58 protein-coding genes and 1 tRNA gene (1 of these 59 running past the window's edge) are annotated in these 81,871 nt (G+C 69.1%); 17 read left to right on the top strand and 42 right to left on the bottom strand.

What is annotated here, in order from left to right:
- A partial coding sequence (locus tag E8D38_RS28595; RefSeq protein WP_219851686.1) for a hypothetical protein occupies positions 1–241 on the top strand: 241 nt, incomplete at its 5' end.
- Between the two features lie 811 nt (positions 242–1,052).
- Here the strand turns inward: E8D38_RS28595 and E8D38_RS08290 are convergent.
- The 4 genes from E8D38_RS08290 to E8D38_RS08275 all read right to left on the bottom strand — a co-directional run bounded on the left by E8D38_RS08290 (position 1,053) and on the right by E8D38_RS08275 (position 3,702).
- Positions 1,053–1,277, bottom strand: a complete 225-nt coding sequence (locus tag E8D38_RS08290) for a hypothetical protein (protein WP_140627740.1) — start codon at positions 1,275–1,277, stop codon at positions 1,053–1,055.
- 291 nt (positions 1,278–1,568) lie between these two features.
- Positions 1,569–1,659, bottom strand: a tRNA-Ser gene (locus E8D38_RS08285).
- Positions 1,660–1,745: 86 nt separating this feature from the next.
- Positions 1,746–2,006: a DUF3606 domain-containing protein gene (locus E8D38_RS08280; RefSeq protein WP_140627738.1), complete on the bottom strand. Its 261-nt coding sequence runs from the start codon at positions 2,004–2,006 to the stop codon at positions 1,746–1,748.
- A 130-nt stretch (positions 2,007–2,136) separates the two neighbouring features.
- The gene (locus E8D38_RS08275; RefSeq protein ID WP_140627737.1) at positions 2,137–3,702 is read right to left on the bottom strand and encodes a TolC family outer membrane protein; all 1,566 of its coding nucleotides are present in this window, start codon (positions 3,700–3,702) and stop codon (positions 2,137–2,139) included.
- 170 nt (positions 3,703–3,872) lie between these two features.
- Between E8D38_RS08275 and E8D38_RS08270 the strand changes: the two genes are divergently transcribed.
- Positions 3,873–4,604, top strand: coding sequence for a transglutaminase-like cysteine peptidase (locus E8D38_RS08270; protein WP_219851683.1), 732 nt, complete (start codon positions 3,873–3,875; stop codon positions 4,602–4,604).
- Between the two features lie 55 nt (positions 4,605–4,659).
- A complete protein-coding gene (locus E8D38_RS08265; protein ID WP_140627736.1) occupies positions 4,660–6,564 on the top strand; it encodes a bifunctional diguanylate cyclase/phosphodiesterase in 1,905 nt (634 codons plus the stop codon).
- 12 nt (positions 6,565–6,576) lie between these two features.
- Here the strand turns inward: E8D38_RS08265 and E8D38_RS08260 are convergent, their stop codons facing one another.
- From E8D38_RS08260 to E8D38_RS08235, 6 genes are all read right to left on the bottom strand, one after another.
- A complete protein-coding gene (locus E8D38_RS08260; protein ID WP_140627735.1) occupies positions 6,577–7,659 on the bottom strand; it encodes a GGDEF domain-containing protein in 1,083 nt (360 codons plus the stop codon).
- A 1-nt stretch (position 7,660) separates the two neighbouring features.
- Positions 7,661–9,247, bottom strand: a complete 1,587-nt coding sequence (locus tag E8D38_RS08255; protein WP_246099403.1) for a putative bifunctional diguanylate cyclase/phosphodiesterase — start codon at positions 9,245–9,247, stop codon at positions 7,661–7,663.
- Positions 9,248–9,516: 269 nt separating this feature from the next.
- A complete protein-coding gene (locus E8D38_RS08250) occupies positions 9,517–25,761 on the bottom strand; it encodes an immunoglobulin-like domain-containing protein (protein WP_140627733.1) in 16,245 nt (5,414 codons plus the stop codon).
- 261 nt (positions 25,762–26,022) lie between these two features.
- Positions 26,023–27,456: an HlyD family type I secretion periplasmic adaptor subunit gene (locus E8D38_RS08245; protein ID WP_140627732.1), complete on the bottom strand. Its 1,434-nt coding sequence runs from the start codon at positions 27,454–27,456 to the stop codon at positions 26,023–26,025.
- Positions 27,457–27,469: 13 nt separating this feature from the next.
- Positions 27,470–29,689 (bottom strand): type I secretion system permease/ATPase, encoded by a 2,220-nt coding sequence (locus E8D38_RS08240; protein ID WP_140627731.1) that lies wholly within the window; start codon positions 29,687–29,689, stop codon positions 27,470–27,472.
- Positions 29,690–29,707: 18 nt separating this feature from the next.
- On the bottom strand, positions 29,708–30,253 hold the full coding sequence (locus tag E8D38_RS08235) for an NUDIX hydrolase (protein ID WP_140627730.1): 546 nt from the start codon (positions 30,251–30,253) through the stop codon (positions 29,708–29,710).
- A 138-nt stretch (positions 30,254–30,391) separates the two neighbouring features.
- Between E8D38_RS08235 and E8D38_RS08230 the strand changes: the two genes are divergently transcribed.
- The 3 genes from E8D38_RS08230 to pgeF are packed head-to-tail and all read left to right on the top strand — an operon-like array spanning position 30,392 to position 32,512.
- Entirely contained in the window at positions 30,392–31,093 is a 702-nt protein-coding gene (locus E8D38_RS08230) for a fumarylacetoacetate hydrolase family protein (RefSeq protein WP_140627728.1), read from the top strand.
- Positions 31,094–31,103: 10 nt separating this feature from the next.
- Positions 31,104–31,745: a maleylacetoacetate isomerase gene (gene maiA / locus E8D38_RS08225; RefSeq protein WP_140627726.1), complete on the top strand. Its 642-nt coding sequence runs from the start codon at positions 31,104–31,106 to the stop codon at positions 31,743–31,745.
- 2 nt (positions 31,746–31,747) lie between these two features.
- The gene (gene pgeF, locus E8D38_RS08220) at positions 31,748–32,512 is read left to right on the top strand and encodes a peptidoglycan editing factor PgeF (protein WP_246099402.1); all 765 of its coding nucleotides are present in this window, start codon (positions 31,748–31,750) and stop codon (positions 32,510–32,512) included.
- Here the strand turns inward: pgeF and E8D38_RS08215 are convergent.
- Positions 32,441–32,713 carry a hypothetical protein gene (locus tag E8D38_RS08215; protein WP_140627725.1) on the bottom strand — a complete coding sequence of 91 codons (273 nt, stop codon included), beginning with the start codon at positions 32,711–32,713 and terminating at the stop codon, positions 32,441–32,443. The two genes, pgeF and E8D38_RS08215, sit on opposite strands and share 72 nt — an antisense overlap.
- A 213-nt stretch (positions 32,714–32,926) precedes the next feature.
- On the opposite strand from E8D38_RS08215, the gene E8D38_RS08210 reads away from it, so the two are divergent.
- The 3 genes from E8D38_RS08210 (at position 32,927) to phbB (ending at position 36,707) form a co-directional block, all read left to right on the top strand.
- On the top strand, positions 32,927–34,597 hold the full coding sequence (locus tag E8D38_RS08210; protein WP_140627723.1) for a PHA/PHB synthase family protein: 1,671 nt from the start codon (positions 32,927–32,929) through the stop codon (positions 34,595–34,597).
- 79 nt (positions 34,598–34,676) lie between these two features.
- Entirely contained in the window at positions 34,677–35,858 is a 1,182-nt protein-coding gene (locus E8D38_RS08205; protein WP_140627722.1) for an acetyl-CoA C-acetyltransferase, read from the top strand.
- A gap of 111 nt (positions 35,859–35,969) precedes the next feature.
- Positions 35,970–36,707, top strand: coding sequence for an acetoacetyl-CoA reductase (gene phbB, locus E8D38_RS08200; RefSeq protein WP_140627720.1), 738 nt, complete (start codon positions 35,970–35,972; stop codon positions 36,705–36,707).
- 74 nt (positions 36,708–36,781) lie between these two features.
- Here the strand turns inward: phbB and mnmH are convergent, their stop codons facing one another.
- From mnmH to lexA, 4 genes are all read right to left on the bottom strand, one after another.
- Positions 36,782–37,843: a tRNA 2-selenouridine(34) synthase MnmH gene (gene mnmH, locus E8D38_RS08195; RefSeq protein ID WP_140627718.1), complete on the bottom strand. Its 1,062-nt coding sequence runs from the start codon at positions 37,841–37,843 to the stop codon at positions 36,782–36,784.
- Between the two features lie 55 nt (positions 37,844–37,898).
- Complete coding sequence (locus tag E8D38_RS08190) at positions 37,899–38,195, bottom strand: hypothetical protein (protein ID WP_140627716.1); 297 nt, start codon at positions 38,193–38,195, stop codon at positions 37,899–37,901.
- 145 nt (positions 38,196–38,340) lie between these two features.
- On the bottom strand, positions 38,341–38,685 hold the full coding sequence (locus tag E8D38_RS08185; protein WP_246099401.1) for a helix-hairpin-helix domain-containing protein: 345 nt from the start codon (positions 38,683–38,685) through the stop codon (positions 38,341–38,343).
- Positions 38,686–38,696: 11 nt separating this feature from the next.
- The gene (gene lexA, locus E8D38_RS08180; protein WP_140627712.1) at positions 38,697–39,386 is read right to left on the bottom strand and encodes a transcriptional repressor LexA; all 690 of its coding nucleotides are present in this window, start codon (positions 39,384–39,386) and stop codon (positions 38,697–38,699) included.
- 85 nt (positions 39,387–39,471) lie between these two features.
- Here lexA and E8D38_RS08175 point away from each other — a divergent pair, with 85 nt between their 5' ends.
- Positions 39,472–40,422 (top strand): asparaginase, encoded by a 951-nt coding sequence (locus tag E8D38_RS08175; protein WP_140627710.1) that lies wholly within the window; start codon positions 39,472–39,474, stop codon positions 40,420–40,422.
- A 62-nt stretch (positions 40,423–40,484) separates the two neighbouring features.
- On the opposite strand, the gene E8D38_RS08170 is transcribed toward E8D38_RS08175, so the two are convergent.
- From E8D38_RS08170 to E8D38_RS08160, 3 genes are all read right to left on the bottom strand, one after another.
- Positions 40,485–40,910: an organic hydroperoxide resistance protein gene (locus tag E8D38_RS08170; protein WP_140627708.1), complete on the bottom strand. Its 426-nt coding sequence runs from the start codon at positions 40,908–40,910 to the stop codon at positions 40,485–40,487.
- A 49-nt stretch (positions 40,911–40,959) separates the two neighbouring features.
- Positions 40,960–41,466 carry a MarR family winged helix-turn-helix transcriptional regulator gene (locus tag E8D38_RS08165; RefSeq protein ID WP_281286089.1) on the bottom strand — a complete coding sequence of 169 codons (507 nt, stop codon included), beginning with the start codon at positions 41,464–41,466 and terminating at the stop codon, positions 40,960–40,962.
- A gap of 111 nt (positions 41,467–41,577) precedes the next feature.
- A complete protein-coding gene (locus tag E8D38_RS08160; protein ID WP_140627706.1) occupies positions 41,578–43,524 on the bottom strand; it encodes an ABC-F family ATP-binding cassette domain-containing protein in 1,947 nt (648 codons plus the stop codon).
- A 48-nt stretch (positions 43,525–43,572) separates the two neighbouring features.
- On the opposite strand from E8D38_RS08160, the gene E8D38_RS08155 reads away from it, so the two are divergent.
- Positions 43,573–44,811: a cystathionine gamma-synthase family protein gene (locus E8D38_RS08155; RefSeq protein ID WP_246099400.1), complete on the top strand. Its 1,239-nt coding sequence runs from the start codon at positions 43,573–43,575 to the stop codon at positions 44,809–44,811.
- Positions 44,812–44,817: 6 nt separating this feature from the next.
- Here the strand turns inward: E8D38_RS08155 and prmB are convergent, their stop codons facing one another.
- The 8 genes from prmB to queF are packed head-to-tail and all read right to left on the bottom strand — an operon-like array spanning position 44,818 to position 52,020.
- Positions 44,818–45,684 carry a 50S ribosomal protein L3 N(5)-glutamine methyltransferase gene (prmB, locus tag E8D38_RS08150; protein WP_140627702.1) on the bottom strand — a complete coding sequence of 289 codons (867 nt, stop codon included), beginning with the start codon at positions 45,682–45,684 and terminating at the stop codon, positions 44,818–44,820.
- Positions 45,681–46,829 (bottom strand): succinyl-diaminopimelate desuccinylase, encoded by a 1,149-nt coding sequence (gene dapE, locus E8D38_RS08145; RefSeq protein WP_140627700.1) that lies wholly within the window; start codon positions 46,827–46,829, stop codon positions 45,681–45,683. Before dapE ends, prmB begins: the two co-directional genes overlap by 4 nt.
- The gene (locus tag E8D38_RS08140) at positions 46,826–48,010 is read right to left on the bottom strand and encodes a PilT/PilU family type 4a pilus ATPase (RefSeq protein ID WP_140627698.1); all 1,185 of its coding nucleotides are present in this window, start codon (positions 48,008–48,010) and stop codon (positions 46,826–46,828) included. The genes dapE and E8D38_RS08140 overlap by 4 nt, the downstream gene beginning before the upstream one ends.
- Before the next feature lie 52 nt (positions 48,011–48,062).
- Complete coding sequence (dapD, locus tag E8D38_RS08135) at positions 48,063–48,884, bottom strand: 2,3,4,5-tetrahydropyridine-2,6-dicarboxylate N-succinyltransferase (protein ID WP_140627696.1); 822 nt, start codon at positions 48,882–48,884, stop codon at positions 48,063–48,065.
- A gap of 13 nt (positions 48,885–48,897) precedes the next feature.
- Positions 48,898–50,100: a succinyldiaminopimelate transaminase gene (dapC, locus tag E8D38_RS08130; RefSeq protein WP_140627693.1), complete on the bottom strand. Its 1,203-nt coding sequence runs from the start codon at positions 50,098–50,100 to the stop codon at positions 48,898–48,900.
- An 11-nt stretch (positions 50,101–50,111) separates the two neighbouring features.
- A complete protein-coding gene (locus E8D38_RS08125; protein WP_140627691.1) occupies positions 50,112–51,113 on the bottom strand; it encodes a DUF72 domain-containing protein in 1,002 nt (333 codons plus the stop codon).
- 42 nt (positions 51,114–51,155) lie between these two features.
- Positions 51,156–51,584, bottom strand: coding sequence for an SET domain-containing protein (locus E8D38_RS08120; RefSeq protein ID WP_140627689.1), 429 nt, complete (start codon positions 51,582–51,584; stop codon positions 51,156–51,158).
- A 4-nt stretch (positions 51,585–51,588) separates the two neighbouring features.
- A complete protein-coding gene (gene queF, locus E8D38_RS08115; protein WP_140627756.1) occupies positions 51,589–52,020 on the bottom strand; it encodes a preQ(1) synthase in 432 nt (143 codons plus the stop codon).
- A 212-nt stretch (positions 52,021–52,232) separates the two neighbouring features.
- Here queF and smc point away from each other — a divergent pair, with 212 nt between their 5' ends.
- From smc to E8D38_RS08100, 3 genes are read left to right on the top strand one after another with little or no spacing between them, the layout of a single operon-like run.
- Entirely contained in the window at positions 52,233–55,748 is a 3,516-nt protein-coding gene (smc, locus tag E8D38_RS08110) for a chromosome segregation protein SMC (protein ID WP_140627686.1), read from the top strand.
- Between the two features lie 5 nt (positions 55,749–55,753).
- Positions 55,754–56,827, top strand: coding sequence for a cell division protein FtsZ (locus tag E8D38_RS28225; RefSeq protein WP_181178986.1), 1,074 nt, complete (start codon positions 55,754–55,756; stop codon positions 56,825–56,827).
- 44 nt (positions 56,828–56,871) lie between these two features.
- The gene (locus tag E8D38_RS08100; RefSeq protein WP_140627684.1) at positions 56,872–58,425 is read left to right on the top strand and encodes a hypothetical protein; all 1,554 of its coding nucleotides are present in this window, start codon (positions 56,872–56,874) and stop codon (positions 58,423–58,425) included.
- A 29-nt stretch (positions 58,426–58,454) separates the two neighbouring features.
- On the opposite strand, the gene E8D38_RS08095 is transcribed toward E8D38_RS08100, so the two are convergent.
- A complete protein-coding gene (locus E8D38_RS08095; RefSeq protein ID WP_140627682.1) occupies positions 58,455–59,699 on the bottom strand; it encodes a DUF3466 family protein in 1,245 nt (414 codons plus the stop codon).
- A 68-nt stretch (positions 59,700–59,767) separates the two neighbouring features.
- Positions 59,768–61,153, bottom strand: a complete 1,386-nt coding sequence (gene gorA, locus E8D38_RS08090; RefSeq protein ID WP_140627680.1) for a glutathione-disulfide reductase — start codon at positions 61,151–61,153, stop codon at positions 59,768–59,770.
- Positions 61,154–61,234: 81 nt separating this feature from the next.
- Here gorA and ligA point away from each other — a divergent pair, with 81 nt between their 5' ends.
- The gene (gene ligA / locus E8D38_RS08085) at positions 61,235–63,322 is read left to right on the top strand and encodes an NAD-dependent DNA ligase LigA (RefSeq protein WP_140627678.1); all 2,088 of its coding nucleotides are present in this window, start codon (positions 61,235–61,237) and stop codon (positions 63,320–63,322) included.
- 6 nt (positions 63,323–63,328) lie between these two features.
- Here the strand turns inward: ligA and E8D38_RS29285 are convergent, their stop codons facing one another.
- Both E8D38_RS29285 and gloA2 read right to left on the bottom strand, forming a co-directional pair.
- Positions 63,329–64,876: a methyl-accepting chemotaxis protein gene (locus E8D38_RS29285; protein ID WP_140627676.1), complete on the bottom strand. Its 1,548-nt coding sequence runs from the start codon at positions 64,874–64,876 to the stop codon at positions 63,329–63,331.
- A gap of 115 nt (positions 64,877–64,991) precedes the next feature.
- A complete protein-coding gene (gene gloA2, locus E8D38_RS08075; protein WP_140627675.1) occupies positions 64,992–65,381 on the bottom strand; it encodes an SMU1112c/YaeR family gloxylase I-like metalloprotein in 390 nt (129 codons plus the stop codon).
- 69 nt (positions 65,382–65,450) lie between these two features.
- On the opposite strand from gloA2, the gene def reads away from it, so the two are divergent.
- Entirely contained in the window at positions 65,451–65,987 is a 537-nt protein-coding gene (gene def / locus E8D38_RS08070) for a peptide deformylase (protein ID WP_140627673.1), read from the top strand.
- 3 nt (positions 65,988–65,990) lie between these two features.
- Here the strand turns inward: def and E8D38_RS08065 are convergent, their stop codons facing one another.
- The 3 genes from E8D38_RS08065 to E8D38_RS08055 are packed head-to-tail and all read right to left on the bottom strand — an operon-like array spanning position 65,991 to position 67,753.
- The gene (locus tag E8D38_RS08065) at positions 65,991–66,365 is read right to left on the bottom strand and encodes a DUF2237 family protein (RefSeq protein WP_140627671.1); all 375 of its coding nucleotides are present in this window, start codon (positions 66,363–66,365) and stop codon (positions 65,991–65,993) included.
- Positions 66,365–67,282 carry an SPFH domain-containing protein gene (locus E8D38_RS08060; RefSeq protein WP_140627669.1) on the bottom strand — a complete coding sequence of 306 codons (918 nt, stop codon included), beginning with the start codon at positions 67,280–67,282 and terminating at the stop codon, positions 66,365–66,367. Before E8D38_RS08060 ends, E8D38_RS08065 begins: the two co-directional genes overlap by 1 nt.
- A gap of 48 nt (positions 67,283–67,330) precedes the next feature.
- Positions 67,331–67,753: an NfeD family protein gene (locus tag E8D38_RS08055; RefSeq protein WP_140627667.1), complete on the bottom strand. Its 423-nt coding sequence runs from the start codon at positions 67,751–67,753 to the stop codon at positions 67,331–67,333.
- A gap of 164 nt (positions 67,754–67,917) precedes the next feature.
- Between E8D38_RS08055 and E8D38_RS08050 the strand changes: the two genes are divergently transcribed.
- Positions 67,918–70,188, top strand: a complete 2,271-nt coding sequence (locus tag E8D38_RS08050; RefSeq protein WP_140627665.1) for an arginine/lysine/ornithine decarboxylase — start codon at positions 67,918–67,920, stop codon at positions 70,186–70,188.
- A 21-nt stretch (positions 70,189–70,209) separates the two neighbouring features.
- Here the strand turns inward: E8D38_RS08050 and yjjJ are convergent, their stop codons facing one another.
- From yjjJ to E8D38_RS08005, 9 genes are all read right to left on the bottom strand, one after another.
- Positions 70,210–71,595: a type II toxin-antitoxin system HipA family toxin YjjJ gene (gene yjjJ, locus E8D38_RS08045; RefSeq protein ID WP_140627663.1), complete on the bottom strand. Its 1,386-nt coding sequence runs from the start codon at positions 71,593–71,595 to the stop codon at positions 70,210–70,212.
- Positions 71,596–71,699: 104 nt separating this feature from the next.
- Entirely contained in the window at positions 71,700–73,568 is a 1,869-nt protein-coding gene (locus E8D38_RS08040; RefSeq protein WP_425462760.1) for a glucokinase, read from the bottom strand.
- Between the two features lie 138 nt (positions 73,569–73,706).
- The gene (locus tag E8D38_RS08035) at positions 73,707–75,464 is read right to left on the bottom strand and encodes an alpha-amylase family glycosyl hydrolase (protein ID WP_246099399.1); all 1,758 of its coding nucleotides are present in this window, start codon (positions 75,462–75,464) and stop codon (positions 73,707–73,709) included.
- 9 nt (positions 75,465–75,473) lie between these two features.
- Positions 75,474–75,893, bottom strand: a complete 420-nt coding sequence (locus tag E8D38_RS08030; RefSeq protein ID WP_181178985.1) for a pullulanase-associated domain-containing protein — start codon at positions 75,891–75,893, stop codon at positions 75,474–75,476.
- Positions 75,894–75,931: 38 nt separating this feature from the next.
- On the bottom strand, positions 75,932–76,822 hold the full coding sequence (gene malG, locus E8D38_RS08025; RefSeq protein WP_140627658.1) for a maltose ABC transporter permease MalG: 891 nt from the start codon (positions 76,820–76,822) through the stop codon (positions 75,932–75,934).
- 14 nt (positions 76,823–76,836) lie between these two features.
- Complete coding sequence (gene malF / locus E8D38_RS08020; protein WP_140627657.1) at positions 76,837–78,354, bottom strand: maltose ABC transporter permease MalF; 1,518 nt, start codon at positions 78,352–78,354, stop codon at positions 76,837–76,839.
- A gap of 174 nt (positions 78,355–78,528) precedes the next feature.
- Positions 78,529–79,731, bottom strand: coding sequence for a maltose/maltodextrin ABC transporter substrate-binding protein MalE (gene malE, locus E8D38_RS08015; RefSeq protein WP_140627655.1), 1,203 nt, complete (start codon positions 79,729–79,731; stop codon positions 78,529–78,531).
- Between the two features lie 79 nt (positions 79,732–79,810).
- Complete coding sequence (locus E8D38_RS08010) at positions 79,811–80,914, bottom strand: ABC transporter ATP-binding protein (RefSeq protein ID WP_140627654.1); 1,104 nt, start codon at positions 80,912–80,914, stop codon at positions 79,811–79,813.
- A 27-nt stretch (positions 80,915–80,941) separates the two neighbouring features.
- A protein-coding gene (locus E8D38_RS08005; protein WP_140627652.1) for an alpha-glucosidase crosses the window boundary here: on the bottom strand, positions 80,942–81,871 show its 3' portion. 753 nt of this gene lie beyond the right edge of the window; only the last 930 of its 1,683 coding nucleotides appear in the window; its start codon lies off the right edge, out of view; it ends in the stop codon at positions 80,942–80,944.

The raw sequence follows: 81,871 nt of genomic DNA, 5'->3' as shown, positions 1-81,871 counted from the left end.
GGAACGCCCCGCGCAGCAGGCCGTAGCTCATGAGCTGCTGCAGCCACTGGCAGTCCAGCACGTCGGACTTGCGGCCCGAGACATTCTTGACGTGGCGCGCGTTGACCAGCAGCACGGTGAAGCGCGCATCAACGACGACACGACGCAGTTCGGCGGCATCGGCGCGATCGCGGCCGACCAGAACATCTACGGCCGCGTCTACGTCAGCGGCAGCGGCCGGGGCGTGCTGTACAGGAACTGAACGCGCGACACCAACACGGGTCGAGCGCAAGAGCAGCGGCGCCGCCGAGCGCCGCTGCTCGACGTCGGGGCCTATGGCCTTCGTGCATGGCCCTGTGTGCTGCTGGCGGGGGCGTGCAGCCCGCCAAGGCAGAGACGAGAGCAGATCGAGCACAAGACACTCTCCCTGGCATCGGCCCGGCCGGCGAACGAGGCCCTTCCTACTCTGCAGTGCTCGCGACGGATCTGGCTCGGCGACCGCTTCATGCCAGTGAGCGTGAGTACGCTGCCCAACGGTGATCGTCGGCAACCGCTGCGCACCCGACGCTCGCCACGCCGCGACCGAGCATCAGGACACCGATGCTCGGGCCCGGAGATGAGCGACCGCGGAGCAGCCCACAGCAGCGAGAACACGCGGCGGACTACCGCGTTGCGCCGCTCGACGTTGAGCTACGTCTACGAGTGCGGGACGACTGAGGCGGACGAGCTCCGCGAGCTGGACATGAACGACGTGGAGAGACGGTCCGTATTCGGCCGTTGAGCCGTTGGCCTGGCGCGTGCTGGAAAGCCGAGCCGGCGTGCGTTGCCTGCCCACTGCACTGCACTGCGCTGCGCTGGATGTCGGCGGGGACGTCCCTGCCGGCGGTCGAAGCCTTGGACATCCAGTATGGGCCGCGATGCGTCTCGAGGGGAGCCTCGATCGCGTCCGCGCACGTGCCGCAGGGGCGCATGGTGAAGTCGGCCAGGCGTCGCTCGGCGTGCAGGTTGGTATGCCCCTGGTCCATGGCGTAGCTGCGCCTGGGCACGATGAAGCGGCGCTCCGCGATCGCGCCTCAGACGTCGTCGGACAGCGGCGTCGGGTGCGGGTCGGCGGCCGGGTTCAGGCGCTGCGCGAGCTTGGCGTGGCGGCGGTCGGTGCGCGAGGCCTCGGGCGGCAAGGGTGCCAAGGGCGCGGCGCCCTCCGAGAGCAGACGTTCGAGTCCTCCGCCGGCAAGGAACCTCTCGATCTGCGCGTTGACGCAGTCGGCGCTCCTTGCCCAGGTAAGCGGTACTTCCATCGCCAGAGTTGGGCTTGGCCTCCATCCTTGGTAGAGGCCGCCGCTGTCGGCGAAGCGTTCGCGTGGTCGATCGGCAGCACGGGGGGCACGCTTGCAGAAGGTATCAGTCAGCGGCATTGAGGGCTCCTTGCCCCGGTTCCCCCGCTGGTCCGGCGCCGATTACCCCAACGGTTCCCCCGTTTTGGTCTGGCTGTCAAAGGACAACCGGGAACGTCCGGAGATGAAAAAAGCCCCGCGGTGCGGGGCTTTGGTCGATTTCCGGGGCTTTGCTGAAAGCCGCGGATGATGTGCTGGCGGAGAGGGCGGGATTCGAACCCGCGGTGGGCTATTAACCCACACACGCTTTCCAGGCGTGCGACTTAAACCGCTCATCCACCTCTCCGGAAAGTCGGCGATTGTAGCAACAGCGCGAGCGCGTTTTGCTCGGCTTGTCGAACATGACTTGCTGGGGTGAATGGCGGTGCGACATCAGCTCAGTCCGGCCAGAGCCGGTGGGTCGGCAGAGAGCTCGTCGACTGCTGTTGCGGGTGCGGCCTTGGCCGCCCGGCGCGGGTCACGTGCGAGGTAGTTCTTCACGGCATTGATCTCCGAACCCACCGATCTCACCGCTTCCTGGAGTTCTTCGGCGGTGGCGTCCAGGGTTTCCATCCAATACGCGACCTCCCAGTCCCAGTTCAAGTTGATGCACAGGTAGTACTGTTCTCCGCGACTCTTCAAGCTGTACGGCATACGGGGCCTCCGATCGTGATATCGCTGGAGGGCAACCAATGTGCCTGCCCCCTGTCACGAGTCGCCACGAGGCGACGCGCCGGCGTCCCTTGTGGGAAATCACCCCAGATTTGCGGATGGATGCCCGACGTTACGGAAAGTTTTTCTGAAGGGGCCGGCTCGGAGTTGCTGATGTCGCAGGGCTAGCCGGTGCCGCCGCCGAGCCGGTCGTCGTGCCCGGTGCGAGGCCCGAGAGGCGGCGCGCCCGCGCATCGAGCTCTTCCTTGGGCGTGGGCGCCAGCAGGTTGGCATCGGCCGGGCAGCGCGTCGCGCCGTCTTCGCCGGCCTGCCAGGACGAGGCCTCTCGGGCGCCGTCGTCGGCGTCTTCGCGCTTGAGTCCCAGCGCGGCCACCAGCGAGCCGGCGGCGGCGTGGCTGCGCAGCCAGGCGATGTTCAGGTCGGCCTCGGCATTGGCATACGAACGCCGGGCCGTGTACAGCTCGTTCTCCGAGTTCAGCAGGTCCAGCAGGCTGCGTTGGCCGATGTCGAACTGCTGGCGGTAGGCGTCGCGGGCTTTTTCGATGGCCAGCACGTTGCGGTCGAGGTAGACCAGCTGCTCGGCCAGCTTTCGGGTGTCGTTGAAGGCGATCGAGCCGGTCTGGCGAGCGTCGCGGCAGGCCTTGTCGCGCTGGTCGGCCGCCGCGTTGAGCAGGTCGGCCGCCTGGCGCACGCGGGCCTGGTCGGAGCCGCCGTTGAAGAGGTTCCAGTTCAGCACGAGTTCGGCCGAGCTGTCGCGCCGCTGGTCCGACACGCCGTCGAAGTTGCGCCCGGTGCCCGAGCGCAGGCGCGCCTCCACGCGCGGCTGGAAGGCGCTCCTGCGCGCGCTGGCCTGGGCGCGCGCGGCACGCAGGTTCTCGATGGCGGCGGCGATCGCGGGGTTGCGACCGGCCACCTGCGCCAGCAGCTCGGCCTGGCTGGCGGGCGCGTTCTGCGAGAGCGGCCCGGCTTCGGGCAGCGCCTCGGCGGGCGGCTCGCCCACCACACGGCGGTAGCGCTCCAGCACGTCGTGCAGGTTGGCCACCTCGGTGGTCAGGTTCGACTCCGCCAGAGCCAGCCGGGCGCCCGCCTGCTCGAGGTCCACGCCGCGGCCCACACCCGCGCGCACGCGGCTCTGGATCTGGTCGAAGGCGTACTTGTGCTGCACGTAGTTGTCTTCGGCCAGCCTCACCAGGCGCCGGAATCGCAGCACGTCGTGGTAGGCGCGGGCCGCCTCGAGGGCCGTCTGCTCGGTGGCATCGACGAACTCGAAATAGCGGGTGAGCTTGGCATGGGCCAGGCGGCCCACCTCGCTGCTGGTGGCCAGGCCATCCCAGAGCATCTGCGACAGGCTGAGCGCGACGCCGCTGCGCGAGAGGCTCGCGCTTTCCGGATTGCGGCTGCTGATGCGGTCGTTTTCGCGGCCCACGCTCGCCGAAAGGTCGAGACGAGGGTAGTAGCCGCCGCGCGCGACGTCGATCTCGTTGTGCGCGGCGCGGAAGGCGTTGAACCGGGCCGTCACCTCGGGGTTGCCGGTGATGGCCTTCTGTGCCGCGGCTCGCAGGGCTTCATGGCCGGCGGGCTCGGCCCATGCGGTGGTGCAGGCGGCTGCCACGAGGGCAAGCGCGAGCAGCGGGGCACGGGACTTCGGTCGGGTGTGTTCTCTTGATGGCTGGATCATGTGTGCGCGCGATGGTGTCTGCGAGGCACCGTTTGCACAAGCCCTCGGCTCAGGGTAAGGCTGGAAGTATTTCACGCAAGTTGTTGCGCGCGCATTTGTTTTCGCAACAACTCGATGCACAGTGCGCAGGTGGTGGACCGTCCGTTCAAGTTTCCCGATGCACCGCCGACATGAGCGGCATGCCGAGCGTCATGTTGGCGGCGCAGCCGCGCCCATGCCCACCGGGCGCCTGCGCCCGATGGGCGCTGTGTGCCTGGCTGCTCATGGTCGCCGCGGCAGGCCTGCTGGCGGTCGTGGCGCCGGCAGGCTGGGCCTTCGATGCGGACCGCCTGCTCGCGGCGGCCAAGCGCCTGGGGCCGCAGGCCCAGAGCGGCGCGCGCGCCTTGCAAGGCATGCTGGCCAGCAGTGCGCCGCTGGGCGAGGAAGCCCGGCTGGCGGCGGTGAATCAGTTCTTCAACCGCCGCATCCTGTTTCGCGACGACACCGAGACCTGGGGACAGGCCGACTACTGGGCCAGCCCGCTCGAGGTGCTCGACAAGGGGCAGGGCGACTGCGAGGACTACGCGATCGCCAAGTACTTTTCGCTGGTGGCCACCGGCGTGCCGGCCTCGAAGATGCGGCTGGTCTATGTGCGCGCTCAGATCGGCGGGCCGGGCGGCGCGGTGCAGGCGCACATGGTGCTGGCCTACTATGCAGAGCCGTCCGCGGAGCCGCTGATTCTCGACAATCTCGTGTCCGAGCTGCGGCCGGCGTCGCGCCGGCCCGACCTGGCGCCCGTGTTCAGCTTCAACGCCGAAGGTCTCTGGCAGGGCACCGGTGCCACCAGCGCCGGGGACCCGGTGGCCCGGCTGTCGCGCTGGCGGGAGCTGCTGGCCAAGGTGAGGGCGGAGGGCCTGTGGTGACAATCAACACTTCACGCCGGCACAGCGGCCGTCAGAAGAACAAGGAGATGCGGTCATGTCGTTGATCAGGCAGATGTGGCTGCTGCTGCTCGGGGTGCTGCTGCTGGCCTTCGTTGGTAGCGTCACCCTGTCGGTGGTGTCGGCCCGAAGCTATCTCGAGACCCAGCTGCGGCTCAAGAACAATGACAACGCCCAGGCGCTGGCCCTGTCGCTGTCGCAGCAGAAGGGCGATGCCGCGCTGATGGAACTGGCCGCCGCGGCGCAGTTCGACACCGGCTACTACCAGCGCATCGTCATCACCGGCCCCGACGGGCGCGAGCAGTTCCGCCGCGAGGCCTCGGTCAAGCCGTCGGCGGCGCCCGGCTGGTTCGTGCGGCTCATCCCCATCGAGTCGGTGGCCGGTGTGGCACAGCTGTCCGACGGCTGGCGGGCGCTCGGCCAGGTGGAGGTGGTGAGCCACTCGGCCTTCGTCTATGGCGAGCTGTGGAATGCCTTCCTGCGCATGCTCACCTGGATGGCCGCGCTGGGCCTGCTGGCAGGCCTGGTGGGCACCTGGGCGCTCAGGCGCATCGAGCGGCCGCTCAATGCCACGGTGGGCCAGGCCCAGGCGCTGGTCGAGCGGCGCTTCATCACCGTCAACGAGCCGGCCGTGCCGGAGCTGCAGCGGCTCACCCGCGCCATGAATGCGATGGTCGCGCGGCTGAAGCTGCTGTTCGACGAGCAGTCGGTGCAGGTCGAGGAGCTGCGCCGCCAGGCCCATTGCGACGCGCTCACCGGCGTGTCCCACCGGCGCCATTTCATGGCCCAGCTGGCCACGCTGCTCGAAAGCGAAGACGGCCCGGGGACGGGCACCCTGGTGCTGGTGCGGGTGCAGGAGCTTGCCGAGCTCAACACCAGCCTCGGGCACCAGCAGACCGACCGAGTGCTGCAGGCGGTGGCCAAGACGCTGCGTGAGGCTGCCACCGAGCAAGGCGGCGAAGTGGGGCGCCTCAACGGCAGCGACTTCGCCCTGAGTGTGCCGGGAGACGGCAATGCGTCGTCCCAGGCGGCCACGGCCCTGCTGGAGAAGCTGCACGGCATGCTCACGCCCTTCGGCCCGCTGGCCCGGGTGGTGCTTGCCGCGGTGAACTGGCAGCGCAGCATCACGGCCGGTGCGCTCATGTCCAATGCCGACGCTGCGCTCGCCCGCGCCGAGAGCCGCGGTGCCTTCGCGCTCGAAGCCGCCGACAGCCCCTTGTCAGGCGCACCGGTGCTCGGTGAAGACGGCTGGCGCCAGCGCATCGGCGATGCACTGGCCCAAAGGCGGCTGCAGTTGGGCAGCTACCCCCTGCAGGACCGCGATGGCCGGATCCTGCACCTCGAGTGCCCGCTGCGGCTGCAGCTGGAGCCGGGCGGCGAATTCCTCGCGGCCACCGAGTGGCTGCCGATGGCCATGCGCACCCGGCTCGTGTCACAGGTCGACGAGGCCGCGGTCGTGCTGGCGCTCGACGAGATCGCGCGCGACCGCCGTCCGCGCGGCGTCAACCTCTCATCCGCCTCGCTGCAGGACAGCGCCTTCCTGCCCCGCCTGCGCAACGCGGTGGCGGCGGCACCGCAGGCCGCCGCTTCCCTCTGGCTCGAAGTCGGCGAGGCGGCCGCGGTGGATCACTTCGCGCTGCTGCGCGAGCTGTGCACGCAGCTGCGGCCGCTGGGCGTGAAGGTCGGCCTCGAGCACGCGGGCAGGCGCCTGGCGTCGATCGACCGCCTGTTCGAGCTGGGGCTCGACTATGTGAAGCTCGACGCCAGTGTGACGCGCGGTGTGGCCGGCGATGCGGCGCTGGCCGAGTTCGTCAAGGGCTCGGCCTGGATGCTGCACGGCCTGGGCCTGCAGGTGTATGCCGAGGGCGTGGCCAGCGAAGACGACGCCCTGGCCCTGTGGGCCAACGGTGCCGACGGCATCACCGGCCCCTGGGTGAGGTGATCACCGGCTTGCTCAGAACAGGTCGATGCTCGAAGCCTGCTGCGGTGCAGCCTGCACCGCGAGGTCGGCATAGGCGGTGACGCGGTTGCGCCCGCCGTGCTTGGAGGCGTAGAGCGCCTCGTCGGCATGGGCCACCACGGTGGCCGGGATGTCCTGGGCCTGCACCGCCACCACGCCGATGCTGATGGTCACCTGGCCCACCTGCGGGAAATCATGGTTCTGCACCGCGAGCCTGAAGCGGTCGAGCACGTTGCGAACGTCGGCGGCCGTGCAGGGGCTCAGCAGCACGGCGAATTCCTCGCCGCCGAACCGGTACACGCGGTCGGACTTGCGGAACGACTGCAGCATGAGGCGCGACAGCAGGATCAGCACCTCGTCGCCGTACAGGTGGCCGAAGGTGTCGTTGATGCGCTTGAAGTGGTCGATGTCCATCACCGCCAGCCAGTGGCAGGCGTCGGAACCCGGTTCGCGCCGGTGTTCCACGCCGTCCGGCGAAACGGTGGAGATGCGCTTCGACTCGAGCAGCACGCTCTGGATGCTTTGCTCGAAGGTCTTGCGGTTCAGCAGCCCGGTCAGCGTGTCGCGGTGCGAATCGTCGATGACCGTGGCGAAGTTGCGATAGATGCGCAGCAGCGCATCCACGATGGCCGTCTCGACCGGGCGGCCGGGCGCATGTTCGATGGCGATCAGTCCGGCCACGCCTTGCCCGTCGAGCAGCGGGTGGATGGAGTAGCCGTGACCGATGATGCCTGCTTCGGGAGACGCGCCGTCGGCGGCGCTGTCGATGCGCTGCATGTAGTGGGCCATGTCCTGGCGCATCGGCGAGGCTTCGTCCATGCGCCGCTGCTGCCCGCTGGCGCTGCCCGCCTGGGCGTTGTCGCCGTGCACCCGCAGGCGTCCCTCGTGGCCGTGCGCGCCCCGTGGCTGGTACTCGATCGCCCGCGCGGGCAGCACCTCGAGCATGGTCTTGATGAGCGTAGTCACCAGGGCGTCGCGCTTGCGCTCGGCGGTGAAGGACCGCACGGCCTCGAGAAGCCGGACCGTGGGCGCCTGATCGACCGCGTGCCTGGCCGCGGCCTTCTTTCGCGCTGTCATTTCAAGCGCTCCTCATCAGTGGTTGACGCTGTGCGCCAAGTGTTTCGTCGATGACCGACGGCGAGAAGTCCACGCAGCCTTCCGGCTTCGTGCCGCAGGCCCAGTCCTCCAGTGCAGTCGCGGGCATCGGCCTGGCGAAGAAGTAGCCCTGCAGTTCGTCGCAATCGAGCTGCAGCAGCGCGTCGCGCTGGCCGGCCGTCTCGACCCCTTCGGCCACCACGCGCAGCCCCAGCGCATGGGCCAGGCGGACCACCGCGTCGACGATTGCCCGGGCGTCGGTGCTCGATTCGAGGTCCTTCACGAAGCTGCGGTCGATCTTCAGTTGCTGGGCCGGCAACTGCCGCAGATAGCTCAGCGAGGAGTAGCCGGTCCCGAAGTCGTCGATCGACAGGTACACGCCGAGCCGCCCGAGCCCTTCGAGCACCCGGCGCGTGTGCTCCACGTCTTCCATCAGGATCGACTCGGTGATCTCGCACAGCAGCTGAGACGGGTCGATCTGGTGGCGCCGAAGCGCCTGCTCGATCGACGCGACGAAGTCATCGCGTCGCAGCTGGTGTGCCGATACGTTGATCGCCACGCGGATGCGCAGGCCGGCGTCGGCCCAGGCGCGCATCTGGCGGCAGGACTCCTCGATGACCCAGTGGCCCAACTGATGGATCAGCCCCGAGCGCTCGGCAATCGGAATGAACACGGCCGGACTCACCATGCCGCGCTGCGGATGGACCCAGCGCAGCAGCGCCTCCACGCCGCGGATCACGCCGCGGCGGGCGTCGATCTTGGGCTGGTAGTGCAACAGCAACTGGCCGAGCTCGGCCGCATCGCGCAGGTCGTTCTGCAGTGCGAGCTGCTCCAGCGCACTGCGTTCCTCGGTCGCGCTGAAGATGGCGCAGGTGCTGCCGCCCGCGCGCTTTGCCGTGTGCATGGCCATGTCCGCTCGCGGCACCAGCTCGTCGCGCTGCCCGTGGTCGGGATAGACCGCAACGCCCACCGAGGCCGAGATCACCAGCGGGCGGCCGCCTGTCTCGAACGGCATCGACAGCGCGCCGATCACTCGCTCGGCCAGTGCCGCGCAGTCCTGCGCGCCGGCCACGCCTTCCATGAGCACGAGGAAGCTGTCGCTCCCGTCGCGCGCCACCGTGTCGCTTTCGCGCGCCATCGCCCGGATGCGGCGAGCCGCTTCCTTGAGCACGAGATCGCCGGCGGCCACGCCCATCGACTCGTTGACGGCGCCCAGGCGGTCGAGATCCAGGCAGAGCACGGCGAGCTTCTCCTGGGCGCGGCCAGGCGCCGCGGCACGTTCGAGGCGGGCGCTCGCCTGGTTCAGCCGGTGATCGAACATCAGCCGGTTCGGCAGCCCGGTGAGGGCGTCGACGTGGGCCTGCTGCAGCAGCGACTCGTTGGCCAAGCGCAGCCGCGCATTCGCGGATTCCAGCGCCTGCACCTGCGCCTGCACCTGCCGTGCGGCCCTGCGCCGGACCACGGCAATCAGCACGCAGGCCGGCAGCAGAGCCGCCAGTGCCGCTAGCGCCGCCAGCGCCAGCAGGCCGCTGGTGCCGAGAGGCTGAAGGTCGAACGCAGCTGCAAACAATTTCGCGACTCCCTGGGGTCTGTTGTGGATGCCATGCCGCCATGGCGCGACGCGGCGGTCGCATTCGCCTTGGTTTCGGTGAAAGCCCGCGGGAACTCAAGCTGGCGCGACCCGGCAAAAGCCCAGGAAAGTCACGCATTCCCATTCGGTTTCAATTGGAGCGGCGCTGCCTGGCCTCGCGCGGGGCGTCCCCCTGCCTCAGGCAAATTTCTCTCCCGGGTAGGCGGGCGCCGCGCATGCGGCCCCCGTACCCCGGCATTGGCGTCCGATCAGGGCTCGGTCAGCAGCTTGCCGCGATGCATCAGCTCCTGCAGCAGCTGAGATTCGGTCGTCGATGACCCGAGGCCCAGCTGGTCGCGCAGGTCGACGCCCTGCAGCACGATCTGCTGGTCTTGCGCCGAGGCGGAGTAGTTGCCGTTTGCGAAGCCGCCACTCGAGCTGATGCGGATCACCGTGTTGCCGCCGCTGTAGTCGATGTCGATGTAGTTGTCGATGTTGGCCGCCGACGTGTCGTGTCCCTGCAGCAGGTCGCGCAGGTCGAGCACGTCGCCCTGCGAGATGCTGAAGTCGGTGATGGTGTCGACGGCCGGTGCGCCGTTCGAGCCGCGGTCGGCGAGCTGCCATGCGAACACGTCGGCCCCCGTGCCGCCGGCAAGCACGTCGTTGCCTGCGCCGCCGTAGATCACGTCGTTGCCGCTCTGACCATTGAGCTGGTCGTTGCCGGCGCCGCCCGCAATCCAGTCGTTGCCGCCGCCGGCGTTGACGATGTCGTCGCCGCCGTGGGCCATGATCGTGTTGGCGGAGGCGCTGCCCGTGAGGGTGTCGGCGCCCTCGGTGCCCGACTGCAGCGCGCCCGAGGTCAGGGCCTGGTTGCTGGCACCAAGCTCCACATCCAGCGTCGAGGTGGACGTGTCGCCGTCGGCATCGCGCATCGTGTACTGGAACAGGTCGCCGTGGCTGGTGGAGACACGGCTGTAGCTGAGCCCGCTGAGCACGAAGCCCTGGCTGTTCGAGCCGGTGTACGAGAGCTGCAGATAGGTGAACGGATTCGGCGTGTTGATCGCCACCGTGTACTCGGTGCCGTTGTTGCTGGCGCCGAGGAAGTCGCCCTGGTCCACGAGCACGCCGTCGGCGTCGTAGGCGTACCACCTCGTGTTGGCGAGCTGGTTGGCCTGGGCGATCGAGACGCTGGCATTGGTCGCGAGTTCCGGCAGGCGGACGATGAGCTGCTCGTCGCTCTCGATGCCGGCGTTGACCACCCGCAGCCCCTGCTTGATGCCGCCGCCGCCGTAGGTGACCAGCGCGCCGGCGCCCGAGGTGAGCGCGTTGACGTTGAGGTTGCTGCCGCTGGCCCAGCTCGTGTCGTTGTTGTCGAAGCCGAAGGCGTCGATCTGCGACTCCCATTGGGCCAGGCTGTTGCCCGAGATCGAAGCCGTGCCGCCCAGGCGCGAGGTGTAGGTGTAGTTGCCGTTGGCGCTGACCACCAGCGCGCCGTCGGGCGTGGTGATGGTCGTGGTGCCGCTGGCGGCCACCGCGTAGTCCACGCCGTCGAAGCGCACCGAGGTCAGCGTGCGGCCGCCGTCGACGGCCACGTCGTTCGACAGCAGGTTGCCGCTGACCGACTGCCCCCAGACCACGGTCGCATCGTTGTGCACGGCGGTCGGCGTGGAGTCGGCGAGGCTGATGGTGACGGTGGTCCAGCCCGAGTTGGCATCGCCGTCGTTGGCGCGGTAGACGAAGCTGTCCTGCACCGGCGTGTTGGCCGCGTCGTGAAGGACGGCGGGCGCCACATAGGTGTAGCTGCCATCGGCATTCATCGTCACCGTGCCGCCCAGGGCCGTCGTCACGGTGTTGCTGCCGTTCACGCTGACCGCGGTGCCGCCGGCGCTGGCAGCCACCTGAGAGACCGTGAGAGCGTCGCCTTCGACGTCGCTGTCGTTGGCGAGCACCGAGGCCTGCAGCGTGGTGCTGCCTTCGGTCACGCTGGCGGCATCGGCCGCGCCCGCCGGCGCGTCGTTCACCGGTGCGATCACCAGGTCGATGGTCGAGCTGGCGCTGGCCGTGCTGCCGTTGGCCAGCTCCACCGCGGTGGCGGTGGCGGTGAGCGACAGGTTGCCGAAGAAGTTGGCCGGCGGCGTGATGGTCAGCGTGGCGAGGTTCCAGTTCGCGCCACCGGAGGCGGCAGCCGGGTTGTCCTCGTTGAAGACCAGCACCGAGGTGTTGCCCGCGGTGGCGGTGAAGCTGCGCGTGCCGTCCGACAGGGTGGCGCCCACCGGGATGCCGGACAGCGCCAGCGTGTGCTGCTCGGAGTCGTCGGCCGAGTCGCCGAACACCAGGGCTGCGCCTGCGAGAGAGGGCAGGCGCACGGGGCTGTCCTCGAAGCCATCGGCCACGGTGCGCACGCTCACGTGGTCGAGCACCGCGCCGATGGAGCCGGTCTGGTCGGTGGACGAGAAACGCAGCGTGTTGGTCCCCGCAACGCTGGTCACCTGAATGGTCGGCGACAGCCACGCCCCCGTGCCGGGGTTGTAGGTGCCGACCACGGTGCCGTTCCAGATGACGTTGAACGACTGCGTGTTGCTGTCGGTGGTGCCGGACAAGGTACGGCGCAGCGCGTCGAACGAGATCTCGATCACCTGGTCGGCCAGCGGCACGTTGATGGTGGTCTGGATCCAGTTCGCCGTTCCGGGGTCGGCCTCGATCTCGGCCACGCGGTTGTTGGCCGGGGTGAGGGTGGTGTTGGGGTTCTGCAGTGAGTTGTAGGCCGGCTGGGTGTTGACTTCGACGAAACCGTCCGAGCTCGTCCACACCATCTGGCCGACCGAGGTGTTGTTGTCCTGCCAGTCTTCGCTGACGTTGACGTGTGTGGTGGTCCAGGATGCGAGCACAGGCTGGTCGGCCACCGGCGTCACGGTGATCGGGTTCTGCACCGCCGCGGACGTGAGCCCCTGGTTGTCGGTCACGGTGAACGACAGCTGGGTGCTGCCGCTCCAGTCGGCCGCGGGCACGAAGCGCAGTGCGGCCGCCTGGGCCGGCGTGAGGGCGGCATTGGTGACCACCTGAGTCACGCCGTCGGCGAGGAAGAGCGTGCCATTGGCCGGCAGCGCGGTCACCCGCACCGAGGCGATCGAGCCGTCCACGTCGGTGCCAGCCAGGTTCACCGCGATGAAGGCGGCGTCTTCCAGGCCGGAGGCCGGCGTGGCCACGGCCACCGGGGCATCGTTGACCGATACGACGTTGACGGTGGCGGTGGCGACGTTGCTGCCGTTGACGCCGTCGTTCACCGTCACCTGGATCGTGCGCGGCGTGGTGCCGGGGTTCTCCGAGGTGTTGGAGAAGGTGATCGCGCGGATCGCGGTTTCATAGGCGGCCAGCGAGGCGCTGCCCGACAGCGTGACGCTGTTGCCCGACACGGTGGCGCTGATGCCCGCCGGCAGCGCGCCGGCGGCCAGCACGTCACCCGCTTGCGCATTGGTGAGGGTGATGGTCGCGCCGGCGAGGGTGGCGCCATCCACGTCGGTGATGCGCACGTCGGCATCGCCGATGGAGACGGCAGAGCCGTTTTCGGTGAAGGTGGCCGTGTAGTTGGCGCCGGTCGCGCCGCTGGAGTTGTTGTCGTCCAGGTCGAGCACCGGCGCGTCGTTCACCGCATTCACCGTCACGTTCACCGTGGCGGTTTCGGTCACGCCGCCGGAGGTGACGGTGTAGGTGAACGATGCGGGGCCGTTGTAGTTGGCGGCCGGCGTGAAGGTGAGGGTGCCGCCGGCGTTGAGCTGCACGCTGCCGTTGGCCACGGCCACTGCCGGCCCGCCCGCAGTGATGGCGGTTCCGTTCACCGCGGTGATGGCTCGGCCGGCGTTCTCGAAACTGTCGGTGGCCAGCACTGCGACGGTGACCGCCGTGTCTTCGTTGGTGCTGACGGTGTCGCCGGTGATGTCGGCCACCGGCGTGACGGTGATCGGCACGCTGGACACCACCGGGGCAGCCACGCCGTCGCTGGTGGAAACGGTGAGCGTGACGCTGCCGTTGTAGTCGGCCACCGGGTTGTAGGCCAGCCCGTTGAGCGCGCCGTTGATGGCGGCGGCGCTGCCGGTGATCGTGATGCTGCCGGTGCCATTGTTCGAAACGGTCGCGCCGGCAAAGGCGGCGGCGCTGAGCGTGCCGCTCGTGACGGAGACCGTCACCGTGAGCGAGCCCGCGTCCGCGTCGGCCACGGTGATGGCATTGCCATTGGCGCTGCTGAACACGCGCGCCGAGTCCTCGGCCGTGGTCTGCGCGGCCGGCACGCTGTTCACCGGTGCGTCGTTCACCGCCACCACGTTGACCGTGGTGATGGCGGTGTTCGAGCTGCTGGTGCCGTCGGTCACCGTGACGCTGATGCTGCGCGGCGTGGTCGACGGGTTCTCGCCCGTGTTGGTGAAGGTGATCGCCCGGATCGCGGTCTGGTAGCTGGCGAGGCTCGCCGCGCCCGAGAGGGTGACGGTGTTGCCCGACACGCTGGCCGAGATGCCGGCCGGCAGCACGCCCGCCGCCAGCACGTCGCCCGCCTGTGCATTGGTGAGCGTGATGGTGGCGCCGGTGAGGCTGGTCGAATCGACGTCGGTGATCGCCACGTCGGCATCGGCGATGGCCACCGCCGCACCGTTTTCGGTGAAGGTGGCGGCGTAGCCGGTGCCGGCGGCGCCGGAGGAGTTGTTCGCGTCCAGGTCGATCGCGGGCGGCGCATCGTTGTCGATGATGCTGGTGCTGACCGCGCTGTTGCTGCCGCTCAGCAACAGGTTCTCGAAGCTGCCGCCGGTGGCCGACAGCAGCGAGACGGTGAAGCTTTCGGTGCTTTCGGTCGCACTGTCGTCCAGCGTGGCGATGCCGAAGCTGACCGACGAGCTGCCTGCCGGGATGGTGACGGTGGTCACGCCGGTGTAGTCGCTGCCGTTGGCCGCCGTGCCGCTGTAGCCCAGCGTCACGGTGACGGCGGTCTGTGCCGGCGACGTGAGCGACAGCGTGTAAGTGGCGCTGCCGCCCTCGGTCACGCTGCTCGCGCCGGTGAGGCTCAGCGTCGTCGCATCGGCATCGTCGGTGACGGCGGTGACCGCCGCCGTGTTGCTCACGACCAGGTTCTCGAAATTGCCGCCCGAGGCGCCGCTGATGGTGGCCGACACGTTGCCCGCGTCGGTGTACACGTCGTCCGCGGGGGCGGCCACGCTCACCGAGCCGCTGCTCGCGCCTGCGGCGATTTCGATGGTGGCGCCGTTGGACAGCGTCACTGTCACCGGGCCTTGCGCCGCGGAGGTGAGGCTGGCGGTGTAGACGATCTGGCCGCCTTCGGCCACCGTGGCCGTGGCGGTCAGCGACACCGTCGTGGTGTCCACCGTGTCGGCCACGCTGGTGACCGCGGCCGTCGTGCTGACCACCAGGTTCTCGAAATTGCCGCCGGTGGCGCTGGCGATGGTGGCCGACACGTTGCCCGCGTCGGCGTACACGTCTTCGGCCGGCGCCGGCACGCTCACCGAGCCGGTGCTTGCACCGGCGGCGATGGTGATGGTGGCGCCGTTGGACAGCTGCACCGTGACCGGGGTCTGCGCCGCCGCGGTGAGGCTCGCGGTGTAGGTGATCTGCCCGCCTTCGGCCACGCTCGGTGTGGCCGAGAGCGAGACGGTGGTGTCGTCGAGGGTGTCGCTGACGGTCGTGCTGGCCGCCGTCGTGTTGATCACCAGGTTCTCGAAGTTGCCGCCCGAGGCGCTGCTGATGGTGGCCGACACGCTGCCGGCGTCGAGGTACACGTCGTCGGTGGGCGCATCGACGTTCACGCTGGCGGAGCTGCTGCCTGCCGGGATGGTGATGACCGCGCCGTTCGACAAGGTGACCGTCACCGGGGCCTGTGCGGCGCTGGTGAGGCTGGCGGTGTAGACGATCTGGCCGCCCTCGGCCACGCTGGCCGAAGCCGACAGCGACACGGTGGTGGTGTTCGCCGTGTCGGTGATCGCGGTGGTGGCCGCCGCCGGGTTGATGGCGAGCTGCTCGAAGCTGCCGCCGGTGGCGCCGGTGATGGTGGCCGACACCGTGCCGGCATCGGCGTAAACATCGTCGGCCGGTGCGTTCAGGCTCACCGTGCCGGTGCTGGCGCCGGCCGCGATGCTGATGGTGGCGCCGTTCGACAGCGTCACCGTCACCGGCGTCTGGGCCGGGGCAGTGAGGCTGGCGGTGTAGGTGATCTGCCCGCCCTCGGCCACGCTGCTCGACGCCGTCAGCGACACGGTGGTCATGTCCGTGGTGTCGGTGATGGTCGTGGTGGCCGCGGTCGTGTTCACCACCAGCTGCTCGAAGTTGCCGCCCGAGGCGCTGGCGATGGAGGCCGACACGCTGCCGGCGTCCAGGTAGACGTCATCCGTCGGTGCCGCCACGTTCACCGAGCCCGAGCTGGCGCCGGCCGCGATGGTGATCACCGCGCCGTTGTCCAGCGTCACCGTCACGGCCGTCTGCGCCGGGGCGGTGAGGCTGGCGGTGTAGGTGACCTGGCCGCCTTCGGCCACGCTGGGCGAGGCGGCGAGCGACACGGTGGCCGTGTCGGTGGTGTCGCTGACGGTCGTGGTGGCAGCGGCCGGGTTGACCAGCAGGTTCTCGAAGTTGCCGCCGGTGGCGCTGGCAATGGTGGCCGACACGCTGCCGGCGTCGAGGTACACGTCGTCTGCCGGCGCGTTGACGCTCACCGCGCCGGTGCTGTCGCCGGCCGGGATGGTGATGACGGCGCCGTTCGACAGGGTCACCGTCACCGGCGTCTGCGCGGGCGAGGTGAGGCTGGCGGTGTAGGTGATCTGGCCGCCTTCGGCCACGCTCGGCGAGGCGGACAGCGTCACCGTGCTGTCGGTCGCGGTGTCGGTGATGGTCGTGCCGGCCGCGGCCGGGTTGACCAGCAGGTTCTCGAAGTTGCCGCCGGTGGCGCCGGCGATCGTGGCCGATACGCTGCCGCCGCCCTGGTACACGTCGTCGGCCGCCACGACGTTGGCCGTGCCCGAGCTCGCGCCCGCCGCGATGGTGATGACCGCGCCGTTGGACAGCGTGACCGTCACCGGCGTCTGCGCAGGCGAGGTGAGGCTGGCGGTGTAGGTGATGCTGCCGCCTTCGGCCACGGTGGGCGACGCGGTCAGGCTCACCGTGGAGTCGTTCACCGTGTCGGTGACGGTGGTGCCGGCGGCCGTGGGGCTGGCCACCAGGTTCTCGAACCCCCCGCCGGTGGCGCTCGTGATGGTGGCCGACACGCTGCCGGCGTCCAGGTACACGTCCTCGCCCGGCGCGTTCACGCTCACCGAGGCCGAGCTGGCGCCGGCCGGGATGGTGATGACGGCGCCGTTCGACAGGGTCACGGTCACCGGGCTCTGGGCCGCGGCGGTGAGGCTGGCGGTGTAGGTGATCTGTCCGCCTTCGGCGACGGTCGGCGTGGCGGCGAGCGAGACGGTGGTGTCGTCGGGCGTGTCGGTGACCGTGGTGGCCGCCGCGGCCGGGTTCACGACCAGGTTCTCGAAGTTGCCGCCGGTGGCACCGGTGATGGTGGCCGACACGCTGCCGGCATCGGTGTACACGTCGTCGCCGGGCGCATTCACGCTCACCGAGCCGGTGTTCGCGCCGGCGGCGATGGTGATCGTGGCGCCGTTGGACAGCGTCACCGTCACCGGCGTCCCGGCCGCGCTCGTGAGGCTGGCGGTGTAGGTGATCTGGCCGCCCTCGCTCACGCTGGGCGTGGCGGAGAGCGACACGGTAGTGGTGTCCACGGTGTCGGTCACCGCCGTGGTGGCTGCGGCCGGGTTCACCACCAGGCGCTCGAAGCCGCCGCCGGTGGCGCCGTTGATGGTGGCCGACACGGTGCCGGCATCGGTGTACACGTCGTCGGCGGGCGCGTTGAGGCTCACCGAGCCGCTGCTCGAGCCGGCCGCGATGGTGATCACCGCCCCGTTGGAGAGGGTGACGGTCACCGGCGCCTGCGCGGCTGCGCCCAGGCTGGCGGTGTAGGTGATCTGGCCGCCTTCGGCCACGGTCGGCGTGGCGGAGAGCGACACGGTGGTGTCGTCCACCGTGTCGGTCACGCCCGTGGTGGCCGCCGCCGGGTTCACCGCCAGGTGTTCGAAACCGCCGCCTGCGGCACTGCTGATGGTGGCCGACACGTTGCCGGCGTCGGCATACACGTCGTCGGCCGGCGCGTTCACGCCCACCGACGCCGAGCTGGCGCCGGCCGGGATGGTGATGGTCGCGCCGTTGGAGAGTGCCACCGTCACAGCACTCCGTGCCGGTGCGGTGAGGCTCGCGGTGTAGGTGATCTGGCCGCCTTCGGCCACAGTGGGTGTGGCGGTCAGCGACACCGTGGTGGTGTCGGTGGTGTCGGTGACGGTGGTGGTCGCCGCCGCCGGGCTCAGCAGCAGGTTCTCGAAGTTGCCGCCGGTGGCGCTCGTGATGGTGGCCGACACGTTGCCGGCGTCCAGGTACACGTCGTCGCCGGGCGCATTCACGCTGACCGAGCCGCTGCTCGAGCCGGCCGCGATGGTGATGACCGCACCGTTGCTCAGGGCCACCGCCACGTCGGACTGGGCCGGCGAGGTGAGGCTCGCGGTATAGATGATCTGGCCACCCTCGGCCACGCTGGGCGAGGCGGCGAGCGACACGGTGGTGCTGTCGGGCGTGTCGGTGATGGTGGTGCCGGCCGCGGCCGGGTCGATGGCCAGCTGCTCGAAGCCGCCGCCGCTCGCGCTCGTGATGGTGGCCGACACGCTGCCGGCATCCAGGTACACGTCGTCCGTGGGCGCGGCGACGTCCACCGTGGCCGAGCTGCTGCCGGCCGGGATGGTGAGGATCGCGCCGTTCGACAGCGTCACCGTCACCGGGCTCTGCGCCACGCGGGTGAGGCTGGCGGTGTAGCTGATCTGGCCGCCTTCGGCCGCACTCCCCGAGGCGGTGAGGCTCAGCGTGGTGGTGTCCACCGTGTCGGTCACCGTGGTGTCGGCCGGCGTGGTGTCGGCCACCAGGTTCTCGAAGTTGCCGCCGGTGGCGCTGCTGATGCGCGCCGAGATGCCGGCGCCGCCGGCATACACGTCGTCGCCGGCGGCCAGGCTCACCGAGCCGCTGCTGGCGCCGGCCGCAATGGTGATGGTGGCGCCGTTGGAGAGCGTCACCGACACCGGGCTCTGCGCCGCAGCGGTGAGGCTCGCGGTGTAGACGATGCTGCCGCCCTCGGCCACGACCGGCGTGGCCGAGAGGCTCACCGTCGTGCTGTCGATCGTGTCGCCGATGGTGGTGACGGCCGGCGTCGCATCCACCACGACGGCGATGCCGCCGCCGCTGATGCCGCTGATGGCCGTGCTCACCGAGCCCGGGTCCACGTATACGTCGTCTGCGGCGGCCAGCGGCACGTCCACCGTGCCGCTCAAGGCGCCGGCCGCGATGGTGATGGTGGCGCCGTTGGAGAGCGTCACCGAAAGCGGGCTCACCGGAGGCTCGGTGAGGGTGGCGGTGTAGGTGATGGTGCCGCCGGCCTCGGTGAGGGCCGGGGTGGCCGAGAGGCTGAGCGAGGCGGCGTCGTCATCGACGATGCCGGTGGTCACCGAGCCGTTGCTGCCGGAGACGACCAGGCTTTCGAAGTTGCCGCCCGCGGCCGAGACCAGCGAGACGGTGAAGTTCTCGGCGCCTTCGGCCAGCGTGTCGTTCAGCGTGGCGATGTCGAAGCCGGCGCTCGAGGCGCCCGCGGGAATGGTGAGGGTGGCGACGCCGGTGAAGTCGGTGCCGTCGGCCGCGGTGCCGCTGTAGGCCAGCGTCACCGTCACCGCGGTGGCGGCCGGGCTGGTCAGGCTCACCGTGTAGCTGGCGGTACCGCCTTCGGCCACCGAGCCGCTGCCCGCCAGGCTCACCGTGGTGGTGTTCGGCGTGTCGGTGACGGTGGTGTCGGCCGGCGTGGGACTGGCCTCGAGCCGCTCGAAGCCGCCGCCATCGGCGCCGGTGATCGTGACGGACAGCGTGCTGCCGTCGGCATACACGTCGTCGCCAGGCGCAGGCAGGCTCGCGCTGCCGGTGCTGCTGCCGGCCGCGATGGTGATGGTGGCTCCGTTGGACAGCGTCACCGTCACCGGGCTCTGCGCCGGTGCGCCGAGGCTGGCGGTGTAGGTGATCTGGCCGCCTTCGGCCACCGTCGGCGAAGCGCTGAGGCTCACCGTGGTGGTGTCCTGCGTGTCGCTCACCGAGGTGACCGCGGGCGTGGTGTCGACCGACAGCTGCTCGAAGTTGCCGCCCGAGGCGCTGGTGATCTGCACGGACACGCTGCCGGCGTCGGCGTACACGTCTTCGGCCGGCGCGGGCACGCTGACCGAGCCGACGCTGCTGCCGGCCGGGATGCTGATGCTGGCGCCGTTGGACAGCGCGACGACCATGGCCGTCTGCGCCGGCGCGCCGAGGGTCGCGGTGTAGGTGATCTGGCCGCCTTCGGCCACGGCCGGCGTGGCCGACAGGCTCACCGTGGTGGTGTCCTGGGTGTCGCTCACCGCGGTGACGGCCGGCGTTGCGCTCACCGACAGCTGCTCGAAGTTGCCGCCGGAGGCGCCGGTGATCTGCACCGACAGGTTGCCCGCATCGGTGTACACGTCGTCCGCCGGGGCGGGCACGCTCACGCTGCCGGTGCTGGCGCCCGCAGCGATGGTGATGGTGCTGCCGTTGGACAGCGTCACCAGCATGGCCGTCTGGGCGGGGGCGGTGAGGCTGGCGGTGTAGCTGATGAAGCCGCCCTCGGCCACGGCGGGCGTGGCGGAAAGCGACAAGGTGGTGGTGTCCACCGTGTCGGTGATGGTCGTGTCGACCGCTGCCGGGTTCACCGCGAGCTGCTCGAAGCGGCCGCCTGCGGCGCTGCCGATGGTCACCGAGACGGTGCTGCCGTCGGCGTGCGCATCGTCGGCCGGCGCGGGCACGCTGACGCTGCCGGTGCTGCTGCCGGCATGGATCGTGATGACCGCGCCGTTCGACAGCGTCACCGTCACCGGGCTCTGGGCCGGTGCGGTGAGGCTGGCGGTGTAGGTGATCTGGCCGCCTTCGGCCACGCTGGGCGAGCCGGTGAGGCTGACCGTGGTGGTGTCCTGCGTGTCGCTGACGGCGGTGGAGGCCGCGGCCGGGTTCACGGCCAGCTGCTCGAAGCCGCCGCCGGTGGCGCCGGTGATGGTGGCCGACACGTTGCCGGCGTCGGCGTACACGTCGTCGGCCGGCGCATTCACGCTCACCGAGCCGGTGCTGGCGCCGGCGGCGATGGTGATGCTGGCGCCGTTCGACAGCGTCACGGTCACCGGACCCTGGGCCGGCGCGGTGAGGCTGGCGGTATAGGTGATCTGGCCGCCTTCGGCGACGCTGGGCGTGGCGGCGAGGCTGACCGTGGTGGTGTCGGTCGTGTCGGTGACGGCCGTGGTGGCGGTCGCCGGGTTGACGGCGAGCTGCTCGAAGTTGCCGCCGGCCGCACTGGCAATGCCGGCCGACACGGTGCCCGCGTCGGCGTACACGTCTTCGGCAGGCGCACTGACGCTCACCGAGCCGGAGCTCGCGCCCGCAGGAATGGTGATGACCGCGCCGTTGGTCAGGGTCACGGTGACCGCGGTCTGCGCCGCGCTGGTGAGGCTGGCGGTGTAGGTGATCTGGCCGCCCTCGGCCACGCTCGGGCTGGCGGTGAGCGACACGGTCGTGGTGTCCACGACTTCGGTCACGGTGGTGGCAGCGGGCGTGCCGTTGACCACCAGGTTCTCGAAGTTGCCGCCGCTGGCGCTGGCGATGCCGGCCGAGACGCTGGCCACGCCGAAGGCCGAGGCCGGCACGTCGAATCGCAGCGCGCCGTTCCACAGCATGCCGGTCTGCCCCGCGATCGTGTTGACGCCGTCGAAAGCCTGCGCGCCGGAGCCGCGGTCGATCACGACGCCGGCATCGGACGGCCGCATCACGTGCTGACCCACCGTGACCGACGAGACCCACAGATTGCGGTCCTGGCCGCCCGACACCTGGTCATTGGTGAACACCACGTCGAGCTGCGCGTCGCGGCCCACCTGGCCCGGTACCTGGAAGGTGTGGTTGGCATAGGTGGTGTTGTCCACCTGAACTTCGCCCACCATTTCGCCGTTCAGCCACAGCTGCATCCGCGCGCCGACACCGTTGACGAGCGAGGCCCGGGCGTTCACCACCACCGGGGTGGTCACGGTTTCGGTGTAGACGTCGTTCGCCGGCGCCGGCACGCTGACCGAGCCGGTGCTGGCCCCTGCCGCGATGGTGATCGAGGCGCCGTTGGTCAGCATCACCGTCACCGGCGTCTGCGCGGCGCTGGTGAGGCTGGCGGTGTAGGTGATCTGGCCGCCTTCGGCCACGCTGGGCGAGGCGGTGAGCGACACGGTGGTGGTGTCGATGGTGTCGGCCACGCTGGTCGTGGCGGCCGCGGGGTCGATGTGCAGCTGCTCGAAGTTGCCGCCCGAGGCGCTGGCGATGGTGGCCGAGACGCTGCCGGCGTCCAGATGGACGTCGTCGGCGGGGGCCGGCACGCTGACCATGCCGCTGCTGGCCCCGGCCGCGATGGTGATGACCGCGCCGTTGGACAGCGTCACGGTGACGGCAGTCTGCGCGGGCGCGGTGAGGCTGGCGGTGTAGACGATGCTGCCGCCTTCGGCGACGGCGGGGCTGGCGCCGAGGCTCAGCGTGGTGGTGTCGAGCGTGTCGCTGACGGCCGTGGTGGCGGCCGCAGGGTCGACCTGCAACTGCTCGAAGTTGCCGCCGCTCGCGCTGGCGATGGTGGCCGACACGCTGCCGGCATCCAGGTACAGGTCGTCGGTGGGGGCGCCGACATTCACCGAGCCGGTGCTGGCGCCGGCGGGAATGACGATGACTGCGCCGTTGCTCAAGGTCACGGTCACCGGCGTCTGCGCGGTGCCGGTCAGGCTGGCGGTGTAGGTGATCTGGCCGCCCTCGGCCACGTTGGACGAGGCGGTGAGCGACACGGTGGTCGCGTCGGTCGTGTCGGTGACGGTGGTGGTTGCGGCGGCCGGATTGACGGCCAGCTGCTCGAAGCCGCCGCCCGAGGCGCTGGCGATGGTGGCCGACACGCTGCCGGCGTCCAGGTAGGTGTCGTCGGCCGGGGCGGGCACCGCGACCGAGCCGGTGCTGGCGCCGGCGGCGATGGTGATGGTGGCGCCGTTGGACAAGGTCACCGTCACCGGGCTCAGGGCCGGCGCAGTGAGGCCGGCCGTGTAGACGATGGTGCCCCCTTCAGCCACGCTCGGGCTGGCGGTGAGCGACACGGTGGTGGCGTCCAGCGTGTCGGTGATCGTGGTGGCCGCCGCGGCCGGGTTGAGCGCGATCTGCTCGAAGTTGCCGCCTGTGGCGCTGGCGATGGTGGCGGACACGCTGCCGGCATCGACGTACACATCGTCGGCCGGGGCACTGACGTTCACCGAGCCGGTGCTGGCACCGGCGGCGATGGTGATGACCGCGCCGTTCGAGAGCGTCACGGTGACCGGGCTCTGTGCCGGTGCGGTGAGGCTGGCGGTGTAGGTGATCTGGCCGCCTTCGGCCACGCTCGGGCTGGCGCCGAGGCTGATGGTGGTGGTGTCGGTCGTATCGGTGATCGCGGTCACCGCCGGGGCGGGGCTGACCACCAGGTCTTCGAAGTTGCCGCCGCTCGCGCTGGCGATGCTGGCCGACACGCTGCCGGCATCGGCATACGCGTCATCGGCGGGTGCATTCACGCTCACGGAACCAGCGCTGGCGCCGGCAGCGATGGTGATGGTCGCGCCGTTGGTCAGCATCACCGTCACCGGTGTCTGGGCGGCGCTGGTGAGGCTGGCGGTGTAGGTGATCTGGCCGCCTTCGGCCGCGCTGGGCGAGGCGGTGAGCGACACGGTGGTGGTGTCGAGGGTGTCGGCCACGCTGGTCGTGGCGGCCGCGGGGTCGATGTGCAGCTGCTCGAAGCTGCCGCCCGAGGCGCTGGCGATGGTGGCCGAGACGCTGCCGGCATCCAGGTACAGGTCGTCTGCGGGGGCGCCGACGTTCACCGAGCCGGTGCTGGCGCCGGCGGGAATGACGATGACTGCGCCGTTGCTCAAGGTCACGGTCACCGGCGTCTGGGCGGCGCCGGTCAGGCTGGCGGTGTAGGTGATCTGGCCGCCCTCGGCCACGTTGGACGAGGCGGTGAGCGACACGGTGGTCGCGTCGGTCGTGTCGGTGACGGCGGTGGTTGCGGCGGCCGGGTTGACGGCCAGCTGCTCGAAGCCGCCGCCCGAGGCGCTGGCGATGGTGGCCGACACGCTGCCGGCGTCCAGGTAGGTGTCATCGGCCGGGGCGGGCACCGCGACCGAGCCGGTGCTGGCGCCGGCGGCGATGGTGATGGTGGCGCCGTTGGACAGCGTCACGGTGACCGGGCTCTGCGCCGCGGCGGTGAGGCTGGCGGTGTAGGTGATCTGGCCGCCTTCGGCCGCGCTGGGCGAGGCGGTGAGCGACACGGTGGTGGTGTCGATGGTGTCGGCCACGCTGGTCGTAGCGGCCACGGGGTCGATGTGCAGCTGCTCGAAGTTGCCGCCCGAGGCGCTGGCGATGGTGGCCGAGACGCTGCCGGCGTCCACGTGGACGTCGTCGGTGGGGGCCGGCACGCTGACCGCGCCTGTGCTGGCACCGGCAGCGATGGTGATGACCGCGCCGTTGGACAGGGTCACCGTCACCGGAGTCTGCGCAACGGAGGTGAGGGTGGCGGTGTAGGTGATCTGGCCGCCTTCGGCCACGTTGGGCGAGGCGGTGAGCGACAGTGTGGTGGTGTCCTGCGTATCGGTGACGGCAGTCGTCGCGGCGGCCGGGTTGACGGCCAACTGCTCGAAGCCGCCGCCCGAGGCTCTGGCGATGGTGGCCGACACGCTGCCGGCATCGAGGTAGGCGTCGTCGGCCGGGGCGGGCACCGCAACCGAGCCGCTGCTGGCACCGGCGGCGATGCTGATCACCGCGCCGTTGCTGAGCGTCAGCGTGAGCGGTGCCTGGGCCGGGCCGGTCAGGCTCGCGGTGTAGACGATGGTGCCGCCTTCGGCGACGGCCGGCGTTGCCGCGAGGCTGACGGTGGTGACGTCGGCCACAGGGTTGACCGTGACCGTGACGCTGGCGGTCGAACTGCCGCCTTGCCCGTCGCTCACCGTGTAGTCGAACGAGGCCGGGCCGTTGTAGTCGGCGGCCGGCGTGAAGGTGAGGGTGCCGTCGGCATTCAGGCTCACGCTGCCTTGCGGCAGCAGCACCGGGCTGCCCACGGCGATGGCGGTGCCATTGATCGCGGTCACGGCCAGCGCGTCGCCGTCGGCATCGCTGTCGTTGCCGAGCACCGCGATGGTGACCGGCGTGTCTTCATTGGTGGCGACGCTGTCGCCCACGGCCACCGGGGCGTCGTTCACCGGCGTCACCGACAGCGCCAGCGTGCCGGTGGTGGAGGCAGTGCCATCGCTCACCGTGTAGGTGACCTGCGGCACCGGGCCGTTGTACTGGGGCGCCGGCGTGAAGGTGTAGCTGCCGTCGGCCGCCAGGGTGAACGTGCCGACGCCGGCCAGGCTGGCGGTGCTGCCGGCAGCAAAGGCGCCCGGCAGGCCCGCGATGCTGAAGCCGGTGATGCTCAGCGCATCGCCGTCGACGTCGCCGTCGTTGGCGAGCAGCTTGCCGGACAGCGGGGTGTCTTCCAGTGCGGTGGCGGCGTCGGGAGCAGCGACGGGGGCATCGTTGACCGGCGTCACCGTCACCGCCACGCTGGTGGCCGGGGTGAGGTTGCCTTGCGCGTCGGTGGTGGAAAAGCCGATCTGCGTGGCGCCGTTGAAGTCGGGGGCGGGCACGAACACCAGGCCGGCGGCCTGCGCGGGCGTGAGCACCTGGCCCGCGGCGACCGGCGTGACGCCATCGGCCAGGAACAGCGTGCTGCCGGGCGGCAGGCTGGTCACGGTGACCGAAGTCGCGGTCGTGCCGTCGGCCACCAGGGCGACCGGAATGCGCGAATCCTCGGCGCCGCTGAACGGGCCGGGCCTGGCCGGTTCGCCCGCGGCGGCGGCGCTGCCGTCGATCTGGTTGCCGGTGGTGAATTCAGCTGCGGTGCGGTCGGGGGTGCTGAACGCGTATTCCTGCGGTGTCACGACCTCGATGACCCGGTCGACCCGCAGGCCGGGGGACAGCTCGCCGCCTTCGCCGCCGCCCGCCACGCCCGCCGCCGGGGCCACGCTCGGGTCGTTGCTGTTCAGTGCCTGGATGACCTGCTCGATGTCGTCGGGCACCGGCGCGGCCTTCGGCTCGGCGCCTTCGGCCTGCACGAGCGCCAGGCGGGGGGCTCGCGGCTCGCCGTCTTCGCCGGAGATCTGAACGATGCCGTCCTGGCTGGTCAGGATGACGTCGCCCCGGTTGACCACGTCGCCCAGCTTGAGCAGCCGCATCTTGCCGTTGGGGCTGCGCACGAAGGCGGTGCCCCACAGCGCGGTGATTTTTCCGTGGGGAACATGGGCGAGCGTCGGCATGACCGGACCTTCCTACTGCTGGCGGATGCAGGCGAGGATACCGGCCTTAACTCCTGGAAGTGGCTCAGATTTCGTGATGCCTGTCACCAGAATCGCGGTTCCCGGGCACGTTAGTCGCTCAAGTCGCGGACGGGTCCCAAGGCGTGGGAGCAGGCTCGTGCAGCAGCGCTTCCCGCGCCCACAGGATGGGATGCTGGACTTCGTCACTGGTCGCCGCCGCGACCGGCAGCGCGGAGCGAAACGAAGGACGGTCGCGTGCTTTCAGCGCTCGCTGAACGCGTAGGCCTTGGCCCGCAGCACCGGCTTGAACAGGTAGGACAGCACGGTCTTCTGGCCGGTGAGGATGTCCACCTCGGCCGTCATGCCCGGGATGATGGGCTGGCTCTCGCTGAAGTTCGGCTGGGTGGTGCGCACCCGGACCACGTAGAAGGCATTGCCTTTTTCGTCGACCACCGTGTCGGGCGAGATGTTCTCGACCTTGGCCTCCAGCCCGCCATAGACCGCGAAGTCGTAGGCGGTGAACTTCACCGTCGCCATCTGCCCCGGGTGGATGAACGCGATGTCCTTCGGCAGGACCCGCGCTTCCAGCACGAGCGCATCGTCCAGCGGCACGATCTCGACGATGTCCTTGCCCGGCTGCACCACGCCGCCCACGGTGTTGGCCAGCAGGCGCTGCACCCGGCCGCGAACCGGTGACTTGACCTGGGCCTTGTCCACCTTGTCGGCCAGCGCCACGGCGCCTTCATTGAGGGCGTTGAGCTTGCCCAGCACGTCGGACAGCTCCTTGCGGGCCTCGTTGCGGAAGGCGAGTTCGGTCTCCTGGATCTTGCGCTGCGCCTCGCCGATGGCGGCCTGCACGCGGGCGATCTGGGCGCCGCCCTGCTCGACTTCACCGCGGGTCTTGGTCACCTCGCGCTCCAGGCGCAGCACCTCCACCTCCGACACCGCGCCGGTGGCCAGCAGCGGCCGGGTCTTGGTCAGCTCCTGCTGGGCCAGCTCCAGCCCGCGTTCGTTGGCCGCGCGGCGCGAACGCACTTCGCTCAGTTCCTGCTGGCGCTGCATGAGCTGCTGCTGGCTGATGGACACCAGTGCATTCAGCTCGCTCACGCGTGATTCGTACAGGCGGCGTTCCTCGTCGAGGATGCGCTGCTCCTCCGCGTCGCCCGGGCGGGGCGCCGGCGCCTGCAGCGGCGTGTCTTCGGCCAGGGCCTTCAGCCGCGCCAGCCTGGCGCGCAGCGCAAAGGCCTGTGCCTGGCTCTCGCGCACGCCCGAGGTGGCCCGGGTTTCGTCGATGCGCAGCAGCATCTGGTCCTTCTCGACCACCTGGCCTTCCTTCACGAGGATCTCCGACACCACGCCGCCGTCGAGTGCCTGCACCACCTGCAGCTGGCGCGACGGGATCACCCGGCCCTCGCCGCGGGTGACTTCGTCCACCTCGGCAAGCGCTGCCCACACCAGCAGCACCGCGACCAGCAGCAGGGCCACCCGCACGATGGTCTGGGCTCGGTGGGTGCGGCCGCGCGACATCACCTCCTCGGCGTCGAGCTCGAAGCTGCGAAAGCCGGCCTGGGCCGCCTCGGCGTCGGCCGCAAGGGGCGGGCCGAACAGGCGGCGCGTGAGGGGCTCGAGCCGCAGGCGGATCCATTCGAGCACGTTGATGAAGCGCTGGCCGAGTGCGAGCAGGGTCTTGTTCATGGCCTGCCGCTCCTCACGCGGCCCGGGCGATGCGGCCTGCCGACAGCGCCTCGAGGATGCGCTCGCGCGGACCGTCGGCCACGATCTTGCCGGCGTCGACCACGATCACCCGGTTGACCAGGCTCAGCAGCGAGGTGCGGTGCGTCACCAGCACCACCGTCTTGTGGCGCGCGAAGTTGCTGATCTGCTGGGTGACGTGCGCCTCGGTGGAAAAGTCCATCGCGCTGGTGGGCTCGTCGAGCAGCAGCAGCGGCGCGTTGTGCAGCACCGCGCGGGCAATGCCGATGGCCTGGCGCTGGCCGCCCGACAGCAGCTCGCCGCGTTCGCCCACCTCCATGTCGAAGCCGCGCGGGTGACGGTTCACGAACTCGGTGAGCCCGGCCACCTCGGCGGCGGCGACCACCGCGGTGTCGTCGGCGTAGGGCATGCCGAAGGTGATGTTCTCGCGCAGCGAGCCGTAGAACAGGTTCACGTCCTGCGACACGTAGCCCATGTTGCTGCGCACGTCGGCCGGGTCGAGCTGGCGCAGGTCGATGCCGTCGAGCAGCACCGCGCCTTCGGTGGGCTGGTAAAGGCCCAGCATCAGCTTCTGGATGGTCGTCTTGCCCGACCCCACCTTGCCGATGAGCGCGACGCGGTCGCCGGGCGTGAGCTTGAAGCTCACGCCTTCGAGCGCGGCGTCCTGGCGGCCGGGGTAGTTGAACTTGACGTTGCGGAACTCGACTTCGCCCTTGAGCTCGCGCCGGTGGATGAAGCTTTCGCCGGCCGGCCGCTCCACCGGCTGCTCCATGATGCGGTTGAGCGACTCGAGTGCCGTGCGCGCTCCCTGGTACTGCATCAGGAGGCCCACGATCTGCCCGGCCGGCGACAGCGCCCGCGAGCCCAGCATCGTGGCGGCGATGAGTGCGCCCATGGTGAGCTGCCGCTGGCTGATCAGGTAGACGCCCACGATCACCAGCACCACGGTCACGAGCTGCTGCAGCCACGCCGTGCCGTAGATGGCCTTCTGGGACACCGAGCGCATGCGGGTGTTGACCCGCGCCAGGAAGGCATTGGCCCGTTCCCACTTTGACTGCACCACGCTTTCGGCGCCCTGCGACTTGATGGTTTCGATGCCCGACAGGCTTTCGATCAGGGTGGCGTTGCGCAGCGCCGAGGCCTTGTAGGTGGTCTGCGACAGCTCGTGCAGCCGGTGCTGCAGCACGTAGCCCAGCACCAGGATGAGCGCGAAGGCCACCACCACCGGCACCGCCAGCCAGGGCGAGATCCAGGCCATCGCGACGAGGAAGATGATGGCGAAGGGCAGGTCGATCAGCGCGGTGACGGTGCTCGAGGCGATGAAGTCGCGCACCTGCTCGAAGCCTCGCAGGTTGGAGGCGAACGACCCCACCGACGCCGGCCGGTGCTCCAGCCGCATGCCGAGCACGCGTTCCATCAGCGTGGCCGAGATCTGCACGTCGATGCGGGCGCTGGCCTCGTCGACGAAGTGGCTGCGCAGCAGGCGCATGAACAGGTCGCCGCTGATCACGAGCAGCACGCCCACCGACAGCGCCCAGAGCGTTTCGGTGGCGCTGTTGGGCACCACGCGGTCGTAGACGTTCATCGAGAACATCGGGAACACGATCGCGAAGATGTTGATGAGCAGTGCCGCCCAGAGCACGTCGCGGTAGACGAACCGCTGCTGGAGCACCGCGCTCCAGAACCAGTGGCCGCTGCGAGTGGCGCGCACGTCGGGCGTGCGGCGGTCGAAGCGGAAATGAGGCCGCACGAAGAGCGTGACGCCGGCATAGCGCTCGGCCAGGTCCACCGCCGGCATGGTGACCGAGCCCTGGCCGGTCTCGGGCAGCAGCACCCGGGCATGCAGGCCGCCCTCGGGCAGGGTTTCCCAGCCGAGCAGCACGCAGGCGCGCTCGTTCTTGAGCACCAGGATGGCCGGCAGCGCGGCGGCGTCGAGCCCTTCGAGCTTCTGGCGCTGCAGCTTGGCGCTCATGCCCGCGCGCGCGGCGGCCCGCTCGGCCAGCGCCAGCGTCAGGCGGCCGTCGACCAGCGGCAGCCCGGCGGCCAGCGAGGCCCGCGACGCGCCTTGGCCGTGCAGGCGGCAGACCTCGAGCAGGCAGTCGAGCAGGGGGTCGGGGTGGATCAGGTCCTCGCGCAGGCGCTGCGTCGCGCCGATGCGCTGAGCGGAAGGAGAGGGCGGCGGGGCGGCGGGGGGCGGGTTGCTCGGGCCGTTCATGGTGCTGCGCTGCGGTGCCTACGAGATATCGGCGCAATGCACATCGAACTGACCGCGCCGGCGGTCGTCGAAGTAGCGACGCAGCGTTTCGCGCACCGTGCGGAAGGCCAGCTCGTCCCAGGGAATCTCGGCCTCCGAGAACAGGCGCGCCTCGATGGTCTCGGGCCCCGGCGCGAAATCGGTGTCGACCAGCGTCGCGCGGTAGAACAGATGCACCTGCGCGACCTTCACGACGTTGAGGACGGTGAACAGCCCTTCGAGCCTGATGCGTGCGCCGGCCTCTTCGTCGGTCTCGCGCAGGGCGCCTTCGGCGGTGGTTTCGCCGATCTCGAGGAAACCGGCCGGCAGCGTCCAGAGACCGTAGCGCGGCTCGATGTTGCGCCGGCACAGCAGCACCTGCTCGCCCCACACGGGCACGGTGCCCACCACGTTGATCGGGTTCTCGTAGTGGATCTCGCCGCAGTTCAGGCAGGTGGCTCGTTCACGGTTGTCGTCGGCCGGGATGCGGTATTCGACTGCGTGACCGCAGGCTCGGCAGTGCTGGATGCTGCGCGCTTTGAACATAGGCGGGCAGTGTATCGCCGGCACTCGCCGCCTGGCTCGGCGATGACCCGCAGGGCCTATGCCGCGACCTCGCGTGGCATCATCGCCGGCGCTCGTCTTCCCGGATGCCCGTGCAACACCACAACACAAGGTAACCCGATGTCCTACGTGATCCCGGTTCCCACCGTTCCCAGCGTGCCGGTGGCCGGCGGCACCAGCCGCTTCCCGGTGCGCCGCATCTATTGCGTCGGCCGCAACTACGCCGAACATGCCATCGAGATGGGACACAGCGGTCGCGAGCCGCCGTTCTTCTTCATGAAGCCTGCCGACGCGGTGCTGCCGGTGGAACCGGGTGCCACCGGCAACATGGCCTACCCGAGCCTCACCAGCAGCCTGCATCACGAGGTGGAACTCGTGGTGGCCATCGGCAAGGGCGGGCGGGACATCGAGGCCGGTCGCGCGCTGGAGCACGTATGGGGCTACGCTGTCGGGCTGGACATGACCCGCCGCGACCTGCAGGCAGAGGCCAAGAAGCAGGGGCGGCCCTGGTGCATCGCCAAGGGCTTCGACGAGTCGGCGCCGATCGGCGCCATCACCCCCGCGGCCCAGGTCCCCGGCATCGCCACCGCGGCGATCGAGCTGCAGGTGAACGGCGGCGCGCGCCAGTCCAGCCGCATCGACAAGATGATCTGGAACGTGGGCGAGATCATTGCCCACCTGTCGGCCGCCTGGGAGCTGGCGCCCGGCGACCTGATCTTCACCGGCACGCCGGAGGGCGTGGCGGCGGCTGCGGCGGGCGACGTGCTCGAGGCGCGCGTCGAGGGCCTCGCCGGCCTGCGCGTGGAACTCGTTCGCCGGTAAGCAGGTGGCCATGCAGCTCTACAACTATTTCCGTTCGTCCGCCTCGTTTCGCGTGCGCATCGCGCTGGCGCTCAAGGGCCTGGCCTACGACTACCTGCCGGTGCACCTGGCGAAAAACGAGCAGCTGCAGGCGTCGTATGCCGAGCTGTCCGCGGCAAGGCTCGTGCCTTTGCTGAAGGACGGCGACACGCAGGTGAGCCAGTCGCTGGCCATCATCGAATATCTCGATGAGCTGCATCCCGAGCCTGCGCTGCTGCCCGGCACCGCAGGCGATCGTGCCCGCATCCGCTCGCTGGCACTCGACATCGCCTGCGAGATCCACCCGCTGAACAACCTCCGGGTACTGCGCTACCTGGTTCGCGACCTCGGCCTGAGCGAGGACGCCAAGAACGGCTGGTACCGGCACTGGGTGGAAAGCGGGCTCGACACGGTGGAGCGCCGGCTGGCCCATGAGGCCGGCACCGGCCGCTTCTGCCACGGCGACACGCCCACGTTCGCCGACTGCGTGCTGGTGCCGCAGATCTTCAATGCGCAGCGCTTCAATTGCCGGCTAGACCACGTGCCGACGGTGATGCGCGTGTTCGAGGCCTGCATGGCGCACCCGGCCTTCCAGCAGGCTCAGCCGTCGAACTGCCCCGACGCGGAGTCCTGAACATGAGCGCCGCCGGACCCCATCCCGACTGGCTCGTGCCCGAACTGGATGTGCCCGGCGTGCGCGCGGTCATGACCTCGCGGGCCGGCGGCGTGAGCGCGGCACCCTACGACAGCCTGAACCTGGGCATCGCGGTCGATGACGACCCGCTGGCCGTGGCAGCCAACCGGGCGCGGCTGGCCCAGGCCGTGGGCGGCGCCCGGCCGGTGTACCTGAAGCAGGTGCACGGGGCGCGGGTGGTCACGCTGAACGCCGGCGATGCCGATCACCCACCGCAGGAGGCAGATGCGAGCCTGACCACCGAACCGGGCGTGGCCTGCCTGGTGCAGGTAGCCGACTGTCTGCCGGTGCTCCTGGCGGCACCCGCCGCGCGCGGCGTTGCCGCCGCCCACGCCGGTTGGCGCGGCCTGGCCGGCGGCGTGGTGGACCACACCGTGGCTGCCCTGTGCGAGGCAGCGGCCTGTTCTGCCGGCGAGCTCTCGGCCTGGCTCGGCCCCTGCATCGGCCCGCGACGGTTCGAGGTGGGCGCCGACGTGGTCGACGCCTTTGGCACTGCAGCCCGCCACCGGTTCTTCCCCAGGCCCGATGCTCCGGGCAAGTGGCTGGCCGACCTGGCCGGCCTGGCGCGCGATCGCCTGGCCGCGCTGGGCGTGATCCGCATCAAGGGCGGCCGGTGGTGCACCGTCGAAGATGCGTCACGGTTCTTTTCTTTCCGGCGCGACCGCGTCACCGGCCGCATGGCCGGCTGCATCTGGATCGAGCGCTGAACCCGCGGCCTGCGCCTCGCGCTGCCGTCGCGCCCGGCGCCGTGCCGGGGTGCTCAACAGGTAGAGCACGAGTGCGAGCGGGCCGACGCCATACAGCAGGAAGGTGAAGAAGGCGCCCAGCACCGTTCCGACCGGGCTGGTGGCCTCGGCGATGGCCATCATCAGCACGACGTAGATCCAGGCAATGGCAATCAGGTACATGGAAGTCCCAGGCTCGACAGGCCGGCGACAGTAACGTGAGCCCAAATGGGCTGGGTGTGACGTTTTGCCGTTTTCAATGCCACATTGAGAAATTGAACGCCATAATGTGGCAACGCGATCCGGCTACCGTAGGGATCGCGGCAGAGGGATGATGCGATCTTGGCACGTCCGGCTGGCCGCGAAACGAAAACGAAGAACCGAGACAGGAGACATATGTCGAGCAGGCAGTCACAGGCCCCTACGGAGGCCATTGGTGCAAGCGCGCAAGCCTTCGGGCATTCGGTCGGCGAGGCATTGCAGGCCGTCGCAGGGCTCAACGTGCCGTGGGACACACTGTCTCGCCTCCAGTCCGACTACATGCAGGAAGCCACCGCGCTGTGGAACCAGTCGCTCGGCGACGGGGAGCCCGCGCCCAAGCCCGCCGACCGCCGCTTCTCCAGCGATGCGTGGAACCGCAATCCGATGGCGTCGTACATGGCGTCGATGTACCTGCTGAACGCCCGCACCCTGCTGCAGATGGCCGAAAGCATCGAAGGCGACGAAAAGACACGCCAGCGCGTGCGCTTTGCGGTGCAGCAATGGATCGATGCGGCGTCGCCGGCCAACTACCTTGCGCTCAACCCGGAGGCACAGCAGCGTGCGCTGGAGACCGGAGGCGAAAGCATCAGCAAGGGGCTGCTGCACCTGTTGGGCGACGTTCAGCAGGGGCACCTGTCGCAAACCGATGAAAGCCTGTTCGAGGTGGGGCGCAACGTGGCCACCACCGAGGGCACGGTCGTGTTCGAGAACGAGCTGTTCCAGCTGATCGAATACACGCCGCTGACCGACAAGGTGCATGAGAAGCCGCTGCTGATCGTGCCGCCTTGCATCAACAAGTTCTACATCCTCGACCTGCAGCCCGAGAACTCCTTCGTGCGTCACGCCGTCGAGCAGGGCCACCGCGTCTTCCTGATGAGCTGGGTGAATGCCGACGAGTCGCTGGGTGACAAGACCTGGGACGACTACATCGAGGATGGCGCGATCCGCGCGATCACCGCGGTCAAGGCCATCGCGAAGCAGGAGCAGATCAACACGCTCGGCTTCTGCATCGGCGGCACCATCCTTGCAACGGCTCTGGCGGTGCTCGCGGCCCGTGGCGAAAAGCCCGCGGCCAGCCTGACGCTGCTGACCTCCTTCCTCGACTTCTCGAACACCGGCGTGATCGACCTGTTCATCGACGAGGCCGCCGTGCAGATGCGCGAAATGAGCATCGGCCAGAGCGGCCTGCTCAAGGGCGGTGAACTGGCGACGACCTTCTCGTTCCTGCGGCCCAACGATCTCGTGTGGAACTACGTGATCGGCAACTACCTGAAGGGCGAAACGCCGCCGCCGTTCGATTTGCTGTACTGGAACTCCGACAGCACCAACCTGCCGGGGCCGATGTTCTGCTGGTACCTGCGCAACACCTACCTCGAGAACAAGCTGCGCGAACCAGGCGCGCTCACCGTGTGCGGTGAGCAGGTGGACTTGCGCCAGGTCGACGTGCCGGCGTTCATTTATGCGTCACGCGAAGACCATATCGTGCCGTGGGACAGCGCCTATGCCTCGACCCGTGTGCTGCCGGGCAAGAAGCACTTCGTGCTGGGTGCGTCCGGGCACATCGCCGGCGTGATCAACCCGCCCGCCAAGAAGAAGCGCAGCTTCTGGACCGCAAGCCGCCTGCCGGCCAAGGCCGGCGACTGGTTCAATGCCGCGAAGGAGCAGCCCGGCAGCTGGTGGCCGGAGTGGTATGCCTGGCTCGAGCCGCTTGCGGGCAAGCTGGTTGCAGCACCCAAGTCGCCTGGCGAGCGCACCTATCGCCCCATCGAGCCGGCGCCCGGGCGCTATGTGAAGCGCAAGGCCTGAAGCCACCGGTCCTCTTTCCTCTTTCTCGTCCCGCCTCTCTTTCCCTCTCTTCGTCCGCCGTACATCCAAGGAGCTCACCATGACCACCGATATCGTGATCGTTGCCGCCGCCCGCACTGCCGTGGGTAAGTTCGGAGGCACGCTGGCCAAGACGCCGGCGGCCGAGCTCGGGGCCGTGGTCATCCAGGAGCTGCTCAAGCGCGCCAAGCTGAGCGGCGAGCAAATCAGTGAAGTGATCCTGGGCCAGGTGCTGACGGCCGGCGTGGGCCAGAACCCGGCGCGCCAGGCGGTCATCAAGGCCGGCCTCCCACAGGGCGTGCCGGCCTTCACCATCAACAAGGTCTGCGGTTCGGGTCTGAAAGCGGTGATGCTGGCGACCCAGGCCATCCGAGACGGCGACTCGGAGATCGTGATCGCCGGCGGACAGGAGAGCATGAGCCTCGCCCCTCACGTGCTGAATGGTTCGCGTGACGGCCAGCGCATGGGCGACTGGAAGATGGTCGACACCATGATCAGCGACGGCCTGTGGGACGTCTACAACCAGTACCACATGGGCATCACGGCCGAGAACGTGGCCAAGAAGTACGGCATCACCCGCGAGCAGCAGGATGCGCTGGCGCTGGCCTCGCAGCAGAAGGCCGCCGCCGCGCAGGATGCCGGACGGTTCAAGGACGAGATCGTCGGCGTGACGATTCCGCAGAAGAAGGGCGACCCGGTGGTGTTCGACACCGACGAGTTCGTCAACCGCAAGACCAATGCCGAAGCGCTGGCGGGGCTGCGCCCGGCCTTCGACAAGGCGGGCACGGTGACCGCGGGCAATGCGTCGGGCATCAACGACGGCGCGGCTGCGGTGGTGGTCATGTCGGCCAGGAAGGCCGACCAGCTGGGCCTCACGCCGCTCGCGCGCATCGCTTCCTACTCGAGTGCGGCGCTCGACCCGTCGATCATGGGCATGGGGCCGGTGCCGGCCTCCAAGCGCGCGCTCGAGCGCGCAGGCTGGAAGGCCGCCGACCTCGACCTGCTGGAGATCAACGAGGCCTTCGCCGCCCAGGCCTGTGCCGTGCACAACGAAATGGGCTGGGACACCAGCAAGGTCAACGTCAACGGCGGCGCCATCGCGATCGGCCACCCGATCGGCGCTTCCGGCTGCCGCATCCTCGTGACGCTGCTGCATGAAATGCAGCGCCGCAACGCCAGGAAGGGCATCGCCTCGCTGTGCATCGGCGGTGGCATGGGCGTTGCATTGACCGTGGAACGCTGAAGACCGCGTTCCACACCTAGGGAGAGTCCGCACAGGGCCAACCCCGTTGACCCCGACTGCACATCGGTCGACCCTGGCGGACAAGAAGACAACATTCAACCGGAGAGAAAAATGGCTCAGAAAGTGGCGTATGTGACGGGTGGCATGGGCGGCATCGGCACGGCGATCTGCCAGCGGCTGCACAAGGACGGATTCAAGGTCATCGCGGGCTGTGGCCCCAGCCGTGACTACAACAAGTGGCTCGACGAGCAGAAGGCGCTGGGCTACACGTTCTACGCCTCGGTGGGCAACGTGTCCGACTGGGAATCCACCGTGGCGGCCTTCTCGAAGGCGAAGTCCGAACATGGCCCGATCGACGTGCTGGTCAACAACGCCGGCATCACCAAGGACGGCGTGTTCCGCAAGATGAGCAAGGCCGACTGGGACGCGGTGATCGACACCAACCTCAACAGCCTGTTCTGCGTCACCAAGCAGGTGATCGACGACATGCTCGACCGGGGCTGGGGCCGCATCGTCAACATCAGCTCGGTCAACGGCGAAAAGGGCCAGTTTGGCCAGACCAACTATTCGGCGGCCAAGGCCGGCATGCATGGCTTCACCATGGCGCTGGCTCAGGAAGTCGCCAACAAGGGCGTCACCGTCAACACGGTGAGCCCGGGCTACATCGGCACCGAGATGGTCCGCTCGATCCGCCCGGAGGTGCTCGACAAGATCGTCGCCACCATCCCGGTGAAGCGCCTGGGTACGCCTGAGGAGATCGCGTCCATCGTGGCATGGGTGGCCTCCGACGAGTCGGCGTTTGCCACCGGCGCGGACTTCTCCGTCAACGGCGGCCTGCACATGGGTTGAGCGCGCGCCCGCCCCCTGGGCGTTCGAGAGGCCGGCTGCCTTGCAAGAGGGGCCGGCCTCTTGCCTTTGTGGCCTCAGCGTGTCCCGAGCAAGTCCCGGGCGGCGGCGGCCAGAGACGACTCGGAGCCGTCTTTCAGGTGCAGCTGTTGTGCCGTATCGAAGCCGGCGAAGCTGCGCTGCATCGACCTGGTATAGCCGGGGTCGTAGTGCTTGTGCATCAGCTCGAGGAACACGTCGGCGACCCGCCCGGCCCGGGCGTCGGCCTGCCAGCGGGCAATCTGCTGGCGACCCCGGAGCTCGACCAGTGCATTGAGCTTCTCGCAGAAGGGCTCGACGTCCTGCACGAAGAAGTCGTAGTCCTGTAGCAGCAACTGCAGGCGGGCCTCGTCGGGCATTTCGACGTGCACGCAGCGGCTGGTGCTGCGCATGCGCTCGATCAGCGTTTCGGGCACCTGCAGCCTGCCGATCTTCTTGCTCTCGCTTTCGACGAACACCGGCCGGGCCGCATCGAAACGGCGCAGCTCGTTCCAGACGGCGGTGTCGAACGCCTTCTGTGACGGTTGCGGATGCCCCGGCAGCGAACCCAGCACCGACCCGCGATGGCATGCCAGGGCTTCGAGATCGAGCACCTGTGCGCCAGCACCCCGCAGAGCCTGCAGCAGCCGGGTCTTGCCGCTGCCCGTCTTGCCGCACACCACGCGCAGGTCGAGCTGGCCGGGCAAGTCCTGCAGCTGCGCCATCACGACATGGCGAAACGCCTTGTAGCCGCCTTCGACCACCTGGGTGCGAAAGCCGATCTGGCCGAGAAACCAGGCGAGCGTGCCGGAGCGCTGGCCGCCGCGCCAGCAGTAGACCAGCGGGCGCCAGTTCTTCGGCTTGTCGAGCACCCGGGTTTCGATGTGCTCGGCGATGTTGCGCGCCACCAGTGCCGCGCCGCGCTTGCGGGCTTCCAGGGCCGAGACCTGCTTGTATTCGGTGCCGACCGCACGGCGCTCGTCGTCGTCCAGCACCGGCCAGTTCAGGGCTCCGGGCAGCCGATCCTCGGCGTACTCGGCAGGCGAGCGGGCATCGATGAGGGTGTCGAACTGGTCGAGGTGGGCAACGGCATCGGCCGCGGAAATCGCACGAACGGACATGCGGCGATTGTCGCTGCGCCGGAGGCGCAGCCCGCCGCGGCCGCGGCTCGACGGGTCAGCCGCGTGTGCGACTTTCCTGGGCGGCCAGGCATTCGAGCGCGGCGCATACCTCGGCGAACGTGCCGCCGATGGCCGCGCGGCGGCTGTCGTGCGGATCCTGGCTGATCCAGAAGCTGCGGCTTGGCCGTGCAATACCCGCCTTGCAGACGGCTGCTGCGGTGCGACGCGGCGGCGCCGACGCCGAGGCCAGGCAGAGACTCGGGCCGCCAAAAGGCAGGCTCAACTGCCGAGGATGTGTGCCTTCGGAAGAGAGACCGACAAGGCGGGCGGCAAGGCGAACGAAGCGAATCATGAGCATCTCCGAAATTCAAGAACAGCAATGAAGTTCGGCAGGATTGGCAAGGCAAGGCCGACCGCGGGATCGCATGCAGCACGACGAGTGCGCTGCACGTATGCCCGCCACCCGCGGGGGCCGGGGATTCAGCAGGTGATGAAGATCATGGATGGACGCTTTCGCTGGCTGCCGGGATCGGGCCGTACAGCGCCTTGCGTTGCGCCGTGTACTGCCACCAGGGGGCGGCCGGCGAGCCGCGCATGAAGTCGGTGGCCGCCATGAAGGTGTCGAGCACGCAAGGATCCTGGCGCACGCCGGTCTTGGCGCACAGGTTCTGGTAGAGCACGAAGGCGTCCTTGCCAATCAGGTCTTGTGGCCTGGCGATGCCGATGAGCCGAAGGTCGGCTGCCAGCGACGGGCCGATGTTCGGCAACTGCTCGAGGGCAACGCATTCCTGGGCACTGCGCACCTTCGGCGCCTTGAAGCTTGCGGGGCGGAGCGATCTCACGATGAACCTCATCACATGAGCATGGTGTTGCGGATCAGGCCGACGGCCAGGCCCTCGAGCTCGAATTCGCCGCTTTCGGGCGTGACCAGCAAGGTGCTGAACTCCGGGTTCTCGGGGATCAGTTCGATGCCGGCCTTGGTGCGGCGGAAGCGCTTGACGGTGACCTCGTCGTTCAGGCGCGCCACGACGATCTGGCCGTTCTTGGCCTCCTTGGCACGCTGCACCGCGAGCAGGTCGCCATCGAGGATGCCGGCATCGCGCATGCTCATGCCGCGCACCTTGAGCAGGAAGTCCGGCTGGCGCGGGAACATGCTGGCCTCGACCACATAGGTCTGGTCGATGTGCTCCTGGGCGAGGATCGGTTGGCCTGCTGCCACACGGCCCACCAGCGGCAGCGACAGCTGAGCGAGGCTGGGCAGCGGTAGAGAAAACTGCAGCCCTGCGCCCGACAGACGCAAGGCATTGATCGAGCGCAGTGTGGCATCCTTCAGCCGGATGCCGCGGGAGGTTCCACCCACCAGCTCGATGACGCCTTTGCGGGCCAGGGCCTGCAGGTGTTCTTCGGCTGCGTTGGCGGAGCGGAAGCCGAGCTCGGCGGCGATCTCGGCACGCGTGGGCGGTGCACCGGTGCGCTCGATGCTGCTCTGAATGAGCTCGAGGATCTGCTGCTGGCGGGCGGTGAGTTTGGGGGCGTCGTCCACGGGGCGGTCCTTCTTGGTTTTCCGCATGAAATGACCCGGCTGGTCATCCATCCAGTATCTGTATTTTTATCCAGCTTTCCCTGAAATGCAAAGCATCTCGAAGAATTCAGCCGCCAAGACCGTGATCCTCGGGACGGGCGGCACCATTGCCGGCACGGCCGAGGCGGGCGACAACATCGGCTACACCGCGGCGCAGCTGGGTGTGGCCCAGCTGGTGGCCCGGGTGCCTGCCCTGGCCGGCGTGCCGCTCGAGGTGGAGCAGGTCGCGCAGCTCGACAGCAAGGACATGGACTTCGCCACCTGGCGCCTGCTGGCGCAACGGGTGGCCTTCCACCTCGATCGCCCGGACGTGGGCGGGGTGGTCATCACCCACGGCACCGACACCCTGGAGGAAACCGGCTACCTGCTGCACCGGGTGCTGGCTCCGGCCAGGCCGGTGGTGCTGGCCGCCGCCATGCGGCCGGCAACGGCCCTGCTGGCCGACGGTCCGCAGAACGTGCTCGACGCCGTGTCCGTGGCCTGCCATCCCGAGGCCCGCGGCGTGCTGGCCGTGCTGTCCGGCGCCGTGTGGGTCGCCGGCGAGATGCGCAAGACGCATTCGTACCGGACCGATGCCTTCAGTGCCGGCGACGCCGGGCCGCTGGGCTGGTTGGAGGAGGGCGTATTGCGGCAGTTGCGCCCGTGGCCGGTTGCCAGGTCGGTGGGCCTTGCGCCGCTGGAGCGCCGCGAGTGGCCCCGGGTGGAGATCGTCTTCAGCCATGCAGGCGCCGACGGCCGCCTGGTCGACGCGCTCGTGCGCGATGGCGTCGACGGGCTGGTGGTGGCGGCCACCGGCAATGGCACCGTGCATCACGAGGTCGAAGCGGCCCTGCTGCGCGCCCAGGCGCAAGGCGTGAAGGTGTTGCGCAGCACCCGCGTCGGTGCCGGCGCCGTTCTGGCCAAGCCGGGCGATGCGCTGCCGTCGGCCGGCACGCTCACACCGGTGCAGGCGCGTGTGGAGCTGCTGCTGCAGCTGCTCGAAGGCGCGCCGCGCTGAAATGAAAAAGGCCGCGCGCCGAGGTTGGGCTCGGCGCGCGGCCTGCGTGGGCCGTGTGCAGGTCAGACCAGCGTGAGCGTCACGTCGATGTTGCCGCGAGTGGCGTTCGAGTACGGGCACACCTGGTGCGCAGCGTCCACCAGGGCCTGTGCCGCAGCGCGGTCCATGCCCGGCAGCGAGATCTTCAGCTCGGCCTGGATGCCGAAGCCGTTGGGGATGGGGCCGATGCCCACGCTGCCGTCGATGCTCACGTCGGCCGGCAGGGCGATCTTCTGCTTGGCGGCCACGGCCTTCATCGCGCCGATGAAGCAGGCCGAGTAGCCGGCCGCGAACAGCTGCTCGGGGTTGGTGCCCGGGCCGCCTGCGCCGCCCAGTTCACGCGGCGTGCTCAGTTCGACTTGCAGCGCGCCGTCGGACGACTTGGCGCTGCCCTGGCGGCCGCCGGTGGCGGTGGCGTGGGCGGTGTAGAGGACTTTTTCGAGGGCCATGCTTGCTCCTGTGGGGGTGGGTTGACGTAGAGGTACTGCGGGGAAAGGCTCAGGCCGACCTGGCGGCCACGAGCCCGGGTTCGAGGTGCTGCGCCAGGCTCTTGCGCAGCCGGTGCAGGCGCTGGGTGAGCTCGATCACTTCTTCGAGGCTGCACTGGGTGGCGCACAGGATCTCTTCCGGCACCGCATGCGCGCCTTCCTTCATGCGCCGGCCCGCGGGCGAAAGGCTCACGATGACCCGGCGCTCGTCTTCGCGGGCGCGTTCACGCTGGACGAGGCCCGAGGTTTCCATGCGCTTGAGCAGCGGGGTCAGCGTGCCGGAGTCGAGGAACAGGCGCTCGCCGAGTTCGCTGACGGTGAGGCCGTCGCGCTCCCACAGGGCCAGCATCACCAGGTATTGCGGATAGGTGAGGCCCAGTTTGTCGAGCACCGGCTTGTAGAGCTTGGTCATGGTGAGCGAGCTCGAATACAGCGCGAAGCACAGCTGATTGTCGAGATGCAGCATCGCGCCGGCCGGCATGCGGGAGGGGGTGGCTGATTGACGCTTGGTGACCATGGGCGAGACTATAGGCTGTACAAAATTAAATTGCAAGCAATTTAATTGCGGCAGGCAGGTGGCGAACGGGAACGGCTGCTCGCCGTGACCCACCGATGCGATGCGCTGTACTCAGCCTTGGGTGAGCGATTCGATCGCCTCGCCCAGCTCCAGCCAGCGGGCTTCGAGTTCGTCGATCTGCGTGGCCAGCTGCTTGAGTCGCTTGCCATGCTCGGCCTGTCTTGCGGCGGGCAGGCCGGGGTCGGCCAGCGCGGCGAACAGGCCGTCGCGCTCCTCGGTGGCCTGGGCCAGGCGCTTCTCGACGGCGGCCAGCTCCACCTTCAGCGGTTTCGCCTGTTCGGCCAGCTTCTGCCGGGCCTGGGCGGCGGCCTTGCGCTCGTCGCGGCGGTTGCCGCCGGCGGCAGCCGGTGCTGCAGGGGTTTCGGCCGCCGACTGCTCGCGCAGTGCGAGGGCCTGCTCGCGGGCGTTGTCGAGCAGCCAGCGCTGGTAGTCGTCGAGGTCGCCGTCGAAGGGCTCCAGCCTGCCGCCCGAAACGAGCCAGAACTCGTCGCACACCTCGCGCAGCAGCGCCCGGTCGTGGCTCACCAGCATGACGGTGCCCTCGTATTCGTTGAGGGCCATGCTCAGCGCCTCGCGGGTGTTGAGGTCGAGGTGGTTGGTGGGTTCGTCGAGCAGCAGCAGGTTGGGGCGCTGCCACACCAGCATCGCGAGCACGAGGCGGGCCTTCTCGCCGCCCGACAGGGAACCGACCTCCTGGTAGACCATGTCGGCCGGGAAGCGGAAGCTGCCGAGGAAGGTGCGCAGGTCCTGCTCTCGCGCCTGCGGCGACACCTCCTTGGCCAGCCGCACCATGTGGGCGAGCGGCCCTTCGTCGGGTCGCAGCACGTCCATCTCCTGCTGGGCGAAGTAGCCGATGGCCAGGCCCTTGCCTTCGGTCACCGTGCCGCCCAGCGCCGGCTGCATGCGCGCCAGCGTCTTCACCAGGGTGGACTTCCCCTGGCCGTTGGCGCCGAGGATGCCGATGCGCTGGCCGGGCAGCACCGACCGGTTGATGCCGCTCACGATGGGCAGCTCGCGGCCGTCGGCCGCCCGGTAGCCGCAGACCACGTCGCGCATCGCCAGCATCGGGTTGGGCAGGCTCTCCGGCGGGCGGAATTCGAAGGCGAAGTCGCTTGCGGTGAGCACCGGCGCCAGCTTTTCCATGCGCTCGAGCGCCTTCACGCGGCTTTGCGCCTGCTTGGCCTTGGTGGCCTTGGCCTTGAAGCGGTCGATGAAGCGCTGCAGGTGGGCCACGCGGTCCTGCTGGCGCTCGTAGGCCGCCTGCTGCTGCACCAGCCGCTCGGCCCACATCGCCTCGAAGGCGGTGTAGTTGCCGCTGTAGCGGGTCAGCTGGGCGTCTTCAAGGTGGAGCGTCACCCGGGTGATGGCGTCGAGGAATTCGCGGTCGTGGCTGATGACCAGCAGCGTGCCCTCATAACGCTGCAGCCAGTTCTCCAGCCACACCAGCGCATCGAGGTCCAGGTGGTTGGTGGGTTCGTCCAGCAGCAGCAGGTCGGCCGGGCACATCAGCGCGCGCGCCAGCTGCAGGCGCATGCGCCAGCCGCCGGAAAAGCTGTTCACCGGCGACGCGAGCTGGTTCACCTTGAAGCCCAGGCCCAGGAGCAGCGCCTGCGCGCGGGCCCTGGCATCGAAGGCACCGGCCTCGGCCAGCGCCGCATGCGCCTCGGCGATGGCATGGCCGTCGTCTCCGGCCTCGGCCCGGGCCAGCTGCTGCTGCGCTTCGGTGAGCCGGGTGTCGCCCTCGAGCACGAAGTCGGTGGCGCTCTGTTCCGTCTCGGGCATGGACTGCGCCACTTCGGCCAGGCGCCAGCGCGCCGGCAGGCTCACGTCGCCGGCGTCGGCGTGCAGGCGGTCGGTCAGCAGCGCGAACAACGAGGACTTGCCCGCGCCGTTGCGCCCGACGAGGGAAACCTTCTCGCCGGCATGCAGCGTGACGCTCGCTTGTTCGAGCACAACCTTGGGCCCACGCCGCAGCGTGACATTCTTGAGGACAATCATCGATGTGGCAGCAAGCGGGCAGGGGCCCGCACCAGCAGGAGAACGAGAGTGAAAAAAGGGCTGACGACGGCGATCCTACATGCCGACCGCCAGGCGGAAATCGAACACGGCGCGGTGCACAAGCCCATGCACACGGCGGTGGCCTTCGGCTACCGCACCGCCAGGGAGCTGGCGGCCGTGTTCCAGGGCGAAAAGGCCGGCCATGTGTATGGCCGCCAGGGCAACCCGACCTCGCAGGCACTCGAAGCCAAGGTCAGCCTGATGGAAGACGCCGTTGGCACGGTGAGCTTCGGCACCGGCATGGCCGCAGTTGCGGCGGTGTTCCTCACCCTGCTCAAGCGCGGCGACCATGTGGTTTCGAGCAAGTACCTGTTCGGCAACACCAACAGCCTGCTGCAGACGCTCGAGGGCATCGGCGTCGAGGTGACGCTGGCCGATGCCACCGACGCCCCGCAGATCGAAGCGGCGCTCAAGCCGAACACGCGCATGGTGTTCGTCGAGACCATCGCCAATCCGCGCACCCAGGTGGCCGACCTCGAAGGCATCGGTGCGCTGTGCGGGGCGCGGGGCCTGGTCTACGTGGTGGACAACACCATGACCACGCCCTACCTCTTCCGCCCCAAGGCGGTGGGCGCCTCGCTGGTGGTGAACTCGCTCACCAAGGCGATCTGCGGCCATGGCGACGCGCTGGGCGGCGCAGTATCCGACACCGGGCTGTTCGACTGGTCGGCCTATCCCAACATCGCCGCGGCCTACCGCAAGGGAAACGCGGCCGGCTGGGGTCTGCAGCAGATCAGGAAGAAGGGCCTGCGCGACATGGGCGGCACGCTGTCGGCCGAGCATGCGCACCGCATCGCGCGGGGCGCCGAAACCCTGGGCCTGCGCATGGACCGGGCTTGCGACAACGCGATGCGCCTGTCGCAATGGCTGGCTGCGCAACCGCAGGTGGCGGCGGTGCATTACCCGGGGCTCGCCGGCCATGCCGAACACGAACGCTCCGCGCGGTTGTTCAAGGCCTTCGGTGCGCTGCTGAGCTTCGAGCTGAAGGACGGCGTCGACTGCTTTGCGCTGCTCGATGCGCTGGAGCTGGTCATCAAGTCCAGCCACCTGGGCGATGCCCGCACGCTGGCCATCCCGGTGGCCCACACCATCTTCTGGGAGATGGGCCCGGCGCAACGCAAGGACATGGGCATTGCCGACTCGCTGGTGCGCGTGTCGGTGGGCATCGAGGACTACGCCGACCTGCAAGCCGACTTCGAGCAGGCCTTCGCCCGCCTGGCGGGTTGAGCGCCGTCAGGCGCCGGCCAGCGCCTCGCGGGTCACCAGCAGCACCTGGTCGTGGCCCGCGGTGGTTTCGAGCCACAGCACTTCGAGCGCCGGGAAGGCGCGCTCGAAGTGCTCGCGTTCATGGCCGATCTCGAGCACCAGCACCGCGTCTTCGCTCATGCGGGCCGGTGCGTCTCGCAGCAGCTGGCGGATGAAGTCCATGCCGTCCACCCCGCCGGCCAGGGCCAGCTCGGGTTCGGCGCGGTACTCGGCCGGCAGCGTGGCCATGGACGACGCGTTCACATACGGCGGGTTGCACAGGATCAGGTCGTAGGGCCCGCGCACGCCGGCCAGGCCGTCGGACTGCAGCAGCGTGATGCGCTGCTGCAGCTCGTGCCTGTCGACGTTGATGCGCGCCACCTCCAGCGCATCGGCCGAGATGTCGGCCGCGTCGACCGTCACGTCGGGCCAGGCCATGGCGGCCAGAACCGCCAGGCTGCCGTTGCCGGTGCACAGGTCGAGCACGCGGCGCGTGTGGGCACCGAGCCAGACATCGATGCTGCCGTCGGCCAGCAGTTCGGCGATGAAGCTGCGCGGCACGATGGCCCGCTCGTCGACGTAGAAGGGCACGCCCTGCAGCCACGCTTCATGCGTGAGGTAGGCCGCGGGCTTGCGGGTGGCGATGCGCTGCTCCACGAGCGCGGCAACCGCCTCAGCACCGGCCGCTTCGACGTCGTCGTCGGCATGCTCGTCGAGCATGTCCAGCCGCAGGCCCAGCTTCCAGAGCGTGAGCCACGCCGCCTCGTCGAAGGCGTTGGCGGTGCCGTGCCCGAAGGACACGCCCGCCTCGTCGAGGCGGGCGGCCATGTGCTCGATCAGCTCGATGAGTTTCATGCGGCCAGCCGCTCGAGCGTCCTGCGGTAGATCTCCTTGAGCGGCTCGATGTCGGCCACCGCCACGTGCTCGTCGATCTTGTGGATGCTGGCGTTCACCGGGCCGCATTCCACCACCTGCGGGCACACCTGCGCGATGAAGCGGCCGTCGGAGGTGCCACCGGTGGTGGACAGCTCGGTCACGAGGCCGGTGGTCTCGCGGATCGCCGCGCCGATCGCCTCGGTGAGGTCGCCAGGACGGGTGAGGAAGGGGCGCCCGCCCAGCGTCCACTGCAGCTCGTACTTCAGCGCGTGGCGGTCGAGCACCGCATGCAGCCTGGCCTTCAGCGACTCGGGCGTGGACTCGGTGGAGAAGCGGAAGTTGAAGTCCACCACCGCCTCGCCCGGGATCACGTTGCTGGCCCCGGTGCCGGCGTGCAGGTTCGAGACCTGCCAGCTCGTCGGAGGAAAGTGGTCGTTGCCGCGGTCCCATTCGAGGGTGGTGAGCTCGGCCAGCGCCGGCGCCAGGCGATGGATCGGATTTTCGGCCAGGTGCGGGTAGGCGATGTGGCCCTGGATGCCCTTGACCACCAGCCGGCCCGACAGCGAGCCGCGGCGGCCGTTCTTGATCATGTCGCCCACCGCCTCCACCGAGGTCGGCTCGCCGACGATGCAGCAGTCGAGCCGTTCGCCACGCTCCTTCAGCCACTCGATCACCTTGATGGTGCCGTCATTGGCAGGGCCTTCCTCGTCGCTGGTGATCAGGAAGCCGATGGAGCCCGCATGCGCCGGGTGTGCACGCACGAATTCCTCGCAGGCCACCACCATGGCGGCGATCGAGGTTTTCATGTCGGCGGCGCCTCGGCCGTAGAGCCTGCCGTTGCGGTGGGTGGGCACGAACGGGTCGCTGCTCCATTGGGCCACCGGGCCGGTGGGCACCACGTCGGTGTGGCCCGCGAACGCCAGCACGCGGCCTTGCGGGTCGCGGCCGCGGCGCACCGCCCACAGGTTGGTCACGCGGAAGTCGTCCGGCCCGCTTTCGATGGTGTGGCAGTCGAAGTCGATCGCGCGCAGGCGTTCGGCCAGCAGCTTCTGGCAGCCGGCGTCATCCGGGGTCACGGAGGGCAGCGCGATCAGCTGTTCGGCCAGGCGCAATGCAGCCGTCATAGACCGCCGTACCCCGTGCGCGCCGGCTTGTCGTCGGTGCGCACCTCGAGCGTGATCTCGGTGAACGACGGGCCTTCGTCCACTTCTTCCTTCTTGGGCGCGGCCTTCGACTGCGGGCTCATGTCGTTCTGCAGGCGCCACATCAGGTTGGTCGGCGAATCGGCGAACGCGAGGCCTTCGTCGCGCGTGACGTGGCCTTCCATGATGAGGCGGGCGATGTCCTGCTCGAAGGTCTGCGAGCCCTCGGCCATGGACTTTTCCATCGCTTCCTTCACGCCGGAGAAGTCGCCCTTCTCGATGAGCTCGGACACCAGCTTGGTGTTGAGCAGCACCTCCACGCCCGGCACCCGGCCGCCGGCGGTCGAGCGCAGCAGGCGCTGCGACACGATGGCCTTCAGGCCCGAGGCCAGGTCGGACAGCAGGGCCGGGCGCGACTCGGGCGTGTAGAACGACAGGATCCGGCCCAGCGCGTGGTAGCTGTTGTTGGCATGCAGGGTCGACAGCACCAGGTGGCCCGACAGCGCATACGAGATGGCGGCGGTCATGGTTTCGCGGTCGCGGATCTCGCCGATCAGGATGCAGTCCGGCGCCTGGCGCAGCGCGTTCTTCAGGCCGATCTGCAGCGAGTTGGTGTCGCGGCCCACCTCCCGCTGGTTGACCACCGACTTTTTGTTCGAGAACAGGAATTCGATCGGGTCCTCGATGGTCAGGATGTGCCCGGCCATCTGCTGGTTGCGGTGCTCCAGCATCGACGCGAGCGTGGTGCTCTTGCCGGTGCCGGTGGCGCCGGCCAGCAGGATGAGGCCGCGCTTCTCGAGGATGAGCGTGTGCAGGATCTCGGGCAGGTTCAGCGAGTCGAGCTCCGGGATCAGCGACGGGATGCAGCGGAACACCGCCGCGGTGGAGCCGCGCTGCTTGAAGGCCGAAAGACGGAAGCTGGCCACGCCGGCGAGCGTGACGCCGACGTTGAGCTCGCCGGTGTCGTCGAGCTCTTCCATCTGCGAGGGGGTCAGGATCTCGGCCAGCAGCTGGCGCGGCTGCTGCGGCGTGAGCGCCTGGTCCGACAGCTGCAGGATCTGGCCGTGGATCTTGATGAGGATGGGCGTGTTGGCCGAGAGATAGACGTCCGAGGCCTGTTTCTCGGCCATCAGCTTCAGCACCCGCTCCATGTTTCCGCTCATCCGCGTCCCCTCGATCGATCTTGAAGTTTGGTTGTTTGCGTGCCGAAGAAGCTCAGGCGCGCAGCAGGTCGTTGATGCTGGTCTTGGCGCGGGTCTGCGCGTCCACGCGCTTGACGATCACCGCGCAATACAGGCTGTACTTGCCGCCGGCCTTGGGCATGCTGCCGCTGATCACCACCGAGCCGGCCGGAATGCGGCCATAGGTGACCTCGTCCTTCTCACGGTCGTAGATCGGCGTGCTCTGGCCGATGTACACGCCCATCGAGATCACCGAGTTCTCCTCGACGATCACGCCTTCGACCACCTCGGAGCGCGCGCCGATGAAGCAGTTGTCCTCGATGATGGTCGGGTTGGCCTGCAGCGGCTCGAGCACGCCGCCGATACCGACGCCGCCGGACAGGTGCACGTTCTTGCCGATCTGCGCGCACGAGCCCACGGTGGCCCAGGTATCGACCATGGTGCCTTCATCGACATAGGCGCCGATGTTCACGTACGAGGGCATCAGCACCACGTTCTTGGCCAGGTAGCTGCCGCGCCGCGCCACGGCCGGCGGCACCACGCGGACGCCGCTGGTGCGCAGCTCTTCCTCGCTCATGTCGGAGAACTTGGTGGGCACCTTGTCGAAGAAGCCCAGCTGGCCGGCTCGCATGAGGTGGTTGTCGTTGAGACGGAACGACAGCAGCACCGCCTTCTTGAGCCACTGGTGGGTGACCCACTCGCCGTTGATCTTCTCGGCGACGCGGCGGCGGCCGCTGTTCAGGTCGCCGATGACCTGATCGACGGCCTTGCGCACCTCGGGTGCCGAGGTCGGGGTGATCTGGGCGCGGCCTTCCCAGGCCAGGTCGATGGTGCTCTGAAGTTGGTCTTGCGACATGGTGCTGCTCGGTTCAGTTGGATCGGATGAAGGACACGATGCGCTCGGCGGCCTCGACGCATTCGTCCACGCCTGCCACCAGCGCCATGCGGATGCGGCCGGCGCCTGGATTGATGCCGTGCGCCTCGCGTGCGAGATAGCTGCCAGGAAGTACCGCGACATTGTATTGAGCGAGCAGTTCGCGGGCGAAGCTCGTGTCGGATGCGCCCCACAGGCGATCCGGCACCTTGGCCCACAGGTAGAAGCTCGCATCGGGCAGGGCCACTTCCATTGCCTCGGCCAGCATCGGCGTGACCTGGGCGAACTTGCGGCGGTACAGCTCGCGGTTGGCCACCACGTGCGCCTCGTCGTTCCAGGCGGCGACGCTGGCCCGCTGCACTGCCGGGCTCATGGCGCTGCCGTGGTAGGTGCGGTAGAGCAGGAAGGCCTTGAGCAGGCTGGCATCGCCCGCCACGAAACCCGAGCGCAGCCCCGGCACGTTGGAGCGTTTCGACAGGCTGGTGAGCGCGATGAGCCGGCGGAAGTCGCTGCGGCCGAGCCGGGCCGCCGCTTCGAGCCCGCCGAGCGGCGCCTCGTCGCGGAAATAGATCTCCGAATAGCACTCGTCCGAGGCGATCACGAAGCCGTGGCGGTCGCTCAGTTCGAACAGCCTTTCCCATTCGGCCAGCGGCATCACCGCGCCGGTGGGGTTGCCGGGCGAGCACACGTAGACGAGCTGGGTGCGCGACCAGGTGGCCTCGTCAATGGCCGACCAGTCGGCTGCGAAGTTGCGGGCCGGGTCGCTGTTGGCAAAGGCGGTCTGCGCGCCGGCCAGCAGCGCCGCGCCTTCGTAGATTTGATAGAACGGGTTGGGGCAGACCACGGTGGCACCCTCGCGGGTCGGGTCGATCACCGTCTGCGCCAGCGCGAACAGCGCCTCGCGCGAACCGTTCACCGGCAGCACCTGGGTGGCCGCGTCGAGCGTGATGCCGTAGCGGCGCTGCATCCAGCCGGCGCAGGCTTCGCGCAGGGCCGGTTCACCGGCGGTGGCGGGGTAGCTGGCCAGGCCGTCGAGCGCGGCGCTCAGCGCTTCGCGAATGAAGGCGGGTGTCGGATGCTTCGGTTCGCCGATGCCCAGGCTGATGGTGCGGTACTGCGGGTTGGCTGTCACGCCGCGCGTCAACTCGCGCAGCCTTTCGAAAGGATAGGGTTGCAGGCGGGAGAGCAGGGGATTCATGGGCCCGATTATCAGCGGGCATGTGCGGCGCCTCCGCGTTGTTTCAGGTCGGATTTCGCAAGCGCTGCACGGCGGCGGGCCGGCTCGCTTCGTGCAGGCGCCGGCGCAGGCAACGCGACTTCGAAGCGGCCCTGTGCATCGAGCGCGTGCGGCACGCCCAGCAGCCGCGCCAGGTTGGCCGCGTCGAACGGCGCCCGGACCTTGATGTCGTTGTCGAAGTAGCAGAACACGTGGCGGTGCTTGCGCGCCGGCGGCGGCCGCTGGCTGATGAGGTGAGCGTCGTCCGGCTGCGCGCCGTTGCTCCAGGCGCGGATGCGCCCGGCCCAGCGCTCCAGCGCGGCCGCGCCGTAGCCGCTGGCGTAGATCTCCTTGTCGCCGTGCAGCCGCAGGTACACGAAGTCGGCCGACACGTCCTCCTTGTAAGGCCACTTGCCGGCCGTGTCGGCCACCACCAGCGCCACGCGGTAGCGGCGCAGCAGCCGCACGAAGGCCTCGTCGAGAAAGCTTTCATGCCGGATCTCCACCGCGTGCCGCAGCGGCCGCCTGCGGTCGATATCGAGCCACGAGCGTTCGCGCATGAAGGGCGCATGACCGCGCGCAAGGTCCAGCGCCGCCTCGGTGTCGTGCGGCAGCATGGCGAGGAAGGGCTCGAACAGGTCCGGCTTGAAATGGAAGTTCGGCGGAAACTGCCACAGCATCGGACCGAGCTTGGCGTTCAGGGCCAGCACGCCGCTGGCCAGGAAGTTCGCCATCGGCGTTTCGATGTCCTTGAGCCGGCGCACGTGGGTGATGTAGCGCGGCGCCTTGACGGCAAAGACGAAATCGTCGGGCGTCTGGTCATGCCAGTGCCGGTACAGCGCCGGGCGCTGCAGCGAATAGAACGAGCCGTTGATCTCGATGCTGTCGAGCGCGCGGGAGGCAAAGGCCAGCTCGTCGTCCTGCCGCAGGCCCCTGGGGTAGAACACGCCGCGCCACGGCGCGTAGCGCCAGCCGGAAATGCCGATGCGGATCATGCTGACCCACCGGCAAGCCGCTTGCCTGCGCGGCAGGCGGCCTCAGAGCTTGCCGATGCAGCCGGGCGCGCCGCAGCGGCAGGTGAGCCGGCCTTCGTGGTGTGTTTCGCCGTAGTTGACCGTGATCTCCTCGCCCACCGCGATGGCGCGATGGGCGTAGAACTCGATGCGGCCGTCGCGGATGGTCAGGCGTGCATTCGGCGCGCACGAGTGGTTGGTGAAGCGCATCGGGTCGGTGGACTTCGATGCGTCGATGGCACGCTTGTGCGACACCTCGACGATCATGATGCGCTCCTGCCCGTCGGCGCGACGGCGCGCCTCGGCCACGGTGATCGACTCGCCGCGGATCTCGCCGATCTTCAGCCGCGGCGGAATGGGTTCGGCGGCAAACACGCCGAAGCCGTCGATCGGGCTGCGGCGCACCGTCACCGCGAACTTCTGGTAGCTGGGATTGCCGGCGAGGGCGGCCATGCCGTCAGCCCAGCAGCCCGCTTTCGGCGGCGTGCGCCGGCAGCGTCACCAACGGCTGCGGCTTCCAGCCCTTCTTGCGATGCTCGACCACCACGTTGGTGTAGATGCCGCCGCGCACGTACCACTTCGCCGTGATGCGCACGAAACGCGGGTCGATGGCCTTCACGATGTCGTCGAGGATGTCGTTGGTGACCTTCTCGTGGAACGCACCTTCGTTGCGGTAGCTCCACATGTACATCTTCAGGCTCTTTAGCTCGATGCACAGCTTGTCGGCGATGCAGTCGATCGTGAAGTGCGCGAAGTCCGGCTGGCCGGTCAGCGGGCAGTGGCAGGTGAACTCGGGGATCTGGAACTGGATGACGTAGTCCCGCTTCGGGCTCGGGTTGGGGAAGACGTGCAGTTCCTTCGACGGCGCGGTCGGCGGGTTGACCGGCATCTCGCGCTGTTTCGGGGCGGGGGCTCTGGTGGTGGACTTGGCCATGGATGACAGGCACCCGAAGCCGGGGGCATGGGGTGCGTTTGCTGACAGTTCGAGGGAGGGCGCGATGGTATCATCCGGCCCGCTTTCCGCCCTGCAGCCCTGCAGGTTTTTTCTTTTAGATCAACGGGTTAGCGGCGCCGCCCAGGCCGCCGCGATGAGCCGCCAGCATGCGCCTGAATTCCATCAAGCTCTCCGGCTTCAAGTCGTTTGCCGAACCCACCAACTTCCAGCTTCCCGGCCAGCTCGTCGGCGTCGTGGGCCCCAACGGCTGCGGCAAGTCCAACATCATGGACGCGGTGCGCTGGGTGCTGGGCGAGTCGAAGGCGTCGGAGCTGCGCGGCGAGTCGATGCAGGACGTGATCTTCAACGGCTCGGGCAGCCGCAAGCCGGCCAGCCGCTCCAGCGTGGAGCTGGTGTTCAGCAACGAAGACGCGCGTGCCGGCGGCCAGTGGAACCAGTACACCGAGATCGCCGTCAAGCGCGTACTCACCCGCGACGGCACCTCGAGCTACTACATCAACAACCAGCCGGTGCGCCGCCGCGACGTGCAGGACGTCTTTCTGGGCACCGGCCTGGGCCCGCGCGCCTACGCCATCATCGGCCAGGGCACGATCAGCCGGATCATCGAGTCCAAGCCCGAGGAACTGCGGCTGTTCCTCGAAGAGGCGGCCGGCGTGTCCAAGTACAAGGAACGCCGCCGCGAGACGGAAAACCGCCTGAAGGACACCCGCGAGAACCTCACCCGGGTCGAAGACATCCTGCGCGAGCTGAACAACAACCTCGACAAGCTGGAGAAGCAGGCCGAGGTCGCCACCCAGTACCGCGGCCTGCAGGAGCAGGGCACGCTGAAGCTGCACCAGCTGTGGTTCCTGAAGCACCGCGACGCGGCCGGCGAGGAAGAACGCGTCAAGAAGGCCGTGCTCGAGGCCACCAACGCGCTGGAGGCGCGCCTGGCCGAACTGCGCCATGTGGAAGCCGAGCTCGAGCATGTGCGCCAGGCGCATTACGAGGCCAGCGACGCGCTGCACACCGCACAGGGGTCGCTCGCCGAGGCCGCCCTCGAGGTGAGCCGCCTCGAGGAGCGCATCCGCTATGTCGTCGAAGGCCGCGCTAGGGTCGAGACCCGCCTGGCCGAACTGAAGATGCAGAACGAGCAGTGGAACGAGCGTCGCCAGCAGGGCGCCGACGAGCTCGAGCACATCGCCGAGCAGATCGCCGCGGCCGAGGAACAGGCCGAGGTGCTGGCGGCGCAGGCCGAAGAACAGTCGGGCGCCTTGCCCGGCCACGAAGACGCAGTGCGCGCGGCCCAGGCCAGGAGCAACGAGCAGCGCGGCCACGTGGCGCAGGTGCAGCAGCAGATCCAGCTGCTGGCCGCCGAGTCGCGCAACATCGACGAGCAGAACCGTGCCCTGACGCAGCGCCGCGAGCGCCTGGCCGGCGAACGCCAGGGCCTGGCCGTGCCGGACGAAGCGCGCCTGGCCGAGATGAAGCAGCAGCTCGCCGGGCTCGAGGAGGCGCAGGCGGTGGCCGAGGCGCGGCTGCACGAGCTCACCGAGCAGGTGCCCGCACTCGACGAAGACCGCCGGGCCCGCCAGGAGCAGGTCAACGCCGAAGCGGCTCGCCAGGCCGATCTCAGCGCGCGGCTGGAGGCGCTGCGTGCATTGCAGGAAAAGGTGCAGACCGAAGGCAAGCTCAAGCCGTGGCTTGCCAAGCATGGCCTCGACGGGCTGGCCGGCCTGTGGACCAAGGTCCACATCGAAACCGGCTGGGAAACGGCGCTCGAGGCGGCGCTGCGGGAGCGGCTCAACGCGCTCGAGGTGGGCCGGGTCGAGACCGTGCGCGCCTTCGAGAACGACGCGCCGCCGGCCAAGCTGGCCTTCTACACGCCGCCGGCGGGCGCCATTGCCAACACCCACCAGACGCTGCCCCGGCTTTCGGACCTGCTGCGGCTGAACGACAACGGCCTGCAGGCGCTGCTCAACGACTGGCTCGAAGGCGTCTATACCGCCGGCTCGCTCGACGAAGCGCTGGCCAGCCGCGGCAAGCTCACCCACGGCGAAGTCATCATGACCCGGGCCGGCCATGCGGTGTCGCAATTCGCGGTGGCCTTCTATGCGCCCGACTCCGAGCAGGCCGGCATGCTGGCCCGTGCCCAGGAGATCGAGAACCTCGAGAAGCAGGTGCGCGCCCAGTCGCTCATCGTCGAGGAGGCGCGCAGCGCGCTGGTGCGGGCCGAGGCGGCCTATACCGAGGCCTCGCAGCGCCTCGTGACCGCACGCCGCGAGACGGCCGAAGGCCAGACGCGCACCCACCAGCTGCAGGTCGAGACGCTGCGCCTGTCGCAGCTGGCCGAGCAGACCAGCCAGCGCCGCGGTCAGATCGAAGGTGAGCTGGCCGAGATCGACGCGGGCATCGAGGAGCTGCAGGAGCGCCGGGTCACCGGTGAAGCGCGCTTCGAGGAGCTCGACATGCAGCTGGCCAACGAGCAGGAGCGCCATGCCGAGCTCGACGAGGCGGTGATCTCCGCCGAGCGCCGCCTGAACGACGCGCGCGAGCAGCTGCGTTCGCTGGAGCGCCAGGCACAGGAGGCGCAGTTCTCGGCGCGGGCCCTGGCCGCGCGCCGCGGCGAACTGCAGCGCTCCATCGAGCAGTCGGTGCAGATGATCGCGGCCAACGAGCAGTCGGCCGCGCAGCTGCAGGACGAGCTCGCACAGTTCAACGACCAGGCGGCGCAGGCCGGCCTGCAGGAAGCGCTGGCGCTGAAGCTGGAGCGCGAAAGCGCGCTGGCGGCGCAGCGCAGCCAGTACGACGACCTGTCCGCGCAGCTGCGCCGCGCCGACGAGCAGCGGCTGGAGTTCGAGCGCAGTCTCGACCCGCTGCGCGAGCGCATCACCAAGCTGCAGCTGGAGGAGCAGGCTGCGCAACTGGGCGGCGCGCAGTTCCTGGAGCAGCTGACCGCGGCGCAGGTCGACCTGGAAGCGCTGGCCAGGTCCATCGAGGAAGGCAACGTCAAGCTCTACGGCCTGCAAAGCGAAATCGACCGCATCAACCGCGACATCAACGCGCTGGGCGCGGTGAACCTGGCCGCACTCGACGAGCTCACCTCGGCCCGCGAGCGCAAGACCTTCCTCGATGCGCAGTCGGCCGACCTGATGGACGCGATGACCACCCTCGAAGGTGCCATCCAGAAGATCGACCTCGAGACCCGCGACCTGCTGGGCGCCACCTTCAACACCGTCAACGAACACTTCGGCCGCATGTTCCCCAGCCTCTTCGGCGGCGGCCAGGCCAAGCTCGTGATGACGGGCGACGAGATCCTCGACGCCGGCGTGCAGGTGATGGCCCAGCCGCCCGGCAAGAAGAACAGCACCATCCACCTGCTGTCGGGCGGCGAGAAGGCGCTCACCGCGATCGCGCTGGTGTTCGCCATCTTCCAGCTGAACCCGGCGCCGTTCTGCCTGCTCGACGAGGTGGACGCGCCGCTGGACGACGCCAACACCGAGCGCTATGCCAAGCTGGTGAAGAGCATGTCGAGCAACACCCAGTTCCTGTTCATCAGCCACAACAAGATCGCGATGGAAATGGCCGAGCAGCTGATCGGCGTGACCATGCAGGAGCAGGGCGTGTCGCGCATCGTGGCGGTCGACATGGAAGCCGCCATCGGCATGGCCGAGGCAGCCTGACGCCCATGAGCTCGCTGCAACTGTGGCTGGCGGTGCTGGGTGGGCTGGTGCTGGCCGCGGTGGTGGCGCACAACGCCTGGCAGACGCGCCGCGCCGGCGTGAGGACGATTCCCAAACCAGACGCGGCACCGCCGGTGGAGGCGCGCGAACCGGTGTTCGGCGATGCTGCGGCAGATTCGCCCCCGGCCGAGCCGGCGCCGGCCGGCGCGCCGGCACAGCCCGAACGCGTGGATCCGCCGCTGGTGGTCAGGCGCTCGACCGCCCGGCTCGACGCGCTGATCGACGCCATCGCGCCCCTCACCATCGAAGCGCCCGTCAGCGCCGAGACGGCATTGCTGCACCTGCCGCCGTCGCGTCGCGCCGGCAGTAAGCCCTTCCTGGTCGAAGGACTCAGCACCGAGACGGGCGAATGGGAGCAGCCGACGCTGGGGCGCAGCTACGGCGAGTTCCAGGCGGGCGTGCAGATGGCCAACCGGCTGGGGCCGCTCAACGAGATCGAATATTCCGAGTTCGTGCAGAAGGTGCAGGCCTTTGCCGATGCGGTGGGTGCCATGCCGGACTTCCCCGACATGCTCGACATCGTCGCCCGGGCCCGCGAACTCGACGCCTTTGCCAGCCAGCACGATGCGCAGCTCGCGCTGCGCCTGCGGGCCAAGGGGGCGGCCTGGTCGCTGGGCTATGTGCAGCAGCATGCGGCGCGCCATGGTTTCGTGCCGGGCGTGATTCCCGGGCGGCTGGTGCTGCCTGCGCAGGAGGAGGGCGCCCCGCCGGTGCTGAGCCTGCAGTTCGACGCGCAGGCCGCCTTTGCCGAGGACCCGGCCCAGGCCGCGGTGCGTGAGCTGACGCTGGCGTTCGACGTGCCGCAGACGGCGCCCGCCGCCCAGCCGTTCCAGGCCTGGTGCGCCGCCGGCGAAGCGCTGCGGCTCGCGCTCGATGCCGAGCTCTACGACGACGGCGGGCAGCCCCTGCATCCGCAGTCGTTCAGTGCCATCGGACAGGAACTGGAGCAGCTGTACGCGACGCTGGCCGAACGTGACGTGGCGGCCGGCTCGCAGGTGGCGCGGCGCCTGTTCAGCTAGGGCCTGTGGCCGGACATCGTCGAGATACCGAGGAGGAGGGGGAAATGCTGAACACCTGGAAGTGTGCTGCCGCGGTGCGCGCAGCACGAGCGGCGGCATGTGCCGTCATGGTCGCGATGCTGGCCGCCTGCGCCACGCCCGTGGCGCCCATCGCGGTGGAGCGCAAGCTCACCGGACAGGAAGGCGCGGTGGTGCTCAAGCTCATCACCAACAGCCGCACCGAGTGGGACCCGGCCGAAACGCTGTCGTCCATCCAGCTCCGGCGCGTGGTGGAACCGGGCGCGCCCCAGCCGCCGCAGCCCGAGATCCTGCTGCTGTCGCGCACGCGTGCCACCACCCGCTCGACAGCCATCTTCAGCGGCATGATCGCGCCCGGGCGCTACACGGTGAAGGACGCGGTGGGCTCGTCGGGCAATGCCACCTACACCTTCCCCATCGGGTCGATGCTGAGTTCGTTCGAGGTCCGCCCGGGCGAGGTGACGCTGCTCGGAACCGTGCTGGTGCAGCCGCTGGATGGCTCCCGCTTCAACGTGGGCTACGTACCGCCCGACGCCGAGTTGACGGCCACCTTCGAAAGCCTGTTCCCGGCCCTTGCGGAGCAGACGCGCGGCCGGCCGGTGCATTCGTTCGAGCTGGAGCCCCACATGACCCGTCGCGTGGCGCTGGCCCCTCTGATCAAGCGGCTGGCGCCTGCGATGTACGGCCTGAGCGTCACCGGCGCGGGCGACATCTATGCGGGCAGCAAGATGGGCAGGCTGGTGTGGCGCAAGGGCGGTGAGAAGGCGTGGCGCGAACTCGACGTCGGTTCGTGGAAGGCCGTCGAATCGGTGCGGCCTTATCGAGGCGGCCTGCTGGTCGGCGGTGAAGAGGGGCTGTTGCGCTACTCGTCGGACGAAGGCAAGACCTGGACTTCGCTCGCTTCTCCGTCGCCGGGGCTCATCGCCGCCGCCGAGCCGCTGCCCAACGGCAAGGTGGTGGTGCTGGCACGCCAGGGGTCCGAATGGACGGCCTTCGTGAGCAGCGACGCACTGGCCGGCGGCTGGCGCAAGATCGGAAGCTTCGCCGACGAGCGTTCGCTCAACGTGCCCTGGCAGGGGGCCACTGCGGTAGCGACCGGCAATCGCGTGGGCGTGATGATGCCCAACGGCGAGTTCCAGGTGGTCGATGCCGATACCGAAAAGATCGAGCGCATCTCGACGGGCCAGTCGGTGCTGAGCGTTTCCGCCTTGCCCGACGGCATGCTGGTGATGCAGGCCGTCACGCTCGTGCGCACCACGCTCGTGTCCACCGATGGCGGGCGCAAGTGGGTCGACCTGGACACCAGCCGGTTCGTCCAGGCCATCACGTTCGCCGACCGCAAAACCGCCTATGCCGTGGCACCCATCAAGCCAGGCATGTTCGCCGGCGAGTACGGGCTCATGGCCAGCCGCGATGGCGGCCGCACCTGGGCCGTGAGCGGTACGCCGCCGGGCGGCGACCCGGCCAGCGTGCGCGAGATCATGGTCGACCGCAGCAGCGGCGCGTTGCTGGCCTTCCTGCGCAACGGATCGATCCTGCGCTCGACGGACGAGGGCAAGACCTGGGCTCGCGACCTCTGACCCCGGTTCGATCGGCGGCCTGAGGCCGCTCAGCCGGGCCGCTGGCGCCGCCGCAGTGCGGCCAGTGCCGCCAGCCCGGCCAGCATCAGCGCATAGGTGAGCGGCTCGGGCGCCGGCGACAGCAGGAACAGGCCGCGGTCGCCGGTGTGGAAGGTGGCGGAAAGCACCACCTGGCCCACGTCGTTGAGCAGCACCGAGTACGGGTCGACGTCGGCCACGATGTCGAACGAGCGCATCACCCAGCGGGTCAGGTCGGTCATCACGCCGTTGTCGTAGAAGAAGACATGGCGGTTCGTTTCGCCGGGCGCCGGCGAGCCGATCTCCGCCCAGCCCACGACCTGGCCCAGGCTGTTGATGCCCAGGGCCTGGCTCGAGGCACCGCCCAGCGTGCCCAGGTCGGTCATGCGGCCCTGATCGAAGAGGAAGGCCCGGAAGGTCTCGTCGCCGGCCAGGCTCGCATGGCCGACGGCCTGGCCGCGGTCGTTGATGTCGGCCGCGCGGCTTTGCGTGCCGCCCAGCGTGCCCATGTCGGTCAGGGTGCCGTCGCGCCACAGGAAGGCATGCTGCTCACCGTCGGGCAGGCTGGCATGTCCCACCACGTCGCCTGCCTCGTTGATGGCGGTGGCACCGCTTTGCGCGCCGCCCAGATGGCCGAGCGCGGTCATGCTGCTGCCGTCATGGAGGTAGGCATGCGACTCGCCATTGCCGGAGAGGTTCGACTCGCCGACCACCTGGCCGGTGTTGTTGATGGCGCGCACATGGCTGTGGGCTCCGCCCAGCGTGCCGATGGCGGTGGTCGCTCCGGTGCTGCTGCTGTGGGTGAACCCGCGCCATTGCACCGCGCCGTCGGCGCTGCGTGTCTGCGACCACCCGGCCACCTGGCCCCGCTGGTTGATGGCGAGGGCGCCGGCATGCTCCACGCCGGCCGGCGTGATGTCCTGCATGCGCCCGGCGCCGTAGAGGAAGGCACGATGGCCGCCGTCGCTGCCGAACGACCAGCCGACCACCTGCCCGGCGTTGTTGATGCCGGTGGCGCCGCTGGCGGTGCCGCCCAGCGTGCCGAGGTCGTGCAGCCGCCCGCCGCTGTAGAGGAAAGCATGGTTGTCGTGCTCCACGTTGGACGACACGCCGACCACTTCGCCCCGGTCGTTCAGTGCCGCAGCGCTGGTGTACCAGCCGCCGAGCGTGCCGATCTGCTCGGCGCTCCAGTGTTCCTGGGCGGCCGCGCCCGCGACCGTGCATGCGAGGAAGAACCCGCAGAAGACCTTCATCATTGCCCCTCTCGAACGAGGTCCGAATGTAGGCAGGCGTGACGGGCTCCAGGGCGAAACGACAACTCCGGTTACATCGGAGACATCATTGTGCTGATGCGCTCGACCACGCGGGCCGGCTCGCGCATCAGCATGAACTCCTCGGCCGCCGTGGGATGCACCGCCAGCGTGTGGTCGAAGTCCTGCTTGGTCGCGCCGCAGGTGAGGGCCACCGACAGGCTCTGCACGATCTCGGGCGCGTCGGCGCCGAGCATGTGGATGCCCAGCACGAGATCGGTGTCGGCATCGACGACGAGCTTCATGTAGCTGCGCTCGCTGCCGCCGTAGAACGCCTGGCGCATCGGACGGAAGTCGGCCTCGTAGATCTTCAGCCGGTGGCCGGCCGCCAGCGCCTGGGCCTCGTTCAGCCCCGCCGTGCCGATGGGCGGCAGGGTGAACACGGCGCTGGCAGCGTTCACGAGGTCGAGCGGGCGCAGCGGCCGGCCGCCGAACAGCGCGTCGGCCAGGGTCCGGCCCTGCGCAATGGCCACCGGCGTGAGGTTCTTCAGGTGGGTGACGTCGCCGATGGCATGGACGCCCTGGGCGCTGGTGCGCAGCTGTTCATCCACCGGGACGGCGCCTTGCGCATCCACCTCGATGCCCAGCGTCTCGAGCCCGAGCCCTCGGGTGTTGGGCCGGCGGCCGGTGGCGTTGAGGACGAACGGGTATTCGTGCACCGTGCCGTCGGCCATGTGCAGCAGGAAGGTGGCGCCTTGCTGCTGCACCCGCACCGGCACCGCGCCCATGAGCCGGATGCCGCCGGCCTCCAGCGCTGGCGCAAGCCGCTGTCGCAGGTCTTCGTCGAAGCCGCGCAGCGGCAGGCCGGCGCGGTAGAACAGGCTCACCTGCACGCCCAGCCTCGCCACGATGCTGGCGAACTCCACCGCGATGTAGCCGCCGCCGACCACCGCCATGCGGTCGGGCAGGGCGGTGAGGTCGAGCAGGTCGTCGGACGTGGCCGCGCCGGCTAGGCCCTCGATGGCGTCGCGGCTGGGTGAGGCGCCGGTGGCCACCAGGAGGTGTTTGCCGGTGAGCTGCCGGCCCGCCACTTCCACGGTGTGGGGGCCGGTGATGCGGGCCCAACCTTCGACCAGCTCGACCTTCGAGCCTTCGAGCAGTTGGCGGTACACGCCTTCGAGGCGTGCCGTCTCGGCGGCCTTGGCCGCGGCCCAGCGCGCCATCTCGAAGCTCAAGGCGGCCGGCGACCAGCCGTAGTGCGGCGCCTCGCGCAATGCATCACCCAGCTGCGCCGCGTACATGAGCAGCTTCTTGGGCACGCAGCCGCGGATCACGCAGGTGCCGCCGACACGGCTGCCTTCGATCACGGCCACGCGGGCGCCATGTGCGGCAGCGCGGCGCGAGGCGGCCACGCCGCCCGAGCCCGCGCCCAGGGTGATGAGGTCGAAATCGAAGGGCATGAATGAAGTCCTCTCGTGGGGGTTTGGCCTTGGTCGCCGGCGCGGGGGAAACCTTGCACGGCTGACACACAATGGCGGCCCATGACGCCCGACGCCAAGCTGCCTCCCGCCGAACGTGCCGCCGCCTTGCGCGAGCTGCTGCACTATCACGCGCATCGCTACTACGTGCTCGACGAGCCCGAAATTCCCGACGCCGAGTACGACCGGCTGTTCCGCGAGCTGCAGGCCCTCGAAGACACGAACCCGGATCTGCGCACGCCGGACTCGCCCACCCAGCGCGTGCTGGGCAAGGTGCTCGAGGGTTTCGCCCCGGTCCGGCACACGGTGCCCATGCTCAGCATCCGCACCGAAACCGATACCGAGGCGACCGGCGCGGTGAACTTCGATGCCCGCGTGCGCCGGGAGCTGGGGCTGGCCGAGGGCGACCCGCCGGTCGAATATGCCGCCGAACTCAAGTTCGACGGGCTGGCCATCAGCCTGCGCTACGAAGACGGTGTGTTGGTGCGCGCGGCCACCCGCGGCAACGGCGAGGTGGGCGAGGACGTCACCCAGAACATCCGCACCATCAACCAGATCCCGCTGCGCCTGAAGGGCGTGAAGCCGCCGGTGCTCGAGGTGCGCGGCGAGGTCTACATCCGCCGTGACGACTTCGACAAGCTCAACGAGCGGCAGCGCGAGCTCATCGCCCAGGGCCACAAGAACGAGAAGACCTTCGTGAACCCGCGCAACGCCGCGGCCGGCGCCGTGCGCCAGCTCGACCCGGCGATCGCGGCCAGGCGGCCGCTCAGCTTCTTTGCCTACGGCCTGGGCGAGGTGCACGGCTGGGAGGTGCCCGACACGCACAGCGCGCTGCTCGACGCGCTGCAGGCGATGGGCCAGCCGGTGTCGTCCGACCGGGCGGTGGTGCAGGGCGCGGAAGGCCTGGTGGACTTCCACCGGCGCATGGGCGAAAAGCGCGACTCGCTGCCCTTCGACATCGACGGCATCGTCTACAAGGTCAACTCGCGGGCGCTGCAGCAGCGCCTGGGCTTCGTGACCCGCGAGCCGCGCTGGGCGGTGGCGCACAAGTACCCGGCGCAGGAGCAGATGACGCTGCTGCGCGACATCGACGTGCAGGTGGGCCGCACCGGCAAGCTCACGCCGGTGGCCAAGCTGCAGCCGGTGTTCGTGGGCGGCACCACGGTGAGCAATGCCACGCTGCACAACCAGGACGAGATCACCCGCAAGGACGTGCGCATCGGCGACACGGTGGTGGTGCGCCGCGCCGGCGACGTGATCCCCGAGGTGGTGAGCGTGGTGCTCGACCAGCGCCCGCCCGAGGTGGCCGCCGGCGAGCCGTTCGACCTGTACCAGAAGCTGGGCGGCAAATGCCCGGTGTGCGGCAGCGACGTCGAGCGTGAAGAAGGCGAGGTCGACTGGCGCTGCTCGGGCGGGCTGTTCTGCGGCGCGCAGCGCAAGCAGGCCATCCTGCACTTCGCCGGCCGCCGGATGATGGACATCGAAGGCCTGGGCGACAAGCTGGTCGACCAGCTGGTGGACGCCGGCATCGTCCGAACGCTGCCCGAGCTCTACAGGCTGGGCGTGGCCAAGCTGGCCGCGCTCGACCGCATGGCCGACAAGAGCGCTCAGAACCTCGTGGCGGCGCTTGAGAAGAGCAAGCAGACGACGCTGGGCCGCTTCCTGTTTTCGCTCGGCATCCGCCATGTGGGCGAAACCACCGCCAAGGACCTGGCGAAGCACTTCGGCCGGCTCGACCGCGTCATGGACGCGAGCGTCGATCAGCTGCTGGAGGTGCCGGACGTCGGCCCCATCGTGGCCAACAGCATCCATACCTTCTTTGCGCAGCCGCACAACCGCGAGGTGGTGGAGCAACTGCGCGCCGTGGGCATCAGCTGGGAAGAGCATGAAGGGGCGGCCGGCGCGCCCAGGCCGCAGGTGGAGGGCGTGACGGGCAAGACCTTCGTGCTCACCGGCACCCTGCCCACCCTGGCGCGCGAGGATGCCAAGGAAAGGATCGAGGCTGCCGGCGGCAAGGTGTCGGGCTCGGTGTCGAAGAAGACCGACTACGTGGTGGCCGGAGAAGAGGCCGGCAGCAAGCTCACCAAGGCGCAGGAGCTGGGCATCGCCGTGATCGACGAGGCGCAGCTCCTGAAGCTGTTGAACGGGTAGGGCCCGTCAGGCGAGCCTCGGTTCGCCCGCGCCCAGCTTGAACACCGCCACCGCCTCGACGAGCCGGTGCGCCTGCTCCTTCAGGCTCTCGGCCGCCGCGGCGCTTTCCTGCACCAGCGAGGCGTTCTGCTGGGTGGTCTCGTCCATCTTGGTGACGGCCGCGCCCACCTGGGCCACGCCGGCGCTCTGCTGGGCGCTGGCCACGCTGATCTCGCTCATGATGTCGGTCACGCGGCGGATGGAGGCCACCACCTCGTTCATCGTGGCGCCGGCCTGGTCGACCAGCGCGCTGCCCTGCTCGACACGCTCGACGCTGGCGTTGATGAGGTTCTTGATCTCGCGGGCAGCCTCGGCGCTGCGCTGCGCCAGCGTGCGCACCTCGCCGGCCACCACCGCGAAGCCGCGGCCCTGTTCGCCGGCACGCGCTGCCTCGACGGCCGCGTTCAAGGCGAGGATGTTGGTCTGGAAGGCGATGCCGTCGATCACGCCGATGATGTCGGCGATGCGGCGCGAGCTGTCGTTGATGCCCTTCATCGTGTCGACCACCTGCGCGACCACCTCGCCGCCTTTCACCGCCACCGCCGAGGCGCCGTGGGCAAGCTGGTTGGCCTGGGCTGCGTTGTCGGCGTTCTGGCGCACGGTGGCGCCCAGCTCTTCCATCGAGGCCGAGGTCTGCTGCAGCGCAGACGCCTGGTCGTCTGTCCGGGCGCTCAGGTGGTTGTTGCCCTGGGCGATCTGGGTGCCGGCGGTGGCGACTTGCTCGGCGTTGGCCCGTACCGACGACACGATGTGCGAGAGGCTGGCCTGCATGTCGCGCAGCGCGCTCATCAGGTGGCCCATCGGCCCCTTGTCGTTCGGGATCTCGTTGGACAGCTGCCCCTGGGCGATGTTGTTGGCCACCGCCGTGGCGCGCGCCACCGGGCCGGTCAGCACGCGCACGATCCAGGCGGCCAGCCACACCGCGATGCCCAGCGCCACGACGCAGATGCCGACGACCATCAGCCGGACCTGGGACGCGCCGGCGTCGAGGACCCGGTGCGATTCGGCGGCCGCTGCAGCCTGCAGGTCCACCTGAGCGTTGAAGGCCTTGGCGAGCGCCGCGCCGGTCGGCGTGGCGTTCCTGGCCCGGTACTCCCTGGCCTCTTCGTCCTTGCCCTGCAGCCGCAGTTCATACCACTGGGGGCGGACCTGCCCGTAACGCTGCAGGGCTTCGCGAACCCGGTCCAGGGCGGCGCCTTCGTCGGCGCTCAGCTGCAGCGCGCCGTAGACGTCCAGCGCATCGTTGACCGTCTTGAACAGCTTGGCCTCCTCGCCGGCCGCCTTGCGGATGCCGGCTTCGTCGGCCGTGGCGGCGACGGCGAGGTTGTAGCGAAGCTGCCAGAGGGCACTGCTCGCCTTGAGCAGCTCGCCCGAGCCGCGGGTGTTGTCATAGAGGTACGTGAAGTCGCGCTGCGTCTTCCATGTGTACCAGCCCACCGTGGCGCCGGTCAGCCCGATCAGCGCGATCACGATGCCGAAAGCGACCAGCAGCCGCTGGTGAAGGGCGTTCTTCATGAGGTGGTCCCTGAAACTTTGTTGGCGAGCAGGCTCAACGAGTTGCTCTAGCCGCGGTATCGGCACCTGCCATGGAAAGCTTCAGTGAAATTTGCGTGACACCCCCATCGGAGGGTCAGGCCTGCTCGTACAGCTCCAGCGGCAGGCCGTCGGGGTCGGCGAAGAAGGTGAAACGCCGGCCGGTGAGCTCGTCCAGGCGCACCGGTTCGGTGCCCACGCCATGGCGGCCGAGGTGGGCCAGGGCGGTGTCGAGGTCGTGCACCGCAAAGGCCAGGTGACGCAGCCCGCAGGCCTCGGGGCGGGTCGGGCGCGGCGGCGGGCTGGGGAAGGAGAACAGCTCGATCTGCGTGCCGTCGGGCAGGGCCAGGTCGAGCTTGTAGGAGTCGCGCGCGGCGCGGTAGGTCTCCGCCACCACCGCCAGGCCCAGCACCTCGGTATAGAAGCGCCTGGAGCGGGGGTAGTCCGAGGCGATGACGGCAACGTGGTGGAGTCGGGCAAGCTGCATCGCGCCAGTGTGCCGCAGCGTCGCGGCTACCATGCGCCACCGACGCTTCCTGCTTCAAGAGATACCACCATGACCGTGCGCCAGATCCTGAAGATGGGCGACCCGCGCCTCTTGCGCGTGGCCCAGCCGGTGCGTGAGTTCGGCACGCCCGAACTGCAGGCGCTCATTGCCGACATGTTCGACACCATGGAGGCTGCCAACGGCGCCGGCCTGGCCGCGCCGCAGATCGGGGTGGACCTGCAGCTGGTGATCTTCGGCTTCACGAAGAACGACCGCTACCCCGATGCGCCGCCGGTGCCGCGCACGGTGCTCATCAACCCGACCGTCGTGCCGCTGTCCGACGAGGAAGAAGAGGGCTGGGAAGGCTGCCTGTCGGTGCCGGGCCTGCGCGGCGTGGTGCCGCGTTTCGCGCGCATCCGCTACAGCGGCTTCGACCCGGCCGGCCAGCCGCTCGAGCGCGAGGCCGAGGGGTTCCATGCGCGGGTGGTGCAGCACGAGTGCGACCACCTGCTGGGCAAGCTCTATCCGATGCGGGTGCGCGACTTCAGCCGGTTCGGCTTCACCGAGGTGCTGTTCCCCGGCCTCGACGCGAGCCAGGACGACTGAGCGTCAAGCGGAGTTCGTGCTCCACGCGTGCGCCTGCAGGGTCTCGAGCGGCACGGTCTCCAGGGCCCGTTCATGCGTGCTTTCCAGCACCACCGGCGGCGCGTAACCTTCTTCCATGGCCTCTTTCCAGCGCAGGGCGCACAGGCACCAGCGGTCTCCCGGCTTCAGGCCGCGGAAGCGCGCTGCGGGCCGGGCCGTGATGAGGTCGTTGCCGCGCTCCATCGAGAAGTTCAGGAACTCCATCGTCATGCGGGCGCAGATGACGTGGCTGCCGGGGTCGTTCTCGTCGGTGTGGCAGCAGCCGTCGCGCCACCAGCCGGTGAGCGGGTCGTAGGAGCAGGGCACGAGCTGCGTGCCCAGCACATTCCTGGCTTCCATCAGCGTGCGGGCGTGCTGCCCTTGATGAGCGTCATCGCGGTGCCGATGAGCGACGACACCTCGCTCATGTTGCCCGGCACGATCATGGTGTTGTTCTTCTGGGCCAGCTGGGCGAATGCCTCGACCGCCTTTTCGGCCACCTTCAGCTGTACAGCCTGGCCGCCGCCCGGCTGCTCGATGGCGGCGGCGATCTTGCTGATGGCCTCGGCCGTGGCGGCGGCCACCGCGGTGATGGCGGCCGCCTCGCCCTGGGCCTTGTTGATCTCGGCCTGCTTCTCGCCTTCGGAGCGGGCGATGAAGGCCTCGCGCTCGCCGGTGGCGATGTTGATCTGCTCCTGGCGGCGGCCTTCGGAGGCGGCGATCAGCGCACGCTTCTCGCGCTCGGCGGTGATCTGCGCCTGCATCGCGCGCAGGATCTCGGCCGGCGGCGTGAGGTCCTTGATCTCGTAGCGCAGCACCTTCACGCCCCAGGTGCGGGCGGCCTCGTCGAGCGCGCTCACCACCGAGGCGTTGATCGCGTCGCGCTCCTCGAAGGTCTTGTCGAGCTCCATCTTGCCGATCACGCTGCGCAGCGTGGTCTGGGCGAGCTGCGTGATGGCGATGATGTAGTTCGACGAGCCGTAGCTCGCGCGCATCGGATCGGTGACCTGGAAGTACAGGATGCCGTCGACCTGCAGCTGGGTGTTGTCCTTGGTGATGCAGACCTGGCTGGGCACGTCCAGCGGGATCTCCTTCAGCGAATGCTTGTAGGCCAGCCGGTCCACGAAGGGCACCAGGAAATTGAGGCCCGGGGTGAGCGTGCCGTGGTACTTGCCCAGCCGCTCGACCACCCAGGCGTGCTGCTGCGGCACGACCTTCACGGCGCGCACGATGAAGATGGCCGCGATGATGAGCAGCACGATGGCGACAGCTTCCATGGATCGGTTCTCCGTCGTTGTGTTTGAGGTGTGTCGGGAGGGCGTGCGTCAGCGGCCCAGCAGGAGCTGGCTGCCGTCGATCGCCCGGATCACGTGTTCGCCGGGGGCCGGCGCATCGGTGCCGGCATAGCGGGCGGCCCACGAGGCGCCGCGGTACTGGACCCGCGTCGTGCCGTCGGGGTTCCATTGCGTCACGGTGACGCGCTCGCCGATGTCGATGTTGACGTCGCGGTTGGCGCCGGCCGGCGGGGCGGCCGGTCGCTTCGCGCGAAGAAGATGCAGCGCGGTCACCGCGCCGCCTCCGATGACTGCAGCGGCCACCAGTTGCATGGAGAAGCCGGCGCCGAGGTGGGCCGCCACCGCGGCGGCTGCCAGCCCGATGGCCAGCATCAGGAGATAGAAGGTGCCGGTGGCCAGCTCGACCGCCACCGCCACCCCGGTCGCGATCCACCACAGGGTCGCATCGCTCATGTTCACTCCCCTCCGCCCGTAGAAGACGGCGGCAGTGTACGACGCAGACCACGGTCTGCGTCCATGCGTGCGAGGCGGTCACCGAACAGTCCTACACTTCGCGCTTTCTCCACAGGCCGCAAGCCGGATTTCACCTCTCGCAGTCCCCAGAAAGGCCGCCCGCCATGATGCGTTTTCACTTTCCCGTCGTGATCATTGACGAGGACTTCCGCTCCGAGAACACCTCGGGCCTCGGCATCCGTGCGCTGGCCGACGCGATCCAGAAGGAGGGGATGGAGGTGCTGGGCGTCACCAGCTACGGCGACCTGTCGCAGTTCGCGCAGCAGCAAAGCCGTGCCAGCGCGTTCATCCTGTCGATCGACGACGAGGAGCTGGTCGAGGCCGACGGCAGCAGCGAGCCGGTGAAGGCGGTGGTGAGCCTGCGCAAGTTCATCGAGGAGATCCGCTTCAAGAACGCCGAGATCCCGATCTACCTGTATGGCGAGACGCGCACCTCGCAGCACATCCCGAACGACATCCTGCGCGAGCTGCACGGCTTCATCCACATGTTCGAGGACACGCCGGAGTTCGTGGCGCGCCACATCATCCGCGAGGCCAAGAGCTACCTCGATTCGCTGGCGCCGCCGTTCTTCCGGGCGCTGCTGCACTACGCGCAGGACGGGTCGTATTCGTGGCACTGCCCGGGCCATTCGGGCGGCGTGGCCTTCCTGAAGAGCCCGATCGGCCAGATGTTCCACCAGTTCTTCGGCGAAAACATGCTGCGCGCCGACGTGTGCAACGCGGTCGAGGAGCTCGGCCAGCTGCTCGACCACACCGGCCCGGTGGCCGACAGCGAGCGCAACGCCGCGCGCATCTTCAATGCCGACCACTGCTTCTTCGTCACCAACGGCACCAGCACCTCCAACAAGATGGTGTGGCACCACACGGTGGCGCCGGGCGACGTGGTGGTGGTGGACCGCAACTGCCACAAGTCCATCCTGCACAGCATCATCATGACCGGCGCGGTGCCGGTGTTCCTCACGCCCACGCGCAACCACTACGGGATCATCGGCCCCATTCCGCAGAGCGAGTTCACCCGCGAGGTCATCGAGAAGAAGATCGCGGCCAACCCGCTGCTGGCCGGGGTGGACCCGAAACAGGTGAAGCCGCGCATCCTCACGCTCACCCAGAGCACCTACGACGGCGTGCTCTACAACACCGAGACCATCAAGAGCCTGCTCGACGGCTACGTGGACACGCTGCACTTCGACGAAGCCTGGCTGCCGCACGCCGCCTTCCACAAGTTCTACGGCACCTACCACGCCATGGGCAAGGGCCGCACGCGCCCCAAGGAGGCGATGACCTACGCCACACAGTCCACGCACAAGCTGCTGGCGGGCATCAGCCAGGCCTCGCAGGTGCTGGTGCAGGACTCGCAGACGCGCAAGCTGGACACGCACCTCTTCAATGAGGCGTACCTGATGCACACGTCCACCAGCCCGCAGTACGCCATCATCGCCAGCTGCGACGTGGCCGCCGCGATGATGGAGCCGCCCGGCGGCACCGCCCTGGTGGAAGAGAGCATCAAGGAGGCGCTGGACTTCCGCCGTGCCATGCGCAAGGTCGACAAGGAGTTCGGCAAGGACTGGTGGTTCAAGGTCTGGGGCCCGGACCGGCTCAATGCCGACGGCATCGGCCGCCAGGACGACTGGGTGCTGCAGGCCAACGAGAAGTGGCACGGCTTCGGCAACCTGGCGCCGGGCTTCAACATGCTCGACCCGATCAAGTCCACCGTCATCACGCCGGGGCTCGACGTGACCGGCAAGTTCGCCAAGACCGGCATCCCGGCGTCCATCGTCACCAAGTTCCTGGCCGAACACGGCGTGGTGGTCGAGAAGACGGGGCTGTACTCGTTCTTCATCATGTTCACCATCGGCATCACCAAGGGCCGCTGGAACACGCTGGTGACGGCGCTGCAGCAGTTCAAGGACGACTACGACAAGAACCAGCCGATGTGGCGCATCCTTCCGGAGTTCTGCGCGGCGCACCCGCGCTATGAACGCATGGGCCTGCGCGACCTCTGCCAGGCCATCCACGAGATGTACGCCAAGGGCGACATCGCGCGCCTGACCACCGAGATGTACCTGTCGAACCTGCATCCGGCCATGAAGCCGAGCGAGGCCTTCGCCTGCATCGCGCACCGCAAGACCGAGCGCGTGGGCATCGACCAGCTCGAAGGCCGGGTGACCACCTCGCTGCTCACGCCTTACCCGCCGGGCATTCCGCTGCTGATCCCGGGCGAGCGCTTCAACAAGAAGATCGTGGACTACCTGCGCTTCACCCGCGAGTTCAACGCCGCCTTCCCGGGCTTCGACACCGACGTGCACGGGCTGGTGGAGGCCGAGGAAACCGTGGGCGGGCAGCGCCACTACTACGTGGACTGCGTGAAGGACTGAGGCGGGGCTGCCGCCGCTCGCTCAGGCGTGCTCGGCCAGCCGCTGCAGCTGCTGGCCGTTGGCCTTGCAGCTGGCGCGAAACACGCTGCTCAGGCGGCTGTCCTTCGACGCCCGCTGCCAGAACCCAAGGGCGGCACTGCAGGCCGCATTCCATTCGGGCCGCTGCGGCGGCAACGGCAGCGGCGGCGCGAACTCCCGCGCCGGCAGCTCGCCGCCCGGCAGCGGCGCATACAGCATCGGCAGCATGTCGTAGGCCGGCGCCAGCACGAAGCGGCCTTCCAGCGGCATGAAGCTCAGGTTGCCGGTGTGCATGTCGGTGTTGCCGATCAGCCGGCCGAACCACCACAGGCGGCGGATGCGCTGTGCGTCGTCTTCGCCCAGCAGGCCGGCCGCCACCAGGCGTTCGGCCAGGCGCGTCCAGTCGGTGGAGGTGTCGCCGATGAAGGCGGCGTTCACCGTTTCGAGCCCGATGAGCGCGCTGCGGCCGAAGGCGCCGTGCCGGTCGAAGCGTTCGAGCTCGAGGAAGGTGCGGCCGGCATGCTGCACGACGCGGCTGCGGGCGCTGGCCTGGTCCGGCAGGCCTTCCGCGATGCATTCGAGCGCCAGGTGCTCGCACACCAGCAGGTCCGACCAGCGGCGCACGGCGGCGGAGCGGTCTGCGCCGGAGAACTTGACCAGCACATGCGGCGTGCGGCTGCCCGCGAGCTGGCGCTGCGCCGCGAACTTGGGAAATTCACCGGCCGCGCTGGAGCCGGCCACGCCGGTGGCGATGGCTTCCTCGGCCAGTGCGGCATAGGCCGGGCCGAGCTGCGGCTCGGCCAGCGGCGCAGGCGGTGCGAGCTTGCCGGACAGCCAGCGCTCGTAGGCCAGGTTGCCCAGGATCAGGTTGCCGCTCACGTCCGACCCCAGCCGGCTCAGCACGTGGAGCACATCGTCGTCGGACCAGGCCTGCAGGTCGGCCGACACGCCCAGCTCGCGGTGCGAGGCACGGGCCAGCTGCCGGCCCATGTAGCCTTGCGGCCGCATGTCGTATAGGGGGTAGGGGAGCCCGCCCCACCAGCCGTCGCGCGACTCCTCGGGCACCGGCCAGCGGCTGCCGGACAAGTCCATCCAGGTGCCCTGCGGCGCCACCAGGGCCAGCGGCCCCAGCAGGTCGGCGCGTCCGGCGGCGTCGACTTCATAGACAGGCAGCTCGGACAGATCGCCGCGCAAGGGGCGGCGCAGCGCATAACGGGTGCGGCGCGCGCGGCCGGTGGCCAGCACCTGCGGCTGCACCTCCTGCAGCAGCCGGTGCAGCGTGGCGAGGCTCACGCTCAGCCGCGCGGCCAGGTCGGCCGCGCCGGCGGCGGGCTGGCGGCCCAGGGTGGAGAGCAGCTGGTCGCGGGCGGTCTGGTTGCGTGGGCGCATGGTTATGAGAAGATACTTGAGGCGATTTTATCGCCTCTTTCTCCTCATGCGCCTGTGTTCTTCGACGCGTGTTTTGAGAAGATTCCTGGCGCTATTGGCGGCGATCAGGCCACATGCGAGATCAGCACGCCCGGGGCGGGGGTTGCCGCGCCTTCAGGCTCGAGCCCGGCACCCAGCTGCGACATCGGCGAGGTGGGCGAGCGGCGCACCGCCACGCCGACCGACACCATGTCGATCACCAGCAGGTGCAGGATGCGCGAGATCATCGCGATGAAGGTCGAGCTGTCCTCGGTGTGGTCGACCGGAATGCACACGGTGGCCTTCTTGGCCAGCGGCGACTTGCTGGCGGTGATGGCGATGACCGAGGCGCCGCGTTCCATGGCCAGGGTGGCCGCACGCACCAGGTCGTTGGGCTGGCCGGAGCTGGAGATGAACACCGCCACGTCCTTCGGCCCCAGGAGTTCGGCGGCCATCGACTGCATCGACACGTCGGTGTGGGCCACCGACGGGATGCGGAAGCGGAACAGCTTGTGCTGCGCGTCGAGCGCCACCACCGACGAATTGCCGATGGCATAGAACTCGACCCGCTTGGCCTCGCGAAGGATGTCGATGGCACGGTCCACCGCGTCGACATTGAGCGACTCGCGGAACTGCACGATCGCCGAGATGGTGTTGTCGAGCACCTTGGCGCACAGGTCGGGCGTGGCGTCCTGCCGGCGAACCTGGGTGCGTTGCACGGGGATGGTGCCGGTGAGGCCCGAGGCCAGCTTGAGCTTGAAGTCCGCCAGGCCCTGGAAGCCCAGCGAGCGACAGAAGCGGATCACCGTGGGCTGGCTCACCTCGGCCATCTGCGCGATCACCGCGATGGCATCGTTGAGCACGGTGCGCGGGTTGTCGAGCACGAAGTCGGCCACGCGGCGCTCCGCCGGCGACAGCGAGGTGCGCGCGGCGCGCACCCGCTCCATCAGCGGGTTGCCGCCTTCCTGGGCCGGCACGTGCTCGGCCAGCAGCGACGACACGCCGTGGAAGGCCGGGTTCTCGGCGGTGAGCACGTAGGTCGGAATGCGGGCCACATAGCCCGAGAAGCGGCCCTTGGCCTCGAAGCGTTCGCGGAATGGCGACCGCAGGAAGAACTCGCCCAGACGCGGCACGATGCCGCCGCCCACGTAGATGCCGCCGGTGGCGCCCAGCGTGAGCGCGAGGTTGGAAGCCACCGTGCCCAGCATCGCGCAGAAGCACTCGACCGTCTCGACGCAATAGGGGCACAGGTTCTGCAGCGCCCGCTGCACCACGTCGGCCGCCTTGAGCTGGCGGTCGCGCACGTCGCCGTGCCCGTCGATGAGCGCCTGGTAGATGAGCTCGAGCCCGGGCCCGGAGACCAGCCGCTCGGCCGACACGTGCGGCATGCTCTTCCACACATGGGCCAGGACCCGCAGCTCCCGCTCGTCGGTGGGCGAGAAGCTCACATGGCCGCCTTCGGTGGCCAGCGTGAACCAGCGGTCGCCGGTGGGGATGAGGCCCGAAACGCCCAGGCCGGTGCCGGGGCCGAGCAGCCCGATCACGCCGTTGGTCTGCGGCTCGCCGCCGCCCACCTGCATGCGGCCTTCGGCGCCCACGCGCGGCAGCGACATGGCCAGCGCGGTGAAGTTGTTCACCACCAGCAGGGTGGCCAGGCCGAGCGCGCGCTGAGCCTCCTGGATCGAGAACTCCCAGTCGCGGTTGGTCATGCGCACCCGGTCGCCCTCGATCGGGTTGGCCAGCGCCACCGCGCCGTGTTTCGGATGCAGACCCTCCGGCAGGCCGTCGAGGTAGGCCTTCATCACCTCGGCGAAGCCGGAATAGTCGGCGCAGGGCAGCACCGTCACATAGTCGAAGCGGCCGGGCAGCTGCTCCAGGCAGAAGCGGGCATAGGTGGCGCCGATGTCGGCGAGCAGCCGCGGCTCGGGGTAGGGCACCTGCGAAGGCCAGCCCATGTCAGGCACCCCCTTGGTGGGCTGCGGTGCGGACGGGTCGAGCAACAGGGACATGGTGGCCGTAGTCGGTTGTAACTACAGCCACTGTACCGAATCGGGTGGTCCTGCTGCCTGCTCGCATACGCGCAACCGGTGTGATCAGCGCAAACCCGCCGGTGCACGCTCGAGCAGCACGTACGGCCCGGCACCCTGAAGCACCACGCTGCCGTTGCGCACGATGGCGGTCGTGCCGCTGTAGGCGTCGCGTACGGCCTGCCCTTCGGCGAAGGCGGTGCCCACCGGCAGGCTCGCTGCGCCGGCAGCGTTCATCGCGACCACCACCGCGTCGCCGCTGGCACGGTCGACGCGGGCGAAGGTGTAGGGCGCGTCGCTGAGCTTCTGGTGCTCGCCGCGTGCCAGGGCCACATGCCGCGCGCGGAAGCTGCCGAGCTTGCGCCAGTGCGCCAGCACCGCGGCATCGGCACTGGCCCAGTTCATGTCGGACCGGGTGGCCTGCTGCGGGTCGCTGCCCGGCACCGGGCCGGCGGGCCGTGCGGTTTCGTCGCCGTAGTAAATCTGCACGGCCCCGGGGGCCAGCAGCAGGGCGGCGCCCGACTCGATGAGCCGGGTGCGGTCGGACAGCCGGGTGTCGTGCGACGAGATGTAGTTGAGCATCTGCGCCGGCTTGCCGGCCTGCAGCTTGGCGTACTCGGCAAACAGCTTCTCGGGCTGCGCGTACTGGCCGGCGCGTTCCTGGAAGTCGAAGTTGATCATCGCGTCGAAGCCGGCGTCATGCAGCTTGCCGCGCTCGGGCCCGTGGCCCCAGTACTCGCCCACCATCCAGAAGGGTGCGTCGTCGATCTTCCTGGCGGGGTTCCTGGTCTTCCAGTCGGCCAGCGCCTTCACCGCCTCGGCCTTGAGCTCCGCCCAGGCGGCGGGCTCCACATGCTTCACCGTGTCGGCCCGGAAGCCGTCGATGCCGTATTCGCGCACCCAGTCGGTCAGCCACTTGACGAGGTAGCCGCGCACCGTGGTGTTCGGCAGGTCCACTGCCTTGGTGTCGGGCTTGCTGCGCAGGAACTTCGGCAGCTTGACCGGCTCGGTGCTGTCGGTGCGGAAGTCGGGCAGGTAGGCGAGCTGCGAGGTCAGGTCGTCGCGGCCGCCGTCGATGTAGCCGGGCAGCCCGGCGCGCACCCAGTCGCGCCCCCACCAGTCGCCGAAGGCGAAGTTGTTGTAGTCGATGAACGAGTGGTAGTTGCGCAGCGTGGCGTTCTCGGCGTTCGGCCACAGCACCTTCACGCCGAGGTCCTGGGCGGTCCGGATGTCGAGGTAGCCGGGGTGGTTGAGCACCACGTCGAACAGCACGCGGATGCCCTGCGCGTGCGCGGTGTCCACCAGCTCGCGCAACTCGTCGGGCGTGCCCATGCTGCGGTCGAGCACCGTGTAGTCGAGCGCGTAATAGCCGTGGTAGGCGTAGTGCTTGAACTCCTTGTTGCCGCCTACCACCCAGCCGTGGATCTGCTCGTAGGGCGCAGTGATCCAGAGCGCGTTGACGCCCAGCTCCTTGAACCAGCCCTGCCTGAGCTTGTGGGTCAGGCCCTTGAGGTCGCCGCCGTGGAAGGTGCCGACGTCTTCGCGGGCGGAGGCTTCGCGGCTGCGGCCGTAGCTGTTGTCGTTGCCGGGGTTGCCGTTCTCGAAACGGTCGGTGACGACGAAATAGACGATCGGGTTGTCGGCGAAGCTGCCGGACACCGCGGCGGGCGCGGGCTGCGGCGCTGCGGCAGGTGCGGCCGGGGCCGGGGCCTGCCGCACCGCGGTCGGCGCCGTCGAGCCGCAGGCGGCCAGCAGGGCGAGCAACAGCGGCGACAGCAGGTGTCGGGCGGCGAAGGGCATGGGCAGGTCCTGGAGGCTGCGCATCAGCATCACTTACTTGCAGGGCTTGGCCTCGCGGCCCTTCCTTGCTTCTTCGAGCGAGGTGTAGATCTTGCGGTCGCCGTCGTTGACCCAGATCTCCTGGGTCGCGTTGCCGTCGAAGCTCATGTCGCGGCCGCCCTGGTCCTTGGTGTCGCCCTTGTGGATGATGTAGTTCACCTTGCCCTTCACGTAGTCGTCGAGCTTGGTGTGCCAGTACACGCCGAAGTCGTCCTTGCCGGTGGGCATCATGGGCTTCTGCCATTCGACGCCGACGAGCGGGATGCCCGGGTCCTTCCACAGGTGCAGGCCCCAGCCGGCGTAGTTGCCGTCGCAGCGGTTGTAGTGGATGGCCACCGAGCCGGCGGGCGGGGCGGACTGTGCAAAGGCAGAGCCGGCCACCAGCAGCGAAGCCAGCATGACGTGAAGTTTCATGTGCGTGTCTCCTCGATGCGAGGTTGGTTGTTGGAGGACTAACCCTTGATGCCGCCCGAGGTGAGGCCGGAGATCATCCATTTCTGCGCGAGGATGAACACGACCGTGATCGGCAGGCCGGAAAGAATGGCGGCGGCCGCGAAGTCGCCCCAGAGGTATTTCTGCTCGTACAGGAAGAGCTTGGAACCCACCGCCAGCGTGAGCTGGCTTTCCTGCTTGAGCAGGATGGAGGCGACCGGGTATTCGATGATGGCGCCGATGAAGGCCAGCAGGAACACCACCATCAGGATGGGCACCGCCATCGGCAGCAGCACCAGCCTGAAGGCCTGCCACGGCGTGGCGCCGTCGACCTTGGCCGCTTCCTCGATCTCGACCGGGATGGTGTCGTAGTAGCCCTTGATGGTCCACACGTGCAGCGCGATGCCGCCGGCATAGGCGAGCACGAGCGACGCGTGGCTGTCGATGCCGAAGAACGGGAACACGTTGCCGATGCGGTCGAAGATCGCAAAGATGGCCACGAGTGCCAGCACGGCCGGGAACATCTGGATGAGCATCAGCGCCGACAGCGCCGTCTGCTTGCCGCGGAACTTCATGCGGGCGAAGGCGTAGGCCGCGGTGGTCGACAGCAACAGCGTAACGATGCCGGTGACGAAGGCGATCTTGATGGAGTTCCACAGCCACAGCAGCACCGGGAAGGGCGGTGTCACGAGGCGCCCGTCGGCGTCCTGGTAGCTGATGCCCAGCGCGAGCTTCCAGTGCTCGAAGCTGATGGTCTCGGGGATCAGGCTGCCGGTGGCGAAGTTGCCCGGCCGCAGCGAGATCGACAGGATCATGAGGAACGGAAAGATCACCAGCGCGATCAGGCCGATCATGAAGGCGTGCGCGGCCAGCACGCGCCAGCGGTGGGACTTGTCGAGGACGATGGCCATCTTTGCGTGCCTCCTCAGCGGGTTTCGTCTTGCGCCACCTTCGTGAAGCGCATGTTGATGAGCGACAGCACGGCGACCATCGCGAAGATGACCGTCGAGATGGCGGCGGCCAGGCCGAACTGCTGGCCCGAGTCCTGGAAGGCGATGCGGTAGGTGTAGGAGACCAGCAGGTCGGTGGTGCCCGCCGGCACGCTGGTGTCCAGGAAGTCGGGCCGCCCGCCGGTGAGCAGGCTGATCAGCACGAAGTTGTTGAAGTTGAAGGCGAAGGCCGAGATCAGCAGCGGCGTGAGCGGCTTCAGGATCAGCGGCAGCGTGATGCGGAAGAAGTTGGTGAGCGGGCCGGCGCCGGCTACCGCCGAGGCCTCGTACAGGTCGGCCGGGATGGCCTTGATGAGCCCCATGCAGACCACCATCATGTACGGGTAGCCCAGCCAGGTGTTCACGATGAGCAGCATCACCTTGGCCAGGAACGGATCGCTGAACCAGGCCGGCTTGATGCCGAACAGCGCGTCGAGGATCAGGTTGATCTCGCCGAAGTTGTTGTTGAACAGGCCCTTGAACACCAGGATCGAGATGAAGCCCGGCACCGCGTAGGGCAGGAACAGCAGCGTGCGGTAGACGCCCTTGAAGCGCAGAGCGTCCCAGTTCAGCAGCACCGCCAGGAACATGCCGAGCGATGCGGCGAACACCACGGTGAGGGCCGAGAACACGACGGTCCACACGAAGATGCGGATGAAGGGCTCCTGGAAGGCCTTGTCGGTGAAGATGCGGGCGTAGTTGTCCCAGCCGGTGCCCACGCGGAAGCCGGGCGCCACGCGCTCGCCGGCGGCGGTTTCGTAGAAGCCGGTGGCCTTGTTGGCCTTGAGCACGGTGGCGTCTTCGCGATTGACGAGCGTGCCGTCGGCGCGCTGCTCGTACAGCGGCTCCACCGGCGCGAACTCGCGCAGGCTGGTCATGCGCACGGCCTTGCCGTCGGGCATCTTGATGGTGAGCTCGCGCAGCCTGGGCTGCAGTGCGATCACGTCCTTGAGCGGCAGCGCATCGGCCAGCGCGATGCCGGAGGCCTGCAGCGGCTGCGCCTCCACTTCCAGCGGCGTGTTCCTGCTGAGCGCGAGTGGGCCGGTGACGAACACCGCCGAAGCGTCCTCGTTCTCGAGCCGGCCGCGGTATTCGCGGCCGTCGCCGTGCAGGCTGAAGGCATAGGCCGGGCCTTCGGCGCGGTGCGTCTCGTCGAGCAGGTAGCGGGTGGCGCGCTCGAAGGTCAGCAGGTTCTTGGAGCTGTAGTTGGTGAAGCCGATCGCCATCGTGTAGAGGATCGGGAACACCACGAAGATCAGCGTGGCGGCGATGCCGGGGAACAGGTAGCGCCACGCGTAGGTGCGCGCCGAGCTGTAGACCCACACGGCCAGGGCCACGATGACGAGGATGGTGCCGGCCAGCAGCGTCTCGCCCGCCGCGTAGACGAGCACCGAGATGTACAGCGCGGCCAGGCCGAACAGGGCGAAGGTCGCAGGGACGAGCCAGCGTTTCATGTCAGGAGAGGGCGGGCAGGGCTTGGATACGGCGGCCGGAAAGGGCAGGGGGCGATTCGATGCGGCAGGCAGCCCGCCTCGTGGGCAGGCTGCCTGGCATCAGCGGGCGTCATGCACGCACGCTTCACACGGATCCGTCGGTTCCGTTGGTTCGGTTGGTTCAGTTCGTTCTGATCACTTGGCCGAGATGCGCTTGGCGGCAGCATCCAGCGCTTCCTTCGGGCTCTGGCGGCCCTCGGTCATGTTCTGCAGGGCCGACTGCATGGACGACCAGAAGCGACCCATCTCCGGGTTGTTGGGCATCGGCGAGCCGTCCTGCGCGCTGGCCATGGTGGCCTGGATGTTCGGGTCGCTCTTCAGCTCGGCGAACAGCTTCTTCGACGCGGGGGTGCCGAGCGGCACGTCGGCATTGATGGTCTTCAGGCCGTCGACGCTCAGCATGTAGTTCTCGATGAACTCCACCGCCACGTCGCGGTTCGGCGAGGCCTTGGAGACCATGGCGCCCATCACGCCGACGAACGGCGCGGCCTTCTTGCCGCCCACGGTCGGGATCTTGGCGACGCCGAAGTTGATCTTCGACTTCTTGAGGTTGTCCCAGGCCCAGGGGCCGTTGATCATCATGGCGATCTTGCCCTGGTTGACGCCGGACTCCATGTCGGCATAGCCGGCGCCCTTGGGCATCACGCCGTCCTTGACGAGCTTGTTCAGCGCTTCGGCGCCCTTGAGCGCACCGGCGCTGGCCACGCCGGTGTCGGCCGGGTCGTAGCTGCCGTCGGCCTTCTGCTTGAAGGCATAGCCGCCGTTGGCGGCCAGCAGCGGCCAGGTGAAGTAGGTGTTGTTGTAGTCCCAGAGGATGGCCTTCTTGCCCTGGGCGCTGAGCTTCTTGTCGAGCGCGGCGATCTCTTCGATGGTCTTGGGCGGGTTGGGCACCAGGTCCTTGTTGTAGATCAGCGAGACGGCTTCGATCGAGATCGGGTAGCCCCAGGTCTTGCCGCCCACGGTGAAGGCCTTCATCGCCAGCGGATCGATGTCGGCCAGCGCCTTCTTCGATGGCGACAGCGGCTGCAGCAGGCCGCCGGCGATCCACTCGCCGATGCGGTCGTGCGCCCAGATCCAGATGTCGGGTCCCTTGCCGGCGGCTGCGGCCTGCTGGAACTTGCCGGGGGCGTCTTCGGGATGCTCGACCACCACCTGCACGCCGGTCTTCTTGGCGAACTCGTCACCGACCTTCTGCAGGCCGTTGTAGCCCTTGTCGCCGTTGATCCAGATGAGCAGCTTGCCCGGCTCGGCCGCGGCTGCCTGGCCGGCGAAACCGGCAGACAGGGCCAGCGCAGCGGCGGCGGCCACCAGCTGGATGCGTTGACGTTGAATCTTCATTGCCTATCTCCTTTGTGTACGCCTCTTGTGGGCTGTGCGGTTGGGAACGGACGGGAAAAAAGATCGGTCGCGCGGCGGATCAGCCGGCTGCCGTGCGGGGCAGGGCCCGGCCTTCGGTGTCGAACAGGTAGCAGCGCGAGGGCGGCAGCGCCATGTGGGCGGTCTGGCCCGGTACCAGCGGGTTCTCGGGCGCGGCGCGCACCACCACCGGGGCTGCGGCGCCCTGCACCTGCACATACAGGTAGGTCACGTCGCCCAGGTGTTCTGCCACCTGCACCTGGCCGAGCAGTGCGTTGGGCACGTCTTCCGTGCCGGCCTGCAGGTGCTCGGGGCGCACGCCCAGCGTGAGCTTGCTGCCTGTGGCTTGCGAGGTGGCGTCGACCGCCGCGCGAACGGTGGCGCCGTCGTCGAGCCGCACGGTCGCTTCCGTGGCCGTGGCCGACACCAGCGTCGCCTCGATGAAGTTCATCTTCGGCGAACCGATGAAGCCCGCCACGAACAGGTTGGCAGGGTGGTGGTACAGCTCCATCGGCGTGCCCACCTGCTCGATGCGCCCGGCGTTGAACACCACGATGCGGTCGGCCAGCGTCATGGCTTCCACCTGGTCGTGCGTCACGTAGACCATGGTGGTCTGGAGCTCCTTGTGCAGGCGGGCAAGCTCCACCCGCATCTGCACGCGCAGGGCCGCATCGAGGTTGGACAGCGGTTCGTCGAACAGGAACACGCCGGGTTTGCGCACGATGGCGCGGCCGATGGCCACGCGCTGGCGCTGGCCGCCCGACAGCGCCTTCGGCTTGCGCTCCAGCAGGTGCTCGATCTGCAGGATCTGCGCGGCGCGCTGGATGGCCGACTGCTGGTCGGCCTTGCCGAAGCCGGCCAGCCGCAGCCCGAAGGCCATGTTCTCGGCCACCGTCATGTGCGGGTAGAGCGCATAGCTCTGGAACACCATCGCGATGCCGCGCTTGGCCGGCGGCACTTCGTTGACCAGCTGCCCGCCGATGTGCAGCTCGCCGCTGGTGATCTCTTCGAGCCCGGCGATGCAGCGCAGCATGGTGGACTTGCCGCAGCCCGACGGGCCCACGAACACGATGAACTCGCCGTCGCGGACTTCGAGGTCGATGCCGTGCAGCGTCTGGACGTCGCCGTAGGACTTGCGCAGGGCCTTGAGTTGCAGGTTCGCCATGTCTGTCTGTTCAGTTCACCGTTCAGTTCACCGTTGGGCGGAGGATTGCAGCTGGCCGAAGTAGGCGCCCCAGCCCGGCAGCGAAAGCCGCGCGCCTTCGCGCCGGGCGGTGTGCGCGGCGTCGAAGCCGTGGCCGGCCAGCGGAGTGCTGTCCGGGGCTCCGGGCAGTTCGACGTCAACGGCCTGGGCGCCCAGGTTGAAGACCGCAAAAACCCCAGGGCCGCCGTCGCCGGCTTCCGGCTCGCGCACCAGCGCCAGCACCGGCTCGAGTGCGTCGATGAAGCGGATGCTGCCGCGCACCAGGGCTGGCAGCGTCTTGCGCCAGGCCAGGAACCGGCGGGTGAAATGCAGCGGCGAGCCGAGGTCGGCGTCGTTGACGTCCACCGCGCGTGCCGCATGTTCGGGCGGGACCGGCAGCCACGGCCGCACCGTGCGGTCGCCGCTGAAGCCGGCGTTGGGCAGCTTGCTGGCCCAGGGCATGGGCGTGCGGCAGCCGTCGCGGCCCTTGAACTCGGGCCAGAAGGTGATGCCGTAGGGGTCCTGCAGCAGCTCGAACGGGATCTCGGCCTCGGGCAGCCCCAGCTCGTCGCCCTGGTACCAGCAGGCGCTGCCGCGCAGCGACAGCAGCATGGCCAGGGCCAGCTTCGAATAGTCGGGGGTGGCCTGCGGGCCGCCCCAGCGTGTGAGCACGCGCTGCACGTCATGGTTGCCGATCGACCAGCAGGGCCAGCCGCCCTGCATGCGGGCCTCGAGGTCCTCGACCTGCTGGCGCACGTAGGCCGCGGTGTTCTCGTTCGTCAGCAGGTTGAAGCTGTACGCCATGTGCAGCTTGTTGCCGCCCGCGGTGTAGGCCGCCATGGTGGCCAGCGAGTCGTCGTCGCCGACTTCGCCCACGCAGGCCGCGCCATGGGCGTTGAGCCTGGCGCGCAGCTTCTCGAGGAAGGCGATGTTCTCCGG

The organism is Methylibium rhizosphaerae (assembly GCF_006386545.1).
Classification (GTDB): Bacteria; Pseudomonadota; Gammaproteobacteria; order Burkholderiales; family Burkholderiaceae_C; genus Pseudorivibacter; species Pseudorivibacter rhizosphaerae.
This window is presented reverse-complemented; position numbering and strand designations above follow the sequence as displayed.

Excerpts from the sequence above, each read along its gene's own strand:
- E8D38_RS08290 (WP_140627740.1), bottom strand. The coding sequence starts at position 1,277 with ATGGAAGTACCGCTTACCTGGGCAAGGAGCGCCGACTGCGTCAACGCG.
- E8D38_RS08280 (WP_140627738.1), bottom strand. The coding sequence starts at position 2,006 with ATGCCGTACAGCTTGAAGAGTCGCGGAGAACAGTACTACCTGTGCATC.
- E8D38_RS08275 (WP_140627737.1), bottom strand. The coding sequence starts at position 3,702 with ATGATCCAGCCATCAAGAGAACACACCCGACCGAAGTCCCGTGCCCCG.
- E8D38_RS08270 (WP_219851683.1), top strand. The coding sequence starts at position 3,873 with ATGAGCGGCATGCCGAGCGTCATGTTGGCGGCGCAGCCGCGCCCATGC.
- E8D38_RS08265 (WP_140627736.1), top strand. The coding sequence starts at position 4,660 with ATGTCGTTGATCAGGCAGATGTGGCTGCTGCTGCTCGGGGTGCTGCTG.
- E8D38_RS08260 (WP_140627735.1), bottom strand. The coding sequence starts at position 7,659 with ATGACAGCGCGAAAGAAGGCCGCGGCCAGGCACGCGGTCGATCAGGCG.
- E8D38_RS08250 (WP_140627733.1), bottom strand. The coding sequence starts at position 25,761 with ATGCCGACGCTCGCCCATGTTCCCCACGGAAAAATCACCGCGCTGTGG.
- E8D38_RS08245 (WP_140627732.1), bottom strand. The coding sequence starts at position 27,456 with ATGAACAAGACCCTGCTCGCACTCGGCCAGCGCTTCATCAACGTGCTC.
- E8D38_RS08240 (WP_140627731.1), bottom strand. The coding sequence starts at position 29,689 with ATGAACGGCCCGAGCAACCCGCCCCCCGCCGCCCCGCCGCCCTCTCCT.
- E8D38_RS08235 (WP_140627730.1), bottom strand. The coding sequence starts at position 30,253 with ATGTTCAAAGCGCGCAGCATCCAGCACTGCCGAGCCTGCGGTCACGCA.
- E8D38_RS08230 (WP_140627728.1), top strand. The coding sequence starts at position 30,392 with ATGTCCTACGTGATCCCGGTTCCCACCGTTCCCAGCGTGCCGGTGGCC.
- maiA (WP_140627726.1), top strand. The coding sequence starts at position 31,104 with ATGCAGCTCTACAACTATTTCCGTTCGTCCGCCTCGTTTCGCGTGCGC.
- pgeF (WP_246099402.1), top strand. The coding sequence starts at position 31,748 with ATGAGCGCCGCCGGACCCCATCCCGACTGGCTCGTGCCCGAACTGGAT.
- E8D38_RS08215 (WP_140627725.1), bottom strand. The coding sequence starts at position 32,713 with ATGTACCTGATTGCCATTGCCTGGATCTACGTCGTGCTGATGATGGCC.
- E8D38_RS08210 (WP_140627723.1), top strand. The coding sequence starts at position 32,927 with ATGTCGAGCAGGCAGTCACAGGCCCCTACGGAGGCCATTGGTGCAAGC.
- E8D38_RS08205 (WP_140627722.1), top strand. The coding sequence starts at position 34,677 with ATGACCACCGATATCGTGATCGTTGCCGCCGCCCGCACTGCCGTGGGT.
- phbB (WP_140627720.1), top strand. The coding sequence starts at position 35,970 with ATGGCTCAGAAAGTGGCGTATGTGACGGGTGGCATGGGCGGCATCGGC.
- mnmH (WP_140627718.1), bottom strand. The coding sequence starts at position 37,843 with ATGTCCGTTCGTGCGATTTCCGCGGCCGATGCCGTTGCCCACCTCGAC.
- E8D38_RS08190 (WP_140627716.1), bottom strand. The coding sequence starts at position 38,195 with ATGATTCGCTTCGTTCGCCTTGCCGCCCGCCTTGTCGGTCTCTCTTCC.
- E8D38_RS08175 (WP_140627710.1), top strand. The coding sequence starts at position 39,472 with ATGCAAAGCATCTCGAAGAATTCAGCCGCCAAGACCGTGATCCTCGGG.
- E8D38_RS08170 (WP_140627708.1), bottom strand. The coding sequence starts at position 40,910 with ATGGCCCTCGAAAAAGTCCTCTACACCGCCCACGCCACCGCCACCGGC.
- E8D38_RS08165 (WP_281286089.1), bottom strand. The coding sequence starts at position 41,466 with ATGGTCACCAAGCGTCAATCAGCCACCCCCTCCCGCATGCCGGCCGGC.
- E8D38_RS08160 (WP_140627706.1), bottom strand. The coding sequence starts at position 43,524 with ATGATTGTCCTCAAGAATGTCACGCTGCGGCGTGGGCCCAAGGTTGTG.
- prmB (WP_140627702.1), bottom strand. The coding sequence starts at position 45,684 with ATGAAACTCATCGAGCTGATCGAGCACATGGCCGCCCGCCTCGACGAG.
- dapE (WP_140627700.1), bottom strand. The coding sequence starts at position 46,829 with ATGACGGCTGCATTGCGCCTGGCCGAACAGCTGATCGCGCTGCCCTCC.
- E8D38_RS08140 (WP_140627698.1), bottom strand. The coding sequence starts at position 48,010 with ATGAGCGGAAACATGGAGCGGGTGCTGAAGCTGATGGCCGAGAAACAG.
- dapD (WP_140627696.1), bottom strand. The coding sequence starts at position 48,884 with ATGTCGCAAGACCAACTTCAGAGCACCATCGACCTGGCCTGGGAAGGC.
- dapC (WP_140627693.1), bottom strand. The coding sequence starts at position 50,100 with ATGAATCCCCTGCTCTCCCGCCTGCAACCCTATCCTTTCGAAAGGCTG.
- E8D38_RS08125 (WP_140627691.1), bottom strand. The coding sequence starts at position 51,113 with ATGATCCGCATCGGCATTTCCGGCTGGCGCTACGCGCCGTGGCGCGGC.
- E8D38_RS08120 (WP_140627689.1), bottom strand. The coding sequence starts at position 51,584 with ATGGCCGCCCTCGCCGGCAATCCCAGCTACCAGAAGTTCGCGGTGACG.
- queF (WP_140627756.1), bottom strand. The coding sequence starts at position 52,020 with ATGCCGGTCAACCCGCCGACCGCGCCGTCGAAGGAACTGCACGTCTTC.
- smc (WP_140627686.1), top strand. The coding sequence starts at position 52,233 with ATGCGCCTGAATTCCATCAAGCTCTCCGGCTTCAAGTCGTTTGCCGAA.
- E8D38_RS28225 (WP_181178986.1), top strand. The coding sequence starts at position 55,754 with ATGAGCTCGCTGCAACTGTGGCTGGCGGTGCTGGGTGGGCTGGTGCTG.
- E8D38_RS08100 (WP_140627684.1), top strand. The coding sequence starts at position 56,872 with ATGCTGAACACCTGGAAGTGTGCTGCCGCGGTGCGCGCAGCACGAGCG.
- E8D38_RS08095 (WP_140627682.1), bottom strand. The coding sequence starts at position 59,699 with ATGATGAAGGTCTTCTGCGGGTTCTTCCTCGCATGCACGGTCGCGGGC.
- gorA (WP_140627680.1), bottom strand. The coding sequence starts at position 61,153 with ATGCCCTTCGATTTCGACCTCATCACCCTGGGCGCGGGCTCGGGCGGC.
- ligA (WP_140627678.1), top strand. The coding sequence starts at position 61,235 with ATGACGCCCGACGCCAAGCTGCCTCCCGCCGAACGTGCCGCCGCCTTG.
- E8D38_RS29285 (WP_140627676.1), bottom strand. The coding sequence starts at position 64,876 with ATGAAGAACGCCCTTCACCAGCGGCTGCTGGTCGCTTTCGGCATCGTG.
- gloA2 (WP_140627675.1), bottom strand. The coding sequence starts at position 65,381 with ATGCAGCTTGCCCGACTCCACCACGTTGCCGTCATCGCCTCGGACTAC.
- def (WP_140627673.1), top strand. The coding sequence starts at position 65,451 with ATGACCGTGCGCCAGATCCTGAAGATGGGCGACCCGCGCCTCTTGCGC.
- E8D38_RS08065 (WP_140627671.1), bottom strand. The coding sequence starts at position 66,365 with ATGGAAGCCAGGAATGTGCTGGGCACGCAGCTCGTGCCCTGCTCCTAC.
- E8D38_RS08060 (WP_140627669.1), bottom strand. The coding sequence starts at position 67,282 with ATGGAAGCTGTCGCCATCGTGCTGCTCATCATCGCGGCCATCTTCATC.
- E8D38_RS08055 (WP_140627667.1), bottom strand. The coding sequence starts at position 67,753 with ATGAGCGATGCGACCCTGTGGTGGATCGCGACCGGGGTGGCGGTGGCG.
- E8D38_RS08050 (WP_140627665.1), top strand. The coding sequence starts at position 67,918 with ATGATGCGTTTTCACTTTCCCGTCGTGATCATTGACGAGGACTTCCGC.
- yjjJ (WP_140627663.1), bottom strand. The coding sequence starts at position 71,595 with ATGCGCCCACGCAACCAGACCGCCCGCGACCAGCTGCTCTCCACCCTG.
- E8D38_RS08040 (WP_425462760.1), bottom strand. The coding sequence starts at position 73,568 with ATGGGCTGGCCTTCGCAGGTGCCCTACCCCGAGCCGCGGCTGCTCGCC.
- E8D38_RS08035 (WP_246099399.1), bottom strand. The coding sequence starts at position 75,464 with ATGCGCAGCCTCCAGGACCTGCCCATGCCCTTCGCCGCCCGACACCTG.
- E8D38_RS08030 (WP_181178985.1), bottom strand. The coding sequence starts at position 75,893 with ATGAAACTTCACGTCATGCTGGCTTCGCTGCTGGTGGCCGGCTCTGCC.
- malG (WP_140627658.1), bottom strand. The coding sequence starts at position 76,822 with ATGGCCATCGTCCTCGACAAGTCCCACCGCTGGCGCGTGCTGGCCGCG.
- malF (WP_140627657.1), bottom strand. The coding sequence starts at position 78,354 with ATGAAACGCTGGCTCGTCCCTGCGACCTTCGCCCTGTTCGGCCTGGCC.
- malE (WP_140627655.1), bottom strand. The coding sequence starts at position 79,731 with ATGAAGATTCAACGTCAACGCATCCAGCTGGTGGCCGCCGCCGCTGCG.
- E8D38_RS08010 (WP_140627654.1), bottom strand. The coding sequence starts at position 80,914 with ATGGCGAACCTGCAACTCAAGGCCCTGCGCAAGTCCTACGGCGACGTC.